Annotated in this window: 65 protein-coding genes; 25 read left to right on the forward strand and 40 right to left on the reverse strand. The window is 36.0% G+C overall.

Translation table 11 applies throughout. From position 1 onward, the window contains the following. Positions 1 to 79: 79 nt before the first annotated feature. The 4 genes from ACFFU9_RS08895 to ACFFU9_RS08910 form a co-directional block, all read right to left on the reverse strand. A complete protein-coding gene (locus tag ACFFU9_RS08895; RefSeq protein ID WP_379861060.1) occupies positions 80 to 349 on the reverse strand; it encodes a hypothetical protein in 270 nt (89 codons plus the stop codon). A 93-nt stretch (positions 350 to 442) separates the two neighbouring features. After that, positions 443 to 787, reverse strand: coding sequence for a hypothetical protein (locus ACFFU9_RS08900; protein WP_379861061.1), 345 nt, complete (start codon positions 785 to 787; stop codon positions 443 to 445). Between the two features lie 11 nt (positions 788 to 798). Further along, positions 799 to 2,115, reverse strand: a complete 1,317-nt coding sequence (locus tag ACFFU9_RS08905; RefSeq protein ID WP_379861062.1) for a tyrosine-type recombinase/integrase — start codon at positions 2,113 to 2,115, stop codon at positions 799 to 801. A gap of 295 nt (positions 2,116 to 2,410) precedes the next feature. Beyond that, positions 2,411 to 4,117 carry a potassium channel family protein gene (locus ACFFU9_RS08910; protein ID WP_379861063.1) on the reverse strand — a complete coding sequence of 569 codons (1,707 nt, stop codon included), beginning with the start codon at positions 4,115 to 4,117 and terminating at the stop codon, positions 2,411 to 2,413. Between the two features lie 419 nt (positions 4,118 to 4,536). On the opposite strand from ACFFU9_RS08910, the gene ACFFU9_RS08915 reads away from it, so the two are divergent. From ACFFU9_RS08915 to ACFFU9_RS08970, 12 genes are all read left to right on the forward strand, one after another. Beyond that, positions 4,537 to 6,336, forward strand: a complete 1,800-nt coding sequence (locus ACFFU9_RS08915; RefSeq protein ID WP_379861064.1) for an ATP-binding protein — start codon at positions 4,537 to 4,539, stop codon at positions 6,334 to 6,336. A gap of 376 nt (positions 6,337 to 6,712) precedes the next feature. Continuing rightward, positions 6,713 to 7,393, forward strand: a complete 681-nt coding sequence (tssD, locus tag ACFFU9_RS08920; protein WP_379861065.1) for a type VI secretion system tube protein TssD — start codon at positions 6,713 to 6,715, stop codon at positions 7,391 to 7,393. Further along, entirely contained in the window at positions 7,345 to 8,232 is an 888-nt protein-coding gene (locus tag ACFFU9_RS08925; protein ID WP_379861066.1) for a zinc metalloprotease, read from the forward strand. The genes tssD and ACFFU9_RS08925 overlap by 49 nt, the downstream gene beginning before the upstream one ends. A 5-nt stretch (positions 8,233 to 8,237) precedes the next feature. After that, positions 8,238 to 8,501, forward strand: coding sequence for a hypothetical protein (locus ACFFU9_RS08930; RefSeq protein ID WP_379861067.1), 264 nt, complete (start codon positions 8,238 to 8,240; stop codon positions 8,499 to 8,501). A gap of 1,182 nt (positions 8,502 to 9,683) precedes the next feature. After that, positions 9,684 to 10,055, forward strand: a complete 372-nt coding sequence (locus ACFFU9_RS08935) for a hypothetical protein (protein WP_379861068.1) — start codon at positions 9,684 to 9,686, stop codon at positions 10,053 to 10,055. Positions 10,056 to 11,084: 1,029 nt separating this feature from the next. After that, complete coding sequence (gene rapA, locus ACFFU9_RS08940; RefSeq protein WP_379861069.1) at positions 11,085 to 13,913, forward strand: RNA polymerase-associated protein RapA; 2,829 nt, start codon at positions 11,085 to 11,087, stop codon at positions 13,911 to 13,913. A gap of 440 nt (positions 13,914 to 14,353) precedes the next feature. Beyond that, positions 14,354 to 17,371, forward strand: a complete 3,018-nt coding sequence (locus ACFFU9_RS08945) for a SusC/RagA family TonB-linked outer membrane protein (RefSeq protein ID WP_379861070.1) — start codon at positions 14,354 to 14,356, stop codon at positions 17,369 to 17,371. An 11-nt stretch (positions 17,372 to 17,382) separates the two neighbouring features. Further along, positions 17,383 to 18,759: a RagB/SusD family nutrient uptake outer membrane protein gene (locus ACFFU9_RS08950; RefSeq protein WP_379861071.1), complete on the forward strand. Its 1,377-nt coding sequence runs from the start codon at positions 17,383 to 17,385 to the stop codon at positions 18,757 to 18,759. Between the two features lie 29 nt (positions 18,760 to 18,788). Next, positions 18,789 to 20,237 (forward strand): CBM96 family carbohydrate-binding protein, encoded by a 1,449-nt coding sequence (locus ACFFU9_RS08955; protein WP_379861072.1) that lies wholly within the window; start codon positions 18,789 to 18,791, stop codon positions 20,235 to 20,237. A gap of 504 nt (positions 20,238 to 20,741) precedes the next feature. Further along, positions 20,742 to 23,054 carry a heparin/heparin-sulfate lyase HepB gene (hepB, locus tag ACFFU9_RS08960; RefSeq protein WP_379861073.1) on the forward strand — a complete coding sequence of 771 codons (2,313 nt, stop codon included), beginning with the start codon at positions 20,742 to 20,744 and terminating at the stop codon, positions 23,052 to 23,054. Positions 23,055 to 23,605: 551 nt separating this feature from the next. Then, positions 23,606 to 24,199, forward strand: a complete 594-nt coding sequence (locus ACFFU9_RS08965; protein ID WP_379861074.1) for a DUF6088 family protein — start codon at positions 23,606 to 23,608, stop codon at positions 24,197 to 24,199. A 2-nt stretch (positions 24,200 to 24,201) separates the two neighbouring features. Continuing rightward, the gene (locus ACFFU9_RS08970) at positions 24,202 to 24,567 is read left to right on the forward strand and encodes a nucleotidyl transferase AbiEii/AbiGii toxin family protein (protein WP_379861075.1); all 366 of its coding nucleotides are present in this window, start codon (positions 24,202 to 24,204) and stop codon (positions 24,565 to 24,567) included. A 349-nt stretch (positions 24,568 to 24,916) separates the two neighbouring features. Here the strand turns inward: ACFFU9_RS08970 and ACFFU9_RS08975 are convergent, their stop codons facing one another. The 12 genes from ACFFU9_RS08975 to ACFFU9_RS09030 form a co-directional block, all read right to left on the reverse strand. Further along, positions 24,917 to 26,806, reverse strand: coding sequence for a BNR-4 repeat-containing protein (locus ACFFU9_RS08975; protein WP_379861077.1), 1,890 nt, complete (start codon positions 26,804 to 26,806; stop codon positions 24,917 to 24,919). Positions 26,807 to 26,969: 163 nt separating this feature from the next. Next, positions 26,970 to 28,565 carry a sulfatase gene (locus ACFFU9_RS08980; protein WP_379861078.1) on the reverse strand — a complete coding sequence of 532 codons (1,596 nt, stop codon included), beginning with the start codon at positions 28,563 to 28,565 and terminating at the stop codon, positions 26,970 to 26,972. 97 nt (positions 28,566 to 28,662) lie between these two features. Continuing rightward, positions 28,663 to 31,914, reverse strand: a complete 3,252-nt coding sequence (locus tag ACFFU9_RS08985; RefSeq protein WP_379861079.1) for a polysaccharide lyase family 8 super-sandwich domain-containing protein — start codon at positions 31,912 to 31,914, stop codon at positions 28,663 to 28,665. A gap of 24 nt (positions 31,915 to 31,938) precedes the next feature. Next, complete coding sequence (locus tag ACFFU9_RS08990; RefSeq protein ID WP_379861080.1) at positions 31,939 to 33,378, reverse strand: sulfatase; 1,440 nt, start codon at positions 33,376 to 33,378, stop codon at positions 31,939 to 31,941. A 53-nt stretch (positions 33,379 to 33,431) separates the two neighbouring features. Continuing rightward, on the reverse strand, positions 33,432 to 36,392 hold the full coding sequence (locus tag ACFFU9_RS08995; RefSeq protein ID WP_379861081.1) for a polysaccharide lyase family 8 super-sandwich domain-containing protein: 2,961 nt from the start codon (positions 36,390 to 36,392) through the stop codon (positions 33,432 to 33,434). Between the two features lie 14 nt (positions 36,393 to 36,406). Continuing rightward, positions 36,407 to 39,631: a chondroitinase family polysaccharide lyase gene (locus ACFFU9_RS09000; RefSeq protein ID WP_379861082.1), complete on the reverse strand. Its 3,225-nt coding sequence runs from the start codon at positions 39,629 to 39,631 to the stop codon at positions 36,407 to 36,409. Between the two features lie 153 nt (positions 39,632 to 39,784). Then, a complete protein-coding gene (locus ACFFU9_RS09005) occupies positions 39,785 to 41,041 on the reverse strand; it encodes a glycoside hydrolase family 88 protein (RefSeq protein WP_379861083.1) in 1,257 nt (418 codons plus the stop codon). A gap of 72 nt (positions 41,042 to 41,113) precedes the next feature. Beyond that, positions 41,114 to 42,553, reverse strand: coding sequence for a CBM96 family carbohydrate-binding protein (locus ACFFU9_RS09010; protein WP_379861084.1), 1,440 nt, complete (start codon positions 42,551 to 42,553; stop codon positions 41,114 to 41,116). 22 nt (positions 42,554 to 42,575) lie between these two features. Next, the gene (locus ACFFU9_RS09015; protein WP_379861085.1) at positions 42,576 to 44,333 is read right to left on the reverse strand and encodes a RagB/SusD family nutrient uptake outer membrane protein; all 1,758 of its coding nucleotides are present in this window, start codon (positions 44,331 to 44,333) and stop codon (positions 42,576 to 42,578) included. A 14-nt stretch (positions 44,334 to 44,347) separates the two neighbouring features. Beyond that, on the reverse strand, positions 44,348 to 47,485 hold the full coding sequence (locus ACFFU9_RS09020) for a SusC/RagA family TonB-linked outer membrane protein (RefSeq protein WP_379861086.1): 3,138 nt from the start codon (positions 47,483 to 47,485) through the stop codon (positions 44,348 to 44,350). Positions 47,486 to 47,661: 176 nt separating this feature from the next. After that, positions 47,662 to 49,632 carry a heparin-sulfate lyase HepC gene (gene hepC / locus ACFFU9_RS09025; protein ID WP_379861087.1) on the reverse strand — a complete coding sequence of 657 codons (1,971 nt, stop codon included), beginning with the start codon at positions 49,630 to 49,632 and terminating at the stop codon, positions 47,662 to 47,664. Positions 49,633 to 49,760: 128 nt separating this feature from the next. Continuing rightward, a complete protein-coding gene (locus tag ACFFU9_RS09030; RefSeq protein ID WP_379861089.1) occupies positions 49,761 to 50,504 on the reverse strand; it encodes a T9SS type A sorting domain-containing protein in 744 nt (247 codons plus the stop codon). A 781-nt stretch (positions 50,505 to 51,285) separates the two neighbouring features. Here ACFFU9_RS09030 and ACFFU9_RS09035 point away from each other — a divergent pair. Genes ACFFU9_RS09035 through ACFFU9_RS09045 form a run of 3 tightly spaced genes read left to right on the forward strand, consistent with a single transcriptional unit; the run spans position 51,286 to position 56,808 of the window. Continuing rightward, positions 51,286 to 53,193, forward strand: a complete 1,908-nt coding sequence (locus tag ACFFU9_RS09035; RefSeq protein ID WP_379861090.1) for an ulvan lysase-like protein — start codon at positions 51,286 to 51,288, stop codon at positions 53,191 to 53,193. A 23-nt stretch (positions 53,194 to 53,216) separates the two neighbouring features. Then, positions 53,217 to 55,211 carry a sulfatase-like hydrolase/transferase gene (locus ACFFU9_RS09040; protein ID WP_379861091.1) on the forward strand — a complete coding sequence of 665 codons (1,995 nt, stop codon included), beginning with the start codon at positions 53,217 to 53,219 and terminating at the stop codon, positions 55,209 to 55,211. 19 nt (positions 55,212 to 55,230) lie between these two features. Then, positions 55,231 to 56,808: a sulfatase gene (locus ACFFU9_RS09045; RefSeq protein WP_379861093.1), complete on the forward strand. Its 1,578-nt coding sequence runs from the start codon at positions 55,231 to 55,233 to the stop codon at positions 56,806 to 56,808. Positions 56,809 to 57,345: 537 nt separating this feature from the next. Here ACFFU9_RS09045 and ACFFU9_RS09050 read toward each other — a convergent pair. The 9 genes from ACFFU9_RS09050 to ACFFU9_RS09090 form a co-directional block, all read right to left on the reverse strand. Next, the gene (locus tag ACFFU9_RS09050) at positions 57,346 to 58,884 is read right to left on the reverse strand and encodes a RagB/SusD family nutrient uptake outer membrane protein (RefSeq protein ID WP_379861095.1); all 1,539 of its coding nucleotides are present in this window, start codon (positions 58,882 to 58,884) and stop codon (positions 57,346 to 57,348) included. Between the two features lie 21 nt (positions 58,885 to 58,905). After that, positions 58,906 to 61,983, reverse strand: a complete 3,078-nt coding sequence (locus ACFFU9_RS09055; RefSeq protein WP_379861096.1) for a SusC/RagA family TonB-linked outer membrane protein — start codon at positions 61,981 to 61,983, stop codon at positions 58,906 to 58,908. Between the two features lie 114 nt (positions 61,984 to 62,097). Continuing rightward, on the reverse strand, positions 62,098 to 64,311 hold the full coding sequence (locus ACFFU9_RS09060) for an alginate lyase family protein (protein ID WP_379861097.1): 2,214 nt from the start codon (positions 64,309 to 64,311) through the stop codon (positions 62,098 to 62,100). Between the two features lie 515 nt (positions 64,312 to 64,826). Further along, positions 64,827 to 66,755: a glucosamine-6-phosphate deaminase gene (nagB, locus tag ACFFU9_RS09065; protein WP_379861098.1), complete on the reverse strand. Its 1,929-nt coding sequence runs from the start codon at positions 66,753 to 66,755 to the stop codon at positions 64,827 to 64,829. A gap of 426 nt (positions 66,756 to 67,181) precedes the next feature. Then, on the reverse strand, positions 67,182 to 68,690 hold the full coding sequence (locus ACFFU9_RS09070; protein WP_379861100.1) for a sulfatase family protein: 1,509 nt from the start codon (positions 68,688 to 68,690) through the stop codon (positions 67,182 to 67,184). A gap of 13 nt (positions 68,691 to 68,703) precedes the next feature. Continuing rightward, positions 68,704 to 69,999, reverse strand: a complete 1,296-nt coding sequence (locus tag ACFFU9_RS09075) for an MFS transporter (RefSeq protein ID WP_379861101.1) — start codon at positions 69,997 to 69,999, stop codon at positions 68,704 to 68,706. Between the two features lie 50 nt (positions 70,000 to 70,049). Further along, positions 70,050 to 70,967 carry an ROK family protein gene (locus tag ACFFU9_RS09080; RefSeq protein WP_379861103.1) on the reverse strand — a complete coding sequence of 306 codons (918 nt, stop codon included), beginning with the start codon at positions 70,965 to 70,967 and terminating at the stop codon, positions 70,050 to 70,052. A gap of 6 nt (positions 70,968 to 70,973) precedes the next feature. After that, positions 70,974 to 72,581 (reverse strand): sulfatase family protein, encoded by a 1,608-nt coding sequence (locus ACFFU9_RS09085; RefSeq protein ID WP_379861105.1) that lies wholly within the window; start codon positions 72,579 to 72,581, stop codon positions 70,974 to 70,976. 65 nt (positions 72,582 to 72,646) lie between these two features. Then, the gene (locus ACFFU9_RS09090) at positions 72,647 to 73,864 is read right to left on the reverse strand and encodes a glycoside hydrolase family 88 protein (RefSeq protein WP_379861106.1); all 1,218 of its coding nucleotides are present in this window, start codon (positions 73,862 to 73,864) and stop codon (positions 72,647 to 72,649) included. 404 nt (positions 73,865 to 74,268) lie between these two features. Here ACFFU9_RS09090 and ACFFU9_RS09095 point away from each other — a divergent pair, with 404 nt between their 5' ends. Then, positions 74,269 to 78,363 (forward strand): hybrid sensor histidine kinase/response regulator transcription factor, encoded by a 4,095-nt coding sequence (locus ACFFU9_RS09095; protein WP_379861107.1) that lies wholly within the window; start codon positions 74,269 to 74,271, stop codon positions 78,361 to 78,363. 66 nt (positions 78,364 to 78,429) lie between these two features. On the opposite strand, the gene ACFFU9_RS09100 is transcribed toward ACFFU9_RS09095, so the two are convergent. The 5 genes from ACFFU9_RS09100 to ACFFU9_RS09120 form a co-directional block, all read right to left on the reverse strand. Further along, positions 78,430 to 79,008 (reverse strand): hypothetical protein, encoded by a 579-nt coding sequence (locus tag ACFFU9_RS09100; RefSeq protein ID WP_379861108.1) that lies wholly within the window; start codon positions 79,006 to 79,008, stop codon positions 78,430 to 78,432. An 83-nt stretch (positions 79,009 to 79,091) separates the two neighbouring features. Further along, complete coding sequence (locus ACFFU9_RS09105) at positions 79,092 to 80,333, reverse strand: hypothetical protein (protein WP_379861109.1); 1,242 nt, start codon at positions 80,331 to 80,333, stop codon at positions 79,092 to 79,094. Positions 80,334 to 80,361: 28 nt separating this feature from the next. Beyond that, entirely contained in the window at positions 80,362 to 81,066 is a 705-nt protein-coding gene (locus ACFFU9_RS09110) for a lipocalin family protein (protein WP_379861110.1), read from the reverse strand. A gap of 46 nt (positions 81,067 to 81,112) precedes the next feature. After that, a complete protein-coding gene (locus ACFFU9_RS09115; RefSeq protein WP_379861111.1) occupies positions 81,113 to 81,640 on the reverse strand; it encodes an outer membrane protein in 528 nt (175 codons plus the stop codon). A 112-nt stretch (positions 81,641 to 81,752) separates the two neighbouring features. Further along, a complete protein-coding gene (locus tag ACFFU9_RS09120; protein WP_379861112.1) occupies positions 81,753 to 83,336 on the reverse strand; it encodes a T9SS type A sorting domain-containing protein in 1,584 nt (527 codons plus the stop codon). A gap of 294 nt (positions 83,337 to 83,630) precedes the next feature. Here ACFFU9_RS09120 and ACFFU9_RS09125 point away from each other — a divergent pair, with 294 nt between their 5' ends. From ACFFU9_RS09125 to ACFFU9_RS09135, 3 genes are all read left to right on the forward strand, one after another. After that, positions 83,631 to 84,353, forward strand: coding sequence for a LytR/AlgR family response regulator transcription factor (locus tag ACFFU9_RS09125; RefSeq protein WP_379861113.1), 723 nt, complete (start codon positions 83,631 to 83,633; stop codon positions 84,351 to 84,353). Between the two features lie 6 nt (positions 84,354 to 84,359). Continuing rightward, positions 84,360 to 85,838, forward strand: coding sequence for a histidine kinase (locus ACFFU9_RS09130; RefSeq protein WP_379861114.1), 1,479 nt, complete (start codon positions 84,360 to 84,362; stop codon positions 85,836 to 85,838). 321 nt (positions 85,839 to 86,159) lie between these two features. Beyond that, complete coding sequence (locus tag ACFFU9_RS09135) at positions 86,160 to 86,711, forward strand: hypothetical protein (RefSeq protein WP_379861115.1); 552 nt, start codon at positions 86,160 to 86,162, stop codon at positions 86,709 to 86,711. A gap of 127 nt (positions 86,712 to 86,838) precedes the next feature. Here ACFFU9_RS09135 and ACFFU9_RS09140 read toward each other — a convergent pair whose 3' ends face one another. Further along, positions 86,839 to 87,897 carry an endonuclease/exonuclease/phosphatase family protein gene (locus ACFFU9_RS09140; protein ID WP_379861117.1) on the reverse strand — a complete coding sequence of 353 codons (1,059 nt, stop codon included), beginning with the start codon at positions 87,895 to 87,897 and terminating at the stop codon, positions 86,839 to 86,841. 131 nt (positions 87,898 to 88,028) lie between these two features. Between ACFFU9_RS09140 and ACFFU9_RS09145 the strand changes: the two genes are divergently transcribed. From ACFFU9_RS09145 to ACFFU9_RS09155, 3 genes are read left to right on the forward strand one after another with little or no spacing between them, the layout of a single operon-like run. Further along, positions 88,029 to 90,848, forward strand: a complete 2,820-nt coding sequence (locus tag ACFFU9_RS09145; RefSeq protein ID WP_379861118.1) for a carboxypeptidase-like regulatory domain-containing protein — start codon at positions 88,029 to 88,031, stop codon at positions 90,846 to 90,848. Positions 90,849 to 90,860: 12 nt separating this feature from the next. Further along, positions 90,861 to 92,294 carry a DUF5689 domain-containing protein gene (locus tag ACFFU9_RS09150; protein ID WP_379861119.1) on the forward strand — a complete coding sequence of 478 codons (1,434 nt, stop codon included), beginning with the start codon at positions 90,861 to 90,863 and terminating at the stop codon, positions 92,292 to 92,294. A 53-nt stretch (positions 92,295 to 92,347) separates the two neighbouring features. Next, on the forward strand, positions 92,348 to 92,779 hold the full coding sequence (locus tag ACFFU9_RS09155) for a PH domain-containing protein (RefSeq protein ID WP_379861120.1): 432 nt from the start codon (positions 92,348 to 92,350) through the stop codon (positions 92,777 to 92,779). A gap of 3 nt (positions 92,780 to 92,782) precedes the next feature. Here ACFFU9_RS09155 and ACFFU9_RS09160 read toward each other — a convergent pair whose 3' ends face one another. The 8 genes from ACFFU9_RS09160 to pdxA form a co-directional block, all read right to left on the reverse strand. Continuing rightward, positions 92,783 to 93,244, reverse strand: a complete 462-nt coding sequence (locus tag ACFFU9_RS09160; RefSeq protein ID WP_379861121.1) for a hypothetical protein — start codon at positions 93,242 to 93,244, stop codon at positions 92,783 to 92,785. After that, entirely contained in the window at positions 93,222 to 93,929 is a 708-nt protein-coding gene (mtgA, locus tag ACFFU9_RS09165; RefSeq protein WP_379861135.1) for a monofunctional biosynthetic peptidoglycan transglycosylase, read from the reverse strand. Before mtgA ends, ACFFU9_RS09160 begins: the two co-directional genes overlap by 23 nt. Positions 93,930 to 94,013: 84 nt before the next feature. Continuing rightward, positions 94,014 to 95,366: an acetyl-CoA carboxylase biotin carboxylase subunit gene (gene accC, locus ACFFU9_RS09170; protein WP_379861123.1), complete on the reverse strand. Its 1,353-nt coding sequence runs from the start codon at positions 95,364 to 95,366 to the stop codon at positions 94,014 to 94,016. Between the two features lie 83 nt (positions 95,367 to 95,449). Then, the gene (accB, locus tag ACFFU9_RS09175) at positions 95,450 to 95,941 is read right to left on the reverse strand and encodes an acetyl-CoA carboxylase biotin carboxyl carrier protein (protein ID WP_379861124.1); all 492 of its coding nucleotides are present in this window, start codon (positions 95,939 to 95,941) and stop codon (positions 95,450 to 95,452) included. Between the two features lie 37 nt (positions 95,942 to 95,978). Continuing rightward, positions 95,979 to 96,971: a beta-ketoacyl-ACP synthase III gene (locus ACFFU9_RS09180; protein WP_379861125.1), complete on the reverse strand. Its 993-nt coding sequence runs from the start codon at positions 96,969 to 96,971 to the stop codon at positions 95,979 to 95,981. Positions 96,972 to 97,152: 181 nt separating this feature from the next. Further along, on the reverse strand, positions 97,153 to 97,356 hold the full coding sequence (gene rpmF / locus ACFFU9_RS09185) for a 50S ribosomal protein L32 (RefSeq protein WP_379861126.1): 204 nt from the start codon (positions 97,354 to 97,356) through the stop codon (positions 97,153 to 97,155). Positions 97,357 to 97,363: 7 nt separating this feature from the next. Next, positions 97,364 to 97,903 (reverse strand): YceD family protein, encoded by a 540-nt coding sequence (locus tag ACFFU9_RS09190; protein WP_379861127.1) that lies wholly within the window; start codon positions 97,901 to 97,903, stop codon positions 97,364 to 97,366. A 126-nt stretch (positions 97,904 to 98,029) separates the two neighbouring features. Further along, positions 98,030 to 99,082, reverse strand: coding sequence for a 4-hydroxythreonine-4-phosphate dehydrogenase PdxA (gene pdxA, locus ACFFU9_RS09195; protein WP_379861128.1), 1,053 nt, complete (start codon positions 99,080 to 99,082; stop codon positions 98,030 to 98,032). Positions 99,083 to 99,147: 65 nt separating this feature from the next. Between pdxA and ACFFU9_RS09200 the strand changes: the two genes are divergently transcribed. After that, on the forward strand, positions 99,148 to 99,738 hold the full coding sequence (locus tag ACFFU9_RS09200; protein WP_379861129.1) for a riboflavin synthase: 591 nt from the start codon (positions 99,148 to 99,150) through the stop codon (positions 99,736 to 99,738). Between the two features lie 6 nt (positions 99,739 to 99,744). Here the strand turns inward: ACFFU9_RS09200 and ACFFU9_RS09205 are convergent, their stop codons facing one another. After that, positions 99,745 to 99,936 carry an Fjoh_0651 family PID-CTERM protein gene (locus ACFFU9_RS09205; protein WP_379861130.1) on the reverse strand — a complete coding sequence of 64 codons (192 nt, stop codon included), beginning with the start codon at positions 99,934 to 99,936 and terminating at the stop codon, positions 99,745 to 99,747. Positions 99,937 to 100,255: 319 nt separating this feature from the next. Here ACFFU9_RS09205 and dcm point away from each other — a divergent pair, with 319 nt between their 5' ends. Both dcm and ACFFU9_RS09215 read left to right on the forward strand, forming a co-directional pair. Next, positions 100,256 to 101,491 carry a DNA (cytosine-5-)-methyltransferase gene (gene dcm / locus ACFFU9_RS09210; RefSeq protein WP_379861131.1) on the forward strand — a complete coding sequence of 412 codons (1,236 nt, stop codon included), beginning with the start codon at positions 100,256 to 100,258 and terminating at the stop codon, positions 101,489 to 101,491. Between the two features lie 2 nt (positions 101,492 to 101,493). Beyond that, positions 101,494 to 102,120: a hypothetical protein gene (locus tag ACFFU9_RS09215; protein ID WP_379861132.1), complete on the forward strand. Its 627-nt coding sequence runs from the start codon at positions 101,494 to 101,496 to the stop codon at positions 102,118 to 102,120. The last annotated feature ends 474 nt before the right edge of the window (positions 102,121 to 102,594 follow it).

A 102,594-nucleotide genomic window follows, 5' to 3' on the forward strand; every position in this document is an offset into this window, starting at 1 on the left:
TTTAAAACAGACTTATTTTCTTGATAGAGTCAAAATAAATCCCTGTTAATAGGGCTTAACAAGTAGTTTTAGCTAATATTTAAAAACTTTCGGATGGGAGTGGTCTAAACTCAATGATTTTGATATTACACTCAATGATTTCTTTTTTAAGAGTACTCAAGTATGCACGCATAAAAACAAGGTCAAAACTACCATTATTTAAATAATTAGCAATCTCATTTGTTTCATAAGAAACCTTTGTAGTTTGTTTATTGTCTATTCCGTAACGGATTCTTTTGAACGTATTTAAATCTTCTATTTTTAACTTAACAAGTCTGTTTATTATTTCTAAATCAATTTTATTGAACATTTGAACATTTTTTTTATGCGTTGCCTTGGTAAATATACAAAACCCTCTTAAAGATTCTTAAAAGGGTTTTAGTGTAGTTTAGTGTAGTGTAGTTTATTCTATTTTTTTTAATAGTTCATACGGTTTCGGTAAATTAGGATTAACAATTTTTTTTAACTTTTTATGTAATCCCTTGGAAACATACGAAACACTTAAAGTAATATCTGCAACCTCTTTTGGTGTTCTATAATAATTATGAGCTTCCTTAATTAGTTCATTCGAAATTTGCTTTATTTTTGCTTCGTCGTGGATGCCTGCTCCTGCATCAAAAGCCTTGTCTATTTTTTGACAAAGTTCATTAATAAATAAAATAGAGTTTAGATAATCATTTTGCATAATGCTAAGGGATTCTATTCTAAGATTTAAACTATTTATTTTTTCATGGTCTTTTAATTTCATAATATTTTGTTTTATTGGTTTGATGCGTTTTTAACAATTGTTAGTTTAGATTCTTTTTTCTCTTTCATTGCCTGTAACGTGTAGAAGTCTGCAATTTGCTGGGCATAGTCAAGGGTGTTCTTGCCTATGTAGTTCAAAAGCATTTTTTCTGAACTGTGGGCGGTTATTTGCATTATTAAGGGCGTAGGCAGTATTCCGTATAAATTGGATGCAAAGGAACGCCTGCAAACGTGCGAACTCATTAACTGCCACTTTGGGTATGTACCGTTTATTTTGCGTTTTTCCGTGTTGCCTTTGCCTTTTTTGGTAACAGTTATTTTACTGCCTTTTGTCATTTCATTAAGTTCTGCAATTCTGCAAACCTCTTTTATATGCTCGTTGAATTTTTGAATAGATATTTTATAAGGCAAACCACTTTTAATAATTTCTTTGGTTGTTTCTAGAACTGGGATAGTTACATTTTTGTTAGTTTTTTGTTGTTTCAATTCTATAACCTCGTAGCCGTTACGCATTACAAAATTATTTTCGTTTAGTTCTAACAAGCCCCCCCCTCGTTGCCCTATGTTACAACCTAATAAAAGCCATTTTCGGGCGTTTTGGTGGGCTTCATTTAGTAAATTAGCCTGCTCTATTGCTTGAAGTTCTTGAGGGCTTAAATAAAGTATATTTTCATTATTGGGCTTTGTACTATTAATTTTCTTGTATTGGATATTCGTTTCAATGCCATTGAGTGATGCATCGTTGCAAACCGTTTTTAAATCTGCTAATTTTTTAAGGGCTGTACTCTTTTGGTACTTCTTTGTATTAAGTAGGAACTTTAAAAAATCTTTTCCGAAATTAACATTAACATCTTTAACCTTGAACTTTTTGTTTTCCTGAAACTCCTGTATAATATTTTTTAAGGATACCAAACCGTTTTCCCTACTCTTTGACAAGCCTATCCCGCCCTTTGCGTTTTTGCGTGTTGGGGCTTCATCAATGATGCTTTGTATTGCATCGGTTAAAAGTTCGCTTTGGTTCGTTTCATTCGCTCGATTAAAAAAAACATCAATATTGTGTTTTAACCATGGTGTGCCAACCTCAACACCGTTTTTACTTGCATCGTTATATTTTTTAAGAATATAGTTTTTTAAATCCAGTAGGTCGGTGGATAGGTTTTTGTTTGAATTATAATTTTGTTTAGGTAGTCCAGTTGAGGTGCTCCATTCGCTCGGGTTAATAAAAAGCCCTGTTTTGACTCTTGGTGTTAAACCTCTTTTTATTGAAAGTCCTAAATAAATAGGGGCGTTGTTGCTTTTGGTGAGTAATCTAAATTTTGCCGTTGCCATGATTAATATTTTTTGAACATTCAAATATAATCATTTAAAACATTTTGACAACCGTTTGACAACCATTTTTGCATTTGTTTAGATTCTATTCAATCGCATTAAATCTTTACAAATCCTTTATTAATAGTGATTTCATTGATTTTATTGAGTTATCACGATGTTTGTTGAGGTGTTGTATTTAACACAAAAGAGTAGTTTCAGTTCCCACCTTGAGTACAAGATAGCACACACTAAAAAAGGCCTGTAAATCAACTGATTTACAGGCCTTTTTAGCATTATAATCATAAAACATTCATTAAGCGATATTCACATATATCTTATTGAATTTATGTTTCATTTCGATATTTCCAAGCATGACGATTTCGGCACCATGAGGAAGCACGGTATTTGCCGACAATAATGTAACCACTTTAGAGTCTTCTTTTATAGCAATAACAGATAGCCCTGTTTTAGCTCCTATATCGGATTCTGCAAGAGTCTTTCCTTCTAACGATTTTGGTATTGGGATAATAAACAAAGTAAAACCTTCGCCAAGAACGGTTAATTCTTGACCTTTTGAAATAGACAAAACTGCTTCAGAACCTAATGTAGAGTAGCTCAATACAAAATCGGCGCCAGCTTTTTGCATAATATCAATATTTCGAGCTTCCGATATACGGCTCACAATTCTTACATCTTTGTTCAATTGACGGCAATAGGAGGCGAGATAAATATTCATGGTATCGTCGTGGGTAGAAAGCAATACCGAAGGGGCCTCTAAAATTCCTGCTTTTTTTAGAAGCTGGTAGTCTGAGGCATCACCGAAAAATACCTGGTTGCAAAAAGGCCTTACTTTCCTGCATACCTCTCGATCCTTATCGACCACATTCACTAAAACACCATTTTTATGTAAAGATTCTGCTGCCGCCAATCCTACTTTACCTGCTCCTATTAAAAGTACAGGGTTGGGGTTTACATTGTAATCATGGAAAAGCTCATCAATATTATGGAGCTGTTCTTTATTTCCAATAATAACCAGAACGCTATCATGCGTAAGTACTTCATCACCTTTTATAGGCTGCAATCTTCCTCGCTCCCAAATACCCACAATACTCACCCCAAATTTTTGTCTTAAATCTATCTCCCGGATACGTTTAGAAACCAATGGCGTGTTGTGTATAGGTAATTCTGCAATTAATAGATCTTCATATTGGCCTATGGCATGAGATTCTGCATATTGTGTGTTTACTCTATTGGCCAATTGTTCACCAAGCCATTTTTTTATCGGCAACACATGGTTAGCACCGCTAAGTTGCTGTACATCGACCGACTGTATGTCGGCAGCTATAGCTACAATAGGTATCGTGGGAGCAATTTCCCTTATAGTGAGAATGATCTTGGTATTTACAATATCATTTCTATTGACCAGAACCAGTTTCGCCTCCTTAATATTGGCAAGGATAAAGGTTTCTTTGTCATCCAATTCTCCAAATAATACTGGAACCTGATCGTCATGAATTTTAATCGCTTTTTCAAGATCATTTTCAATCATATAATAAGGCGTATTCTCTTGTTCGAGACGTTCCACGAGATCTCTCGCTATGATATCATAAGAGCATATTAAGATATGATCTTTTGTTTTAGCCAAAACCTGACGCGGCACCTTGTTTTTCTTTTTAGATTCTAAAAGAGGAACATAAAAATGTCTGATAAAAGCAAATGGCAAAACAATCATTAACATAAAAATACCAGAAAGCAATACGACGATACTAAAAACCCGACCAAGATCGGATGCAAATGTAATATCGCCAAAGCCCAGAGTGCTCATAACCGTAAGCGTCCAGTAAAAGCCGGTTACCCAAGAGTGGTCTTGGCCTTCAAACCCCATTATAAAGTGAAAAAGGATAGAATAAATTATAATAACAACCCCTAAAAGGACCAAGTACTTAAGTAGAATCTTGGAGTTTTCTTTAAAGTCTCTGTCACTCAAATAATAGGCTAACTGACTACCGACAAATTTCATATTATATGTTTTTAAAAAGGGATTACCAACAGCTCAATTTAAGCCATGAATCTATACAATTTACTTCAACTTTTTTATATTTTTATGAAGAAGATGTCAATTATACTATTTTAAAAGAACAAGAATGTGTCTTTTCCATAAAAAAAGAAAGCCATTCATCAAATTAGTACAGATATTGGATTTAGTATCATGGCTCGTTTTTAAAATGAGTCTATAATAAACGTTTCAAATACTATGGCTTTTATAAAAAACGCTTCTCAAAATTCTTTAATTCCATACTTAGTTACAAGAACCTTACAGAGCTTTTTTCTAAATTAAATCCTTTTATAATACTATTATAGAAATCTTTAATTTTCAAGGTTTACTTAATTTTAAAGCCCTATATCATTCATTTTTAAGTAACTTTGTGAAATTTTTCCATGGCATTTATAATACGTTTCTTGAATTACATAGACAATATTTTTATAAAATTGATAAACCAAGAACCTGATCCGCTTAATAAAGCAAGGATAAGAATGCTTGGTTATATATTAGTGTTTTATACTGTATTCTGCTCCATATTGGTCGTTACATATGCCTTGGCCGACTTGCAATTTCATTTAATTAGAATATCTACGGTTTTCATTATCACTTTATCGCTTATTGCACTAGGGCTATATTCAAATTTATGGAAGGTCATCTCTCATAGTATTTTAGCGGTAATTACATTTGGAGTATGGACCAATTTATCCATTTACGTAAGAGATGTAAACATTGAAACCTTACAATATATATGGTTCGCCTGTGTGCTTAGTTTTTACATTCATGGCTCTAAATGGGGCTGGTTTTATTCGGCACTAAACATTCTACCCGTATTAGCGTTTACCATTGCCGACAACAAAAATTACTTCTTTTTAGGCGGAAGCGCACATCAAGTTACGCTACCTATTTACGTGTTTGTCACGTTTTATAATTTTCTTTTAATTACTTTTTTACAATTTTATTTTTTCAGGTCGTTTAATAAAAACATTACGAGTTTACAAATCGCCAAAAACGAATTGGGCTCGCTTAATGAAAAACTAAATCAAACCCTTTCTAAAGTAGAAAAACTTTCTAATTCCAGAATGGAATTTCTCTCTACAATGTCTCATGAGATAAGAACCCCTTTAAATGGAGTCATTGGATTAACAAATGTTTTATTAGCCGAAGCACCGAGAAAAGACCAAGAGGACAATCTCGATATGCTTAAGTTTTCAGCTGAAAATTTATTACTACTCGTTAACAATGTGCTCGACGTTAACAAACTCGACTCCAACAAAACTGAATTAGAAAAAATAAGCTTCGATCTTGCAGAACTTATTACCAGAAACTATGCAAGCAGTAAGTTAAAGGCTACTGAAAAAGGCCTCGATTTTAAACTGTTTATAGACCCCGTTTTAAATGACAAGTGGGTCATTAGCGACCCTACCCGAATAACACAAGTGCTTTTAAACTTAATTAACAATGCCATAAAGTTTACAGAAAAAGGCAGTATATCCGTTAGCGCGCAGGTTATAAACGTATCTCAGAGCAGTATTAAGGTTCAATTCACTATTGAAGATACAGGAATCGGTATTTCACCAGAAAAACGGCATGTCGTTTTCGAACCCTTTATCCAAGCATCAGCAAATACAAACAGAAATTATGGGGGCACGGGGCTGGGCTTACAAATTGTAAAAAAAACACTGGGCTTATTTAACAGTGACATAAATTTTACAAGCGAAGAACATGTAGGTTCGAAATTTAGCTTCGATATTGATTTCGATTACTTGATGCTTAAGCAGCCTAAGCCTAAAACCATACTAGAGGATCAAAATGATTTAGCGGGCCTTTGCATTCTAGTAGCCGAAGACAATAGCATAAACAGGATGGTTATTAATAAAACCCTTAAAAAATGGAACATAACACCTACTATTGTCGATGATGGATTAAGTGCTTTACGCTGCATCGAAAAAGAAGATTTTGATGTTGTATTATTAGATCTTCACATGCCCATTATGGATGGTTATACCGCAACATCCCATATTAGGAACTTAAAAGACCCTAGAAAAGCCAACGTTTTTATTATTGCACTTACCGCTTCCGTAAATGAAAAATCTCACCGTAACGTCATTGACGCAAAAATGAACGACTACCTCCCTAAACCCTTCAATCCTGACCATCTTTTTGCTAAACTAAAAAAAATTTCTAATACCTTATAGCTTATAGCCTTAACCCCATAATTTTATTGGCTGCCCTACAAGTTTTATAAAAGCGTCTTCTTGATTTATTGAACAGCCATACTTTTTAAAATAACAGCGAAAAAGCCAATAGGCCTTTTTAAACAAGCATAACCAAGCGACCACATGAACTGCTCATGCACGACACACCCTTTAAGGCCGTTTTTCACGAAACACTTTCGCAAATAAAAACACACCCTCTATATCGCCCCATCAACACGCGTCATAAAAAACTCATATAAACTATAGGTTTTTTCTGTAAAAAAACAGAAATTGTATTGGATACTGTCTTGAAATATAATAAGTTTGAAACAAAAATGGGTATAGGCCTAAAATCTTCAATCAAACGACAAAAAATATGGCAAAATCAGAATTGCATTTTTTAGGACGTATAATAAACCCAACAACAGTAGAAACAAACTACAACAAACTATTTAATACATATAGTGGAATGCCAATACTTTATAACGGCGGGGGCTTACTTAAATTTGTTTTTGACTTCGTGGAAAACGCCACATTTTTAGAGCGCATGACTACTATTGATTATAAACGCTACAAGCTAGGCTACCCTGTTGATGATGGTAAAATTGTTTTTTATAATGCTAATGATGATGTTTTAAAAACTTGGGAATTTAAAGACGCTTCTATTGTTTATTACAAAGAAACCTTTAAAACCAACGATGAAAGCATGACGGCAGAAATGATACTATCGCCTGCCATACAAGACTACGGGTATAAAATAAACAGAAGTTGGCATATAACACCCATTACAGAGCAAACCCACAAAACTCCAGTACATGCAACTGAACAGAAAGAAAAAAAACCTTTTAGAATTGACATAAGTGCAAAAATTAGTGATATAAAAAATGGTGTCTTTGGTTTTGACAAAATCCCTAGTAATTATAATCATATCTGTAAATCGGATATTGAAAAATTACGTCAAGAATACAAACCGATAGCCCGTATTTTAGATGATGAATATTTACCACCTTGGCTAAGCATCCGAAAAGGACAAACTGTAGAACTAGAGTTAGATTAGGTAAAAAAAGTCGCGCAGAGGAATATTCTAAAATAGCTTTTGATAAGCACGCAGATTTTACAATTACACCAATAGATTTAAAAGGAGTAAGCAAAATACAGATTACTTGCAATAATACTAACCCTAAACCAGCTCAATTACTCATAAAAGCAGACAATACAACTGTAGGTGCACTCAATGTTTTTCATCCAAAACCTAAAACTATTGATTTAGAATGGTTTTTTGTTGAGATTTCAGGAGAATATAGAGGTAAAAATATTGACGAAGATGATTTAAAAAACAAAGCAGACAAAACGAAACTAGAAACTTTATTAAAAAAAGGATTAAACCCTGCCTTAATAGATATTAATATTAAAAACGCTGTGGCATCTACCATTAATTTAGAATCTCAAAAAGAATATTTCAAAACAAATGGAGTTATTAAAAAAGCAGATAGATTCCATTATATAGAAAATAGCAAAAAAGAACTTTTTGTAGCAACACTTAAGAAGGAACATAATATTAATAAATCTATTCTTTCCTTATTTTTAGTCAATAGAAGTTGCCTTAACACAGATGCATTGGGAGAAAATGGCGGAGCTTTTGATGTTATTGCTGGCTTTTCACCAACAGGAACAGGTATCGCCTATGGTGTTCTTGATGAAAAAGGAAACTTATTGCCTACTGCCATAATGCACGAAATAATGCACGCTTTAGGATTGCAACATAGCTTTAGCACAAAGGCAACGCATACTTTTGAGGCAAAGAAAACCAACAACTATATGGATTATAAAGACAGTAAAGAATTTACTTGGAAATGGCAATGGAACAAACTTCACACATATTCATTTTTAAAATAATTAGTATGCGATTATTAAATATTTTTATTGCACTACTTATCTTTTCCTGTAATTCGGTGCCAAAAGATTATTTAGTGAATAGTTCAATTTGTAATTACAACGATTCTATTTTTAAAATTACTAAAGATGATATAACCCTCAATATTATTGATTTTAAAAAGAGATATAATAATAAGGACACTATCTTTATCGATAATAGAAACTTTAAAAATCAATACTGGAATTTAAGTAATGGCTATATAACAAACCAACAAAAAATTAAACGTTAGTAAATGGATTGGGTTCTATAAAAACGGGAAAGTTGAGAGTGTTCACTTTAGGCATAATAATGGAGACAACAAAATTTATAACGAAACCTATTACGATAATAAAGGCAACATAGAGAAAGTAATAAACCACGAAATAGGCTACACTATATGTTGGGCAGAAGCTATAGAAATTGTAAAAAAAATAGCTAAGAAAGATATTAAAAAATATAAAATAGATACCTTTTATTTATTGAGAACGGATTTAAACGAATTTCCGAATTCAAAACCAGAATGGAGTGTTTCAATGAAAGGCAACGAAGCATATAATGAAAGAAACACTAAGTTCTATACAATTGATGGTGTTACTGGAGCGTTAAATAAAACTTATACTGTCAGACAAATATATGATAGTTTAGATGACTAACATACAGCCCAGTTGCCAACAGCGTGTATGGGTGATGACCTGTTCTCGCCTACTTGGAAAATCCTACGCATTTTCCTCTGGCCAGTACCTATTTATAATTGTCCGTAATGAACCACGCCAATACTCATACACCGCATATAATGAATTTTAAGAATGTTTTCAAAACTTCATTCTAATAATCAAAAAAGCTCAAAATTAGAAGCTTGAATATTTAATAATTACAACCATTATCAGCTTGTTCTTTCTTAGGTATGAAACAGATACTATTAAAGACAGAATATCAAGTAATAAGGAAAACCAATTTGTATTAAATAAAAAGGAGGAGGTTTTATTATTTTAGCTGCTGATAAAAGAAATGAACTGGAGTTGCTCGCATACTCTTATGAATTTTCTTTTCCTTTGAACAAAAAGAAATACGTGATGGATTACCGAAATGGAAATAAAACGCTACAAAGCAAATAATAGAGCTATGAGAACTATATTATAGTATTAATTCCATTTTTAGTTATGAACTGTGACGAAGAAAAAGTTAGTGATTTTCTAGGTCCTAAAGGTGTCTGCTTAGTATTAACTAATAAAAAGATAGCAACTTACTAAACTCTGAAACAGAAAGTGAAATTGACTTTGAGAAAGTTAAATCTTAAAAATGCAGCTTAACTTATAATGCGGATTTTATTTGCAAGTCTACAGGGGGTTAAATGAAAAATCAGAATTAAGACAAGAAGACTTTCCCGATATAAAATAATGAAACTATAAACGACAAATCAATACAACTGTTAATGGTAAACCAAAAAACACAATTGAATACTGCCGAAAGAATTGATGATTATTCAAGACAGTTAAAATATTTACTTATTTTAGGTAATGAGATTTTACAAAAAGACGGTGTTTTTAAAGAAAGTGATTTTTTCCCAAAGTTAAGACAATTTATAGTCTTCTATAATGAAACGCATTCTAAGCTTTTAGAGATTATAGACCGCCGAAAAGAGTCTAGTTTAGTAAGTTCTATAGCACTGAGTCCTAAGTTGTATTTTTTTAACTATCAGCATCCTGCGCTTCCAATTTTCGCATTACTTATTATTTTTCCTATCTTAGGAACTGGTTACTTCATCTTTAAATATTTATATGTAAAAAAACCAAGCTTAAGCTAAGGCTTATACTACAAAACCTTTCCTCTTTAGAATATATTATTAAAAACGACCCAATGGACATATCACCAAAAAGTTAGACCATATTTGAAAGCGCATAATAATAACGACACACATTGCCCAAATCTTTCATAAAATATGGAGCTATTAAAAAGTTATTTCAAAACCGATAGCCTTTCCATACATTAAAAAAACCACCATACCAACAAAAAACGGAGTTAAAGTAAATGCCCCGCACTCATCTTCAACCTTTGTGTACATACATAACGAAAACACTTTTAAGCCACCACTAATTACACATGAAAGCCTTGCCATTTATAACGTACAAAACCCTTAGCACAATAGAAAATAATGAATTAAACTATAATTTTTTAGGCCTTTATCATAATTTATTATATATTTAAGAATACAACTTAGGGTCTATCACTTTAAAAAATATAAACTAAAAAACCGAGAGATGGAAAAAAATTGGATTATAGCAATATCCCTTTTTTTAATATTCACTTTTCTTTTTTGGAGGCTCACTAGTGGGCATTTCAAAAAAGAATATGGAAAAAAGCTATGGTCTCAATGGGTAACAAGGCTTTTTTATTGGCAAGGAGCCATATACACCAGTACGGGAATTACTATTCTGGTCATGTTTATTTTAAAAAAAGCCCATGTTTTAACTTTTTAGACGTTTAAAAACATCCATGCTAGAGCAATAGCGTAATCATAAATTATTGTAGCGTTTTGCACGAACAACTCCTATCATTAAATACACACATATACATACTCCTTCTAAATAAAACTTAACCATAAAATCTATACATCGCATACACAAAATGGTTTTAAATTATTATTTTTTAGGTGATGTTTTACTACACTTCCTTTTGCTCTATATGTATAGCTTGTATTTGCTAACTTACAAACTCAAATCATCCACATATAAACTCTCTATTGGCTTGGAATAACCAATAAATCTGTGCGTTCTTTTATCAAAATGAAATAGCTTAGCCGTTGTAATAATAACGAGATTTTAAAATATTAAATATGGGCGATTTTTTTCCTGATCAAAGATATACGAGTTCTGGAGAACCCGAACTAGGCATTGGCATCGTAACAGACGTTACCAAAGGAAAGGTCCAAATGTATTTTCCTGTGGCAGACGAAACACGCCTATACGCTATGGAAAGTGCTCCATTACGCCGAACTGTTTTCAAACCAGGAGACACCATAGTAGATAAGCAAGAGCAATCTATGCTAATTGAACGCGTTAAGCTTGAAAACATGCTGTATGTATACTACGGGAACAATACCCAATGGCATGAAGCAGAGCTTTACGGAGGGACTATTACCCATAGCGTGGATGATCGGCTTTTTATAGGAGATGTCGATACACCAGAACTGTTTGCTTTACGCCGAGAAACGCTTTACCACAATTACAAAAGAAGCATATCGCCCGTCCATGGATTTGTTGGCGGTAAAATAGATTTAATTCCGCATCAACTTTATATTGCACATGAGGTCAGTTCTCGATTTGCACCTCGGGTATTGCTATCGGATCAAGTTGGTCTTGGAAAAACCATTGAGGCTTGCTTAATTTTACATCGCTTATTGGTAAACGGACGCTTATCTAGAGTACTCATCGTTGTTCCCGAATCGCTCTTGCACCAGTGGTTTGTGGAGGTCTTGCGAAAATTCAATTTATGGTTTAATATTTTCAACGAAGCACGTTGCGCCGCTCTTGAAAATAGTGCTCCAGACGGCAATCCTTTTCTCGACGATCAACTCATTATCTGTAGCACGGCTTTTTTAGCAGCTTCAAAAAAACGAACACAACAAGCTGTGTCTGCCACTTGGGACATGCTTATTGTAGACGAAGCCCACCACCTAGAATGGTCTATTAATCATGTTAGCCCAGAATACCGAGCCGTAGAACAATTAAGCCAAGCAACAAAAGGACTACTGCTTCTTACCGCTACTCCAGAACAACTGGGAACTGAAAGTCATTTTGCACGACTTCGACTGCTGGATCCTGTGCGATATAGTAATTACAATGATTTTATGAATGAATCTGAAGGCCATAAAAACATTGCAGATATCGTTGAAGCATTATCACAAGGACAAGACTTAAAGCCGAAAGCCATAAAACGGTTAGAAACGATTTTTTCTAAAGAAAAAATGGCTGCGTTAAACCTTAAAGACAATACCATTAAGCACCACCTTATTGAAGATTTACTCGATCAACATGGCCCAGGCCGGGTTTTATTTCGAAACACACGATTAGCGATGAGTGGATTTCCTAAACGAATAGCACATCTAGCGCCTATTCTGGCAAAAAACAACAATAAACTCTGGATAGAACGCGTAACACATGAGTTTTCTTTTGAACTATTAAATACTTCTGCAACTGAAAAAGAGCAGCGTTTTTGGTTTGATAAAGACCCTCGGGTAGAATGGGTTTTAAATAAAATGACAGCGGTATATCCTGCAAAAATCCTACTTATATGTTCCTCCAAAGAAAAAGTTTTAGCTTTAGAAGCCGCCATTAGCAAAGCCATAAACCTTAATGTAAGTGTTTTTCATGAAGACCTATCTCTAATACAACGTGATAAGAACGCTGCATGGTTTGCAGAACATGATAGTGCTCAAATCCTCTTGAGTTCGGAAATAGGAAGTGAAGGTCGCAATTTCCAATTTGCACATCACCTTATTTTATTCGACTTGCCATTTCATCCAGAATTATTGGAACAACGCATAGGCCGACTTGACAGAATAGGACAAGAAAAAGACATCCATATTCATATTCCATATATTATTGGGAGTCCACAACACCTAATTACAAGATGGTTTCATGAGGGTTTAAATGCCTTTAACGCTAACCTTGAAGGTGGCAATCTCATTTCCAAGCACTTTAGTGAACGTTTACTTAAAATTACCAAAATAGCTTCATTTGAAACTGCAACACGCGAACTTGAAAGCCTAATTTTAGAAACCGCCGATTATCAAAAAGAACTTAAGAAAAACTTAGCCGAAGGGCGCGATAGGTTAATGGAGATGAATTCATTCCGACCTAAAGTAGCTAAAAAACTGATTAAACAAATTCAAACGGAAGATAAAGACCATACACTTGAACTTTATCTAACAAAAGTTTTTCAACACTTTGATATAGAAATGGAAGATCTTGCTCCCCGAACCTATTTACTGCACCCCTCTTCATTTAGCACAGAAGTATTCCCGTCTATTCCGCGAGAAGGAACACAGGTTACATTCGATAGAAAGCGGGCCATTAGTAGGGACGATGTGAGTTTTTTAAGTTGGGACCATCCTATGGCAACGGGAGCGATCGACACCGTATTAAGTTCAACACTTGGTAGTGCGAGCTGTGGTGTGCTTCGGGAAAACGGCCGCCCAGCATTACTTTTAGAACTGGTCTTTGTTTTAGAAACAGCAAGCAAAAAAAGCAATGCCATAGACCGCTTCCTTCCAGACACGCCTATAAGGGTTATTGTTGATCACACTAGAAAAGAAGTTACAGACCTATATTCTGTTGAAATGTTGAACAAAAACTTAATACCGGGTAGCATAAATCCTTTACTGGAAAACGATGCCTTTGTGGATGTCCTATTGCCAAACATGATTTCATCTGCTACAGAAATTGCAAAAAAAACAGGAGAAAAAGAAATTTCAAAAGGACTCCAACGCATGAAACGCACATTAAATCATGAAATAGAACGGCTTACCAGCTTGCAAAAAAAGAATAAACATATTAGAACAGACGAAATTCAAATTGCAACTGAAGAACGTGCAGCACTCTCCATTTTAATAAAAAATGCCCGCATTCGTTTAGATGCCCTACAGCTTATTCAGAAAGCCTAATGGTATCTCCAAAACACACAGGTAACATACAGGTTTACAAATACTAACATCTTCCATATCTCATACACTTTACGATATCTAAACTTCTCATCCATTTAAAAGTGTTACACACTAAGTGTGTACAAAATACCTAAAACAAGTACAAACATCGGCTATGATGATCTAAATAATAAAAACAAACGTATTTAGACCATATGGTACCAGTATACCTGTTTTTAAAACTCAAACGTCTGGCCATAATCAAAAAAAACAATTCGATGTAATAGAAAACACGAATAACACCTGTTTATCAGCCTAATGCAAATTATGAAATTAAAAACTGCGCTTAATGGAGCACAAATAACTATCTCTTTGAATTTATGGAAAAATTAATCCTCCCTCTTCTTCTAAAATATCGAAAACGGAAATTTTTAAGCAAATCATTTCTATGCGTCTTTATAATGTGTTTCGCTTTTATACATGGGCACGCCCAAGACATGACTGTTTCAGGTAAAATAACCGATGCCCTTACTGGAGCATCGCTATACGGCGTAAATATTATCGTTAAAGGCACCACAAAAGGGGTGTCGTCTGATTTAAACGGAAACTACACCATTAATAATGTCGCTCCTGAAAACACGTTGCTATTTTCTTATATAAGTTATTCCGATCAGGAAATCAAAATAGGACTTAAAAATAATATCAATGTGCTTTTAAAACCCGCAGTAGACCAACTCGAGGAGATGGTTATTATAGGGTATGGCACAAAAAAGAAAAGAAACCTAACCGGTTCAATTGTTTCCGTTAACAGTAAAGACATTGACCAAGCCAATGTGCAGGACCCCATATCTGTTTTACAAGGGCGTGCAGCTGGTGTACAAGTTACATCTAGTTCTGGGGCTCCAGGCGGCGGCATGAGCATTAAGGTAAGAGGAAACTCCTCATTAAATTCAGGAAATTCACCTCTTTATGTTGTAGATGGCGTTCCCATAGAGTTCAATACTTTGTCGTCGTTGAACGGCAGTGAAAATTTTGGTCTAAACCCTTTAGCCGACATCAATCCTGGAGATATTGAATCTATAGAAATATTGAAAGATGCTGCCTCCACCGCCATTTATGGTTCTCGTGCAGCAAACGGTGTCGTGATGATTACCACTAAAAGGGGGCTTTCAGGTAAAGCTCAAGTAGATTTAAACATTACTTCTGGCGTTAGCGAGATTCCAAGGAGACTTAGTGTTTTAAACGCGAGTCAATATAGAGCCGTTATTTTAGACTCTTATAAAAACATGGACAACCCTGTAGTTCCAAATGGCATTATTTTAGATTCCTTAAACCCTAAAAATAATGGTGATGTAGATTGGCAAAAGGAGTTACTACGAATAGCCCCTCAATATAAAGTAGATCTATCCATACGAGGAGGGTCCGATGATGTAAAATATGCTTGGAGTTCTTCTTTTCTAAATCAAGATGGCATCATATTAAATTCCAATTACAAACGGGTAACGTCACGATTAAACGTGGATTTTAAAGTATCAGATAAAATCACTTTCGGACAAAGCATTTCGTACACCAATGGTGTTAATAACAGAATTAATGCAGGTGGAACCGAAAACTTAAGTGTTATTCGAGAACTTTTGGTACGTCCTCCTATTTTTGCCATGTATTTACCAGACGGCTCTTATAATGGCTACCAGTTTGGAAGAAGGAACCCTGTGGGACTCGCAGAATTGGCAACACATCTTAATAAAAGCAACCGTATTACCGGCAATCAATATGCCGAGTACGATATTTTGGAAGGCCTTAAATTTAGAACCAACTTAAATTTGGATTATATTTCCATGAAGGAAGACGAATTTATCCCTTCAACCTTAGATTATAGGGAAGGTTATAACTCTGGTGCCGTACGCGCTATCAATAATCTAACCTGGGGCAATGAAACCTATTTAAGCTTCAACACACAATTGGGAGATTCCCACAACCTATCCGCACTTGCCGGATTCAGTTTTCAGAAGTGGCAATACGAGCGCGTTGGTCTAGACGGCATGTTCTTCTCAAGCGATAACATTCCAACGTTAAATGGCGCAGGAACCATTTCCAATCAAGAGATAAACATCACAACAGAGCATTCTATGCTTTCTTATTTTGGTAGATTTTCTTACGATTATAAAGGAAAATATTTGTTTGAAGCCAACCTCAGAACCGATGGTTCTTCTAGGTTTGGCAAAGACAAACGATTTGGATATTTCCCTTCGGCAGCAATTGCATGGCGAATTTCTGATGAATTGTTTTTAGAAAACGTCACGTTTCTAAACGATGCCAAACTACGGTTAAGTATCGGACAAACCGGCAATGAGTCTATTGGCGACTATACATCTCAAGGCGAATTTGCGGTAGGCGCCAATTATTTGGATTATTCTGGCGCCGCTCCCTCGGTGATGCCCAACTCGGGCTTAACCTGGGAAACCACAACCCAATACAACGCTGGTCTGGATCTTTCGTTTTGGAAAAACAGAGTCACTTTTAATGCTGATGTTTATTTAAAAATAACCGAAGACCTATTGTATAACGTTCCTATACCAAGAACTACTGGTTTTTCTTATGTAACACAAAACATTGGAAGTATCGAAAATAAAGGGGTTGAGCTTTCGCTCAGCTCTAAAAATCTTGTAGGAGACTTTCAATGGGACACGAACTTTAACATCAGTACAAATCGCAATATAGTAAAAGACCTCCCTGATAATGTATTGACCAATGGCTTTATTCAAAATGGGAATTATCACATCTTAAAAGAAGGCGAACCTATAGGCACTTTTTATGGATGGAAGTTTAATGGGGTTTATTCCCGTGATGAAGACAATATAAACCAAGTAACCCATGGCGCATTGGGCCCACAGTTTAAAGGAGGCGATCCTATTTGGGATGATCTTAATGGAGATACTATCATTGATGAAAATGACAAACAAATAATAGGAGATGCCACGCCCGATTTTTTCGGCGGGATAACCAACAATTTCTCATATAAAGGCCTGAGCTTAGGCGTTTTTTTCCAGTTTTCTTACGGCAATGATATTTATAGCGAAATCAACCATCAAAGAAATTCGGTGGTTCGATATAACAACCTTTCTACGGATGCCTTGGGCAGATGGAGAAATCAAGGAGACGTTACAAACTTTCCTAAACCCATAAGCGATGATCCATTACATTCAGATAGCCGAATTCAAAGCCGTTGGGTAGAAGATGGTTCTTATATCAAGTTAAAGAATGTAAATATCAGATATCGTTTTCCTAATCAAATGGTTAACGACTGGGGCTTTAGAAAAATAGAAGTATATGCTTCTGCTTTAAACTTAATAACTTGGACACATTACACAGGTTTTGATCCCGACGTGAGTTCGTACAATGGGTTAAGAGAAGGTGTAGACGAAGGTGCTTACCCCCAAAGCCGGACGATAATGCTTGGATTAAATATTGGATTTTAAATAGAAAAAACATGAGACATATAAAATTTTATAAAAAAGTAATTACAGGAGTTCTTATACTCTTCGCGTTCTCCTGTTCGGATGATCTATTAGATAAAGATCCTGTAAGCAGCTTTTCTGGCCAAGGATTTTACAAAACACCAAGTGACGCGCAAGCCGGGGTTTACGGCATTTATGATGCTCTACAATCTACCTGTCGTGTAAATATTGCTTATTGGGGTGAGGGGCGAGCAGACGCCGTGTCTACGAACCACTCGGGAGACCCTGTTGCCTTAAAACAAAACGCGTTAAGCCAATCCATGACCTCAGCACGATGGAACAACATTTACGAAACCATTAGCAGAGCTAACTACGCCATAAAATACATTCCTACAGTTTTTGAGACGGAAAGTGAATTAAGCCTGCAACTTGTAGGACAAGCTAAAGCGCTTAGAGCCTTATCCTATTTTTATGCCGTAAGAGTTTGGGGCGATGTGCCATTAATTACCGAGCCTTATGAAAGTGTGCAACAGGAGTTTTTTATTCCCAAAACAAATAAAGAACTTGTACTAGATAAAATAGTAGAAGATTTGGTTTTTGCTTCCACGCATTGTAAAGAAAATCACTCAGGGGACAAAACACGAATTTTATTCACCACAGGTGCTGCCAATGCGCTATTAACGCAGGTTTACATGTGGAGAAAACAGTACGGAGAAGCCATTGAGGCGGCCGAAAAAGTTTTAGACAATACTCTATATGCATTGGTTCCTATAAACGACTGGTCTAAAATATTTACTTCCGGCTATTCCAATGAAAGTATTTTTGAAGTTGGATATAATGAAACACAAACCAACGCGCTAAGAGTCCTTTATGCCTTAGGTTCGGATAGTGATTATTTTCCAAGTGCCTCATTTAAGGATGCTTTTGAAGCAGGAGATCTTAGAAAGGATTTAATTTATGACACTACAAATGCGAATCCTAAAAAGATATGGAAATTCTTTGGCCAAGGCTTTAATGATGAAAGTCCAGACCCTTCCGATAACAATATCGTACTGATACGCTTGGCAGATATCATCCTGCTAAAAGCAGAAGCCCATGCCAAATTAAACAATCCAGATGAAGCCCTTAAATTATTAAATTTAATTAGAAAAAGAGCCGATATCCCTGAACTAGACGAGGCTCAGGCCGCAACCTTATATGGCGATTTAGAAGCCGCTATTTTACACGAAAGATTAATTGAACTGGCTTTTGAAGGCCACCGCTGGTTTGACTTGGTTAGAACAGGAAAAGCCATTACAGTTATGAATCCTATAAACGGATTAAGTGATGAGGCCAATTTTGTATGGCCTATACATGAAGATGCTCTAAATAGAAACCCAAACCTAGAGCAAAACAATTTTTATAAATAAAATAGGTTAAAAAATTAAATCCAAAAAAAATGAAAAAATATAAAACAACCTCATACGTAAATATTGGTGTTTTTTTTACAGTCGTTTTTAGTCTGTTTTTTAGTTGTGAAACCCAAGATGGGTTTTCATATAAAAAATCAAATTCTAATGCCGATTTAGGTATTACCGCTTGGCAGTATATACAAAACCACGACTCGTTAGTCCTTTTGGAAGAAGCCATAAAACGTACCAACACCCAAGACCTTTATAGCACAGGTACAGACAAAACTTTTATCGCACCTACTAACGAGGCTTTCATGGAGTATCTTCAAAATAATTCGTATCAAGACCTATCAGAAGTACCTATTCCCATCTTGCGAAATGTGCTTAACTACCATGTTGTTAATGCCTATGTATCTTTTGACGACCCTAACCTAATGGAACGGAACAACCCCATTCCTTATCCAAGTGAAAATGGACAAACCCTATTCTTATCACACAACAGTAGTTTTACAGGAATAATAAATGAAGGGACTAGTAAGCAATGGGATATTGTAACCTCAAATTTAAAAGCTTTAAATGGTGTAATACATGTGGTACCCGCTATCGTGTACTTCTCTGCACTTTCATCAGAACCAGACACTCCAGACCCCACTATCGTTAGAGATACTATTTTCCCAATGTATGACACTTATGTGAATGGTGGCAACCAATCTGGAAATAATTTTGGCTCAGACCCGCTTTTAAAAACAAAAAACGTGAGCGGCAATGGCGATTACGATAGAAAATCTTTTTTAATGTACGATTTAAAACACTTCAAAAAAGAAGGTGTTATTGTAGACTTAAAGCTAGAAATTGCCGTAAAGTTTACGCTTGCTAAAGGTGTAGCACTAGATGTTTACAATGTAACCGACACATTATGGACAGAAACGGGCTTAACCTTTAACAATGCGACTTTCCCCACTACAGCACCCGTATCTAGCATCATAACAACTAAAGTAAGTAAGTTTGAATTTGATATGATGGATTATTACAAAAGTTTAAATCATAAGGGGCGTATTTCCCTTATGCTTGACGGAGAGGCCGGAAAGGACGAAACCGACGAGTTCCATTCTTTACAAAACATAGGAGGCTTTAATGCTCCTATGTTAATTGCAAGGCTTTCTGCAGGAAACACCGTATTAGTTTTAGATAAAAACACCGGATTAACAGTAGAAAGTGGCAATGCTTTCGCATTTAACAATAATGTATTACAAGTTACAGGCTCTCCTGCTGGAGATATCACATACACTATAAAAGAAGCACCACAATTTGGTTGGTTAGTGCAAGGTCTCAATATTTTACAAGTAGGCGACACCTTTACACAAAAAGATATCGATGTGATGAACTTAATTTATATCAACAATGGTTCGGGCACTCAAGATAAAATCGAGGTGTCTGCCGAAGACAAGGCTGGAGCTAATTTAAATAACTTCGATATTGATGTAACGATTCAATAATCGAGATACCATCACCTTTTAAATGAAACATACGCTGATTGCTCTTTTATACTTACCCTTCCTAAAGGGAAGTTCATGCAGCAGCTCAAAATAAGAGCCATACCCCATTCACAACCAGAGTCATTAATTTTACTGGTTGTGAATGGCTTCTTTCTGTAAAACAAATGGAAAACCAACCAAATCTAGCCTAGAATATCAGCTTATGTAAAAGTAGGAAGGACTTCTAAATCCAATAAGAATTACGAAACCTTCATTCAGCACCTTATTGAGCTAAAAAAAGATGGCAACACTCAGGTACCCATTACCATAAAGAGCTAGACTAATAATTATTAAAAAAACTATCGTCTAGACAATTAGACCATCCAAAAAATAGTAGTCCACTATCTCAAACAAAGCATATGGCTTTGAAACATTTGCACCTCTAAAATGTTACATTCATTCGGTTTCCTTATCATTTGTTACGCTAATTTTAGCGTTCAATTAAACTATAATAAAACTCAGAAAATGACATTAAAGCAACACCTTCCGTATTTAATTGCATGTTTATTTTTAGTGAGTCTCACTAAAATAAATGCGCAATCCAGCTCCACGGTAGAATGGAAAACTCTTGACGGAATATCAATTCCAATTCCACCGGCCCATCACCCTAGGTTATATCTTCAGAAGGAACATATTCCAGATTTAAAACAAAGGTTTCACAATCCAAAACTTAAACCCATTCTTGATGAATTAACCAAGATGAGCCAAGAAACTGTTTTAGATGACGGAAAAGTAAAAACCTGGAGAGAATACACTAAGCAGCAAGGGGTAACTGTAGAATCTGAATTAAACGCGGCTAAATACCTCACCACTAAAGACCCCAAAATAGGACGTAAAGCCATTACCGATATCCTAACAAAGATGAAAGCCAGCGATTGGCCACAAGTACAAGATATTGCCCGTGCCGCAGGTCGTCTTATGGTATCTGGAGCAGTAGTGTACGATTGGTGCTATGACCTGATTACAGAAAACGAAAAACAGGAATTTGTTGTCGAATTTTTACGTCTAGCAAACATGCTAGAGTGCGGCTACCCCCCCGTTAAACAGACCTCTGTTACAGGACATTCTTCCGAATGGATGATTATGCGTGATTTACTATCGGCATCCATTGCTATTTATGATGAATTCCCAGAAATGTATGAACTTACAGCAAAACGCATCTTTAAAGAACATATTCCTGTAAGAAATTGGTTTTATTCTGGCCATGCTTATCATCAAGGAAATGCATATAACCGTGTGCGCTATTCCGCTGATTTATTTGCCACATGGATTTTTGACCGCATGGGCGCCGGTAACGTATTCAATCCTGAACAAGGTGAAATGCCTTATTACTGGATTTATTCACGCAGACCAGACGGGCAATTCTTAGGCAGCGGCGATGTTAACTACTCCAGAAGCGGCATTTCTTCTCTTGCTTTACCAGGCTTACTTGCTGGTGGTTATTACCAAAATGAACACTTTAATTATGAATATGAACAACGACCAAATATTGCGAGTATAGATTTATTCTTTGAGTTTTTATGGAAAGACACCTCGTTAGGAACAAAAAAACCAGATGATTTAGCTTTAACACGATATTTTGGAAAGCCGTTTGGCTGGATGATTGCCAGAACGGGATGGGGGGATAACAGTGTTATTGCCGAAATGAAAATTAATGAGTATAATTTCCTTAACCATCAACATCATGATGCGGGGAGTTTCCAAATCTATTACAAAGGGCCTTTAGCTATCGATTCTGGCATGTACCAAGGCTCATCCGGAGGCTATAATAGTCCGCATAACAAAAATTATTTTAAACGTACCATTGCGCATAATAGTTTACTAATTTATGATCCAAACGAAACCTTCGAATCTATGGGGTATGGTGGTAGCGATAAATCACCAACGGTTGCCAATGATGGCGGCCAACGCTTACCAGGCAACGGATGGAACCCACCTCAACACTTAGAAGACTTGTTAAATAAGGATTATAAGACCGGTGAGATTTTGGCAAATGATTTTAGCCCAAGTACTACTGCTCCCGATTATTCTTACCTAAAAGGTGATATTACTGAAGCCTACAGCAATAAAGTGAAAGAAGTGAAACGGTCTTTTACGTTTTTAAATTTACATAATGATAAGACACCAGCTGCCCTTATTGTTTTTGATAAAATTGTTTCTAGTGATAAATCCTTTAAAAAGTTCTGGCTATTGCACAGTATAGAAGAACCTAAGATTAACCACAATACTTTTGAAGTTACACGAACATTAAATGACGACTCTGGTAAATTAATAACCTCAACGCTACTGCCTTCTGCCGAAGACTTAGAAATCAAGTCTGTTGGTGGCGAAGGAAAGGAATTTTGGGTGTTTGGAAAGAACTATCCCAACGAGCCTACACGTCGCCCTGATGTGGCAAACGAAAGAGGTGCTTGGCGCGTAGAACTATCGCCAAAAACAGAAAAGGAAACGGATTACTTTTTAAATGTTATCCAAATAACCGACAATCAAAACAAAAAACCATTATTGGTTTCAAAACTTGAAGGAGAAAAAACTATTGGTGTACAAATTGACGACAGAGTCGTAATATACAGCCATGCGTCTCAAATTTTAGAAACTGACTTTTCTTTTTCTTTTGATGGAAAAGGTACTTTTAAAATTTTAGTCACCGATTTAAAATCTGGAAATTGGGAGATTAAAAAAGGAGGGAAGACTTTAGAGTCTAAAAAAGTGGAAGAAACGAGCAGCACCGTTTATTTTGAAGGTAAAAAAGGAACCTACACATTTGTAAAACAATAGGTTTACTATAAAGTACATTTTTAAAGACCGCTTGAAAAGGCGGTCTTTTTTTATGCGCAATAAGTAGAGCATTTGAGTCTGTTTACAACTTCATATTCAGGTCATGCCTGACAACACTACTTCAATACCTTCTCTTTATACCTTTACCTAAATAATTATGTTAGCGGGTGATGTCTGTCATAGACCTTCTAAGAAATTTTAGACTCAGTCAAAACCAAATTTGGGTATTATGAAATCCTTAAAAATGACCCTTAATACCTGTTTTGATGCGATAATATTCTTATTTGCTTAATTTATGGCACTAAACCTCATCCTCCTAACGACTAAGGCCACGTAAGGAATATCTTCCACTGTATGTCATCCTAAGGCTTAAAGGGGTTGGACATCTTAATGCTTTCAAAATAAATTAAGCTTAACGCTTTGAATATCAAAAACAACACATACGGCTTTACTAATCGCTATATACAAGCTAAAAAAAGTCAACTGCACGTTCAAGCTCTTTTAATTCCCTTCCCTCTCCAAGAATAATATTCAACATAAATAAGTGAGGAATGACTAAATCAGTTCAAACTAAAATTGAAAACGAAATAAAATCAATGAAAAGAGGGACTATTCTATTCCCATCTAACTTTGATGATATGGGAAATGTTGAAGTTGTAAAGAAATCATTATTAAGACTTGAAAACAAAAAATTCTTAGTAAGACTAGCTCATGGAATATATTTATCCCCAAAACAAGACAAGCTTTTAGGAGTTTTATATCCTACAATAGAAGAAATTGCACTGGCAATTGCCCACCGAGATAAGACGCGAATTATTCCAACAGGAACAACAGCACTTAATAAGTTGGGGCTGTCAACTCAAATTCCAATGAACATGGTTTTCTTAACTGACGGCGCTCCAAGAACTATAGTGGTTGGCAAAAGAACAATAAAGTTCAAGCGAACATCTCCAAAAAACTTAGCTGTAAAAAGAGAAATTACAAGTTTAATTATTCAAGCGCTTAAGGAAATTGGAAAAGACAATGTAACAGCAGAGCAATTAGAAAGAATTAAAATACATCTTGAAAAAGAAAAACAAGATATTATAGAACATGATGCTAAACTAGCTCCTGTTTGGATATCAAAAATCCTGAAGAATAATTAAATATGAAAGCGTTTATAAAGCTTAGTAAAAAAGGTAAACAGAACATATTCAATCCAGTCAGTGAAAAAACTGGACTTCCATCTTCTGCAGTTGAAAAAGATTGGTGGGTAACTTTATCATTGAATATTATATTTTCATTGCCTTATTCAAAACATATTGTTTTTAAAGGAGGAACCTCTTTGAGTAAAGCATGGAATTTAATTGAACGTTTTTCAGAAGATATTGACTTAGTAATTGACAGAAAATATTTAGGTTTTGAAGGGGAGTTAAGTAAAACTCAAGTTAAAAAATTACGTAAAGCCTCTTGTTCCTTTTGTTTTGACCCCTATAAAACAGGAATAAGCCACCGCAAGTTCAAGCACATTTAAAGTTTTTTCGCTCCTCATAAATTTAAAAGAGCTTTCTCTAAGGTTAGTAAGACTGTGGAAAGAAAAGATAAAAACAAAATAGCTATATTTAACTAAGTAATCAACCGAAATGAGAAAGTAATCTTTAACTGCCCCAAGTTCCTCTTAGACTATTCTAATCGATTGTTAAAAATTAGGCGGTTTTCTAATCAGTATTAGCCTTTTAAGGAAAAAGCAAAAACCCAAGTAGTCTTTATGCTTCTTGGGTCCCTAGCTTTTTTATACTGTAATGTCTCACGACTATATGATCCTCCTTATAAATCCATCTCGTATACTAATCCTGCCATCTTCATAAAAAAATCAATAAAAGCTATTGTTTCATCATTCGTTTAATAGTTTGATGGCCATCAATATTCATTTTAATTAGGTATGGGCCTGTAGCCAGTTTATCGGTAAGGATTTCTACGGTTTGATTTTCTCTATAACCCTGTGAAAAGATAGTTTGACCTAAAACAGTAATGATTTGCACCTCTGCTTTTTTATAGCCATCATGGATTTTAAAATTTATAACCTCACTAAACGGATTAGGATATAAAGTAGGGCCTTTCTTAGATGCAAGCTCATTGTCACTGATAGATAATGAAGCCACCACTGTAATATGGTTAATAGAAACGGCAGCCCCTCCCAAGTTATCGTATGCTTTTGCCAGTATTGAACGTGCCCCAAGAGGTGCTGCAGTCCATTCATAGGTATATGGTGCCGCAGTAGCAGTATGTAATAATCTATTGGTTGCGCCATCACCATCAAAAAATTCAACTTTAGTAATAGTACCATCCGTATCACTTGCGTTTGCCGAAATGGTAATAGTTGTTCCTTCAACAAATTCTGCGCCATCTGTAGGAGCGGTTAAACTTACCGTTGGGTTTACATTTGTACTCGGGTTGGATTCTGGATAAACCACACGGAACAACTCTCGTTTGTTAATATATAAATCTGTATTAGGACTATAATTAAGCGCTTGAACGGGGCTATTTCCTGCTCCTTTTAAAGCCACTGGAGCGCTAAATGTTATACCTTCGTCTGAAGACGATGTTAACTGCCCTACGTTGTTTATATTTCGAGAAAAAACATTAATCTGTCCTCCTGTATACGTCATAGGTGGCCGCGTATGGTTGGCAATATTTTCAGATAAAATATTATCCACCCTTGTCCAAGATGCCCCATTCCAAGTGGCTATATTAACCACATAACTAGGGTTTGTTTGGCTAAAATTAGGAGCTGTATTATACGGATACATGACCACTGGGTGCCCCAGACTGTTTACGGTAACTTGTGGTGTTTGTATCTCGGTATATGCATCGCCCCACACGTGTTCTCCTGGGTAAAATTTATCGGCATCAGCGGTATCTACATCAATAGGAATATTAACCTGACCGCCATCGGCCTTATAATACTTATTGGCCGAAACATCATAGCGAACGTAAGTCCCCTTTTGAAACGTATTGTCACCTGAATGCTTCTGCGACCATGCCGTTACAATATGTAAATTATTATCATTATCGGCATATAAATTACTCATGTATGCATTTCTACCATCTTGTTTTTTCACTAAATCCATAGTCCACGTTTTCGTGGTGTTATTCCAATGGTACAGGTCTTGCTTTTCGTTATGTTGCAACCCCTTGAGTTCGCCGTTTTTATAATACCAGGCTGTTCGCCTTAAAATCACAAAAACATCACCATTTGTTGTTGTTGCAGCAACAGGGTAACTATATGTTTTTAGCTCCAAACCAGTATCATTATAACCAGGAAAGGTATTCCCAAAATCGCCAAATGAAGTATAAGCTCCTGGAGACAAGGACCTATAGTATTTCATTTTGTCATTATGCATCCCTATCCAAACATGAATATAGCCATCTCCATCCACAGCTATCGTGGAGTCGTTATGACCTTCATCATTATCACCATTCCTATTATCGGTAGCGATGGTATGGAATAAGTTACCAGACCAATCTTTGGCTCCCGTATCTAAATTATAGCGGCATATTCTGGCCCAATACATACCTCCCAAACTGTCATCAGCGACATTATCAACATAAAGTATATATACCAAATTATTATGGTAAGCAAAAGAAGCTTCATTTCTGGTATTTACTTTTTGTCCGTAATTAACTAACGACGTTGTAGTCTGCCCTGAAACATTTAAGGTGGCCAGTACTAAAAAAAGGCAAGCAAATAGGCTGTGTAATTTTATATTCATAATGGTTAAAAAATTAATTAATAATAAATTAAAATACTAACCTCGAAACTACAAAACATCCCCTCCCGAAATAAGGTGCAAATGATTCCAAAACAAGTGCTAAATGTTCCTAACACATACAACCAGAACTTATAAACAGTACGTTAACACTAACTTTTCATCTCTAATCTAACCAATACGGAATGCTATCATTCTTTTTCCATTCGTCAATTTTATGGTCAATTTCATCGCCATCCCACTTCGTTTTTCCAACAGGTAGCGCAGCATTTTTTGGTATCCATTTTTTATGGTCTTCAATAATGCTTTTATATGCTTCGTTTGAAGCTAAGTTTATGTGCTCCCCTGGGTCCTTAGTATGGTCGTATAACTCCTCGCTGCCATCCCTATACTGTATATATCTATAATCTTGGCTTCTTATAGCATAATTTTTATAACGCCAACTGCTTACCACAGGATAAGGCCAATCTGTTTCTGGATTTTCAATAAGTTTCTTTAAACTATTGCCCTCTAAATGCTCTTGCTGTGGCAAATTACAGAGGTCTACCAAGGTGGGATATATATCCAATAAACTCACAGGTTTTGAGCAATCTTCACCGTTTGTTTTACTATCAGGAGTGAGGATGTAAAAAGGCACTCGTGTTGACTCTTCCCATAAACTCATTTTTCTGAAATTCATTTTCTCTCCAAAACTTTGGCCGTGATCAGACCATAAAACGATAATGGTATTGTCTGCATATTTACTATTTTCTAAAGCTTTTAATACGCGCCCCAGCTGATCATCAACAAACGAAACACATGCTAAGTAAGAATGAACCAAATGCCTCAAGTAGTCATCTCCCATACCTTTTACGGCTTGATAATCTCCCATATTGGAAACCCCATAATTATAAGCTATGGATTTTCCTATTAATGGAATATCTGTCATTTCATCAACAGGAATTTCAGGTACTTTCAACTTGTCCCTATCATACATTTCAAAATACTTACGTGGTGCGGTATAAGGCACGTGAGGCCTCACAAAACCTACCGAAAGGAAAAACGGTTTTGTATGATCTTCTTGAAGCTTATCAATGGCATACTCCGCAATAAACTCATCATACATTTTTCCTTCTGGCATATCTGCCTCATCTAATGGCCCACCACAAAGTGAGTGGTTATCCTTTAGTTTATCACCATAAAATCTTTTCAATTGACTGCCTTCTTTAGGAAATGGGTAAAATTTATACCCCCCATAACCTTCTCCTCGCTCATAATCGATAGGTCTTAATTTTTCTTTATACTCTGGTAGTACGTCGTCCCATAACGCATGCATTAAAAACGGATAATCTGTAGCACCTTTATGAAATATTTTTCCAGCGCAATATGTAGAATAGCCATTATTTTTAAACAACTCAGGAAGCATTTGCTTATTTTCCATTACGTTTTCATAAGAAGCCACCATAGCATCATGATCATTAACAAGTGAATACCATCCTGTTGTTGTTGGATGTAAACCACTTAGTAAAGAGTTTCTTGAAGCAACACATACAGCCATAGACGCATGAGCATTTGTAAACTGTGTACCTAAACTGGCTAGTTTATCCAGATTTGGAGTAATTACTTGTTTATTTCCACCTAGGCTCCCTGTCCAATCGTTTAAATCATCTATGGCGATGAACAACACGTTAGGCTGCTGTTTCTGCTTAACAGACTTATCACTGTTACAGGATACGGCCAACACCAGTACCATTAACAACATAGGATATATAAGTTTTACCATAGTTCTTTAATTATTATTTTTTTGAATCGTTTTTATCTTGCTTAAAAGGTACTAGCACCATAATCTGGAACAAGCGTATTGACAGCTGCACCTCCAGCTATATCAATTTTACCGTTTTTATTCCTTTTGATGTTGTAACCTGCATGACTAAAACATGATGTTCCGTAATCATGTTTTCTGTTATCGGTAGCCGCACTTTAAAAGAGGTTCCATCATAAGATTGAACACTTATTTGTTGCCCTAGAACATTATAAATTTCAATTTTAAGAATGGTGCTCTTATCTTTAGTCTCAACAACACTATAATTAGTAATGGGTACTGGATACACGTTTACCAAAGTGTTCTTACTATATTCAGGGGTATTTACAGACAGCGTATTTTTCTCTAAAGTTAATACAATTGGAGAACCCGCGTACATTTGTTCTTGATAACCATACAAAGCTCCATCGCCAGTACTAGGAAGAGCAATTACAATTGTAGACTCGGTAGTTCCATTGGAAGTTACCACAACAGACTCTCCTGCGAAAGGGGCAATACCAGCCAAATTATACGTATAAGTATGTGGCTTTAGAGCCCCTGATAGTTTTATCGTTATTTCTGAAGTATTCAAATCATGCAGCGGATCGACAACAGTTAAACGGATGTCGTTTGGCGTTTCTTTTATCATTATTAAAGCAGGTTTATCTACTTCTATAAATTCCCCCATATCTAAATTAATTCTTCCCGCTTGATAAAAAGAAGCTTGTTTAAGCTGCTCCACATCATCTGTAATGGCGTGATATTTCCCATCAGAAATATAACTTTTAACATGCGTTATGTAATTTGATAATAAGTTGGGCATATCTGCTAAAGCGGCATTTGCAACCATCACATAGTTATAACCATCTTTAGTTCCCGAAGCTGGGTTTACACCATGGTCTAAAGCTAAAATATAATTTATGCTTTTTGATAGTCCTAAATCTGTCGCTGTAATATGGATATGGCTTCCTGTTTTAATCAATAAATTTTGATTTGGTTTAGGGAACACCAAATATCCCTTATTGTTATGGTGAATCCAAGTTGGTCCTGATAGAGACTCAACCAGATCAACACTAGACCCATCCGAAATCGTTTTGGTAGTGCCGTTTATATGATAAGTGATGGTGCCTAATTGCTCAGACTGGTCGATGGTTGTAACAATCTGTTTCGTGCCAGATGAACCGCTTTTTCTCTTTATACCCGTCCCAATAGCTGTACCATATTTCCCGAACAAATGATATGATTTTAAAGCTTCTGCACTGGTATAAGTATCTATAGGTTTATGGTGGTATCCTGACATGCCATACGTTCCATCGGCTAAAATTCCAGAAAAAACATTACCCCCAGGTAAAGCGGCAGATGCACGCCCCGTAGGCATGGCATCTGTACGCCACTCTTCTGTAACACCGGGAACAACATGCCAATCGAAATTTCGCAACACCTTTTGATTGTATTCATTCCCCGTTACACGTAATAAAAAAGGGCCACTTCCGGCATGCCATGATTTTCTTATTTTGTCAAAATCTTCAGCACCAGAAGTTCTTACGGATTTGTTTTTTACTGAAAAATAATAATTATTAGCGCCATCTTCATTTCTATGTACCAAATAATCAGCATTCCAAAAAGAAGTAGTTTCTGTGTGGGTATGTGTGCCGCTTATTAAGTTTGATCTTAAACTTAATAAATCTGTTTCATTAGAAATAACGGAAGTAGAGCCTTTGGCATCTATTAAATCATTAATAGCATTCTTAATATCCTTCGACCCGAATTGTGATAAATCAGAAAAAAAACTGCGTCCAGTTATCAAAAAATCTAATGCGTTTTTGTAGATCATTCTTCTGTATGAATAATCTATCCGATCGGACACAAACTGCAAGCTCTTATCATGCATTTTAAAAGGCGTGTTTTTATAATATTTGGCAGCATCTGTATTAGACGTCATCCATTCAAAACCATAAGCCACCATGGCCACATCGGAGGCATCATCACTTTTATGATGCGTTACGGTACCATCGGGATGAAAGCCTGCTTGACTAAAAAACTGTGTTGGCGTAGCCATGCGTCCAAACCAATGTTTCAAATCAGCCACCACGCCGTTGGGCGACCAATTATGGGCAAATGTTTTTCCCTGCAAGGGGGTGTTATTGTAATAATCGTCATACCAATATGGTACATACGTCATGGGCCTATTATAATCTGCCCATAAAATGGGCATGGTCATTAAGGTACGCATACGATGGCCTAAATTGGCATCCGCCCATGCGCCTTCAGAATAATTTAAGTTTGAGATGTTCTTCCATTTTCCATTATCATCATCCATTACTCTTAAGCTAGGAACAATGGAAAAAAACAATTGATGAAAACGCATTACCGCATTAAAGACCTGTTGTGCTTCTGCATCATTAGCCTCAACTTCTTTTAAAAGCTCTGGCCAAACATGTAATAAAGGCGCGCCTAAAGCGTCTATAGCACGCCATTGATGGGTTAAAAAGCTATGACTTAAATACCCAGGCCCATTCATTTTACTAATGCCGTCGCCTAACTCTGTTCCAATAGGAATTCCACCAACCTGTAAGTCATTCCCATAAATAGGCACATTGTTCATATACTGCAATAACGCTTTGTAAATTACACGTTTTAAGCGCTCCATATTTACTGTGTTTCCACTAGGAAGGCCGTAAGTTGAAGATTTTGCATAAGCATACCCCAGTCCTCCAATAAGTTCTGAAACCGCTTGATATTCCTTTTCCAACGCACCACTAGAAAATGTAGAAGGATGATTGGTGTAAAACATAAAGCCCGAAAAACGTCCGTTATTATTTTCTAATGCTGTTATGGTACTGGCCAATTTACTTTCAGAAAACTTAGTTCGCCCATACAACCGAGATTCTGATATCGTAATGGGCGTATAATAGTCTTTTAATTGTGCCCAAAGTGTTTTTTCTACAACGTGAACAACGATACTTGTTGTTGCTTTAACTACAGCTCCATCTTTTAATGTTATAGTTAAATTATAATCTTGAGCATTTCCTGAATTTTTACCGGTAGCTATTTTAAGCACACCAAAAATGCGTCCTCTATTATCAAACTCGGTTTCTATTTCAAAAATATCTGTTGTGCTACTTTCTATATAAAACTGATAAGATATTGGAATAGGAGTGCTTTCTACATCTTTATTACGTTTAAGATTTACTTTTCCAATTACTTTCTCACCTGCTGGCTTATGGATCGCTATATCAAAATAATTAGAGAACAGCACTTCTTGAGCTTCTATGCCGACACTAAATAAGATACAGAGTATTATAAAAATAGTTATTTTGGACGTATTCATTCTTCTTCGTTTTAGTGTGTGTTATTAATATGTAATACCCAAATCGTTGGTTCTAACTTCTTTTAATTTTAATTCTAATGCCTTTTTAAAAGATTTTATTGTTTTTGCATATTTAGGCTTGTTGGCCACATTGGTAAATTGTTTAGGGTCGTTAACCATATCATATAATTCAATACCATAGGAAGCATCCTCACCGTACTGGATATAAGCCCATTTTTTAGTTCGTAATAAAAACTCATCACCTCCATTTGACACGCTAAATGCCATATCACGAACTTTATAATTGGGGTTCTGTAGCGTTTCTTTAATGTTTTTACCCTGTAAGTGTTTAGAGGTTTCAATGCCTGCTAAATTTGCTATCGTAGGATATAGATCCAGAAGCTCTACAAACGAATGGCAAACAGCAGCCTTTTCACCCGGCATTTTAATAATTAGCGGTACTCTAACAGACTCTTCATGCAAACTTCTTTTCATCCAGAATTTATGTTCTCCAAGATGGAAACCATGATCTGAAGTAAAGACAACAATCGTATTATCTTCCAATCCTTCATCCTTTAAAGCCTCAAGCACTTTTCCTACTTGAGCATCCATAAAGGCTACTGATGCATAATACCCCGCAACAGCTTTTTGTTCTTGTATTTCCGACATTTGCCCATTCACAGAGGTAACATAGTTTATGCCTTTTTCTGGAATATCTTCCCAATCGCCATTTACAGCTTTTGGCAACTTTATAGCTTGGTAAGGATACGGTTCAAAATAAGATTTTGGTGCCACAAAAGGCACATGCGGGCGTACAAAACCAACCGCCAAAAAGAAAGGCTCGTTTTTGTGCTTTTTAATTAATTCTACCGCTTTTTTAGCCGTTTTACCATCCGAATGCACCAAATCGTCACCCTCTGCCTTTACAATGGTCATAACGTTCCCTCCCTTTCTTTCTATGTTACCATCAGGGTTTCCCTGGACTAGTTCGGCTTCACCTTTTGTTCGCCATTCATCGCCTTGGCTGTTGTATCGCTCTCCCCATGAAGCCTCATCATCTTGTCCATTGGTCCCTTCTTCTATATCTATAGGCACACCCATGTGATATATTTTACTCACTCGTGCAGTGTAATACCCCTTATCTTTAAATAACTGAGAAAAGGTTTTTCGTTGATCTCCAATAGCCTCCCTGCCGCTTACATAACCAAATGTTTTAGTCGCATTGGGATAATATCCACCCATTAAAGACGCTCTTGAAGGACCGCATACAGGATACTGACTATAGGCCTTGGTATACCGAGTACCCTCTGCTGCTAATTGGTCAATATTTGGAGTATTGGACGCTTTGTTTTCATATGAAGAAACGGCCGTAGCGGTTAAATCGTCTGAAATGAGAAATAAGACGTTATACTTTTTTTGTTGAGCGCTTAATATTGTAAAGCCTAACAATGCGAAAAACATAAGCCCCTTTTTTGTGATTTTCATAATTCAGAAATTTTAAAACTATTAAAAGCTAATATTAAAACGCCGCCAATTCTCTACTTTTTGTCTATATCTAAAACTATAGGCGCACCTGCATACATTTGCTCTCTATAATCATAAAATGCACCATCTTCGTTATCGGGTAACATAATAGTAATAGTAGAGTAGTTTCCGTTATTTGTAACCACAGCTTTTTCTCCTTCTCGAGGTTTAATTCCGGGAAGTGTATAGGTATACTCGCCTTCTTTAAGGATTTCTGAAACCTGAACAGTTAGAGATTTAGTTTCCAAACTATGTAATGGGTCTACAAGCGTTAATCGAACGGTACGCTTTAAATGTTCCATCATTACTAATGCAGGTAAATTAGTTTGCACCCAAGACTTATCAGAAAAATCAACCCGAGATGCTTTATAGAAAACCACTTGTTTAAGCTTTTGTTCTGGGTTAAATAAGGCATGGTACGATTCCTCTTTAGTAATAATCTGATTCTGTTTTTCGTAATCCTCTAACACTTTTGGCATCTCCTTAGCACTCACATTGGCTACCAAAACGTAATGGTATCCCTCTTTATCACCTTGTGTTGGATGAATCCCATGATCTAATGCTAAAATATAATTACTGCTTTTCTCTATATTTAAATCGGTTGCCGTAATATTTATTTTTTCACCTGTTTTAATGAGTAGATTTTGGTTTTTCTTCGGAAAAATTAAATACCCTTTGTTGTTATGGTGCACCCAAGTAGGCTTTAACAAAGCCTCCTTAACGTCTACAGACTCACCTAACTCTATTCTTTTCGTCGTACTATTGGCGCTATAAGTAATGACATGTGTTTGAGCAGACTGATCGATTGTGGTTACAATCTCATCTAAATTAGTTGATGCTTTTTTTCTTTGAATACCGCTACCTATAGCCGTTCCAAAACGACCTATTAAATGATAAGATTTTAAAGCTTCTACCGCCGTATAAGTGTCGATAGGCTTATGATGATACCCTGTTAAACCGTAAAGACCATCAGCTAAAATTCCAGAAAAATCGTTTCCTCCAGGCAAAGAAGCAGAAGCAGGCCCTGTTGGCATGGCATCTGTACGCCAGGCCTCGGTAACTCCAGGTAGGGTGTGCCAGTCGTAATTAGCCAATACATTTTGGTTGTATTCATCTCCATTTACACGCAACTGAAAAACACCGCTACCCGCGTGCCAAGATTTTCGTATATTACTAAAATCTTCTGCACCGCTGGTTCTTAATGATTTCTGTTTCACCGAAAAATAATAATGTTGATCACCGTCTTCCCTACGGTGCATTAAATAATCGGCATTCCAAAAAGCGGTGGTTTCAGTATGTGTAAACCTTCCTTGTTCAAGATCCTTTTTTAATTCTTTTAGCTGTTCCTCATTTTCTATAAAAGTGGTGGGCGATTTTCCCTCTAATAGATTTTCTATAGATTTGTTTACATGATTTGTCCCAAAATCAGATAAATCTGAAAAAAAACTTCTTCCAGCCACCACATAATCTATAGCATTTTTATATAACATGCGTCTATAAGTATAGTTTAGTCGGTCTGTTATAAACTGATAGTTTTCATTTTCAATAGGAAGTGCTGTATTTTTGAAATAGTTGATCGCAGAATTTACCGTTGTAAGCCATTCAAAACCGTAAGCAACCATAGCCACATCGGACGCATTATGTCCACGATGATGTGTAACTGTTCCATCTGGATGAAAACCAGACTGATTAAACCTATGTGAAGGCAGCGATAATTTATCGCACCAACTCCTTACATCTGCAACCACACCGTTTGGCGTCCAATCATCTGCAAAGGTTAGGCCTTCAAACTCGGTTCCATTATAATAATCATCGTACCAATAGGGCACATATGTAATAGGCCGATTATAATCTGCCCACAAAATGGGCATTACCATTAAGGTTCGCATGCGATGCCCAATATTGGCATCTGCCCAAGCGCCTTCAGAATAATTAGTATCGGAAATATTTTGCCAACGTTGACTCTCGTCATCCATCCGTCTTCTTTCAGGCACAACAGAAAAGAACAACTGATAATATCTAATAACCGCATCATATAATTGCTGGGCCTGTGCATTACCCGTTGCAATGTCTTCCAAAACCTCTGGCCACACATGTACTAAAGGCGCAGCCAAGGCATCGGTTGCCCGCCATTGATGTGTTAGCAAACCATGGCTAGCGTAGTTTCCCAACTTACTAAACCCATCTCCAACCTCAGTACCAACAGGCGTTCCATCTACTACTAAGTCTTTTCCATAAATAGGAATGCTATTCATAAATGCCAGAGACGCTGCATATATGGCTTTTTTTAAACGCTCGCGACTTTTGGAATCATCACTATTTATACCATATTTTTTTGATTTGCTGTAAGCAAAACCTAAACTACCAATGGTATTTGTTACTTTTTCTAAATCTTTATCATAGGCTTTTGCATTCTTGTAGTCTGAAGGATGTTTGGTGTATATAGAAGAAAACGAAAACTTACCATGACTAGATTCTATATCATTTAATAGCCCTTCCAGCTCCTTATCCGATATCTTTTTTCTTCCATATAACCGAGAAACAGTTGTGGTTACTGGGCTGTATACATCGACTAATTCTTGCCACATGGTTTTTTCAACCACATGAACCACGATGGCTTTAGATGCCACTATACTGTTGCCTTCTTTTAAAACAACTTTTAAAGATACTTCTTCTGGCGATTTGCCTGTTTTTTTTCCTGGAGCCACTTTTAAAACACCAAATATCCGTCCTTCGCTATCAAACACTGTACTGATTTCAAATACAGAAGCATTGTTCTCTAATGAGAATCTATAGGATTTTGGAATGGTGTTGTCCAAAAAATCTTTATTACGTTTTAGATTTACTTTCCCAAAAACTTCACTCCCCTCCTTTTGATTCGTCTCTATATCAAAGTAGTTTGCGAACAAAACCTCTTGTGAAAAACATTGATTGTTAAAAAATACAGCAAAAACAATTATTAGTATTTTATTCATCTGGATTAGTCTTTTTATAATTTAATTCTTTTTTGCAAAGGAATATCCACACCCATTCCGTCTTTACAGAACACTTGAACTACCGTTTGTCCTCGATCCTGTTTAATAGACAATATGCTTTCTACAAAGCCTGCGGCATACCATTCCTCTTTTAATGTTATTGTAACCACACTCCCTTCGCTAGCCCCATGGGTAATATCATCTGGCATTCTTGACATGTTATGATTCCATTTCTTCAATTTTAAATCAGGATCTGCAATAGACAATACAGCCCTTTCTTTATCTTTTTTAAACATGGCCAAAATCGGGGTATCTGTCTTAACAAGATGTCCTTTGTCTATTTTACTGTTTATATTAAAAATAGCATATGCTTCTATCCCTGTTAAGGAATGATAAATACTGTGCAGATCTTTGCTTTTCTGCCAAACCTTATAGCTTTTGGAAGCTACCAATTTCTCTGCTTCCGCTGTCGTTGTATTTAATAAGATTTGATATTCATAAGCGCCATTTTTTGGCGATTTACCATGGTCTAGATAAGCTTTTACATGAGCTTTATTGGTAGACACATAATCTTTTTTAACTTTCATTAAAGATTTTTGTGGCCCTTGTTCTAATACCGTTTTTCCCTTTTCTCTTATAATATATTGTAATCCATTATGATCTGTAAAATACCCTTCTGTATTTTCCTTTTTTAAAGATTGGCTCTTGCCTATGGGTTTACCATTATACAGGCTTGGTTTTGCACTATCATACTTATACTGGAACAACGTGGTTATGGTTTTGTAACGAGCATCCGCGTTTTCGATATCAGATCCTAAACAGATGATTTCATTTCCAATAAAAAAGTACGATTTCGTAGCTCTAAAAGAATCATCAAATAATGACTTATCCGAATCTGGAGTAACATCATCACGTAATTTCATGGCATACATTCCATTTTCACCCTGCGTTAAACCACTTGCAAAAGTAGTTTCAGAGAAGCTTCTATGGTAGCCTTCTATGTACTTTTCTGTGCTTGCATTATCATGGAACACTTTGTTTATTGGCAAAGCTTTTGTTGTGGCACCTGGCATATACGCCCAATGAAAGCCATCATTGACATCGATACCCGCACCAACAAAACCATTTTCCGGGTTGTTTTGGGCTGCTATTAAAGTACCAAAACTTAAGTAGCGCCCCATACTATTTTCACCTTTACTTGCTCCAGTTTCAAAATCCCAAATATATTTATTGTACCCTTTTACAGTGGCATAGGCATCCTCTTTTCTATGTACCAATAAACTAGAATAAGGCATGGATATATTCAAGTTGCTTGGTTTATTATAGTCTTTTTTTAAACTATTATGCAGATTAACCATAAGGTCTAACATGCCAAAGGTTCCAGAATATGTTAATGCAGGAGTTAAAATAGATACCATCTCTTTTGGATCACTAATTTGATAATGATAGTTATAGCGTTTTGCAAACTCTAAATCATCTACACTCCCATTTTTCATGCTCATAACAGCAAAAGCAGGGAGCAGGTTAGCACCAATGGCTTGATTTTTATCAGGGAAACGTCCTCCTACACCGTAATGAATATCGTTTCCAAACGCAATATCAGATTGGCGCATTAAAGCTCCTTTTAATATTTTAGATGATTTTTCAGACAAGCTATAAGGGGTGTCTTCCAAAAGCCAATATACCAACGCCATTGTATTTAAAGCATGTATGCCATACGAGTTTAAATAAGTACCTCTATGGTGATAAAGAGAGAAATCTGGTTTTATAGTATCTGAATATCCTGGAGCAAAATCTATAACGTGATTCATGTACTCAGAAAAACGCTTTAAAAACAAGTCTTTTTTAGCACCATTTTCCATAAGAAGCACTGCTATTAATTTCACCAAAGCGGCACCTCTTACCTTATCTGTATTTTCACCCCTAGTAAAATCTAAGTCTATAATGCTCCCTATACGACTATGCCAAGCAAGCATATCCACTCGATTCTTTAATTTATTTTGCTTTTCAAGATCGTCTCGTATTAAAAAAACAGCTTGTGCCATGGGGTTTAACCTAATAATATGATCTACCGTTCCCATCGCACTCCCTGCGGCCCAGCCTTGATCTTCAAAATAATCCAACAAAGTGATTAGTTTTTCTTGAGAATCTAAGTTATTATTCATCCTAAAATCCATAGCCAAAGGAAACATCGTCGACTGGCTAACAGCCTGAAACACCATACCTTCTTTTGCAATATGCTCATCTCTTGTGGCAAACAGGGGTACACCCGTAATACTATTACTATCCATTTTTAAATTAAGCGTTTCATAAAACATTTTACTACTCTTAATTTGGGAAGCCACTCTTTTTTCAATGCCAGAATTGCGTTGTTTCCAATGATCTGATTGATCGCCCAAGATTAGAAATTCTAATTTATCTGAAATAATTTTAGAATACTTAGTGACTTCTTTATCGTTTTTATCTGAAGGTGATGCCGTATTAAAATCTACGTTTAAATAATCTTGATAAGGTTTCAGTATTTTGTATGAATCTGACCTATTATCTGTTTTACTGTTAACAAAATGCAAATCTGAATGCCGCTTTTTTGAGATAAAACTTAAAAGTGAAAAACGATCGATAAAAAGTTTTCCTGGTTCCATAACCTCCTTTGAAGGAAACGAAACAAAACTTTTCATGATGTTCTCGCCTTTATAATCAGGAACCTTGGCATCTTCTTCAAAACATACCCAAACGGCACGCCAACCTTTAAAATCTAAATTCACCTCAAATTTATATTTGGGATTCGTTTTAGCAGTATCTACATCACTTCCGACTTGAAATACCATGTTACCCTGTTGTGGTACCTCCTGATAGATCCACATTTTTATACCGCCATATTTAGCCTCTGGATAATAAGCTGGCTCGTAGTTTTCGGGAATACCGCCTTTATACGCTTCTGTAGCTTGGTGCAAGCCTTCCATATCGGCAACTACCAGATAGTCCTTTACACTATAATTCCATAATAACGCATTTTGGCCGTCTTTAAAGTGCAATGGAGAGATTTCCATGGCCCCTTTTTCAGATTTCCAAATTTCTAAGGATGCTTTCGTTTCAAACTTAAATTGGTTAATCAAGAGGTCATCAGCAGGATTGTTTTGGTTAGAACTAAAAATAGTGTTAACGTTTTCTGGAGAAGCAAAGGCCTTAAGGCTAACTAAAATAAAAAAGAACACAAGATGGTTTATATACGATTTCATAACACTAAATAATTTTGTTGACTTTAGTTTTTTTATTTCTATCCGTAACTTTATTCTATATCAAAGCTTTAATCATAATATTATTATAAAACAGCTTCATAAAACAGACGGTTATAGATGCTGTTTTTTATGTGAGATTCGTTTTCTTTAGAACTAAGCTTTAAACTTATTTTTAATATGACTATAGCGTGTCAACGCTTCTAAAAAATAATAGTCGGCATAACTTAGTGTGCCATCCAGTTCAGAGTTTTTCAAAAAATTCCCAGTGGCATGCTTTATTAAGTAATTACCATTAGTTCCGGGCTCTGCAAAATATTCTGGTGATGAAAGACTTTTCAGTATCTTTTCGGCCATCTTAAAATATTTAAGCCCATTAACTTTTGAAAGCGTAGAAAGCTCTACAAATGCCGAGGCCATAATCGCTGCCGCTGAAGCATCCCTTAAGGTAGGAACTTCAGGAGCATTATAATCCCAATATGGCACCATATCTTCAGGCATATTAGGATGATTTATAATAAAATTTGCAATACGCTCTGCATGCTGTAAATATTTTACATCACCCGTTTCTCTATAGGTCATCGCAAAACCATACAAGCCCCAACTTTGTCCGCGGCTCCAAGCGGCCGTTTCTGGATCATTATTGCCATTGTTCCAATCTCGTTTTCTAAAATCACCTGTTATGGTGTCAAAATCTATTACATGAGAACAGCTAAAATCTTCTCTATACTGATATTTTAAAGTGGTATTGGCATGTTTAACGGCTATATTGTAAAATGTGTCGTCTCCCGTAAGTTTAGTAGCCGCAAAAAGCAACTCTAAGTTTATCATGTTATCAATAATAACAGGGAATTGCCAATCTCTTCCTAAATTCGGTTCCCAAGACATAATGGCTCCTATTTTTGGATCATAGCGTGTAATGGCAGATTTTGCTGCTTGAATGATGACGTCTCTATATTCTGGAGCTTTCGTTAATTTATACCCTTCACCATAGCTACAATAGATTCGAAATCCAATATCGTGGTCTTTTGTATTATACTTTTCATCTTCAACCAATTGTGTAGCAAATTCCGCTTTTTTAAGTAAATCTGGGTCTTTAGAATGTGCATAGGCTACCCAAAGGCTTCCTGGATAAAACCCACTGGTCCAATCTGATATTGGTTTAAGTCCCCGTTCTACGGACCTTGGTAGTTGCCCTGTTTTTTCCACAGCGGGAAACATTGCTTCAAGATGTTGAGTCGATTTTTTAAAAAGCTCATCTATAAACGCATCCGACAATGCAGGGCTTTCGGATTTAGGTTTAAATGCTTTTTTTTTCTGTTGGGAATTGGCAGAACCATATAAATAAAGCGAACTAATAAGGGCAGCCAAAACTATAATAGAAATCCCAATAACAACTTTTTTTATTTCCATTGAAACAAGATGTGTGTTAGTGTAAAAACCATACGAGAACATTACTATTCCCGTATGGCACTTATATTTAATTTATTGCAAATCTTCTACAACAACCAACCTAGGTGGAGTATTATTAACATGCTCTCTTGAAGCATAAAATAACCGCTGTCCAAGTGTATTCCCTGTATTTAACCTTACAGAAAGTTTCCCATCGGTCTCGATTTGGACTTGTGCTGTTACATCAAACTCATGTTGTAAGCTAGAAAGTGTTGTTTCTCCAATTAAAAAATCACTGGTAAATGTCGCAATAGGGCTAGTGCCTGCCGCTGGCATCGTATTGGCCGTAATGCTCATCTCTTCCCAACTATCATCAATAACATGGTACATAGACTGTGTTGTTATACCTCCAAAATTTGTTTCGGCATTTAACCAGTTACTTTCTCTTGTAGTGGTTAAAACTATTTTTGCTTCTATGACTTTGGAAGGATCTATTCCTGCTAAATCGAATTTCAAATAAAACTCTCTAAAATCATCATCTTTATCTCCACCACTCATTACCAAGTCTGCTTTATCCCCGCCATTGTCATCCGATTTTCCTGAACCGTTTTTCCCTCTAGTCCATGCATCTGCTTCTGTAATGATGGTGCTTTCCTTTATAGGCAAATCGTCATCAACAATTGTAAGTTCATACGCTGGTACTTCACCTATAAAAAATCCTTCACTTACATTACTAATGGTTAAAATAATCGATTTATTACCATCAACAACTGCATTATTAACAGGAGCGATTTCTATTTCAATCGTTTGTGCTCCCGATTGAAAATCAACCGTTTGCACTCCATTTACAGCATCTGAGTTATAATCTGTACCAGCGATTGCAGTACCACTATATATAATATCGAAAGAACCTGGCTCGACAGCCGGAGTCGTAAATTCTATAATGGCCTTATGCGCCTCTGTGGTATCTTCGGAAACCTCTCCTGCCAAAGCATTAAACCCTACAGATGGCGGAACGGGCGCATCATCTTCAATGGTTAATTTAAACTCAAAATTCAGTCTTTTCTCTTCACCACCAACATTTTGTTCTGTGATATACACCCCATCACCTTTTAAATTTTCTAGTGTGAAAGTTGCGTTGCGGGTTCCTGTATATTTATTATCATTTTCCACTCTCAAATTAAGGCTGATGCTTTTTGCTCCTTTTTGAATAGTGAATGTAGTGCCTTCATTTCCATCGCTATCAGAAAAAACAACACCAGCAGCATCTCCTGAAGCTACTGCTAAATCGACCGTAACATCTTCGTAAAGAAACTTTGAAGTATTGACCTCTATCTGAATAGCTTTATCTCCTTCTAGAACTGTAGCTTCTTTTTGTACAAAGCCTATTGCAGCATCAGGTTCATCTTCTATTCCATAAACCGTGTCTTCATTTTCAACACAAGAATATGTAACAGACAAGAATATGACAGCTACCAGTGTTAGAAGAATTTTACTTTTTTCTTTATAAAATTTTATATTCATAATGTTCATAATATTTCTTTTATAGTTAGTATTACCTGTAACCGTTATTAGAAGGATCCGTTTTTAAAACATCTGGATTCTGACTTATTTCTGTAGAAAAAGGAATAGGTAACAACACATGGTGCTCTTGGATATGCAATGCCGGGAAATAATCTTTATCATCACCATAACCCGCTGCTGCCATATCGACCCCTGTTTTCTTAACAGTTTCCACGAGTATCCCCCATCTAATCAAATCTGGTTTTCTTAAGTTTTCATTACATAATTCCCAACTTCTTTCATTTCTTATTTGTTGTCTAAAAACCTCTCCAGTAGAACCTGTAATATCTACAGAAGGTGCAGCACTATCAACCGGTAGCATTCTAGCTCTCCTTCTTACTTGATTAATGGCATCGTAGGCCGTACTTAAAGACACTCCGGCTGGTAAAACACCACCATTTTCAACCGTTTCATTAATACCTTCTGCTAACATCAAAAGAACATCTGCATAGCGCAAAATAGGAACATTAATAACATCATAATTATGATCTGAAGACACTGAGTTTATAAGATATCTTCTAAATTTACCCACACCCCATTTCAACTTATTTCTATCTACAGGTATGAATTGATTGTCTTTATCAATCTCAAATTGGGCAATAGAATAATCCCGTCTTATAGAATCATTTGTTTCAAAAGTGTCATAAAAGGTAGGCAGATTATAACGTCTTGGAGCCCCTCTTTTATAAATGGAGTTGGTGTGTTGTGTAACACCGTGCCAAGTTCCCAAAGTACTGGCGTCATTACGGCTGTCTCCAACATACGAGAAGTGAATTTCCCACATGCTTTCCTTCGGCTCATTTACTTTCTCTGATAAATTTTTAAATACTTGAGGAAAAAATTGATTATAAGGTGCGCCAACAGTTAATGGATCGATAGTTGTATTTAATTGATGTTGGCCACCACTAACCACAGCCCAAGCTTGTTCTACAGCTTTCCCGTATTTTGAAACATCACGTACTGGTTCTCCTGCCCAAGTTAAATATATACGAGTAAGAATCCCTTGCGCGGCACCTTTACTAACCCTAGAAGCGCTTTTTACATTTGGAGCTTCTGGCAATAAACCTATTGCCGTGGTCATGTCTTTCTCGATTTGTTTAAAAACCTCTTCCTTAGGACTTCTTTCCGCTTTTAAAGTTTCTAAGCTGATGTTAGACGTTAACCTTAAAGGCACATCGCCCCAATTTTTTACGAGTTGAAAATACATAAAGCCTCTTAAGAAATAAGCATCTCCTAAAACATTATTGTAAGCAGCTAGATCGGACACTTCTTTTGATGATGGGTTTGAAATGCCAGCATTGGCATCCCGTAAAACAGTGACCCGTTCTATAACTTGGTTTGCTCTATAAATACCTTTATAAAAGGCACTCCAAACTTCTCCAACCCATGCGTTGTTTTCTTGTATCTGGTAGTTGGCCAATAAATCATCATCCAGTCCTCGGTCTTGCCTCCAATAGCGTTCTTGGTCTGTTCCCGTATGAAAGTATAACAAATATCCCCTTCCATACAAGTCATCTGTAGCTAACACATCATAAATCCCGAAAAGACCCAACTCTGCTGAAGCTACATTTGTGTAAAAATTATCGCCCGTAAAAGACGAGTAAACCTCTTCCTCTAGATCACTCGCACACGACACCGATACCAAACCCATAGCTAGTATGATTAATCCTATTTTAAAGCTTAGCATACTAGGAATACCTCGACTTATATTTTTTCTTATTAAATCCATATCTATATCTTTAATTTTCATGTATAACATATTATTTAGAACGTAGCTGATAGTCCTCCAATAAAGGTTTTGCTTCGTGGGTATGCGCCAAAATCCACTCCAGAAGTAAGACCTCCACCCCTAGTGCTCACTTCTGGATCAAAGCCAGTGTAGCTTGTCCAGGTGAATAAATCTTGTCCCGTAACGTAAATTCTAAAGCGTTGCATCCCAATTTTATTAATCCATTTCTTATTAAACGTGTATCCTAGAGAAACCGTTTTAAGTCTTAGGTAAGAACCATCTTCTATATACTGGCTTGTTAACACTTCAGAATTATCATTAATATCTCTAAAAGTTGCAGCAGCATTTTGCTCTGGCGTATTCGTATCTTTCCATCTATTTATAATTTCTGGTATAAAATTTCTATGGCTTTTTAAGTTTGAAGTCCATAAAATTCTATTGGCATTATAGATGTCATTTCCGTAAGACCATTGGAAGAACACATTCAAATCGAACCCCTTGTAGGCAAAGTTATTTGAAAATCCTCCAAAGAACTTAGGCTCTGGGTTACCTATTACTTTCTTATCGTCATCATTAATAACACCATCTCCATTAAGATCCACATATTTTCTGTATCCTAATTTTTCATCGTTAAACGACACCTCAACAAAAGGTTTTCCATCGCCATCAAAATCCTCTGCTCTGTACAGTCCGTTATCTACAAAACCATACATCAAACCAAAGGGTTGCCCAACTTCTGTAATATAATCATTAGCAAAAGCATCCTGACTTACGTTACTAGAAGACCAAGAGGAGCTGCTGTACAAAATATCACTTTCAACCAGAGATATGGTTTTGCTTTTTGGAAAAGTCAAGTTTATATTAGAATCCCAAGTAAATGCACCCCCTTTTAAGTTTTGTGTATTTAATGCTAACTCCAAACCTTCATTTTGGATTTCTCCAATATTTCTATAAACATCTTGAAAACCAGAAGATGCAGGTGTTGGTGCTTTTAACAATAAATCTCTGGATGTTTTTCTGTACCAGTCGGCGTTTAATGTTATTCTATCGTTAAAGAACCCTAGATCCACACCAAAATTAACTTGTTCTTGAGCTTCCCACTTAATATCTGGATTGGCCAAGTTTGAAGGGGCCACCCCTGCGGTTATGCCATTATTCTCGCCATAAGTTGTTGAGTTTAGTATCGCCGAAGACACAAATGCAGGAATTCTATTATTTCCTACCTGTCCCCATTCTACTCTAAATTTACCATCGGAAAGTGGTTTAAAATCCTTTAGAAAACTTTCATCAGAAAACCTCCAAGCCCCCCCAAATGAAGGGAACAAACCATATTTATTGTTCGCCCCAAATTTAGATGACCCATCTCTTCTTAAAGTAGCTGTAGCCAAATATTTGCTTTTAAAACCATAGCTTATTCTGTAAAAGAGCGAGCTTAAAACGTCCGTTGGCGATTTATACGATTGTGGAAAACCAGCTTCTGTAGCCGACCCCAAATCGTCAACGCCTAAGTTAGGCTCAGGAAAGTTACTCCCAGAAGCAATGACATAAGACTCCACTCTATTCTGGTAATCAAAACCTAACATCGCTGTTAAACTATGATCATTAAATTTGTTTCTGTACGTTAATGTAGAAGAAATTAAACTATTTGTTTGATCACTCACCCTAATTTCCCCTCTAGTATATCCATTACGTCTCTGGAACGCACTGTTTACCTCGTCGAAATTCTCTCTTTTTCTATTTAATTGCCTAATACCTCCGGTTACCTTTAATTCTAAATTATTAACAATTTTATAACTTAGAAACCCATTAAACAGCAAATAGTTTTTCTTGTCAACTCGTTTTTGAGTTAACGAATTCACTATTGGATTGCTTATAGGCGCTCCTTCTTCCGTATCAGGATCCTCTGGAGAAAGCAATAATTCTTCATTGGTATAAAACAATCCCCCAGTTGGTCGTCCTTGAATAATGTCTTTAAGTAAATTAAACCTGGCATTACTTGATCCACCATCAGGATTTAAAATATTGGTAGACGTATGGGTTCCTGTAACTTCGGTTGTGGTATAAGACACGTTAGCACCTGCCTTTAATTTTTTACTTATTTTTTGATCTAATTTTAACTTGATATACGTTCTATCAAACCCACTGTTTTGCAGTAAGCCATCACTACCATAACTAGATAGAGAAAGATTGTATCTTGTATCGGCTGCACCGCCATTTATAGAAACGTTATGGCTTTGCACTTCAGTATCCCTAAACACTTCTTCTTGCCAATCAATACCCTTAATACTGTTTCCGTCTGCGTTTAAATATAGATTACTTGGACCATATTGATTAGCGGCCTGAACAGGATCTACATCGTATCTCAAATTAACAAACTCATAAGGCGAAAGCACGTCTATTCTATTGCTTATTTCATTAAAGCCATAAAAAGCATTGTACGACACCTCGGTCTTCCCTCTTACACCATCTCTACTGGTAATCAAGATTACACCATTTCCTCCTCGTGCTCCATATATCGCAACGGCAGAAGGCCCTTTAAGCACTTCCATGGAAGCTATATCCGCTTGATCTAACGACGAGACATCAAAATCTTCAATTGGAAATCCGTCTATTACATATAAAGGCGAACTGGATTGGGTAAGCGAACCCGTACCCCTAATTTTAATATTAGACCCTGAACCTGGTCTTCCTTGGCTTGAGGTTGCTTGAACCCCAGCGATTCTACCAGCCATAGCTTGATCCAGTGATGCTACAGGAGCCCTATTAACATCTCCAACATCTAGGGAACTTACCGATCCTGTAAGGTCTTTTCGTTTCACTTCTCCATAGCCAATAACAACCACTTCATTTAACTGGCTAGCATCTGCCAAAAGCTGCACATTGATAATACTTTTATCCCCTATTTTTATTTCTTTGGTCGCATATCCCAGATAACTTATTACCAATGTTTTTTTACCACCAAAATTAAGGGTGTATTTTCCGTCGAAATCTGTCGTGGTTCCCTTATTGGTTCCTTGAATCAAAACAGTAGCTCCTGGCAAAGGCATATTCTCCTCATCGGTAACTGTTCCTGTAACCGTCGAATTTTGAGCATATACAGTTGTTGATAATAGAATAACTGATACTGCAAAAAAAAGTCGTTTTCTAAATGAACTTTTCATTCTGTTCTTCATTTTTCTTATTTAGTTTAAATTAGTTTGTTCAAAATTATGATTTAAGATGGGGCATGGTAGGGTCAGATGGTTCAATTTAAAGGGGCGTTTGTTACAAACGAAAAGAAAACAAAAACCTAAAACACTGTTTAACAAACGATTAAAAAGAAACACCTCTTCTTTACGTTAAACTTATCTTAAAGACTATAGCCTAACGTATATGTTTTCCCATTAACAGAAACTTCTATACGCATCTTAGCATCCGACTCCTTGGTTATTTTACTTGACACGTTTAAGGCCGTCCCTCTTCCATCTTCTGGATATACCACCGAAACCATTGAAATAGGCTTTTCATCTTCCTTTATTATAGAAAAAGCGACTCCTTTTCGAGGAATTTCTTCTCTGTAACTGTAGGACACCTTTAACGTTTCTGGTATTGTAGTAATCTCACTTTTGGATGATGCTACAACCTGTACATTGGGTTCGCTTTTATTATCGGATTTAAACGTATTGTTCTTAAAATTATATTTTGCGTCACCTTCCTTAATCTGATAACGAACTTTTACATTGCCGGTAGCGCTTCCAATAGCTTCATCGATAATTACAAAAAAAGATTGATCTACAAAAAACACGGAGCGTCTATGGCTCAGGTTCTCATAGCTCTTATTTTCATATACCAAATAATCAAGATTTTCTGAGGTGTGCCATTTCAATTCTTTTGTGTTTATAAGAATATCTTTATCGTCTAGTGTTAAAGTTTGATGGATTGAAGATTGTCTGTACCAATTTCGTTGGTTCATGACTTCTTTATCGCCAGCATACACATAACAGCCCGCATCTGGCATTAGATTCACGCCTTTATGCCATAGCTCAAAAGTACCATTGTCAGGTTGGGTATGAAATTCTCCACCACGTATCCCTGCTCGCATAATTAAGGCCGTGCTTTGTGAGTCCCAACCATTTCTAAATGCTGTTAACCCTGTTTCCGATAGTCTTGTTGACAAAACATCAGGAGCATGTCCCTCTTCCCCCCCCGTGGCATAATATTTAATTATCGGATCTTCTGGAAAAATGGTACTCCACTCTTTATATTTTTTCGTCATGGCCTCACTAGGTGTCGCCCAAGCATCTCCAAACATGGGGTAGCTCATATCGGGAAACGACACTTTAAGGCTTGCATATATCATATCTTTTATAGTAGCTAAGTACTCGCTTGGGAACTCATGTTCTAAATTCCAAAGCTGAGCCATTCGTAATCCTTTTAGGAAGGTTTCAATACTACCTATATGATAATGTTGACTTATCTCGAAATGGAATCCGTCGTTCAAAACCTGTACTTTCATTTCTTCATTTAAAATAGCAATGCCTTCTTTCCTCCATCTTTCAGCATTTTTAAACTCTTGAAAAAAACCACCACCGTAAATCATTCGCTGTGCTTGAAACAATCTGTGATTTCCTTTCTCTGTATAATTAGCACTAACCAGTTCTGCTTGTTCATGATAATTCAATAAAAACGTCACTAAAAATTCAGGCGTAAAATGTTCTGAATTTACAAAAAAATTAAAAAGTGTGGTTTGGTCCTGTACCCTTCTAGAGGTTTCCAAAGGGCGCCATGCAAACCGGTCATTTTCTTTGGAAAGCCCTTTTGGGTTATCCTTTATCCAATCTCTTAACTGGAATACCCATTCTTTGGCATACTTTTCATTTCCGGTAGACCAATAGGCTTGCCCCATAGGAATCCACCAATACATGCGGTTTACTTGCCATCTGATTTCGTTATCCTTTACTGGCCAATAATCCCAATCAATATCTTTTCCATAATCTAAATACCCATACCCTTTATGTACAAAGAACTTATGCTCCATACCTTTATTGGCTTTTTCTAAATCCAGTTTTCCTATTTCTTTTCCCAGCCACGACGCCTTGTCAGAAGCATTGATATCTGGATGCTCAATATGCGTTCTATTACGATAATACTTCAATAATTCGTCTGCTGCCTTTTTATAGTCTTCTTGCTTTACCTTTTCTTTTACTGTTTCTAATCCATCTGCATTTAAATCCAACAATTCAAATACGCTGGCATCAATAATGGTCTGACCTTGAGCAGATACGACCATGCTAATTATGCTAACGATTAGCAATAATCTAATGTTTTTAATCCATTTCATTTAGTTCGTTTTTTAGTGTTTAATCATTTGGTACCGCAAGGAGAAGATGTTATTAAAATCCTGATTCTCTAATATAAAAGAGCGATTTTGAATAAAAACCACTCTTTTACAGCTTATCACTATCAATCTTATTCCTTAACAATTTTTACTATTCCTATGCTTGATCCAATCTTTACTTTCATATTATATATGCCTTTAGATAAACTCGCGATATTAACCATTGGCTTTGAAGGATTGTCCATTTTAAGATGTAATACTTCTTGCCCTAACAGTGAGTAAATTTGAATTTGTTCTACTGGCTGTGTTGAAGAAAAATTAATTTCATTTTGCGCTGGATTAGGAAACACTGAAAACTTAAATTTTTCAAGAGACTCCACATTTAAGGTCGCTTTGTTATCAAAAATGATATAATCGATTTCAACATTATCGGCAGGACCATTTAAATTTGTATTTCTTTCCGTGAAACGAATCGTAATAGCATCCACAACCCCAGACCAGCCATCTGCACCAGTCAATTCTAAATCATAAGTTTTAAAATCAGCATCTTCGGTTGTCATAGCTGTATTAATAAACGTATTATTATCGTTGGCTGCATTTCTAATCACAAACCTTATTTCATTAATGATGCTACTCTTATTTTTGAGTCTTAAGTGGACGTAACCCTGTGTGCCAGCATCAATACCATTTACATATTGAATATTAGGGTTTTTATGGTTATCGGGGGTTAAAGTCATGATACCACCAGCAACAGCAACTGCTGCATTTTTACCTTCCCAACCTTCTAAATCAGCGTCGGTATCGAAATTAAAAGTTTGTGCCCGTACTGTAAAGGACACAGTTAACAATATAACCAAAAGTGTAATTTTTCTCATAATAATAGTTTTAAAAGTTAATTATTTGTTAGCAAAAAACATCAATTACCTGGAAATCAATACCGAAGATGTTATACCTTCAAAAGTAAAAGAACACGCTATATTCCTTAAGTTCAAATGTTCCATAAGAAGCGTGTAATTGTTCCATTCAGATGAAATCCCATCTTTGTTTTCTGTTAAGAATACAAGTTTTGTACAATTATCGTTTATAATTAAGCACCACCCTTAAAAGAATTAAGACATTAAGACCGGAACGAAATTCTTCATGTTCAGATTTTTGTTTGGAAAGCATCGCATGCTTAACAGTTTATACAATTCTATTGAGTTTTGACTATTTAGCTAAAAAACTACGTCCTAAACTCCTTAAATGAACCCCACTAAACTTATACTAAAGGAAATGGCTTATTCCCAGAACACCTTTCATCTTCTACTGTTTTTTTTTTAATCCAATTACTACAGGGGATAGTTTTCTCAATCATTATTATAGCTTTTCAATCTTCTGCTTTAAATCCTATTCCAAAGGTTATTATATTTTCACAACACCTACCAAAGCCTATTAATGTAACTTATGCCTGCGATTTATGTTACCTCTGTATGCGTTTTAAAAATGCCCCAACCCTAAATTTGTAGATAGCGCCATTAAAGAAAAAGCATTAAAATATATCCCGTTAGTTTTATACCCTAACATCGATTCACGCAACACATAGTACCCCAGAAGCATAATATATGGACAGGTATTAAAAAGCATTAACATTTTTAAAATTTAATCGCAGTAATCCTTATGAAAACAGAGCGTAGAGCATTTATAAAAACAATAGGAATGGGTAGCTTCTTATTAACAACAGCACCACATTTGGCTTCAGCTCCAATAGAAGACCTCTGCTTTCATGATGACGACCTTTTGAGTCTTAGCAGTAAACTGCTTAAGGAATGGTGCAACACCTTATTGCAATATCAAATTAAGGACAAAACCCAAAGCGGTTTGTTTGGAGGTATATTATGTCCGTCATGTGCTAGAATTCATGGCAGATGTCCAGAAGCAATCTACCCGCTTATGTTTCTTGCAGAAACAACAAAAGATAAGCGGTATTTAAATTCTGCAATCGCCTTATATGATTGGATGGAAACAAATGTGAGCCATCCCAATGGTTCCTGGAGAAATGATGTTAATATATCCAATTGGGACGGCACCACCGTTTTTATGGCTATTGCTATAGCCGAATCCTTAATATCCTTTGGACATCTCTTATCAAATCAAATAAAACAACAATGGCTATCAAGACTTAAAAAAGCTGCTGACTTTATTTACACAAATTTTCACATTAAATATTCCAATATCAATTATCCAATTAGCGCGACATATGCCTTAGCATTATTTGGAGATTTATTTAATGAGGAGAGATATAAAACCCATGCAAAGCAACTGGCTTATGAGGTACTAGAATACAAAACTCCAAACGACAATTTATTATTTGGAGAAAGAGGTAAAGGAAATGATATGGTAAGCCCCAAAGGATGCTACCCTATAGACTTAGGCTACAACATAGAAGAATCCCTGCCTATGCTCACTCTGTATGGACTTAAAACCCAAGATTCTGTGATTTTAGATGCTGTAGCAAAATTTTTACAAGCTCATATGGAATTTATGCTACCAGATGGCGCATGGGACAACAGTTGGGGAACTCGAAATTTCAAATGGACCTATTGGGGTAGCAGAACTACGGATGGCTGCCAAACAGCCTATGCATTAATGGCTGATAAAGACGCCCGGTTTTATAAAGTAGCTTTACAAAACACGAAATTATTAAAAACATGCACCAGTGAAGGTTTATTACAAGGTGGCCCCCATTACAATTCCCATGAGGTCCTACCATGTATCCATCATACATTCTGTCACGCAAAAGCATTAACAACCATCTTATCAAAAGGACTCCCTGAAACTTTAAAAAAAGAAAGCACTAAACTTCCAAGAGAAATCCCTTATGGCGTAAAAGTATTTCGAGACATTAATACTTGGTTAGTCTCTAACCAAAATTGGAAAGGGACCATAACTGGCTATGACAAAGAATACTCCTTTAAAAATGGACATCCTACTGGAGGATCCTTAACCATGCTTTGGCATAAACACCTAGGACCAGTATTAGCTTCAAGCATGAATGTTTACCAACTCTTTGAAGCCTCTAATATGCAAAGTGATTTCGACCCGAATTCGATATCTTTAACAACAAGGTTCCAAACTCGAGATGGAATGTATATGAATATTAGTGATTTAAAGTCTAATATTAAATACAACATTTATGAAGGAAACATTATTTTTACTACGCAATCCAAATTGGTAAACGCGAATCAAGAAAGTCCAGAAGACAGAGCTATTTATTGCCAGATAACATACATTTTCTCTAATGATTCGGTAAGTATTCTTGCAACACATGATTCTGAAAAAACAGATTATGTAGATTTTATTCTTCCCATAATTTCTCCATCTAGAGAAAAGTATAATTTAGTATCTCAAACCTCAGCAACCGTCCAAAAAGCCAAAGGCATACTCGAGATAAAATCTGACAAGCCCCTAAAACTCTTACCCATGTTTCCAAGTAAAAACAGAATATTTAATCATGTTCCTGGAATGGAAGCTATTCCTTTCGCTATAACAAACAATACTATTGAAATAAAGATCCGTTTCATATAATTTTTTTAAATCAACGCTTAATTATGATATTTAAAAACTATTCTGCATTATTAATATTTTTTTTAATATTGATATCCTGTAATAACAAAACCGAAAAGGAGCAACCTTTAGGAAAACCCAACTTTCTGTGGATTACGTTCGAAGATTCCAGCCCATATGGGTTTAGCTGTTATGGCAATACTGATTTTAAAACCTCTACAACAGATAGTTTGGCCCTGAAAGGAATTCAATATACAAACGCCTGCTCCACCGCGCCACATTGTTCTCCAGCTCGATCTACGCTAATAACAGGTTCTTTTGCGACTACCTACGGAATGGATGTGCATAGAGAACAATATGAAACGCCCTCGGATATTTTTTATACGGAGTATCTAAAAGAAGCAGGTTACTTTTTGGCCAACAATGACAAAACAGATTACAACTCTACCATAAATCACCAAAATCTTTGGGACGAATCTGGTCGTAATGCCTCTTATTGGAGTGAAAAAAGAAAACCTAACCAACCCTTTTTTGCTGTTTTTAATACTGCTGCCACCCATATGGGAAGAATGCGAACCATTACAACCGAAGGTAGAGGAAACTATGATGAATTGGGTATTAATCCAGAAACCATAACCTTACCAGGCCATGTTCCCGATCTTCCAGCGGTACGGTCAGATTTAGCTGTGCATTTAGAGTCCTATATAGGTGTAGATGCCTGGCTGGCAACATTTCTAAAAGACCTTAAACAAAGAGGCTTAGATGAAAATACCATTATTTTCTTTTATAGTGACCACGGAGGCACCTTGCCAAGAGGTAAAGGATTTCCTTTTGAATCTGGTTTAAAAGTACCTCTTATTGTTCATTTTCCTGAAAAATGGCAAAAACATTATGGTATTGAACAGGGTGTTAGCGAAAATAGACTCGTTGGGTTTGAAGATTTTGCGCCAACCATACTGAATCTTGCGGGTATAAAAATTCCCGACTTTATGCAAGGAAAGCCTTTTTTAGGACCAAATTCCGCTAAAGAAAAAACTTATCAATTTGGATTTAGAACCAATCAGGAAAATTACCACTACGACCCTTCAAGAACAGCAAGTGATGGTAAATTCAAATATATCAGAAACTACATCCCTCATAAACCGTTCGCCCTAAGAAACTTATACCAATGGGGTATGCCTGCAAATTTAGCTTGGGATGATTATGTTATATCTGGAAAGTGTACAGACGAAAAATGGCTACAACCCTTTAAGCCAAAAACTTCGGAAATGTTATTCGATTTGGAAAAAGACCCAGATGAATTAAACAACTTAGCTTATAATACTAACTATGGAGAGAAATTAATCGAACTTAGAACTGCTGTGTCAAACCATATTCGTAAATCCAAAGATTTAGGTTTATTTGTAAGAGGACTTAGAAAAAAAGAAGGCGGGTTATACAAATGGGTTAAAGAAACAGATTTCCCGTTAGAAGATCTATATGTAGCTGCTGAAACGGCAAGTATGCCTACTATCGAAGATGTCCCTTATTTATCTGATATTTTATCAAGCCCACACCCTGAAATTAGGTATTGGGGAGCTGTTGGTTTTAATACGCTAGCATCCAGAGGACAACTTCAAGACGCACCATTGCCCTTGAAAAAAGCTATGAAAGACCCTACTAATCAAGTATCTACCATGGCCGCCGAGGCACTCTGCTATATTTCAGATAATGACGAAGCCCTTTCCATTTTATTTGAACGCTTTAAAAACAACGACAACCCAGCATACTCTGCATTGGAAACCTTAACCTGGTATCCAGAACAAAAAAAGAAGCTTGAGCGTTATGCGGATAAATTGGAAATTTTACTGGCCGAAAATGAAAAAAATGCTGATGACAGAATGAGTGTTTACTTAAAAATACGCTCCTTATTGGTAAACCTGGGAAGAATACCCGTTTTGGATTTATATCCAGAAAGCGACAAGGAAAGAGGAAAAAAACTTAGCATAAAATCTAGACAATTTGTATATCCTGACGGCATACTATCAAGTGAAAATTAATTAGAATAAACTTAGATTCATGAAAAAATTTATTAATTTCTTAATCTTATTCCTGTGTGTTTCCCATTTAAATTCACAGGAAACCATTAAAGATTTCACGAAACCCAATGTTCTTTTTATTGCCATTGATGACCTAAAACCAACTATAGGAAGCTATGGAGATTCTTTTGCGATTACTCCTAACATAGATAAAATATCTAAAAACGCAACGGTGTTTATGAACAACCACACCCAACAAGCGATTTGTGGACCTTCTAGAGCTAGTGTACTAACGGGCAAACGCCCGGATTACACAAAAGTTCGTGATCTTGAAACCAAGATGCGGGATGTACATCCAGACATACTAACCATACCACAATATTTTAAAGAAAACGGCTATATAACTGCGGCTACTGGTAAGATATACGATTTTAGGTGTATTGATGAGTTTGGAGATAAGCCTTCATGGACTATTCCTTATATACAAGAGAATGATTTAGAATATCCAGAAGGTTACGGGAACCCTGTTCTGGCGTATTACCAAAATGAGGACATTAAAAAAAGATTTTCAGAATTAATAGCAGAAGCGAAGTCTAAAGGTATTGAAGACGGCATGACTTATGCAAAAGAAATTTATAAGCCCCCATTTGAAACCAGTGACGCTCCCGATGAAGCTTACCGAGATGGCGCCATTGCAAAACATGCCATGCAGCTTTTAGATACCGTTAGTAAAGATTCTAAACCTTTCTTTTTAGGGGTTGGCTTCAAGCGACCTCATTTACCTTTTGTGGCTTCACAAAAGTATTGGGACCTCTATGACCGAGATAAAATAAAAATCGCTACCAATCAAAAAAGAGTGGAAAACGGTGTTGAAATCGCTTATCATAACTCCTTCGAGATACTGAAATACAAAACACCGGAAATAGATTATATCGTTAAAAATGGTCTTTTGGAATTAGACCCAGACATTCAGAAAAAATTAATTCATGGCTATTACGCTTCGGTTTCCTTTGTGGATACCCAGATAGGGAAAATTATGGACAAGCTAAAAGAAAAAGGCTTGGACAAAAACACTATTATTGTCATTTGGGGCGATCATGGTTGGCATTTGGGAGATCATAGCATGTGGAACAAGCACTCCAATTTTGAACAAGCAACACGATCTCCTTTAATTATTTATGCGCCCAATACGAATAAAAAACAACTAAACGTAACCTCCCCAACAGCTCTTTTAGATATTTTCCCAACCCTATGTGAGTTAAGTCAAATGGAGGTTCCAAAGCATTTAGACGGTAAAAGTTTACGACCTATAATGAATGGTACAGTGAAACAGGTTAAGCCTTATGCCGTGAGCCAATATCCTAGAGAAAAACATACAGGCTATAGTTTTAGAACGGATAGGTACCGCTATACCGTTTGGCTAGGGAACAACAAGAAGAGCACCGATAGAATTACAAATAAGGATATTTTAGCCCAAGAATTATACGATTATAATAACGATCCTTTAGAAAGGGTGAATATTTTTGGTGATAAAAAACACAAGCGTACTCAACAGACCTTAGTGGAACACTCCAATACCTTTTTTAAAGCTGAAGCAGAAAAAGCTAAGCAAAACTGATTAAGATTCATGTCGTATTCTTGATAAAAATAAAAATTGTTATGGAATAAGAAAGACTTGTCTGACTTGAAGATTTCATGATTTTTAACGCTGTTCCTTATTTTACAACACTCCATTATACACGCTAGCACTATGAATACATTAAATAATTTTACGGCCAACTATGAGCATAGGTTGGAAATAAAAGCCGTTAAAAACATTTAATAAAGTGCATAAACATCTTTAGGTTTTTTTATTTAACAAACAACAATGCTTTAGAAGCATTAATCCCTATCTAACACTAATTTTCAAACACCAAATAGTCCATTAGTACAACTACCGTTTTCATCCCTAATTCAGCAAAAAAAGTGTATTGAAATCATCTTTCAATACACTTTAAATTAAATACTCAGAACCTTTACAAGGTTACTTATTTATTATTATCAACCTATAAATTAGAGTTTAACAACTTGTTTATTAAGACAAAAGCACATCTTTTTATGATCAATACTTAAGGGCACCATGAATCCAAGATGCCCAATAAACTGAACAATAATTTTAGCGATATCCATTATTTGAAGGATCACCCTCCAATAAAGCAGGGTTTAATAAAATTTCTTCAGCGGGTATCGGGTAAAGTACATGTTTCGCTTGAATGTTATTTCCCGGATTATTAAAGGGCCTATGCACCACATTCCTAACGGTTTCTACTAATATCCCCCATCTTATTAAATCCATTCTTCGATGTGACTCTCCAGATAATTCAAATTTGCGTTCATCCCTTATCTGTTCTCTAAAAGTTTCTTGAGTCATCCCACTCAAAGGCTGGTCTGGTTCAAAAGCACGCTCTCTTACCTTATTAATATATTGATAGGCATCTCCTGGGCCATTTAATTCATTTTCCGCTTCAGCAGCCATCAGATACACATCAGCAAGCCGAAAAACTACAACATTATCTGGATGATTTGCTCTTCTTGAATATTCTTGATCTAAGTTCCATAATTTTCGAAAGTAAGGGAAATTTAATTCTATGCCTTCATAATTTGTTGTGATAGACGCATCGTATCTAAGATCTCCAACCTGCCAATTAGTTCGGTCTGCAAACTCAGGAAGCGGGATGGCTTTACCATAACCCGTCATGTTATCATTATTCGTTTTTAAAGCGGCTATTAGTGCTGCTTTTTGAGAAGGATCTTTAGGTTCATCTCGAAGTCTTGGATTAAAAAAGTCTGTACGATTTTGTCTTAGCTCGTCCTCTACGGCATCAGAACCTGAATAATCTATAACAAATATATGCTCGTCATTATATTGATTAAATGGGTCTGATTGGTCAAAAACATCTGCATAGTTATCTAAAAGACGATGCGGCGAATTGTTAATTATCATAGCGGCTTCGTCTCTTGCTGCTTTCCATTCTTTATCAAACAAATGTAATTTCGTTTTTAAAGTAGCGGCAGCCCATTTGGTTACCCTTCCTAAATCGGACCCAGAATAAGAACTAGGCAAAAGACCAATAGCCTTTTCTAAATCTTTCTTTAAGTCTTTTCTAATTATCACTTTATCCGTCCTGGGCAAGCTAGATAACTCCACAATTGTTGGTAATGTCCTAAAGTAAGGAACATCACCCCAAATATTCGTTAAATGATAATAGGCCAATGCTCTAAAAAATAATATCTCACCCACGGCTTGATTTCGCATTTCAAGAGATAGTTTTTCATTGCCATCAATATTTTCTAAAAATAATGCAGCGTTACGAGCCAGTTCATAAAGTTTCTTCCATGTTCCGTAAGGATCTGTAGAGCTCTCATTAAAAGTGTAATTATGAACTTCAAGATTTTCTGCTCTATTTGCACCAACTAAATCGGCCCCGAACATATACATGTCATCCAACCCATTGTTTGACGTTCTATATAGCTCTAAAGAATGTATGACTCTATAAAGCCCATTTACTGCAAGCACTGCTTCTGCATCAGAGTTAAAAAAGTTATCTATAGTAACTTTATCCCTAAGATCTTCTTCCAAGAAATCTGAACATCCCAGTGTTGCGAAAAACATAAGGAAAATCATTATAATCGATATTTTATAAGTATGTTTCATCTTTATTAATATTTTATACAATTAAAAATTAAACTTTATTCCTGCCGTAAATGAACGTGCATAGGGATATTGTCCAGCGGCAACGCCCTGTTCCAAAGCACCTCCATAATTACTTACTTCTGGGTCGCCTAGCGTAAAATCAGAAAAAAGCAGTAAATTGCTACCAGACAAATAGACGTTTATACTATTGAATAGGCTATTCCCAATTTTTTCCATAGGAAGATTATAAGCGATGGTCATGGTCTTTAAACGGATAAACGATCCGTCTTCTACTACTAAGTTGCTATTAGGATTAAAAATACTAGTAGAAGTACCTGCCCTTGGGATATCTGATGTTTCGTTTACACCAGCAATCCAACGATTAACAACATCGGGAGAAAGATTGCTATCTCCTCTACCGAAAAGGGCCGTTTGTCTAGGGGCATTCCAAATGTCATTGCCTTGGGAAAATTGAAAGAAAAAATCGAGACTAAGCCCCTTGTATGTAAACACGTTTCTTAAACCTCCATAAAAGTCTGGTTGCGGACTCCCAATTACCACTTTATCTGCATCTGTAATGACGTTGTTCCCATCAAGATCTTGGTATCTTGGTGAGCCTATAAAAGAAATACCTTGCCTACCATCATCAATAATTTCTTGTTCTGTTTTGTAAGTACCTAAATAAGTTGCTCCTACAAATGCCGGAACGGGTTGCCCAACAATTAATCTTAATCCAGCCCCATGCAACTCATTACTAGGACTTCTTAAATCTATAAAATCGGCTCCACCTAAGTCGAGTACCTTATTTTTATTGGATGAAACAGATAAAGATGTTTCCCAAGAAAAATTATCATGCGCTATATTTACGGTGTTTATCGAAAAATCGAAACCTTTATTCTCTATAGAACCAATGTTTTGCAACTGAACATCTCCAGCTGTTCCCGGAACCTTCCTTTGCAACAACAAATCTTCAGTCGTTTTTTTATAATAGTCCGCTTCAAAAGTCAATCTATTATTAAACAAGGCTAACTCTATACCAAAATCAAACTGCTTAGTCGTTTCCCAGCTCAGGTTACTACTAGCTAGTTCCCCAATAAGCACTCCTCCAACCAAAGATTCGTTAAAATAAGTATTCGTGTCCTGAAAAGTGGCGTATGAATTATAAGGTTGTACCCCTTGCTCTCCAACTATACCATAGCTTGTTCTCAGTTTTAAAGTTGAAATAGCTTCAACAGATTTAATAAAATCTTCTTCATCTAAATTCCAAGCAGCTCCAACCGATGGAAAAAAAGCATACTTATTACCATCTTGAAAAACAGAAGATCCATCTCGCCTCCCTACAAGCGTTAACAAATACTTGCTCTTATACGAATAATTAATCCGCGACAAAAGAGATGCAAATGTGCGTTGTAAATACCCAGAATTAACTTGATAGGTATCACTATTAGAACCCGAAGCCAAGTTATGAAACCCTGTTGCATCATTTACGAAGCCACCGGCCAAGGTACTTGTTCTATTGATTACATTTTTTTGCCAAGTGGCCCCTGCTAAAACAGTTATTGAATGATCCCCAAAAGTCTTTTGAAAGTTAATGGTGTTTTCATTCAAAAGATTGCGAGACTGGCTTTGGTTAATGGTTGCTTCCCCACCATTATTTCCAGCTAATCTTTCAGGAAGTACTCCAGGAAGGTAGATACTGTTTTTAAAGAAATTTAGATCTGCTCCAAAAGTGGATTTGAGGGTTAAACCTTTTAACACCTCATATTCAATATACATATTAGACGTTATATTGGTTACCTCATCCTGATCTTGTCTTAATTGAGTATCTGCTACAGGGTTTCTTTCCGTTTTTGAACTTACCGGATTTTCGGAAGTAAAATTTCCATTGGCATCATAAACTGCTCTAATAGGTAAAACATTTGTTGTTATAATACCAAAGTCTACTTTGGTATTTTCCTTATTGTAATCTGAAACATTCATTCTAACACCTGACTTTAATTTGTCAGAGATTTTAAAATCGAGATTGGCTCTTAAAACATAACGTTCTAAGCCAGAATTCTTCAAAACCCCCTCTTGTTCAAATCGGTTTAACGAAACATAATAATTATTTTGGTCTGTTTTACCAGCAATAGAAACATCGGTATTATTGATAACACCCACACGCGATATCAAGTCAACCCAGTCTGTATTAGGAACATTTTCCATATCAGGAAAAACTAAAGGTAAGGAACTGTCATTTTCACCAAACCCACTTGCACCGGGAACAAATTGACCTTCTTCATTCTTATATTTTAAATATTCCTCTCCTTTTAATACTTCTATTTTATTGGCTAGGGACTGAACTGTTGTATAATGGTTTACCGAAATTAATGGCTTTCCACTTGCTCCATTTTTACCGTTTTTCGTGGTAACCAGAATAACACCAGCCGCACCTCTAGTGCCATAAATAGACAAAGCCGTGGCATCTTTAAGGATTTCAATGGAATCTATATCATTAACATTTATCGAATTTAGATCAAAATCAGTTCCCGCAATAAATCCATCGATTACAAATAAAGGATCGTTATTTCCATTTATAGAACTTGAACCTCTAATTCTTATCGTGGCTCCAGCCCCAGGCGCCCCACTACTTGAAGTCACCTCAACACCAGCAGCCCTACCTTGCAAGGCTTGGTCCAACCTAACTGTTGGTTGATTTTGAATGACTTCGGAATCTACTTTTGAAACAGACGATACCAAGTCTTTTTTTCTAGATGAGCCGTATCCAATGATTACAACCTCATCCAAACCTTGAGCATCTGATTGAAGTTGAACGGTTATACTGGCATTCCCTTTCGTTAAAACTTCCTGTGTGGCATATCCAACATAGGAAAAAACTAACTTGGCATTGGCATTTGATATGTTTATAGTAAAATTACCATCGAAATCTGACAACGCACCATTAGTTGTCCCCGCTTCTATTATATTGGCCCCCAGCAAGGGAACCCCACTTTCATCTAATACACTTCCAGTAATCTTAACATTTTGACCAAATGCTGAGGTCATAATCAATAAAACGGAAATTGTAAAAATCCATTTTTTTTCTAGGCATTTAAATAAATAATTGCACGTTTTTCTCATTGTATTTATAGTTTAGTTAATTGAGTTTTAATATTTATATAGTAAAAAAAGACACAAGGATGCTGCGCAGTATTGAAGAAATCTACTAAACACAGCATTAAAATTTAAAAAAATCTATTCTTTAATAATATGGATCACGGACGCTTTTTCTTTCTTTTCTATAAGCACAACTTCATTCCGGATAAAAGTTCCATGCACTTTAAAAAAGAACCTTTTAGGTGCTGGGGAGTCGTGAGTTACCACTAGCGTATACTCCTTATCCAAGAATGTAATAGAAACGGCCTCAACATATTTGTCATCCACCACGGCATCGAACCTATCATAAACCGGGATTTTTTTATAGGTAAGTGCAGTGTCTTCAGGAAAATATAATAAGGATATGAAAGAAGTAAAGCCAGTAGATACTGTTGATAGTTCTGCTTTTATGCTTTTCTGCTTTAAATTGTATTCTGGTGAATACCAAGAATCAGACAACTTAATATCAACATGTTTCACAGGTTGAATTCGTAAATTTTGTTTCTTATAAGTCGTTATAAGACCTTTATCCAAAACATCCACTTTTGTATTAGGAAAATTAAAGTATTGAGAATATTTATGATTCCCATTCGCAGAAAAGCTATCGAAAATCAACCATACATTCGGTTTTAAAAACAACATCCTACGTTTTAGCAAAACGGGATCCTTTAACCTTTTATAAGCAGTGTTTTCTGCCTCGGCATAATCAAAATCTGATTCAGATTTTGTAAACATTCCTTGTGACCGGGCCTCAAAACTATTGGCCCAAGACGTTTCATAAACACTATTGGCAAGATTGTCCACGCCCAGAGTGTTATGGTTTATACTGCTTTTAAAAAACTCACGCCATTTATTGTTTACATAGGTGTAACGGCCCGCGTCCACCAAATAATCCCTTTGATTGGCATATAGATTGAAATGAAAAATATTATCGTGGCAATGTCCACAACCTAATTTTTTTAAATGTAAACTAGTGTAGGCAGCATCTTCGTCCCAAGAGGTTCTCATGTAAAAATCACCTGAATTTTTTTGATACACCGACAAGAAATCGGGATTAGTTGCCTCTAGTTTCTGGTAGCGTTCATTTTGTGCTCTGCCTAATAAAAACAAGTTCTCATAATCCAGTACGGCATAAGCCCTCGATTTCAAAACAGAATCATGCAATACGTTTGAAGCCAGCGTAAGGAGCCCTCTTAAATCAGTATCATCACTATCCCCTAATAAAGGTTGGTGAAAATTAGGTTTTTGCCATTTAACATTGGCATAAGCCATAGTTATAGCCTTCTTCTTAATAATTTCTGAAAGTGCAATGTTTTTTTGGTTTGCCAATAACTTAAGATTTAAAATGCAATGAAAAATCTCATTATGATACATGGCAGAATGTTCCCAGTGATTGCCATCATCGAGAATTTGCAGTTCGAAGCAAGCCGTTAGTTTTTCAATCGCGTCAAATTTCCATTGCGAAGCCATTTTAAATTCTTCCAAAAAAAGTGCAAGATTAAATAGACCATGATATTCCAAAATCCCCCAATTGCTGGTTCTTGAAAAATCGGTAAACTCACTATTGATATACTCTCCATGCACATACAAAGTGTTTAAAAATCGAGCTAGAAATTCTGGTGTAATATGTTTGGAGTTTTTTACATATTCAAAAGCTTTAATCCAATTTTCACATCGTATTCCTGCATCAATGCGTCGCCATGATGTGTTTTTTAATCTTTCTTCCAAAGGATTATTAGCAATCCAATGCTCCACCTGAGCAACAAAGGCTTTTGCATACTTTTCATTTTCAGTTAAATAATAAGCTTTTCCTAAATCAATAAAGAACTTATGTCTATTAAGCATATAGGTCCATTCAATATCCCCAAACGGATTGATCTGCCAATTAATCTCTTTTTTAAATTGATATGGCACATTCGTTTTTTCCATGTCCCATTCATCCCGAAATAAGAAATAGTTCTTAAGAACTTCATTGGCAGTATTAATGCTTTTAGAAACCCCTGTTTTATGTTCCAACTTAACATAGCCTCTGTCTTCCGGATTGATTCTAAGGTATAAGTTTTCTTTTTTCCTAAAAACAAAAAGTAGTTCCTCTAAGGCTTTTTTTTGCTTTTTATTTTGATAAGAGTTATTGACTTTTTTTAGATGAGTATTTTTAAAATCTAATTTATCAAATACTGAACTTTGAGAAAATGTATGGATGGCAATTAAGAAGAAGGACATAAACAACAATGGCCTTATACCAGAACTTATAAAACTATAAGTTTCGGTTTTTCTAATTACACAATGATATACAATTCTCAAATTTCCCATCTGTGATAATCATTTTTCGTTTTATGACTCAAAAGTTCAAACCATGGAACCCCATCAGTTAAACTATGATTTCACATAAAACGCCGTTATTAATAAGTCTTCAAAAAAATCATATTCTATCTTAATCCTTAAAACAAAAAATAAAGTTTTAGTTTTTAAGATATTACATTCTCAAAAGTATATGGATATCCCTATGATTATTAGAACAAATGTGTCACAAAAAGCGTCTATATGTATCATTTTATGAACCTGACAATAAAATTTGAATTAATAAGCTGGGTAATTCTATATAGGGATAGAAAGCTCCAATATATTTCACCAGCAGTTAGAAGTCTTAAAGTAATTTAACTTCCCAGATAACAAATAAAAAAAATGAGTTGTTATAAATCCAATGATGATTATAACAACTCATTTCATTCTCGTACCAGTTAAGAATCCATTAGTCTTTTTTAAAACAGAACGCCATTAGACACCAAATGTAATACCTCGTTCTAGAATTCAAAACACTTTTATTACTAAAACTCCCATCTTACAAAAGCCTCAATTGCAGCATAATGTGCTAACCCAAGTTGATTGTAAATTTGTGCCGTTTCTTTATTTCTATCTTCTGCGCGTTGCCAAAACTCCCTACTATCATTTCCTTGAAAAACCACGCCATCTTTTTGAGATTGATGTTTAAAAATCCCTTGTCGTTTTTCTAATACTTGTCCTGGGCTCATGGGTACGGCCATATCGATATTTTCGACATCCCATTCTTGCCAGGCGCCCCTATATAGCCACACCCAACAGGTTTTCATAAACGGTTGGTTTTTTATACGTTTTACGGCTCCAAAAACAGCATCTCTACAAACTTTGTGTGTGCCATGCGGATCCCCTAAGTCTCCTGCTACATATATTTGATGGGGTTTTACTGTTTCAATTAATCGCAGCGTTAAATCAATATCTTGTTCTCCAAGAGGCTCTTTTTTAATAGAGCCCGTTTCATAAAAAGGCAGTTCCATAAAATGAATATGATCATCCTCTAATCCCAAGAAATAACTTGCCGTTCTTGCCTCTCCTTTTCGTATCAACCCTTTAATAAATCTTACCTCCGGAATATCTACTTCACTAACCTTTTTATTTTTAAGATTTGTAACCGCCTTTTTATAAATATTTTCAGCTTCAGAAGTTTCAACACCAAATTTATTATTATAATCGCACACAAATCTTGCAAATCGCAAGGCTTCATCATCTGCAACTGCAATATTTCCAGAGGTTTGATAGGCTACATGCACATCGTGACCCTGATCCACCAATCTCCTAAACGTTCCTCCCATGGAAATTATATCATCGTCTGGATGAGGGCTAAAAATAAGTACCCGTTTTTTTGCAGGTTCTGCACGTTCAGGACGCTTACTTTCATCTGCATTGGGCTTGCCACCTGGCCACCCAGTTATGGTGTGCTGCACCAAATTAAAAATTAATATATTAATATTATAAGCAGGCCCTGAATCGGCTAAGAGGTCACTCATCCCATTTTCAATATAATCTGCGTCTGTAAGCATTAAAATAGGCTTATTCAAATTTAAGGCCAATCGTAAAACCGCCTTTTTTATCATATCATCGGTCCATTCAATTTTTTCTACCAACCAAGGCGTTTGAATTCGCGTTAATTTGGATGCTGCGGCTTTATCAATTATAAATGTAACATTATGATGTTCTTGTAAAAACGAAGCTGGTATCTGATTACTCACCGTTTCTTCCACAGACCTTTTAATGATATTAGATTTCCCTTCGCCCCAAGCCATTAACAACACCTGTTTCGCTTCCATTATTTTTTTAACACCAATAGTGATTGCGGTTCTGGGCGTTTTATCAAAGCCTCCAAAATCACCACTTGCGGCTACCCTAGTAATATGGTCTAAGGCCACAAGACGCGTTTTGGAGTTCTGCAAAGATCCAGATTCATTAAAACCAATATGGCCATTACCGCCAATACCTAAAATTTGCAAATCAATACCCCCTAGAGCTTCAATTTTAGACTCATAGTTATTACAATACTCTGATATTTTTTCTTTAGAGAGAAGTCCGTCTGGGATGTTTACGTTTTCAGGCAGTATATCTATGTGGTTGAATAATACTTCATTCATAAACCTATGATAGCTATGTATCGAATCGGGCTCCATAGGGTAATATTCATCTAGATTAAAACTGATAACATTTTTAAAACTTAAGCCCTCCTCCTTATGCATGCGTACCAATTCTGCATACAAAGCTTTTGGAGTGGATCCCGTAGCCAATCCCAACACGCAATGCTTATGCTCCGATTGTTTAGACGTAATCACTCTAAAAATCTCTTTCGCCGCAGCTTTTGAAGCTGCAGAAGAGCTTTCAAAAACAACTGTATTTATATTTTCAAAACGTTTTTCAAAACCAGTTGCGCTATCGATATCACTTTTTATCATAACTTTTTATATTTTTTTATAATCTATTCTTTATATTTTTTTCTAAAACCCATTAATAAAACCGCATAGACGTCTAACGCTGTTAGTAGGCTTAACGGCGTAAATGCCCATAAATATTGAATGGATATACGGTGAGGCCATAAGCCTTAAAAAGTATATCCATTCAATATCTACAAGCGTTTTTTAAATTAAGATGATGCTATTTTAGCGTTAGATTATTATCGAAAATGATATAATCGATTTCAAAAAAGTCTATTATTTCTAGTTTTCTTTTCTATTCGTAAACTTATCGTTTCCTCTTCTGCAATATTATTCTAGCCTTCTCGATCCGTTAATTTATATACAGTCTTAATAGCCCTTGCAAGCAAAGCACCTACAACAAATTCTAGAAAATTTATTTCCATATTGGTATGAATAAAAAAAAAACTATTCTCCTAAATAATTGTACTCTTCTTTTAGTCCTAGGGTTTCAATAGCTTGTCTTCCTGGCCTAGGGCGCTTATCACCTTCCATATAATATTTGGCGCCATCCCAATCAAAAGGCGTTCCTGTTTCCCTTGGATCACCAGTAGCGACCAAGTAGTCTACCATTTGTTTTCCTAATTGATTTTCCACATCCGCATATTCTGGTGTTCCTGCCACATTGTTAATTTGGTCTGGATCCTTGTTTAAATCATACAATTCAATTGCTGGTCTTTTTCCAAATGACAAATCATAAAACGGCTTGATAGCGCTCTCATCCTGATGTTCCAATAAATAAAATTTTGTGGGTGCTGGATATTGTAACATATGAGCATCTACATCTCCATACAAAGGAGGCTCTCCTGCTGGCCATCTATCGGCTTCGTAATTTTTAATGTACAAATAATCCTTTGTTCTAAGCGCTCTTCCTGGGTAGCCCAATCCATTTTGTCGAACAAACGCATGACGTTCACGTCCCATTACAAAGAAATCACGCTCTTTATCAATAGTCCCTGAATCTTCAGAAGTTAATATAGGTAGCAAACTTTTAGCGGTCATTTCTTTCGGAATTTCAATGCCTGCCAATTCTAAAAAGGTAGGAGCAAAATCATTTAAGCTCACAAAATCATCTATCGTTCTGTTGCCTTTATAATGGTCTGGCCATGAAATTATCAATGGTATTTTAGTTCCAGCATCGTATAAGTTTGCCAAACCTCTAGGCATCTGCCATCCATTGTCACTACAAATAATAATAATCGTGTTTTCTAGTTGCCCCATCTCCCCAATCAATGCCATATAAGAAGCTACCTCATTATCGAACATTTGAATTTCATTGTAGTAATCTGCTATATCTTTACGTACTTCTTCTGTATCTGGCAAATAGGAAGGCACTACAATCGCACTTAAATCTATATCGGCAGATTTCCAACCATCTCTTCTAAAAGGTCTATGGGGATCTCTACTGCTATACCAGTACATCCATGGTTTTCCTTTGTCTATTTCATTATAAAATTCTTCAAAAGAATCATAACGCTCTCCTCCAGGATTGATTTCCCAACCGTTAGGCTCTGCATTACCTGGCCCCCAGCCTTTCCCTTCTATACCTACATGGTACCCGTTCTCCGACATTAATTTAGTGTACACCGGTTCCTGAGGAAAACCTCCCCAAAGGTTTGCCCCTTCCCCTAAGCGCCAAACATCCTGCCCTGTTAACATAGAGGCACGTGCTGGAGAACATGAAGGCGAAGCACAAAAAGCATTATTAAACAAAATACCATCTTTTGCCACCTTATCTATGTTTGGTGTTTTAATTACCTGGTCGCCATACGCACCCACATGATCGGAAAAGTGATTATCCGTCATCAATATTAAAATATTTGGTTTTTTAGCCGTCTCTTTTTTTTCTGTTTTCGCACACCCTACGAATATTACTAATAGCAAGATGCTAAGCCTTTTAAACGTTGAAAGTTTCATAATTGATTATTGTTTAATTTATTATTTCTGTTTCTACAATATCCACCAGTCTATCTGGCTTATTGATTTTTTTATTGGAGGAACCCATCGTTTTATTTTTAATTAATGGATTTGCCCAGATACCTACACTAAAAATGTAAGCCAAGGTTATATAGTTAAAGAACATGCCGAACTTGAGTCCGAATACATCACTTAGCCCCCCCACTATAAAAGGCGCTATCGCACCACCTACAATTCCTGTACATAAAATGCCTGCAAAGGATCCATGATGTGATTTCAAAGAGTTTAATGCCAGAGAGAATATAATAGACCACATAACAGAAGCAAAAAAACCCACCATTGGAAAGGCAATTAACGCTACTGTTTTACTCCCAAACAATCCTAAAGTAAGAGATAAAAAGGCCAAGGATGAAAAAGTTAATAGTATCATTTTACTATCAAAAAACTTCAGTAATATCAATCCAAAAAAACAGCCTAAGGTGAGCAATCCCCAAAAATTCCCCACAGCCTCTGCTCCTGCAAGATCTGGGTTAACGCCGTGATAGGTTTCTAAAAATTGTGAAATCCAAAAGGAGACGCCCTGTTCAAAACCAACATAACAAAAAATGCCTATAAAAAAGGAAACCACTATTTTGTTCTTGAACAGCATTTTAACAGTAGTCCAATCCCCAGACTTCTCATCTTCTTTACGCTTAACGTCTGGAAATTGTATGGTTACAATAAGGATAACCATGAGAAAGGCTATAACTGCAAATATCCAGTAAATGGCAACCCACGTCATATCTGTAGGCACTAATGATGCCAGCAACTCGACCATCGGCCCAGGATTTGGTTTACCTATATTTTCCACGAGATAGGAAAACAAATACGGACCGGCAACACCTGCTGCACCAAAAAATAATTGTGCCAAGACAGAATAAAACGCAAAATTTTCTTCGCCGCCAGCTTCTCTAAGCAAGGGGTTAATGGCAACCTGAAGCATAGCCATTCCTGTACCTATCATAAACAACGAAACCAAAAACACTATAAATGATGGAAATAATGCGAATGAAAACGCTCCAAGAGTTGCCAAGGTAAACCCCAATAACATTACCTTTTTTTCTTTATATTTTTCTACAAGAATTCCTGAAGGGATGGACATGACTCCATAGGCCGAAAAGAAAGCCATGGTCATAAACCCTAAAGAAGAGAATTCTAAATGGAATGTTTCCTTTATCCCTGGGTTTAATGCACCTAGAATGTTTGTTAGAAATGAAATTACAAAAAACACCAACAGGACTAATCCTACTATTAAAAATCTACCTTTCATATATTTTCTATTTAATTGCTCTACCTTTTCAAAACCAGAAAGGATAAAAATTAATACTTACTATGTTTTAAACTATAAATGGCGGCACCTACAAAACCGGCACTATTTCCTAGCTTTGCTCCCTCGATGCTTACATTTTCCAAACTTTCTTTTAATGCAAATTCGGCAACCTTACTTCTTATCATATCAATAAAAAATTCGCCAGCAGAGGAAATACCCCCGCCAATTATAATTTTGCTTGGATTTAGGGCATTAACATAACCTGAAATCCCTAAAGCGATATACGTAGAAACCTGCTCCACAACTTGAACGGCTAAAGGCTGCCCTTCTAAAAACAATTGCACAATACGCTTGCCGTCTATCTTATCTTTTAACCCGTTATCACATTGCTCTTGATATAATCTAACCATAGCTGATGTTGAAGCCACATCTTCCCAATTAAGTACCTCACCATTAATAATCATAGGAAACATGCCTAGCTCTCCTCCCATCCCATAGTGACCTTGAAAAAGTTCTCCTTTAATAATTAAGGCACCACCAATTCCTGTTCCTAACGTAAAAAACAATAGAGTTTCATCTACAAAACCAAATTTAGAAAACTCTCCAGTTGCCATCATATCCGCATCATTTGCGATAAAGGTTGGTAATCTTACTTGGCTTTCAATTAGTGATCCTAAAGGAACATTTTCCCAATCTGCCAAATTATCTGCGGCGCCCAAAACCATGTTTTTATCCTTTACAAGGCCTGGTGTACCCACGCCTACAGAAACCACCTTCAGGTTTAGCATTTTTGCCATTTGCAAAGCTTCTAATATCGCTTCACAAATATTTTGAACAATCTCATCTCTTGAGATTTTGGCAGGAGTTGGTTTTTTAGAACTCCAAATTATATCACTTTTGGTGTTAACAAGTCCATATTTAATAGATGTGCCACCTAAGTCAACCCCAATTCCAACGTGCTCCTCCATAACGATTTAGTTTTGTGACTCTCCGTAATTTCCCTGTACCTTCTCCAATAGCGCCTTTAACTTTCTCTCTGCTTTTCTGTAGCGTTTTTCTCCGTATACATTTACCATTTCTTTAGGGTCTTTATTCATATCATAAAGTTCCCATTCATTTATATCGTTATAAAAGTGAATGAGTTTATAGTCTTTGGTTCGAATCCCGTAATGCCGTTTTACCGAATGCCAACTAGGGTAATCGTAATAATGGTAATAGGTCGCTTTTCTCCAGTTCTTTGGCGTTTTCCCGTCCTTTTGAAAAACAGGCTTTAAGGATTGCCCCTGAATTTCTTTTGGTATATCGACGCCCGCAATGTCCAGAATGGTGGGGCCAAAATCAATATTCATGGCTAATGCACTAGAGGTCAGGCCTGCTTTAATGGCGGTAGGATATCGAATTACCAAAGGCATTTGATACGATTCCTCATACATGAAACGTTTATCAAACCAGCCGTGCTCTCCTAAGAAAAAACCTTGGTCTGAGGTATAGATAATCATGGTATCATCCAAAATCTTCTCCGTTTCTAAGTAGTCGAACAGACGTCCTATATTATCATCAACAGAGGCGATACATGCTAAATAATCTTTCATGTACTGCTGATATTTCCACTCCACAAGAGCATTGCCCTTCAAGTCTAAAGTTCTAAATTCCATACGTCTTTTAGCGTAGGCTTGATTCCATAGTTCTCGTTGTTCAAGTGTTAATCGCTTATAAACTTTCAAAAACTTATTTAAATCTTGACCTTTATCATTAGCTTCAATAATATCTAGTTTCTTTAATTCTTCTGGATTTACAGTTTCATCAAGATCAACCGTTTTAAGCGCTTCCTCCAGTTCTTCAGGACTGGCCAGTTTCAAATCCCATATGTCAAACATATGATGGGCTATTTCCATTTCTTGATCTTTGGCAGCTGTGCCCCTATTGGAATAATCATCAAATAAGGATTCTGGTAACGGAAACTCCACGTCATCATACATGGCGAGATGGCGTAATGCGGGCATCCAGTTTCGATGTGGGGCCTTTTGTTGGTAAATCAAGCAAAACGGTTTTTCCTTATCTCTAGAAGACATCCAGTTTAAGGCCTTATCTGTAATTAAATCGGTGACATACCCTTCTTCTCTATGGGTTTTTCCCATTTCTATAAAATCTGGATTATAATAATCACCTTGCCCAGGAAGAACACTCCAAAAATCAAAGCCTGTAGGCTCTGAAGCCAAATGCCATTTTCCTATTAGAGCTGTTTGGTATCCTGCTGTTTTTAACAACTTAGGAAAGGTTACCTGGCTACCATCAAAAATATCTAGATTGCCTTTTACCCCATTAACATGGCTTAATTTCCCCGTTAAAATAGCGGCTCTACTAGGCGCGCAAATTGAGTTCGTGACATAACAATTATTAAAACGAATACCTTCATCTGCTATGCGATCAATATTTGGCGTTTTATTAAAGATACTGCCGTAGCTACTAATGGCTTTTGTAGCATGGTCGTCGGTCATGATGAATATAATGTTTGCTTTTTTAGATTGAGCAAATGCTGATATTGTTATAAAAAATAAGATTGTTCTTAAATAAGTTTTCATTATAACCTGGTTCGTTTATGTTAATATTGCCGTTTTAAATGCTTTTACTTTTGAAATGGTCATTATTATATGTTTCCCTCTAACATTCTTAACCTATCCAAAGCCTCTAAGAAATAATAATCGGCATAGTTTAAAGGAGAATCTACCTCAACACCATAAAGCAAGGTGCCAACGGAATGTTTCAAAATAAAGCCTTTATTAGTACCATCTGTTGCAAGATAAGCGGGCGATTCTAGGCTTTTTAATGTTTGTTTTGCCCAGTTCATATACCTATCCGCATCTTCTTTAGAAACATACTCTTGCAGCTCCAATAATGCAGAAGCGATAATGGCTGCTGCCGAGGCATCTCTTTTTGTTGTAGGCGTAACTTCTGCATCAAAATCCCAATATGGAACTAAGTCTTCGGGCATATTTGGATGATTTTCTATAAAATCTGCAATTTTAATCGCTTGATTCAAATATTTCTTGTCTTTAGTTTCTCTATACATAGCGGTATAGCCATACAACCCCCAAGCTTGACCTCTGGACCATGCCGACTCATCCGACAATCCTTGATGCGTAGTTCTTTTAAACACTTTACCAGTTTCAACATCATAATCGACAACATGATAAGAACTGTAATCGCTTCTAAAATGGTTTTTAATGGTATTATCTGCATGTGTAATGGCGGTGTTTCTATAAATGGAGTCTCCTGTTATTTTAGTGGCATGAAACAACAACTCAAGATTCATCATATTATCAATAATAACAGGGCATTCCCACATACCTTCTTTAAAGTGGACAATAGGCTCCCAAGACTGAATAATCCCAGCTTTCGGCCTAAACCGCGTCATTAAGGATTTTGCAGACTGCACAATTACAGAATCGTATTGGGCAGAGGGATAAAGCTTCATAGCATTTCCAAAACTGGCTTCCATCATAAAACCGATATCATGATTTCCAGTATAATATTGTACAGAATCTAAGCGTGTGGTGTAATCCATCGCCCGGTCTTTCCATTTATCATCTTTAGTCAATTTAAACAAATACCACAAGCTTCCTGCATAAAAACCACTGGTCCAATCGTATGCTTGAGCATATTTAATGTTCCCATCTTTAATGGCTCTGGGTATATAAAATTTTTCACCTTTTTTCGCTTGTATAGAATCGTATAAAACCTCGTATTGTTTTGCGGCTATATCTATTACGTTAGAAGTAAATTCCTTTTGTGTCTTGTCACCTTCTTTGCAACTGCTGAACAGGCCTATCATTAACAATAATAAAATAAGAGTTTGTGTTTTCATGGAATCAAAGGTTTTTTCAATAAATAATTAAATATTAATATGCCGTAAAAGTAAATGTCATAAAAAGAATAGGCACCTTTGAATGTTACCGAAACAAGAGAGAGATGATACATCCCTAAACCCTTTTTTATCAACACGCACTAGTATAAAAGAAACACTCCTACTTATTCCTAATTTAAAAAAAACAATACGGCTCCACTTAAGTACTATAAGAATTTGATAAGCTTCATTTAAAGAAAAAACCACATCGATACAGATTCTGCAAAAAAAAAACCATCACAAGGTTACCAATACCAAGGACAGATGTTACATGTTGCAAAAAACACCATAAGCTTTTTCTATATATTAAGTACATTTGTAACAGCCTCAGGCCACACTCGCACCCTCACTTCATTTATAGCATTATGAGAAAAACTAAACTTAAGTACTTATCCTTTTTACTATTTGTTTTGTGCATACATTCTTTTTCTCAAGACAGAACCATTTCATTTACGCACCTTTCTGCTAAAGACGGTTTATCCCAAAATGGAGTTATGGCTATTTTTAAAGATTCAAAAGGATTTATGTGGTTTGGCACTAGAGATGGCCTAAACAGATATGACGGGTATAGTTTTAAAGTTTTTAGGCATAATAACTTAATCTCAAATAGCTTAAGCAACAATTTCATTACGGTTATAAAAGAAGACAACGAAGGGATCCTTTGGATAGGTACAGACAATGGTTTAAATTCTTTTGACAGAAGCACGGAAACCTTTAAAGTTTACACCACCAGCTCTACGAACAACCATTCTATTTCTAACAACAAAATCCTTTCCATTTTAAGTTGTGAAAATGGAGATTTATGGGTAGGTACAGAGAATGGTCTTAATTTGAAAAAAAAAGAAACCGATAATTTCGAAAGGTTTCATTACATTGTTAACAACCCAAACTCCCTTAGTGGAAACGTAGTAAATACCATTTATGAAGATTCAAAAAACACGATTTGGATAGGCACAAAATATAATGGTTTAAATAAATTAAATAAAAAAAACAAGCAATTTACTGCTTACAAGCACCACCCAAAAGACCCTAACTCTATACGAAGTAATGATATAAAAGCTATTGCCGAGAGCAGAGATCATAAATTATGGGTCGGAACGGCAGACAACGGTATATCTCTACTAAATGAAGACGGCTCTTTTAGCCATTTTCAACATAATAAAAACAGTAGCAACAGCCTTTCGAACAATCGTGTAAGAGAACTTTTGTTCGACACAAAGAACAACCTATGGATCGCTACATATAACGGTTTAAATTATCTAAACACTACAAATTTAACATTTGAAGTTTATAAAAACTCCGACCAAAACACAAACACTATTAGCCAAAACTCCATACGCTCTTTATACTTAGATGCTACTGGATTTTTATGGGCAGGCACCTATTTTGGGGGGATAAACCTTATCAACCTCAAGTCGAAACAGTTTAAATACTTTCAACATAATGCAGCAAAAGAAAACAGTTTAAGCTATAACGTTGTAAGTGCTATGGTTGAAGACTCCAAAAAAAATGTTTGGGTAGGTACTGAGGGCGGCGGACTAAATTATTTTGATATCAAAAGCCAATCCTTCTCCAGAATACACGAGTTTAATGGCAACAGCATTAATGCACAAACCATTAAATCTCTTTTAATTGACAAAAACCAAAATTTATGGATTGGAACGCACCTGGACGGCTTGTTGGTTTTAGAATTAAAATCTAAAAAAATAAAGAAATTTTTAAATAATGAAGACGACCCAAACTCCTTAAGTGACAATAGTATTCTTTCTTTAACCGAAGACAATTCTGGAACCATTTGGATTGGAACAGAAAATGGCCTTAATGTATTCAACCCAAAAACTAATAAAATCAGTAAGGTTCAACTAAAAGACAACAATATATCCATTACCAAAATATTTGAAGATTCTAAAAAAAATATTTGGATGGGCACGAAACAAAATGGACTCTTATTAATCAATAACGAAACGATCAAATATTATATAAATGCCCCGAACAACCCCCAAAGCATAAGCCATAATACAATATATGATATTTTTGAAGATTCTAAAAAACAATTATGGATAGGCACCTATGGAGGCGGTTTAAATTTATTAAACCAAACAGAAAACACGTTTACCCAATTTAGAGTAAGCGATGGCCTTATTAATGATATTGTATATCAAATTGAAGAGGACCGCCATAAAAACTTATGGATTTCTACGCCCAGTGGTCTTTCTAAATTTGATACAAACTCAAAAAAATTTAAAAACTACACACCAAAAAACGGACTTCCCATAGAAGAATTCAATACAAACTCTTCGCTTAACCATTCTAATGGCAATATGTTTTTTGGGGGGTTCAATGGGGCTATAAGCTTTAATCCAGACGACATATTAGACAGCCCAGTGGGCCCTGTTTTAAGGTTAACAGGTTTAAAGCTCGCCAATAAACAAGTCGTGCCAAACGATGAAAACAACCTGCTTAAAGTTCCAATAAACGACACTAAGACTATTACATTCTCACACGACCAAAACATATTCACTATAGACTACATTGCCTTAAATTATGCACATCTAGGGCAAAATCAATATGCTTATCAATTGGAAGGTCTAGAGTCCGATTGGAATTACGTAGACAATAAGCGCTCTGCAACCTATACAAACTTATCTGCTGGAGAATACACTTTTAGAGTAAAGGCAGCCAATAACGACGGTGTCTGGAGTAAATCGCCCATTGTTTTAAAAATCATAAAACGTCCTCCCTTTTGGCTTACAACTTGGGCCTATATGGCATACTTTCTTCTTACATTTATCATATTTTTAATTATTAGAAAGTATTTTTTAATAAAGCTCCACCTTGAAAACAACTTAAAGTTGGAAAAAATGGAGAAGCAACAAATAGAAGACTTAAGTCAATTAAAGTTAAAGTTTTTTACAAATATCTCTCATGATTTTAGAACGCCCTTAACCCTTATACACGGGCCTTTACAAGAACTCATTAAAAAATCCAATAACCAAGACGATTCCCACAACCACCTTCTGCTAATAAAAAAGAATGTAAATCTTATGTTGCGGTTAATAAATCAATTAATGGATTTTAGAAAACTTGAAACAAATACGGTATCCCTCCGTCTTTCCAAAGAACCTATTTCACCGTTTATAAAAGAAATTATGTTCTCGTTTCAAGAGCTTGCCAAGGCCAAGGCAATCAAATTTACTTTTATATCGAAAGTAGAGCAGGACATATTATTTTTTGATAAGAATAAGATAGAAAAAGTATTATACAACCTCCTATCTAATGCCTTTAAATTCACACCTGATGGAGGCAAGATTACAGTTGAATTACAATATAGACCTGCACCGGCTAAACATGAGACTAATTTTATAGAAATTCATATTAAAAACTCTGGTGACGGCATTTCCAAAAAAACCTTAGATCATATTTTTGATCGTTTTTTTCAAGAAGAAAACCAAATTGACCAAACACAATCTGGATCGGGAGTTGGTTTATCTATAGCCAAAAGCCTTATAGAAGTGCATAAAGGCTATATCGTGGCTAAAAGCAAGTTGAAGAAACACACCAAATTTATTATAGGCCTTTCTTTAGATGACATTTATACCGCTGAAGATAAGTCTAAAACCAATGCTCCAATAGAAGATAACAGCTTCTTTACGAACAAACCCATAACGGCAGTTATTAAAAAAGAGCATACGCATACGATACTTATTGTGGAAGATAACCTAGAATTACGGAATTTTTTAAGCCAAACGCTTTCCCCTGAATATAATATTATCACTGCAGAAAATGGAGAGGTTGGAGTAACTAAAACCCGTGAAGAAAAACCCGACATCATTCTTTCTGATATTATGATGCCCATAATGACAGGTCTTGAATTATGTAAAATTTTAAAATCCGATTCTAAAACAAGTCATATTCCCATACTGCTTCTTACAGCACGAACCACGTCTTCTGTAGAATTAGACAGCTATGATACCGGTGCCAATGATTTCATTTCCAAGCCATTTGACATAGATGTTTTAAAATCAAAAATAAGCAGCATGGTACACTCCATGAAACATATTAAAAATTATTCTAGGAAAAAGATACTATTGGAAGACTCTGAGATAAATAACAGCTCAGCCGACGAGGAGTTTTTAGAAAAATTATCTAATTATATAAGGGATAATATTACTAATCCTAATTTAAATGTAAATAAAACAGGTAAAGATTTAGGTATTAGCAGGGTTCATTTATACCGGAAAGTAAAGCAAATTACTGGCAAAAGCCCCGTTGAATTTATAAGGGATTTCAGGTTATCGGCCGCTGCAAAGTTTTTAGAGCAAAATAATTACAACGTAAATGAAGTAAGCTATAAGGTAGGTTTTCAAGATGTTAGTTATTTCAGAAAATGTTTTAAAAAAAAATATGGCATATCTTCTACAAAGTATTCTGAAAAGAACAGCAAAACATCCATTAATTAAAAAAATAAAGCAGAACTCAAATTCATATAAAATGAGTTGCTGCTTTATTTTTAACTCTGAAAAAAACTAAAACCCTGATTGAACTTGAAACGTTCCTTTAACTTTTATTTGTTCTTGTTTTGCAGTATTAGGGTTGTCAAAAAACCCGTCTATTTCCAACTTATAACTAGCTACTCCGGTGTTTCCTATAATCATGGTAGTTTTTAAATTCGACAATTTTGCTGTACCAGATGTAGAAATATAATTTACACCTTCTATAATAATGATGATTGAAGAAGCTGTAGAGTCAATATCCCACTCATCAGAAAGATCTGCTAACGGAAGCGGTTGTCCATTTTCCAAACTTAAACCAGCACTCACAACAACCTCATGTTTTTGATCAGATAAAGTCATGGATATGCCTTTATCGCCATCCTCATTTTCTCTATAAATACTAGATATAGCTCCGTCATCATACTCTTCCTCTAAATCCCAAGAGTTAGAATACGTATTATCTGCAAGAGTAAAACTATAAGCGTTTTGGTTTTTATTATTATCAGGATCTGTTACTGCATCATCGTCATTGCTACTGCAACTTGCAAATGATAGGCCTACAAAAAGAAACAATAATTTTAAATGTTGAGAATTAAGTGTCAAAATATTCATGTGTTAAATTTATATATATTATTTGCTATTTACATACTACCTGTATTCATTTCTAATGGTTACAGGTTCAAAAAATTTAGCTTTTAAGGGTTAAAAGGATCAACTACTTCTGCGCCTAGCCAATCAGAAAAAAGCTTGGGCGTATTATCTAAAGTCAAGTTGCTATATTCAAGATGGAAATTATAACCGTAGTAATAATTAATACTCATTCCATATTCTGTACAATTAATAAAATTGACATCATGGATTTTTAAATAATCCTTATAACCTAGTTTTATAGCGCCGTTTGGATAGCCCGTAGTCTGTCCTGCGTTAGAAATATCCAAATACCCAATTTCATTTAAGGGGCTATTAGATTCAATACTCAAGCCTTTCCAATACCCAGCAACATCTTCTTTTCCTTTAATAGTTATTCTGTTATCCGCTGTACCTACCATAATAGTTTCGTGCTGATAGGAGAACGCATTACTAAAACGAATTTCACTTCCTGCATCCATAATTAATGTCACACCTGGTGCAAATGTAAATCTACGTTTAGCATCATTATTAGGTTTAAATCCATTTGAAAAAAATGGGACATCAATATTGTGAAATGTAATATCTTTATTAACATCTGTTCGTTCTAACAGAATATAATCATTTACATTGCCTTTATAAGTACTCGTTTCATCAATAGAATTGATATAGTTTGGATTCGTTACAATAGGTACATCATTTTTTGTGAAGGTTGAATTAGAAATGTTTAAAGTAGATGCATATCCCACCCAATGTAGTCCTATTTCTTGACACTCTTGAATGGTACAATTATCAAAATCCATAACACCTCCCCAAGAGCCAATAACAGCGCCTTTATAGTTCCAGCCACCTGGACGAATTTGCCCCGCATACTCAACGGTTACATGGCTCATAATGTTAGAGGGGTTATCACTGGTCATTAATAAACCTCTCCAATGCCCTTTATTTTTTTCTGTTCCCGTTAAAATAATGGGATCTTCAGCTGTACCATTCATCTCAATCTTATAATTTGCATCATCGATAAATTGTAGCCCTGCATTTTTCTCGAATGCAATAACCACACCAGCGTCTATAAGAATATCGCCTTTAATTTTTGGATCACAACTTATAATATAATCTACGGAAGCTCCTGGCACATTTTCTAGATGAATATTCCCTGAACTGAAGTAATTACAGTCTAACTCAATTGGAGGTACGTTTGCAATTGGAGCGTCTTCGCCTTCACTATCATCACTACTACAACTAGTAAAGGAGATGCCAAGAGCAAGTAAAAAAATTAAAGGTTTTAATGTAATCTGTAGGTTTTTCATTTTGAATTGTTTTAATGTTAAAAAAATATCAAGCTTTAATAAAACTGATATTATTATGCCCCGTATCTATTATAAATGTAGTATTTGTAATAGATAGAATTTCCCAGGTTGAAGTTGTGCCATTTATACTAACTTCTATTCGATGATCTTCAATCAATCTATAGGTAGCAGCAGACTCTTCACTAATACAGTCTTCATTCTTATACCCATACTCCTTTATTTTTATAAGGTCGTATTCTGTAAAGAAAATATATGTTTTTTTTAAACATTCAGTCAAGGGTTCTTCACCTTCTATGCTATCGTAAAACCATTTACCAAGTAAACTTTCTGAGGTGTTTTTATTTCGAGTAACAAATGAAGCCACTTCACTTTCGGTAATATTCCCATTAGAATCCTTAGCTGCAACCATCCAATAATAAGTAGTTTCAGGTGTTAATTCTTCATTTAGCGTTAAAGTATTCACACCTAAATTAGCTGCAATAGCGGTTTGTGGTTGATTGTTTGTTCCTAAAAACACTTGATAGGTTATTGTATCGCCATCTGGGTCTACAGCCGCTTCCCAATTAAGTTGGGGCAACAAGCTTATAGGGGCATTTCCGTCTCCTACCTCCATTAAACTAAAAGGATTAGGGTTTTGATTTTGTACAGCATCATCGCTACTACAATTGGTTATAACGAGACTTAAGAGTATTATAAAAACAATACTCTTTATTTGAATTAAATTAGTTTTCATTTTTATAAGATTTTAGGACGTTTAATAAATTATGTGTAATGGTGTTTTAAATATTAAACCGTACTCCAGCAGCAAGCACAAGTTGGCCGCCATCAATTATAACATACTTAAGCTCTGCAAAAGGCGTGATGCTACCACCCGTGTTCAAATTCCCTCCAACTCCAAGGTTAAGGCCAACACGACCGTCACTAGCACTAGCGTTGCTACCAAAACCACCAAAAGCGGAATCATCATATTTTACGTTAACACTACTGTAGTTTAAACCGCCCAATCCATAAAAATCAAACTGATCATCCTGTACAAAATAATAATTGGCATTCGCATTAAGTTCAAACCAGGTTACTTTAATAGGGCCTTCATTTTTTGGTAAATAATAAATAAAACTTGGTGAAATACTCAATTTATCTGCAATTCCAAATTCAGCATTGGCTCCAATACCAATATTTTCAATTTCGGTTCCATAGGCAACCATCCCTCCAATTCGGGTATTTATATCTTGGGCATTTACTTTGGATAGCATTAAGCTAAAAAAGCATAAGCTTAAACTTGCAATAATTAATTTTTGATTTTTCATGATAAATTAGTTTTAAGGTGTTGATTTATAATAAATTATTAGAATTATTTTCTACAGGTAACGCAAGAGTGGCATTTAAAAGACTTAAGACCGTCTTCCAGTTTTCACCCCCTTAATGCAGGACAATTTTCTTGGTCTCTGTTCCTTTTGCCCCTTTTAATGTAAGGAGGTAAAGGCCTTTTCTTTCTTGACTCAAATCCATGGTAAAATTTTTCTTTTCTGATGAAAATTGTAAGTGCTCAACTTCCTGCCCAAGCATATTGGTAATGCTCACATTTGAAACCAAACGATCTGTTTCAACAGAAAAACGGCCCGTACTCGGATTAGGAAAAACACGGAGCCATGTAGTATCCGTAACATCGTTTATGCCAAGACTTTCTCCTCCGTGATAACGCGCTACCGCAAAAGAGGTAACAGCGCCCCGTTTCCCCATATTTGTTGCACCACCAGCCACTATAATCTTTCCATCGGGCTGTATGGCCAATGCATAAATATGATCTCTCCTATCTCCAATAGACGTACCTGTTTCTCCATTATCGCCAAACCCGGTATCTAAGCTTCCATCAGAATTAAAGCGAGCGACTCCAAACCCATTTCCATGGCCAGGTTTGCTTGTAAAGCCTGTGGCAACAATCTTTCCATCGTCTTGAAGTGCTATCGCTGTTTTGGTTAAGGTTTCTGTTTTAACGATACCATTGTCCCCAAAACTGGAGTCTAAACTCCCATCTGTATGATATTTTGCTAGCGCAAGCTGTTGCCTTTCTGAATTTGTACTACCTCCTACGAGTATTTTTCCATCATTAAGAACAAAAATAGAATGTATTTCTTCCTCACCACTTTGCGGCGTACCCCAACCATCTGAAATTAAGTCTGTATCAACTTTTCCTCCTGTACCAAAACTGGTATCTAAGCTTCCGTTGGTAGTATAGCGCGCAATCGTAAAATTACGTCCTTCATTTTCTTTAACTCCGAAACCTGCTGCCAAAATTCGTCCATCGGGTTGTATGGCTAAAGCATGGATACCGTCTTGCTGTCCATAAAAATCTGTTACTACTTTTCCATTAGCACCAAAACTTGTATCTAAAGTGCCATCATAATGATACCGTACCAAAGCAAAATTCATGGAATGTGGAACTTGAGAGTTATCATAGGTATTGCCCCCAACTATTATTTTACCATCCGATTGAAGCGTTACAGCAAAAGCATTATCTTCATTATGTTCTACAACATCCGTATTTACGATACCTCCCACACCAAAATTACTATCTAAACTTCCATCGATCAAGTACCGACTAACTGTAAACTTATCTTTATATCTACCCACAGCTACAATCTTATCATCGGGCTGTACCACAGATGCAAGAAAAACGTTTCCAGTACCTTCATCTCCGTGCAAAACACTTCCACCAGAGCCAAAACTTGTATCTAAGCTTCCATCACTATTATAACGCGCCACAATACGCTGCAAATACCAAGAGGACGTCCCTGCGCCTCCTGCAACAATAATCTTCCCATCAGATTGAAGGCTAATAGCGTATATTTCGTCCCCACCATAATTGCCATCGCTTCCATTATCAATACTAGTTGTAACTGTTCCATCTACCCCAAAACTAGTGTCTAGGGTACCTGCCTGCTGTGCATATCCAAAAGTTAATAGCGAAAAAAGAAGAATTAAAAAAATGTAGTGGTTTTTCATAATATTGGGTTTATATACAAATTGAAATTTATACACAGACAAATATTAGGATAAACAGTTGATGCCCAATAGCGCAATATGTAAACGGCGCTAAACACCTTATAACAGGTCTAATTTTTAATGTAATTGGTAAATGCTGTTTTTACATAAAACGATATGGCTACTACAAACCAATAGTTTTGAGCCAAATACAAGGTTTTTATAACCATCTGTACAGTTTCATGTCCATTGGGATAAATTTTTAGTAGTTTTAATAATTTTTAGATTACGCCCTATTATTCAATTCCTAATTTTATGATTAAAATAATCCTCATAGACGATGAACCTAAAGCCATAAAAAGCTTAGAATGGGAAATTAACAACTATTGTAAAGATGTGGAGATTATGGCTACGTTCACCAAACCTAAAGAGGCTATTACCTATTTACAGCACAACGACCCAGATGCTGTGTTTTTAGATGTAGAAATGCCCGGTATGGATGGCTTTCAATTTTTAGATCATTTTAAGCAACGGCTCTTTTGTGTGGTTTTCGTAACGGCCTACAATCAATATGCAATTAAGGCTATTAAAGAAAATGCTATGGATTATCTATTAAAACCTATCGATTCCGAAGATCTGATCATAACGATTGAAAAATTAAAAGCCAATAAAAAAAACGAACGCACTTATGATGCTTTAGAAGAACGTTTACGAGCTAACACCAACAAACGTATTGCTATTCCTATTGAGGGCAAGCTGCTTTTTATTGACCCTGAAAATATAATTTATTGTGAAGGGGATGGGAATTATTGTAAAATCCATATGGATGATAAAAAGCCGTTACTTATTTCCAAAAAACTAAAAGAAATTCATGCATCTTTACCAGCCTCTGATTTTTTTAGAGTACACAACAGTTATGTTATAAACTTAAAACGGGTTAGTGAGTACTTAAAGACAGACGGTTATATTATTCTTGACAATTCAAAGAAAATACCTGTGTCGCGAAACAAAAAATCTGCTTTTTTAGATAAAATTTAATGGCCTATGGAATTTGCCCCAACACTTTTTTTCTGGCAATTGATGGTAACGGCTTTATTTGTCCTTTGCATTATGAGCTTGGTTATTGGATACTTTTCAAGGGAAAAAAGCTTTTTATTTTATGGCATTTATACGGTTTTCCTGCTTTTTTATTTTATTCTGGTTACCCCTTATGATTTTCTGTGGCGCGACCAGCTGTACACCACACCTTTTAAAACCTTACGTTGGTATTCTCAAGTAATCTACAATTGCGCTTACTTTATCTTTTTTCTTTATTTTTTAGATATAAAAACACACCTCCCAAACTTTAACAAGTTTATCGTTAAGGTTGTGGGGCTCGCCTTTTCGCTTGGCACACTGGTGTTTATTTATGGTATTATATTAAATAAGCCCGACGTTTTCGATTTTTTCTATATTTATATTTTTGTGCCCATCTTGTTTTGCTTTGCAATTTATACACTTGTTAAATCTTTTTCGCTTCCAGGAAGGTTAAAGTATTTTTTTATTACAGGAGGGGGTGTTTTTATTGTTTTGGCCATGATGGCCCTTTTTCTTCCCATTCTAGGGTATCGTATTTTTAACCTAGACTCCTTTGCGCTTTTCTACACAGGGGTTTATATAGAACAATTTGTATTTGCTTTTGGTTTAGCGTATAAGGTTAAACAAATAAATCATGCGCTGCTTGAAAAATCAAAAGAAAATCAACACATAAAAGAGGTTCAAAATCAAGTTTTGGAAAAAAAATTAAAAGAAAAGGAACGCGAAATACTAACCATAACCACCAAAGCAGAGCAAGAACGCCTCTCCAGTTTAAAGTCTAAATTTGAAGATGAGATTCATCGCCTACATTTAGTGTCGTTACAAAGCCAAATGAACCCCCATTTTATTTTTAACGCGCTCAACTCCATCAAGGTTTTTTTAATTGAAAACGACAAACAACAAGGCATACACTATTTAAACAAGTTTTCAAAACTCATTCGAATTATTTTAGAAAACATTCGGGTAGACACCATTTCTTTACACGAAGAACTCGCCATATTGAAATTATATGTAGACATTGAAAACATTCGTTTTGAAGAAAAAATAAACCTAAACATTAAAAACCCTGAAAATATACACATCAAAAACATCATAATTCCTCCCATGATCCTTCAGCCTTTTATAGAAAATGCTATTTGGCACGGGTTAATGTTAAAAGAAGGCGAAAAATGGATCGATCTTCTTTTTTTCCAGGAAGAAAACGCCATAATTTTAAAAATTCGCGACAATGGTATTGGGCGGCAAGCAGTGCAACAACGCGAGGAGGGCCGAAAGTTATTTAAAAAGAAGTCTATTGGCTTAAAAATTACTCAAGAGCGCCTTACACATTTCAACCAAAAGCGACATCTTGATTATACATTTAAGATTCACGATTTAAAAAATGAAACCGGAGCACCGGAAGGCACCGAAATTGAATTCATTTTCCGTAACACCCCAACTCATTAAATGTCTTTTCAATTACCCCTAATTAACCAAAGGACTTAACCCCAAAGTACTGGCCGTATCATGAGCTTTCGCATGGTGCTTACAAAAACTTCGGCCCTCTTCTTATAGTATTTCTCATCGTGCTTTTATTATAATATTTAAAAATGTGAATTGTATAAAACATCTCAAATATGATGTAATGTACACACGGCATATGTGCTGCATCTTTGTACATTGAAATTTAAACACTGTTTTTACATTAAAATTAATACCAATTTTATTTTAACTTAAAGAGGAGTGTTTTTCATTTTTAATCAAACAAAATGTAATACAAAGTAACCCATGAAAAATATAACACGCATCATAGTCTTAATATGTGCTTTTAGCTATACCCAATCTGCATTGGCACAAGACCCTACAGACGATTACAAAAAACACTTTAAATTAGCCACAGGCCTAAGTGCTGGTTTACCGCTTAACGACCCTTACGACCTTAATTTAGGGGCCGATGTTAGGCTTTTATATAGTATTTCAAAATCATATTCACTATCTTTTACTGTGGGCTACAATACGCTGTTGGTAAAGGATGAAAACTTACTCGTAAAAGACGATGCCGTAAACTTTGCTTATGTTCCTGTAAAAGTGGGATACAAAACATTTCTTTTTCAAAATGAATTTTATGTCATGGGTGAAATAGGTGGTGCCTTTTCCGCAACCAAAGATTATGACAAAAACTCTATGATTTTCTCTCCAAGTGTTGGTTATGCCTCAAAATATGCCGATATCAGTTTGCGATATGAGTTTATAAAAGATTTCCCTATCATTAAAAATAATGAAATCGATAATGGCTATGCGCAGTTAATGCTTCGTGTTGCCTATACCTTCGATCTATAAACCATCTTGGTGGTATTTATTTATCAAAACTTGTTCGCTCTGGAACATTTTATACAAAGCAACTAAAGTGTATCCACATTAAATATCGAGTTATTGTTAGCTTAAATATTCCATGTGGATATTCCTATTATTTTATTTCGTGAGACGCTGCTTTAACCACATACATATAAACAGGAAAGTGATCACTAAAACCTCCTGAAAAACCACCATCAGACCAGCTCCTAAAAGGATAGCCCTTATAGGCTCCTGTAGCACTTATTAAATAATTTTTATTAAAAATACCCGCTTTATAAAACCGAAAAGAATCGTAGTTTTTTTCTAGTAAAGGTTTTGATATAAGAATCTGATCAAATAAGCTCCAAGCGTCTCTGTAAGCTGTTGTTCCTAGGCCATTTTTATAAAAAATCTCAAATGGATTATAAAACCCCTTTAATACGGTATTATTTTTTTCATTTTCAGCTTTTAAAACCTCCTTTACGCTAGCATTTATAGGGTCGTCATTCAAGTCGCCCATAATAAAGATCTTGGCATAAGGATTATCGTTTTGCAACGAGTCTACAATATGCTTATTTAACTTTGCCGCTGCCACTCGCTTGGGTCTGCTGCGTGCTTCTCCCCCTCTACGAGAAGGCCAATGGTTAACAATAATATGTATTAAATCATCTTCCAACAAACCACTTACCAGTAATTGATCCCGTGTATAGACCCGTTTGTCTTCATCATAAATTTTAAGTTCGTGGCTACTTGTGTGTAAAGGAGAAAAAAGGTGTTTTTGATATAATAATCCAACATCAATCCCACGAACATCGGGAGAGTCGAAATGCACAATACCATAATTTTTATGTCGTAATAAGGAGTCATTAACAAGTGTTTCTAATACCATTCTGTTTTCAATTTCACAAACACCGAGAATGGCGGGCGTATTTTTAGTGACTTCAAATCCAATATCTGCAATAACACGCGCCATATTCTGTATTTTACTTTTAAAAGCCTTAGAACGACTGCTTTTTAATTCCATTATTGGGCTGGCCTCATCAAATTTATTGGGGTCATTAATCGTATCAAATAGATTTTCTAGATTATAAAAAGCAATCGTATGTATTTTATATATTTTATTTTCTTGGGCATTCAGATTGCACATCATCATACTCATATAGAAAGCAAGTGCACATGTAAGGTGTTTCATGTTATTTTTTTGTAAGATATTGATTTATAGTTGCATATTTCAAACCAAAAATATATATTTATTCCAATATTTCATCCAAATACTTTCAGTTCTAATTATTTTATGATTAATTATAGTAATTTTTAACCTACATGAAGCTACTAGTATTTGTATTCATATTCGCACTAACGAGCCATACATCTGCCCTTGCTCAAAAAACCATTGTTAAAGGAGATGTGAAAGATGATCTTTCTTTTAATCCGGTACCCGATGTTTCCGTTGCTATTGAAAAAACAATATTGATAACTCAAACCGATGCTTTAGGTCAATTTATGTTTTCAGAAGCATTACCATTAGGAGAACAGATTTTAAAAATTTCAAAAACAGGTTATATTACAAAGCGATATCCTATAGTGATCAATGAAGGTCAAATTATAGAGATATTAGACATGACTTTGGCCGTGGACACGTCTAAATGGGCCGACTTATACACCATTACATTAACCGACGATGAATTGGATGACGACATAGGCGGGGCCGATAATATTTCTGGTTTATTACAAGCCTCTTTAGATGTATTCCAGCGAACAGCGGCATTCGAGTTTAGTGCTTCTTTTTTTAGATTACGTGGTTTGGATTCCGAAAACAGCTCGGTGCTAATTAATGGTATCGAAATGAACAAACTCTATAACGGCAGACCGCAATGGAGCCATTGGGGCGGACTTAACGATGTAATGCGTAACCAAGAACTCACATCGGGATTAGGGCCCTCCCATTATCATTTTGGTGGTGTATTAGGAACAGCCAACATTACTGCCAGAGCCAGTCAATACCGAGCAGGTGCCCGCATCACATATTCATCATCGAATAGGAGCTACACCAATAGGCTCATGGCGAGTTATGCTTCCGGAATGCTAAAAAACAATTGGGCATACACCCTCTCTTTAGGAAGGCGCTGGGCTAATGAAGGGTACCAAGATGCCACATTATACGATTCCAATTCCTTTTTTATAGCCACAGAAAAAAAGCTTAACGATAAACACAGTTTAAATTTTACAGGAATCTACGCCCCTAACAGACGAGGAAAATCATCGCCCAATACGCAAGAGGTTTACGATTTAAAAGGAATTACATATAACGAATATTGGGGTTGGCAAGATGGAGAAAAACGAAATTCAAGAATTAAAAAAGTAGAAGAACCTATTGTAATGTTAAACCATTATTGGGCTTTAAATAATAAAACAGCTGTAAACACCAATGTTGCTTACCAATTCGGGACATTAAGGAATAGCAGACTAGATTACACGGGAACAGATTTAGTAAACGGCTTTCCAGAAGGTGGAGGCGCCAACCCTAGTCCGAGTTACTATCAAAAATTACCAAGTTATTTTGAACGCCAATTTCCCAATGATTTGAGTTACGCCTATGTAGCGCAACAGCAATTTTTAAAAGACGGGCAACTTCATTGGAACACGCTCTATAACGCTAACATAACCAATACCAACCGGGGTGGAAATGCCATTTATGCATGGTATGACGATAGGGTTATCGATAAGCAACTCACCCTAAACTCCATTTTAAACACATCATTAAATACTCATACACAATTTCAGGCCAGCTTCAATTACAAGCAATTAAAATCTGAAAATTTTGCAGAGCTTATAGATCTTTTAGGTGCAAACGGTTATTTAGATGTGGATGGCTTTGCAGATGATTTTGAGAACAATCCAGAGGCCATTCAAAATGATTTATTAAATCCAAATCGAATGGTTAAAGAAGGCGAAAAATTCAAGTACCACTATAATATATATGCCCATAGCATTAACAGCCATGCACAAGTACAGTTTAAATACAACACTATAGACTTTTTTATTTCTGGCACTACCAATCATACACGATACCTAAGAGAGGGGGTGTTTGAAAACGGATCATTCCCTGGTAATGCTTCGCTAGGGAAAGGAGAGAAAATCAGTTTTACAGGCTTTGGAGGCAAAGCTGGTATTACCTATAAGCCTTCTGGAAAGCATATTTTTGATATGCATTTAGGCTATCTTTCAAAAGCACCGTCTATTCAAAATACCTACTCCAATTCCAGAGAAAACCATAATATTGTTCCGCATATTACAGAAGAAAAAATAATGTCTTTCGATGCTAATTATGTTTATAGAACAGCTATAATAAGAGGAAAGCTTACCGCCTATTATACCCAAATAAAAGACGCCAATGAAGTTGCTTTCTTTTTTGCCGATGGAATTGGAGCCATCCATGCTTTTGAAGATTCTACTTTCAATGGAAATGCCAATTTCATCCAAGAGATTCTTCAAGGCATTCAAAAAAAACATATGGGAGTGGAATTTGGAATGGAAGCAGATATAACGGCAACATTAAAGCTTAAAGGAGTCGCCGCTATTGGGCAATATACTTATAATAACACCCCCAATTTATTTCTATCTTCTGAAGATTTCACAAATGTTTACATCGGAACATCCAATTTAAAACACTACAAACTGGCCGCTGGGCCCCAAACGGCCTACTCTGTAGGGTTCGAATACAGAAACCCAGACTATTGGTGGTTTGGCGCTACCGCAAACATTTTCAAAAACACATATATTGATGTAAGTCCTTTAACCAGGAGCATTAATTTTACTACAGATGCTGATGGCTTAGTATTTAATGATTATGATGAAAGTATCGCGCAAGAGCTACTTAAGCAAGAGAAGTTTAAGGACTATATGATTATAAATCTTACTGGAGGCAAGTCTTGGAAGTTAGGAAAAAATTACATTGGTTTTTTTGCAAGCGTAAACAACCTTTTGGATGAAATACATAAAACTGGTGGCTTTGAGCAAGGACGAAACGCAAACTATAGAGAATTAAAACGCGATAAAGCATTAGACAAACCCGTGTTTGGTTCTAAATATTGGTATGGGCGAGGTGCCACCTATTTTGTAAACTTAAACTATAGGTTTTAAAACATGATTTCTATGAATAGAATACAAAAACTATCCGCAATTGCAGTAGTCACGCTCGGCATGCTTTCTTGCGTTCAGGACGACGATTATAATAGTCCGGATATCAGTATTAAAAACCCTAATATCCCAGAGGCCCATATCACCACATTTCAAGCCATTATATCGCGTTACGAACAAGCCGTTTTAAATGGAAGCACCACCATCCAAATACAAGATGAACAAGACTTATACATTAAAGGTTATGTTATTTCCAGTGATCAGGCCGGCAATTTCTTTAAAACATTGATCATTCAAAACAAGACCGATGATAGCGACCCTATTGATGATCCTCGTTTAGGTCTAAAAATTGAAATCAACGCCAATAGCCTGTATACCACGTTCGAATTTGGAAGAAAAGTATATGTTAAAATGAACGGGCTAAGCATCGGGCTCTCTAATGGTGTGGTAACCATAGGTAAAGGTGATGCCAATACCATAAAACAAATTCAGCCATCAGAATATCAGAACATTATTATTAGGAGTGCCGAGGTTGCAACCTTAACACCAAAAACCACAAGCTTATTTGAAATCACCAAAAAAGATAGAAACACACTCCTTCAACTTCATGACATGCAGGTGAACCGACATGAATTAGGCCGTACGTTTGCCGGTGAAAGCTTTGATGAGTTTGATGGCTTTAGAGTTATAGAGAACTGCCACACCAGAGCTTCCACCATACTACAAACCAGCACATTTTCAGATTTTAAATCCTTGCTGGTTCCACCGGGAAAAGGCACTATTCAAGGCATTCTCACTAGAGATTTTCGCGATGATTTCGATGTGTTTATTATCAACAGCACTTCAAACATCCATTTTAAAAATGAACGCTGCGATCCTTTAGAACTCGATTGTGGTCTAGCAGATCGTATTGGAACTTCAAATTTATTTTATGAGAATTTTGAATCCCAAAAAAACAACACCCCCATTGAAGGCAATGGTTGGACCAATTATATTGAGTCTGGCAGTGTGAGTTGGGAAGCCTACTCATCTACGGCAACTAATGCCTCACTTGGCCGATCTGCGCGTTTTAGATCTTCTAGCTCTGGCGATGATAGTAATATAGGATGGCTTATTACCCCTGCCATTAACTTAGACAATCAAAGTGGCGAAATCCTGCGTTTTAAAACCTCTAACAGTTTAGCAGACGGTAGTTTTCTTGAAGTATTGTATACATTAGATTGGGATGGCACTCCCCCCCATATTAGTACCGCCACATGGGGGGTGCTTTCTGCTGCATATATTGTAAAAGATACAGATTCTTTTGTCCCCTGGTTTAATTCGGGTTCCGTAGATCTATCTTGTGCTACGGGAACGATGCATATCGCCTTTAAGTATACAGGTAGCGGGCAAGAGGGGTTTGATGGTATTTATGAGTTAGATGAAGTCCGTATTGATTATGCCCCATAGTCCTTTATGAGTTTATTTTAAATAGTAATATTTAATATCATAACACACACATCATGGCAAAAACATATAAATCTAAAATATCCTATGGCCTATTAAGCATCCTATTTGTTTTGTTTTTTCTGCCATTATTGCTCAGCTTTATAATGAATGGTATCCACGACGGTTTTTATATCCTTATGGGCATATTAATACTCATATATGCCCTTATATTAAATGTATGCTTGAAAACGGAATACAAAATAGAAAACGGCCAACTTAAAATAAAATGTGGCTTTCTGGTATATAAAACCATTCTAATATCGGAAATAAAATCGATCAAAAAAACCAATAGTTTACTATCTTCTCCAGCACCTTCTTTTGATCGTATTGCCATTGCATATGGTAATTTTGAGGAAGTGTTTCTTTCGCCTAAGGATAAAATAATGTTCGCAAAAGCCTTAACCGATATAAACCCAAAAATAATAAATAAAATTACAGAGAATTAAGCTTTAAAAGACGTCTTCAATTATAAATTTTTGTGTTCTAAATTCTATTATATCCCCAATCGTTTTTCCCATTAACAAACATCCTATAGGAGTATGAGGGGAAATAGCATAGAATGCCAAATCGTTAACATAAAATTCGCCAGCACTTATTGAAATAAAATAATGCGCATTTGAGGTATATACAACACTACCTAAACCAACAACACTTGAGGATTTAGTAACATTGATTTTAGAAAAATGCATTTTAATTTTATTGATTTCGGAAAGTTGATGACCTGCCTTTTCACGCTCCAACTGTAACATGGCCCGCCCGGTTTCATGCTTATCTCCCGCACTACTTTTAGTTTCAGAAAGTAAAGCTTCTTGAATATCCTCAATAGTGTTTTGAACCGATTGAAACCTGCAATCCAAATAATTTAAACAGCACGCATAGAGTGCCTCTTTAATTTTTAAGTTTTTTTTCATGGTTTTTGCTATAATCAAGCGGTCCGAAATACCCCATCTGTCTGGAAATCCAATTTTTTCGCCCTTGAATATAAGGCGTTGCAGGATGTGCCCTATACACTCTGGGGTTGGGAAGAATAGCGGCAATAGCAGCAGCTTCCTGCCGCGATAATTTTATTGCCGATTTTTTAAACCAATGCTGAGATGCTGCTTCTGCTCCATAAACACCATTCCCCATTTCAATACTGTTCAAATAGACTTCTATAATCCGTTCTTTAGACCAAACGAGCTCTATTATAAATGTAAAATACGTTTCTAAGCCCTTTCGAAACCAACTGCGTTGGGGCCATAAAAAAACATTTTTTGCAGTTTGCTGACTGATGCTACTGGCACCTCGCGTACGTTTTCCTTTTTTATTATATTCCATAGCTTTTTCAATAGCTTTAATATCAAAGCCGCTATGGTTTAAAAAATTTTGATCTTCACTGCATATAACAGCCAATTGCAGATTTTTAGAAATAGCTTCAATAGGTACCCAATCGTGTTTATAACCCATTTCCTTATCTTCCTGAAAGTGTTCTACACTTCTAATAACCATAAGTGGCGTTATAGGCACAGGCACCCATTTGTACAAAAAAACCAGCGCTATTGAGGCTAAAAAAAACCAAAAAACCACTTTAAGTAAAAATCTAAAAAAGCGTTTCATTAATTTCATATACGCGGTTATTTTTTTTTAAATTAATTTTGAAACATAAAAAAACTCCGAAATTAATTTCGGAGTCTTTAGGTTTTATTCTTCTTTTTGTTTGTCTATAACAAAGTCCTCCATGAACTTAGTGGTATAATTACCCGCTATATAATCAGGATGGTCCATTAATTGTCTATGGAACGGAATGGTGGTTTTAACGCCTTCTATAACAAACTCATCCAAGGCACGTTTCATTTTACTAATAGCCTCTTCTCTACTTTGAGCGGTGGTTATCAATTTTGCAATCATGGAATCGTAGTTTGGCGGAATGGTATATCCTGCATATACATGGGTATCCAAACGCACACCATGTCCTCCTGGTGCATGCAATGTCGTAATCGTTCCTGGAGAAGGCCTAAACCCATTAAAAGGATCTTCAGCATTAATCCTACACTCGATAGAATGCAGTTTCGGAGTGTAGTTTTTTCCTGAAATAGGCACTCCTGCTGCCACTAATATTTGTTCACGTATCAAGTCAAAATCTATCACCTGTTCCGTTATAGGATGCTCTACTTGAATACGGGTATTCATTTCCATGAAATAGAAATTTCGATGCTTATCTACTAGAAACTCAATAGTACCAGCACCTTCATATTTAATATACTCAGCAGCTCTTACGGCAGCATTTCCCATGGCTTCTCGAAGTTCATCTGTCATAAATGGCGATGGGGTCTCTTCGGTCAATTTTTGGTGGCGTCGCTGTATAGAACAATCCCTTTCTGATAAATGGCATGCCCTACCTGTAGAATCACCTACAATTTGAATTTCAATATGTCGTGGCTCTTCAATAAGTTTTTCCATGTACATATCGTCATTTCCAAAAGCAGCTCTACTTTCTTGTCTGGCAGAATCCCATGCTTCTTTTAGATTTTCAGCTTTAAAAACAGCACGCATCCCTTTTCCTCCACCACCGGCAGAAGCTTTAAGCATAACGGGGTATCCTGTTTTTTTAGCTACTTTTTCGCACTCTTCAAAAGACTTGATGATTCCCTCACTACCAGGCACACAAGGCACTCCTGCAGCTTTCATGGTCGCTTTGGCATTCGCCTTATCGCCCATTCTTTCTATCATTTCTGGTGAAGCACCAATAAATTTTATACCATGCTCTTCACAAATTTTTGAAAACTTAGCGTTTTCTGACAAAAATCCATAACCTGGATGAATGGCATCGGCATTGGTAATTTCTGCAGCCGATATAATATTAGACATCTTTAAGTAGGATAGTGCACTTGATGGTGGCCCTATACAAACTGCTTCGTCTGCAAATTTAACGTGAAGGCTTTCCGCATCTGCTGTAGAATATACTGCTACGGTTTTAATGCCCATTTCTTTACAAGTTCTGATAACACGAAGCGCTATCTCTCCTCTATTGGCAATCAATATTTTTTTAAACATAACTTTATTTTTAAAAATTCACTTTCCAAGCACCAAATTCCAACAATTGGTTTTTGGGATTTGTGTATTGGAATTTTAAATTGTTATGATGGATCTACTAAAAATAATGGCTGATCGAATTCTACAGGAGAAGAGTCGTCCACTAAAACTTTAACGATTTTTCCTGAAACCTCAGACTCTATTTCATTGAAAAGCTTCATGGCTTCAATAACACAAAGTACATCACCTTCTGCAATGGTTTGCCCCACCTCAACAAATAAAGGTTTATCTGGAGAAGGTTTTCTGTAAAATGTACCGATTATTGGTGATTTTATAGTAATAAGTTTTGAATTCTCATCTGCTTCTTGAGCAGGAACTACACTTGCTGTTTCCGTTTTTTGTGCTGGCGTTTCTTGTGAAATTGGCGCAACAGCTTGAGGCATTTGAGGTGCCACTGGTGTGTAATGAATGGCAGTTGTCTCAGAATCTGACCCTGTTTTTATGGTGATTTTTATGTCATCCATCTCTAATTTAACCTCACTAGCCCCAGATTTGGCTACAAACTTGATTAAGTTTTGAATCTCTTTGATATCCATAATTCGCTTATTAATAATTTTTGGTTAGGTTAATGCATTAATTATAGGCCCAAGTTAAGTATATGGCCCCCCAATTGAAACCGCCTCCAAAAGCAGCAAATATCAATTTGTCTCCTTTTTTTAGTTGCGATTCATAATCATTCAATAGCAGCGGTAATGTAGCAGATGTTGTGTTACCGTACTTATGAATATTTATCATTACTTTTTCTAAATCTAAATTTATTCTATTGGCGGTAGCATCAATAATACGTTTGTTTGCTTGATGCGTAACCAGCCAATCCACAGTGTCTTTTGTTAAGTTGTTTTTCTCCATTACCTTAACGGCTGCATCTGCCATACTCGATACTGCATTTTTAAAAACCGTTTTTCCTTCTTGAAATGCATATTGTTTTCCTTCTGCTAAAGCTTCTGGGTTTAAGGGGTATGAAGAACCGCCATAGGTAGCTTGAAGAAACTCGCGACCAGAACCGTCGCTTCTTAAATACTCGTCATGCATGCCGAAATCTTCCATATTGGGCTCAAATAAGACTGCCCCAGCACCATCTCCAAAGATAATACACGTGGCTCTATCCTTATAATTGATAATAGAAGACATTTTATCGGCTCCTATTAAAAGGACATTTTTATATCTTCCAGATTCAATATAACTAGCCGCTACAGACATGCCATAAAGAAAACTAGAACAAGCAGCATCCATATCGAATGAAAAAGCGTTAACAGCTCCTATCTGTGTTGCAGTATAAGAAGCCGTAGAGGCCGCTTTCATATCTGGTGTTGCTGTAGCAACGATCACCAATTCAATCTCTTTAGGATCTATCCCTTTTTTAGCGATAAGATCCTGTGCCGCCTTAATAGCTAAATAGGATGTGCCTTTTCCGTCTTCCTTAAGAATTCTGCGCTCCTTTATCCCTGTTCTTGAGGTGATCCACTCATCATTGGTATCTACCATCTCCTCCAGCATTTTATTCGTCAGCACATATTCTGGAACATAGGCTCCTACAGCTGTAATTGCCGCTGTTATTTTACTCATACCTTTATAATTAATTTGAACAAAACCGATTAAATACCTTTCAAAACATTAGAAACATCTTGAAAATTACTAAGTTTCGCTCTAATTGTGGTGCAAAGTAAGTTGTTTTTGTCTTATGTAAAAAACATATCATAAAAAAAAACGCCCACATGTGAGCGTTTTATATATGCATGCATAGTAATTATGCTACGTTTTCTACAGCTTCCGAGTTATCAATTAAAACCTGGCCTCTGTAATAAAGTTTACCTTCGTGCCAATGCGCTCTGTGATATAAGTGTGCTTCTCCTGTTGCAGAGCAAGTCGCAATTGTTGGCGCAGTTGCTTTGTAATGTGTTCTTCTTTTATCTCTTCTTGTTTTCGAGATTTTTCTTTTAGGATGTGCCATCTTCTAGTTATTTATCCGTTAATAGTTTTTTTAATGTATTCCAACGAGGGTCAATATCCTCTTCTTCTTCTTTAACATCTTTAAGCTTTGGGCTTAAAGCTTCTAATTTATCGAGTATATCTGATTTTAAGCTGCCGTCTTCCACTCCTGGATGTACACGCTTTGTGGGTACTGAAAGTACAATCAACTCATATACATATTGCTGAATACTAACTTCGTAAGTGCCGTGTGGAACAATCAGTATATCTTCATACTCATCATTATACTCCTCTCCAAACTTAATTACCAAATCAAATTCACTTTCTACCTCTTGATTATAAGGCTCATTGGTAACGTCGCAATTGACATTAACAGTGCCGTAAATTTTAAAATGTAAATCTAACAATGTCTCTTTCTTGTCTAATACAAGCGCAACATGCACATCTGCATCATTAAAATCCTCATACTCAAAATACTCAAAGAACTTTTTATCAATTTTATACTCAAAATGGTGCTTTCCTGTCTTTAATCCCACAAATGGAATTGTAAACTCTTTTAAAGGCTTCATTATCACATCTATTTTGAGCCTGCAAATATATAAATTTTTATTTATGCCACAGTACTTATAAACATTTTTTTGTTTATATCTTTTTAACAGGCTATTTTAAGCACTTAACAGCTGATAACCAAAACACTACCGCCGTTCACTTTTTGGAGCCTTCCTTAAGGTATTAGACGTAAGCTCTTGATATTCAGTTCTATTCTTAAAAACCTCAAGCGCTGTAAAAACAGCTTCTTTAAAGGAATTCTCTTCCGCTACACCTTTTCCTGCTATTTCAAAAGCGGTTCCATGATCGGGCGACGTTCTTATTTTATTCAATCCTGCGGTAAAATTAACCCCTTTTCCAAAGGAGAGGGTTTTAAAAGGAATCAAACCTTGATCGTGATAAGACGCAATAATGGCATCAAAATTTTTATAATTGCTCGAACCAAAAAAACTATCGGCAGCATAGGGGCCGAAAACCAATTTGCCGGTTTCTTTAATTTTAAGCAAGGTTGGCCTTAAAACAATATCGTCTTCATTACCGATAACACCATTGTCCCCATTGTGAGGGTTAATGCCCAAAACAGCAATTTTTGGTCGTTGGATATTAAAATCTTGTTTAAGTGTTTTATAAACCGTGTTTATTTTTTGTTGAATTCGTTCTGGCGTAATATGGCTAGACACATCTTTAACAGGCACATGATCTGTAAGCAACCCTACTTTTAATGTATCGGTTACCATAAACATTAAGCTTTCACCCCCAAGCTCCTGAGCTAAATAATCGGTATGTCCAGGGAATTTAAAACTTTCAGATTGAATACTGTGCTTGTTTATGGGCGCCGTAATCAAAACATCAACGTCACCATCTTTTAAAGCTTTTGTAGCCGCTTGTAATGATTTTATGGCATACTCCCCTATTTTAAGATCTTCTTTACCAAAGTCAATCTTAACGGGTTCGTTCCAGCAATTAAACACGTTTACTTTACCAATAATCACTTGCTTAATATCGTTCAGGCCATTAAAATTAATTTCAGAATTAAAATGGGTTTTAAGAAACGTCATGGTTTTTGCAGATGCAAAAATTACTGGTGTACAAAAATCCAGCATTCTGGCATCTTCAAAAGTTTTTAAAACGATTTCGCCTCCAATACCATTCAAGTCTCCTATGGATATCCCAACTATTATATTTTCTGAATTCTTCATTAAAATTGACAACTTTTGTTCGTAGTTTTGATGATACAAATTTAACTAAATAAACAGATAATAATATGTTTACAGGAATTATTGAAGATATGGGCGTGGTTTCAGACTTAAAAAAGGAACAAGACAATCTTCATATCTCTATAAAAAGCAAGCTCGCGCCCGAGTTAAAAATAGACCAAAGCGTGGCTCACAATGGCGTATGCCTAACCGTTGTAGCCATAGATAAGGATTATTACACTGTTACGGCCATATCGGAAACCTTAAGCAAAACAAATCTTGATTTAGTAAAATTGGGCGATTTAGTAAATTTAGAGCGCGCCATGAAACTTGGCGATCGGCTTGATGGGCATATCGTGCAAGGCCATGTAGACCAAACTGCAGTATGCACCTCTGTAATAGACAAGAATGGCAGTTGGGAGTTTACATTCCAATATGATAGCCAGTTAAATAATGTTACCATAGAAAAAGGGTCCATAACCGTAAATGGCACAAGTTTAACTGTTGTAAACTCTCAAGAAAACGCGTTTAGCGTCGCCATTATCCCCTACACCTATGAGCACACAAATTTTAACCGTTTTGAAAAAGGAACTGTCGTTAATTTAGAATTTGATGTTTTAGGGAAATATGTTGCAAAACTTATGAGCCTTAATAAGTAAGGCGATTTAAAGCACATTCTTTTTAAGGCATTTTTTCACCCCATAAACTAACGCCACAAATACCCCAACCCAAACACCTCCATCTATAGGAAGGCCTGGTGGTGGTGGTGGTGCTGGTACTGGTGGGCCCTGTGCATAAGCAGAAACACAGCTTACCAACACCACTAATATTGCGGCTATTAATTTTTTATTTTGCATGGTCATTACTAGAGTAAATGTATCAAATTAAATATAACACCATTTTTTCATGCGAAAAACGTCTGCAAAATACTTAAAAAATCGATAATCCTCCTTATTAATTCTTTATTTGTGCTAAAAAACGCAATCTTTTCTGTAAACCTATTTTTTTTTATTAATTCCAGACCTCACAAATTCCACTCCATAAGCGTTTTTTGAAACATCAAAACAAAAGCTACAATTAAAACTTGGGGCTAAATGAATAAAAGTTTTTTTTTAAAGCGCAATAACGTATTTCATTCTATATTTTTGTTTTCACTCTTATCTTTGAAATTCAAGAATGCAAAAAGAAAAATTAAAAGTAGTTGAATTGTTTGCTGGCGTAGGCGGCTTTAGGCTCGGCCTTGAAAAAAGCAATTACGACATTGTTTGGAGCAATCAATGGGAGCCTTCTACAAAAGCCCAGCACGCTTCCATGGTTTACGAAAGCCGTTTTGGAACTAAAAACCACTCGAACGAAGATATTAACAACATTGTAACTAGAAATGTTGAAGATATTCCCGACCATGATGTATTGGTGGGGGGCTTTCCCTGCCAAGATTACTCTGTAGCAACCACCCTAAATAACTCAAAAGGTTTAAAAGGCAAAAAAGGTGTTCTTTGGTGGTCCATCCATAAAATATTAGAGACTAAAAAGAACAAGCCTAAGTATTTGTTTCTAGAGAATGTGGACCGGCTTTTAAAATCGCCAGCCAACCAAAGAGGAAGGGATTTTGCGGTGATGCTTAAAAGCTTAGACCACTTAGGCTATGCTGTAGAATGGCGCGTTATCAATGCCGCAGAATACGGTATGCCACAACGGCGAAAACGGGTTTTTTTTATTGGCTACCATAAAACGACTGCCTTATACAAAAGCCTCCAAAAATCTGAAAAAACAGATTGGTTAACCGAAAAAGGCGTTATTGCAGAAGCATTTCCGGTTGCCAAAACCAAGACCATACATAAAATTGAGCTCGAAGGCGATTTAGTTGAAATTACCAATACCTTCAATACATCGGGAAAACTATCCCCCTTCCAAAATACAGGCTTACTCCTTCAGGGTAGCGTTTACACCACTAAAACAGTACCCAACTACAATGGCCCTAAAGTCGTTTTAGGAGATGTGCTTCAAAAAAACGAAGTTCCTATGGAATTCTTCATAGCCGAAAACGATAAACCCAAATGGGAGTACCTTAAAGGATCTAAAAAAGAGAAAAGGAGTACCAAAGAAGGGTTTGAATACCATTATAGCGAAGGAGGAATGATATATCCAGATGCACTGGATAACGCATCTAGAACCATAATAACTGGCGAAGGCGGAAAATCGCCTTCACGGTTTAAACATGTTGTCGCTACTAAACACGGATTACGACGGCTGACTCCTGTAGAACTGGAACGGCTAAACATGTTCCCGGATAACCACACCAAACTTGAGGGCATTACAGACACTAAAAGAGCCTTTTTTATGGGCAACGCCTTGGTTGTAGGCATTATTGAAAAAATTGGTGCAGCACTTTATAACCAAATAAAATTATAAAAGTGCCAGACTTTAAACGCGATTTAAAACAAGAGGAAATACTATCTAGGTATCTGGATAATATCTATAAATCCAAAAAGCTCAAATTTGAAAGAATATGTGATATTAACCAACAACTACAAGGCATTGATATTGTAATACACCATCATAAAGAAACCTATTTTATTGATGAAAAAGCACAGCTTCATTACCTAAATAAAGACTTGCCCACTTTTACGTTTGAACTGTCGTATTTAAATAAAAACAATCAAATAAAAGAAGGTTGGTTACTAGACAACCATAAGCTCACCCAATATTATTTTCTAATAACAGGAATATTTTTAAAAGCTAACACAAAAACACTGTCACATATAAATGACATTGAAAAGCTGAAAATAATTAGCGTAAATAAACACAAGCTTATAAAACATTTAGCCCGCAGGGGGGTAACCCAGCATAAACTTCAAGAATACGACTACGATATAAGAAAAACAGCATCTTTTGGCAAAAACATCGTTGCAGAGTTGAAAGAAAAAGACCAAGGATTACTATACTATACGGCACATTTATCAGAAAAACCGATTAATTTACAACTCCGGCTAGACTATTTAATAAGATTTCGTATTGCAAAAAAAATCCATGATGCATGAATAAGGACACCATCTATAATTAAGGTTTCTAAAAAATGAAGATTAAGAAATGTTATTAAAATACATTAGTGTCCGATAAAAAAAGCCTCAATAACTGAGGCTTTTTTCGTACTATAGAAGAATTAATATCTTACCAAAAATTCAACTATGGGCAAAAGTAGGTCTAATAGACAAAATGGTTGGTAAAATCTTCCTTATCCCTATTGTTTATTAGCTTTGAGGCAAATCAAAGGTTTTGAATAAAAAAAATGTAAATTCTGTGATAGTTTAAACACAAATAAATACAGTACTAGATTAAGTAAACAACGTTGCAAATGTTTGAATTGTAGCAAGATTTTTAATGGAGGAAAACAAATTTCAGTAGATTTTCTTTGGGATGAATATGCCAGAGGGAAACAAACTTATATACAACTAGCAGTCAAATATGGATGCTCAAAAAGAACAATCCAACGTAAACTAGATCTCTATCAAGTA

Origin of the sequence: Mariniflexile ostreae, from assembly GCF_042427585.1 — a bacterium.
In the GTDB taxonomy this organism is placed as follows: Bacteria; Bacteroidota; Bacteroidia; order Flavobacteriales; family Flavobacteriaceae; genus Pseudalgibacter; species Pseudalgibacter ostreae.

Bases quoted from the DNA above. Each gene is read 5' to 3' on its own strand.
- ACFFU9_RS08895 (WP_379861060.1), bottom strand. From the start codon at position 349: ATGTTCAATAAAATTGATTTAGAAATAATAAACAGACTTGTTAAGTTA.
- ACFFU9_RS08900 (WP_379861061.1), bottom strand. From the start codon at position 787: ATGAAATTAAAAGACCATGAAAAAATAAATAGTTTAAATCTTAGAATA.
- ACFFU9_RS08905 (WP_379861062.1), bottom strand. From the start codon at position 2,115: ATGGCAACGGCAAAATTTAGATTACTCACCAAAAGCAACAACGCCCCT.
- ACFFU9_RS08910 (WP_379861063.1), bottom strand. From the start codon at position 4,117: ATGAAATTTGTCGGTAGTCAGTTAGCCTATTATTTGAGTGACAGAGAC.
- ACFFU9_RS08915 (WP_379861064.1), top strand. From the start codon at position 4,537: ATGGCATTTATAATACGTTTCTTGAATTACATAGACAATATTTTTATA.
- tssD (WP_379861065.1), top strand. From the start codon at position 6,713: ATGGCAAAATCAGAATTGCATTTTTTAGGACGTATAATAAACCCAACA.
- ACFFU9_RS08930 (WP_379861067.1), top strand. From the start codon at position 8,238: ATGCGATTATTAAATATTTTTATTGCACTACTTATCTTTTCCTGTAAT.
- ACFFU9_RS08935 (WP_379861068.1), top strand. From the start codon at position 9,684: ATGGTAAACCAAAAAACACAATTGAATACTGCCGAAAGAATTGATGAT.
- rapA (WP_379861069.1), top strand. From the start codon at position 11,085: ATGGGCGATTTTTTTCCTGATCAAAGATATACGAGTTCTGGAGAACCC.
- ACFFU9_RS08945 (WP_379861070.1), top strand. From the start codon at position 14,354: ATGTGTTTCGCTTTTATACATGGGCACGCCCAAGACATGACTGTTTCA.
- ACFFU9_RS08950 (WP_379861071.1), top strand. From the start codon at position 17,383: ATGAGACATATAAAATTTTATAAAAAAGTAATTACAGGAGTTCTTATA.
- ACFFU9_RS08955 (WP_379861072.1), top strand. From the start codon at position 18,789: ATGAAAAAATATAAAACAACCTCATACGTAAATATTGGTGTTTTTTTT.
- hepB (WP_379861073.1), top strand. From the start codon at position 20,742: ATGACATTAAAGCAACACCTTCCGTATTTAATTGCATGTTTATTTTTA.
- ACFFU9_RS08965 (WP_379861074.1), top strand. From the start codon at position 23,606: ATGACTAAATCAGTTCAAACTAAAATTGAAAACGAAATAAAATCAATG.
- ACFFU9_RS08970 (WP_379861075.1), top strand. From the start codon at position 24,202: ATGAAAGCGTTTATAAAGCTTAGTAAAAAAGGTAAACAGAACATATTC.
- ACFFU9_RS08975 (WP_379861077.1), bottom strand. From the start codon at position 26,806: ATGAATATAAAATTACACAGCCTATTTGCTTGCCTTTTTTTAGTACTG.
- ACFFU9_RS08980 (WP_379861078.1), bottom strand. From the start codon at position 28,565: ATGGTAAAACTTATATATCCTATGTTGTTAATGGTACTGGTGTTGGCC.
- ACFFU9_RS08985 (WP_379861079.1), bottom strand. From the start codon at position 31,914: ATGAATACGTCCAAAATAACTATTTTTATAATACTCTGTATCTTATTT.
- ACFFU9_RS08990 (WP_379861080.1), bottom strand. From the start codon at position 33,378: ATGAAAATCACAAAAAAGGGGCTTATGTTTTTCGCATTGTTAGGCTTT.
- ACFFU9_RS08995 (WP_379861081.1), bottom strand. From the start codon at position 36,392: ATGAATAAAATACTAATAATTGTTTTTGCTGTATTTTTTAACAATCAA.
- ACFFU9_RS09000 (WP_379861082.1), bottom strand. From the start codon at position 39,631: ATGAAATCGTATATAAACCATCTTGTGTTCTTTTTTATTTTAGTTAGC.
- ACFFU9_RS09005 (WP_379861083.1), bottom strand. From the start codon at position 41,041: ATGGAAATAAAAAAAGTTGTTATTGGGATTTCTATTATAGTTTTGGCT.
- ACFFU9_RS09010 (WP_379861084.1), bottom strand. From the start codon at position 42,553: ATGAACATTATGAATATAAAATTTTATAAAGAAAAAAGTAAAATTCTT.
- ACFFU9_RS09015 (WP_379861085.1), bottom strand. From the start codon at position 44,333: ATGAAAATTAAAGATATAGATATGGATTTAATAAGAAAAAATATAAGT.
- ACFFU9_RS09020 (WP_379861086.1), bottom strand. From the start codon at position 47,485: ATGAAGAACAGAATGAAAAGTTCATTTAGAAAACGACTTTTTTTTGCA.
- hepC (WP_379861087.1), bottom strand. From the start codon at position 49,632: ATGAAATGGATTAAAAACATTAGATTATTGCTAATCGTTAGCATAATT.
- ACFFU9_RS09030 (WP_379861089.1), bottom strand. From the start codon at position 50,504: ATGAGAAAAATTACACTTTTGGTTATATTGTTAACTGTGTCCTTTACA.
- ACFFU9_RS09035 (WP_379861090.1), top strand. From the start codon at position 51,286: ATGAAAACAGAGCGTAGAGCATTTATAAAAACAATAGGAATGGGTAGC.
- ACFFU9_RS09040 (WP_379861091.1), top strand. From the start codon at position 53,217: ATGATATTTAAAAACTATTCTGCATTATTAATATTTTTTTTAATATTG.
- ACFFU9_RS09045 (WP_379861093.1), top strand. From the start codon at position 55,231: ATGAAAAAATTTATTAATTTCTTAATCTTATTCCTGTGTGTTTCCCAT.
- ACFFU9_RS09050 (WP_379861095.1), bottom strand. From the start codon at position 58,884: ATGAAACATACTTATAAAATATCGATTATAATGATTTTCCTTATGTTT.
- ACFFU9_RS09055 (WP_379861096.1), bottom strand. From the start codon at position 61,983: ATGAGAAAAACGTGCAATTATTTATTTAAATGCCTAGAAAAAAAATGG.
- ACFFU9_RS09060 (WP_379861097.1), bottom strand. From the start codon at position 64,311: ATGGGAAATTTGAGAATTGTATATCATTGTGTAATTAGAAAAACCGAA.
- nagB (WP_379861098.1), bottom strand. From the start codon at position 66,755: ATGATAAAAAGTGATATCGATAGCGCAACTGGTTTTGAAAAACGTTTT.
- ACFFU9_RS09070 (WP_379861100.1), bottom strand. From the start codon at position 68,690: ATGAAACTTTCAACGTTTAAAAGGCTTAGCATCTTGCTATTAGTAATA.
- ACFFU9_RS09075 (WP_379861101.1), bottom strand. From the start codon at position 69,999: ATGAAAGGTAGATTTTTAATAGTAGGATTAGTCCTGTTGGTGTTTTTT.
- ACFFU9_RS09080 (WP_379861103.1), bottom strand. From the start codon at position 70,967: ATGGAGGAGCACGTTGGAATTGGGGTTGACTTAGGTGGCACATCTATT.
- ACFFU9_RS09085 (WP_379861105.1), bottom strand. From the start codon at position 72,581: ATGAAAACTTATTTAAGAACAATCTTATTTTTTATAACAATATCAGCA.
- ACFFU9_RS09090 (WP_379861106.1), bottom strand. From the start codon at position 73,864: ATGAAAACACAAACTCTTATTTTATTATTGTTAATGATAGGCCTGTTC.
- ACFFU9_RS09095 (WP_379861107.1), top strand. From the start codon at position 74,269: ATGAGAAAAACTAAACTTAAGTACTTATCCTTTTTACTATTTGTTTTG.
- ACFFU9_RS09100 (WP_379861108.1), bottom strand. From the start codon at position 79,008: ATGAATATTTTGACACTTAATTCTCAACATTTAAAATTATTGTTTCTT.
- ACFFU9_RS09105 (WP_379861109.1), bottom strand. From the start codon at position 80,333: ATGAAAAACCTACAGATTACATTAAAACCTTTAATTTTTTTACTTGCT.
- ACFFU9_RS09110 (WP_379861110.1), bottom strand. From the start codon at position 81,066: ATGAAAACTAATTTAATTCAAATAAAGAGTATTGTTTTTATAATACTC.
- ACFFU9_RS09115 (WP_379861111.1), bottom strand. From the start codon at position 81,640: ATGAAAAATCAAAAATTAATTATTGCAAGTTTAAGCTTATGCTTTTTT.
- ACFFU9_RS09120 (WP_379861112.1), bottom strand. From the start codon at position 83,336: ATGAAAAACCACTACATTTTTTTAATTCTTCTTTTTTCGCTATTAACT.
- ACFFU9_RS09125 (WP_379861113.1), top strand. From the start codon at position 83,631: ATGATTAAAATAATCCTCATAGACGATGAACCTAAAGCCATAAAAAGC.
- ACFFU9_RS09130 (WP_379861114.1), top strand. From the start codon at position 84,360: ATGGAATTTGCCCCAACACTTTTTTTCTGGCAATTGATGGTAACGGCT.
- ACFFU9_RS09135 (WP_379861115.1), top strand. From the start codon at position 86,160: ATGAAAAATATAACACGCATCATAGTCTTAATATGTGCTTTTAGCTAT.
- ACFFU9_RS09140 (WP_379861117.1), bottom strand. From the start codon at position 87,897: ATGAAACACCTTACATGTGCACTTGCTTTCTATATGAGTATGATGATG.
- ACFFU9_RS09145 (WP_379861118.1), top strand. From the start codon at position 88,029: ATGAAGCTACTAGTATTTGTATTCATATTCGCACTAACGAGCCATACA.
- ACFFU9_RS09150 (WP_379861119.1), top strand. From the start codon at position 90,861: ATGAATAGAATACAAAAACTATCCGCAATTGCAGTAGTCACGCTCGGC.
- ACFFU9_RS09155 (WP_379861120.1), top strand. From the start codon at position 92,348: ATGGCAAAAACATATAAATCTAAAATATCCTATGGCCTATTAAGCATC.
- ACFFU9_RS09160 (WP_379861121.1), bottom strand. From the start codon at position 93,244: ATGAAAAAAAACTTAAAAATTAAAGAGGCACTCTATGCGTGCTGTTTA.
- mtgA (WP_379861135.1), bottom strand. From the start codon at position 93,929: ATGAAACGCTTTTTTAGATTTTTACTTAAAGTGGTTTTTTGGTTTTTT.
- accC (WP_379861123.1), bottom strand. From the start codon at position 95,366: ATGTTTAAAAAAATATTGATTGCCAATAGAGGAGAGATAGCGCTTCGT.
- accB (WP_379861124.1), bottom strand. From the start codon at position 95,941: ATGGATATCAAAGAGATTCAAAACTTAATCAAGTTTGTAGCCAAATCT.
- ACFFU9_RS09180 (WP_379861125.1), bottom strand. From the start codon at position 96,971: ATGAGTAAAATAACAGCGGCAATTACAGCTGTAGGAGCCTATGTTCCA.
- rpmF (WP_379861126.1), bottom strand. From the start codon at position 97,356: ATGGCACATCCTAAAAGAAAAATCTCGAAAACAAGAAGAGATAAAAGA.
- ACFFU9_RS09190 (WP_379861127.1), bottom strand. From the start codon at position 97,903: ATGAAGCCTTTAAAAGAGTTTACAATTCCATTTGTGGGATTAAAGACA.
- pdxA (WP_379861128.1), bottom strand. From the start codon at position 99,082: ATGAAGAATTCAGAAAATATAATAGTTGGGATATCCATAGGAGACTTG.
- ACFFU9_RS09200 (WP_379861129.1), top strand. From the start codon at position 99,148: ATGTTTACAGGAATTATTGAAGATATGGGCGTGGTTTCAGACTTAAAA.
- ACFFU9_RS09205 (WP_379861130.1), bottom strand. From the start codon at position 99,936: ATGCAAAATAAAAAATTAATAGCCGCAATATTAGTGGTGTTGGTAAGC.
- dcm (WP_379861131.1), top strand. From the start codon at position 100,256: ATGCAAAAAGAAAAATTAAAAGTAGTTGAATTGTTTGCTGGCGTAGGC.